The following is a 115,343-nucleotide window of genomic DNA, read 5'->3' as shown; positions in this document are numbered from 1 at the left end:
GTCATCTCAGCGAACGAAGGTATGGCCAAATCAGCACTGCGTGTGTTGGGTATTGCCTATAAGGAGCTTAAAGCAAGTGATCGGTTTGACGATCATGAGGATGTCGAAAATGGCTTAGTCTTCGTAGGTTTAACCGGTATGATTGATCCTCCGCGTAAGGAAGTGCGTGATGCGATCTCTAAATGCCGTAAAGCCGGCATTAAGACGGTTATGATTACAGGTGATCATCAAACAACAGCTGAAGCTATTGCAAAGCAGTTGGGTATGATTCCAACCAACGGTGTAAGTATGAGCGGGCAGCAGATCGGCCAGCTTTCGGATGATGAGCTGGATGCCAAAGTCAACGATACATACGTCTATGCTAGGGTTTCTCCAGAGCATAAGCTTAGAATCGTTAAATCGTTGCAACGTAATGGGCACGTTGTTGCTATGACGGGTGATGGAGTCAACGATGCCCCAGCGATTAAAGCTGCGGATATCGGGATTGCTATGGGGATTACGGGCACTGATGTATCAAAAGAGGCCTCATCTTTAATTCTTAGTGATGATAATTTCTCAACCATCGTTGCAGCGATTGAAGAGGGACGCAGCATTTATGAAAATATCCGTAAATTCATTCGTTATTTGCTGGCATCCAACGTAGGGGAGATTATGACGATGTTTATCGCCATGATGGCGGGACTTCCGCTCCCGCTCGTGCCAATTCAGATTTTGTGGGTAAACTTGGTCACCGATGGTCTGCCAGCCATGGCACTGGGTGTGGATCAAGCAGAGAAAGACTTAATGCAGCATAAGCCGCGTTCGGCGAAAGAAAGTATTTTTGCAAGACGCTTAGGCTGGAAAATTATTTCCCGAGGCATACTCATTGGGGTATGTACACTAGGTGCCTTCTGGCTCATCTTACGTGTGAATCCATCCGATGCAGATACATTATTGAAAGCACAAAGTGTCGCGTTTGCGACCCTAGTTATGGCGCAGCTCATCCATGTGTTTGATTGTCGCAGCTCACGTTCCATTTTCCACCGCAATCCTTTGCAAAATAAGTACTTAGTGCTTGCTGTATTGTCATCGCTCATTCTTATGCTCGGCGTGATGTATGTCGATGCATTGCAACCGATCTTCAAAACTGTTCCACTGGGATGGAAGGACTGGATTCTCATTCTTGTTGCAGCGGGTATTCCGACGTTCTTTATGGGCTTGGGCAGTGTATTGTCGCCAAAACGCAACAAAGGCTCCAGAGGTTCGAGAGGTTCGAGCGCTTCTGTGTACAGTAAATCTTCGAAGCCGAGTTTTAGATAAGAGAAGTGAAAAAAGCTGCCGTGAGGCGGCTTTTTCATTGTATTTTTGTTTCTAAGCAAGATGTGGCGATTTCGCGACTATGACCGTGCTTTGAGGGGGTAGGGCTATGCATACCATCGATTTTACGCTATGATAATGGCTAAACCGCACATAGGGGTGCTTGACATGAATTTTACGAAAATGCATGGACTTGGCAATGACTTTATCGTCGTAGCCGGAGAGAAAGAGCTGCCTGCCGGGGCTGACCAGCTGGCTATTCAGCTGTGTAATCGATTTTTTAGCATCGGTGCTGACGGCGTCGTCTTTATTCTTCCTTCCGAAAAAGCAGATTTTCAAATGCGCATTATTAACTCAGATGGGTCAGAAGCCGAACAATGTGGCAACGCGATCCGCTGTGTTTCCAAATATGTGTACGACCATAAGTTGATTGATGCAACAGAAATTACGATTGAAACCATTGGTGCTGGTGTACAGAAAGTTCAAGTGCACGTGCAAGATGGTAAAGTTGTGACCGCTCGTGTGGACATGGGAGAGCCCATTCTTCAAGGACTTCAGGTGCCAACGACGGTAGATGCCAACGCGGTGATCGATTACCCGATTGAAGTAGATGGCAGATCGTTTCGTTTCACAGCAGTGTCCATGGGGAACCCGCATTGTGTCATTTATGTGGAGGATGCAGTGAATTTTGACCTCGCTACATGGGGGCCGAAGCTTGAAGCACATCCGATGTTTCCGCGCAAAATAAATGTCGAATTCGCAACCGTTCGCGACCGTGCTTACACAGATATGCGTGTTTGGGAGCGAGGTGCTGGGCCAACGCTAGCTTGCGGAACAGGCGCGTGTGCTACGCTAGTTTCCTCTGTGCTGAATGGTTTGTCGGATCGTGAGGCGACGGTTTCACTTAAAGGTGGAGACTTGTTCATCGAGTGGCTGGAAGCGGATAATCACGTCTATATGACGGGACCTGCAGAAGAAGTATTTGCAGGCAAACTATAAGAATATAGGCTTTACATGTCGGATAGATAGGGGAAATGACGCATGAAATTGGATCTTCGTACCGCGCTGCAACGGGAGATTTTGACCGGTGACGGCGCAATGGGGACATACTTATATCAGATGGGATTTCCCGTCGGCATTTCATATGAAGAATTGAATTTGCTTAGACCGGAAACGGTCGCTGACGTGCACCGCCGTTATTTCGAGGCAGGTGCTCGTCTTATTGAAACGAATACGTTTTCGGCGAATCGGGAGAAATTGTCGAAATATGGGTTGGAAGGCGACGTTGAAGCTATCAATCGTGCTGGTGTTGAATTGGCTAGGAATGCGGTTGGCGACGACGCTTATGTAGTGGGGGCTATCGGCTCTATTCGTGCTGGCAAGCGCAAAAACGTAAGAACTTCTGACGTGGAGGAGTCGCTGCGAGAGCAAATCAGCGTTTTGTTAGACTCACCCGTGGATGGGTTATTGCTGGAGACCTTCTATGATTTAGAAGAGTTGCAGCTAGCCTTGCGGATTATCCGCAGTATGAGCGGACTTCCTGTGATCTGCCAGTTTGCGAATGAAGGTACAGGCAGTACGCAAGACGGCGTACCGTTGCAAGAAGCTTTTCTGCGTCTGCGTGATGAAGGTGCTGACGTGATCGGCTTTAACTGCCGCGTCGGCCCGAACGGGATTCTGCGTTCGATGGAGAAAATCGCGCCTATTCCTGGTATTCCATTCTCGGCGTTTCCTAACGCAGGTTTGCCCGACTACGTAGACGGGCACTATACGTATGCAGCGACGCCGAAGTACTTCGCCGAAAGCGCGTTGCGATTCGCTGATCTAGGCGCGCGCATCATTGGCGGCTGCTGCGGCACAACGCCGGAGCACATCGCTGCTGTGGCGAAGGCGCTGCAAGGCTACGTGCCGGCTGCGCCTGGCACAATCCCCTCGGGAGCTGCGGCGATTGTGCTCGAGCCGGCACCGGCGAAGCCTGCGCCGCCGGCGGGCATCCCTTCGCTGCTGGAGATCGTGAAGCAGCGCAAAACCGTCATTGTCGAGCTGGATCCTCCGAAGGATCTCGACATCGAGAAGTTCATGCAGGGCTCGAAGGCCCTGCAGGATGCGCATGTCGACGCCATTACGATGGCCGACAATTCTCTTGCCGTGACGCGCATGAGCAACCTAGCCCTCGGCTACCTCGTGCAGGAGCGTTTGGGCGCGCGTCCGCTCATTCACATCGCGTGTCGTGACCGCAACATGATCGGGACCCAGTCCCATCTCATGGGCTTGCACGCGCTGGGCATAGACCACGTGCTGGCCGTGACCGGCGATCCCGCCAAGTTCGGCGATCTTCCGGGGTCCAGCTCTGTATACGATCTCACCTCATTCGAAATTATTCGAATGATCAAACAGCTCAACGAAGGCATCGCCTTCTCTGGTAAACCGTTGAAGCAGAAGGCTAACTTCGTCGTTGGTGCGGCATTCAACCCGAATGTGAAGCATTTAGATAAAGCCGTTCAGCGCTTGGAGCGCAAGATTGAGGCAGGCGCAGATTATATCATGACGCAGCCTGTGTACGATGCAAAGCTCATTAAAGATATTTATGAAGCGACCAAGCATTTACAAATTCCTATTTTCATCGGTATCGCTCCACTTGCTAGTGGTGGCAATGCCGAATACCTGCACAATGAGGTTCCTGGTATTCGATTGTCCGATGAAGTACGGGCGCGCATGGATGGTTTGAAGGGACCAGAAGGTCGTGCTATGGGTGTGGAAATTGCCAAAGAACTGCTGGATACGGCGATGGAATACTTTAATGGTATTTATTTAATGACTCCCTTTCTGGCCTATGAAATGTGCGTAGATCTGACGAACTACGTGTGGGAAAAGTCGAAAAGGCATGATTTCCACTTGTACCCACTTTCAAAATGAATTAAAATAGGGTAATGGATGTGATTAGAATGATTTGCAGTATGACCGGGTTCGGACAAGCGAATCGTTCTTTTGCGGGATACAACGTGTTTATCGATGTGAAATCGGTCAATCATAGGTATAGTGAAGTGTCTATTCGTTTGCCTAAGGAATGGGCAGCTTTTGAGGACGCTTTGAAGAAAACGGTATTGCATGCTGTGAAGCGAGGTCGTGTAGACGTTTTTATCACGGCAGAACGTGAAGCGGCTTCCCCGAAGAACGTAACGGTTAATTATGCTTTGGCAGATGCTTATCTGGAAGCAGCCCAGCAGTTGAAGCAGCGGTATGGGATCACGGGTCAGGTAGAACTCATTGATTTATTGAGACTTCCTGAGCTGATTCAAATGAAAGATGTACGTCAAGAGCTTGATGACGAGATCGAACAGGAGCTATGCGCCTGTTTGCAGGAGGCTGTCACGCAGTTATCTGTGATGAGACACCGCGAAGGTGAAAACTTAGAGCAGGATATTCGTGAACGGCTAGCCGAGATGAAGCGAATTCATCATGAATTAGAAGCGTTAGCTCCTCAAGTAGTTCAGGAGTATGCGACGAAGATGACCATTCGTATTCAGTCCCTTGTTCTCGATGGAATACCTGTGGATGAGCAGCGCTTAGCGACTGAGATTGCTCTCTTCGCAGATCGTTCTAACGTGGATGAGGAATTAACTCGTCTGAAGAGTCATTTCGGGCAATGTGAATCATTGCTGTTAGACAAAGAGCCTGTGGGCCGAAAGCTGGATTTCTTGATTCAAGAAATGAATCGAGAAGTGAACACGATCGGATCCAAGTCCAATCATTCCGAGCCTACGGCGAGAGTGATTGCGATGAAAGCAGAGCTTGAGAAAATGCGGGAACAAATACAGAATATCGAGTGAAGCTTGCATGCGCTTCGCGAGGAGGAAGTCCTAGATGGCTATCAAATTAATTAATATTGGGTTCGGCAACATCGTATCGGCGAACCGCATTATCTCGATCGTGAGTCCAGAATCAGCTCCGATCAAGAGAATCATTCAAGAAGCGCGTGATCGTCACATGCTGATTGACGCTACATATGGTAGAAGAACCCGTGCCGTTATTATCACGGACAGCGATCATGTGATTTTGTCGGCAGTACAACCAGAGACGGTAGCGCATAGACTTTCGAATAAGGACGATGATCATGACGAGTAATACGAACACTCTTGAGCGTGAGAGAGGTATTCTGATTGTTTTATCCGGCCCTTCTGGTGTCGGCAAGGGCACCGTTTGTGCGGCGCTGCGTAAAGTTGCTCCGGATATTGTCTATTCGGTATCAGCCACGACACGTTCACCTAGACAAGGTGAAGTAGATGGCGTTAACTATTTTTTCAAAACGCGTGAGCAGTTTCAGCAGTTGATTGAAACCGATGAAGTGCTGGAATGGGCTGAATATGTGGGGAACTTCTATGGAACGCCAAGACGTTTTGTTGAAGAAACACTGCGTTCAGGTCACGATGTTATTTTGGAGATTGAGGTGCAGGGTGCACTTCAGGTCAAACAGAAGTTTGACGAAGGTGTATTTATTTTCTTGCTGCCGCCTTCTCTGGATGAGCTAGAGAATCGCATCGTTACACGAGGCACGGAAACAGACGAAGTCATTCGCAGCCGGATGTCTGTGGCCATCGATGAGATTCGTTTAATGGAACACTATGATTATGCCATTGTGAATGATCATGTGGATACCGCGTGTGCTAAGATTCAAGCCATTTTAGCGGCTGAACATTGCAAAAAAGATCGTATGTTTCCAAAAATCGTACAATGGATGGATGAGGTGAATTGAATGTTATACCCTTCAATTGATAAACTGCTCGATATCGTAGACAGCAAGTATTCCCTGGTTGTTGCAGCTTCCAAAAGAGCTAGATCCCTTCGTGATGGTGCGAAATCGGATTTGAAAGGTCAAAAAGCTCATAAACATGTCGGTGTTGCATTAGAAGAACTATACGGGAATTACATCGGTTACGAAAAAATTAACACAAACGAGAGCGAAAAATACGCGAAGAAATAAACTGCCTTACCCAACAACCCTCGTGGTTGTTATTTTTTTCTCATTTGGTATTTCGAAAGGGGATTCCCATGGGTGTTTTGCAGGGTAAAACGATTGTGCTCGGTGTCTGTGGAGGCATTGCGGCTTATAAAGCTGCGGCGTTAACGAGTAAATTAACACAAGCGGGGGCTATTGTGCGGGTCATCATGACACGCTCCGCGGTGCAATTCGTTGCACCGTTAACGTTTCAAACCTTGTCGCGCCATCATGTTTTTGTCGATACCTTCGATGAGAAGGATCCCGCAGTTGTGTCTCATATCAATTTGGCGGATAGCGCGGATCTCGTGCTGATCGCTCCAGCTACGGCCAATACGATCGGCAAGCTCGCCTTAGGGCTGGGTGATGATATGCTAAGCACGACATTGCTTGCGACCATGGCACCGATCTGGGTGGCTCCGGCGATGAATGTGCATATGTACGCGAATCCAGCTGTGCAGACGAACATGGAGACGTTGCGTCGCCGCGGCGTTCGTTTCATCGAGCCTGGCGAGGGGCAGCTTGCCTGTGGGTATGTGGGCAAAGGTCGTCTTGCTGAGCCGGAAGAGATTTTTGCTGCGGTTGAGCGGCATTTTCAAGGAGAGGCGGGGCTCTTAACGGGCAAACGCGTCCTAGTGACGGCTGGAGGCACGGTTGAACGTCTGGATCCGGTTCGTTATTTGACTAATGATTCTTCAGGCAAAATGGGCTATGCCATTGCGGAAGCAGCGGTACGCATGGGGGCGAAAGTAACCCTAGTGTCAGGGCCGTCGGCTCTAACCGTACCTGAAGGCGTGCAGCTTGTGCCTGTGCAGTCTGCACTGGATATGCGCGAAGCGGTATTAAGCAGGCTCGCGGAAAGCCAGCTCATCATTAAAGCAGCTGCTGTAGCCGATTATCGCCCTGCAGTGGTTGCCGAGCAGAAAATCAAAAAGAAGGCAGATTCTTTCACGCTGGAGCTGGTGAAGAATCCGGATATTTTGCAGGAAATTGGTACGCTGAAAACAGCGAAACAGTTTGTTATTGGGTTTGCTGCGGAAACAGAACGCTTGGATGAGCATGCGATGGACAAGCTGAAGCGCAAAAATTGTGACCTTATCGTAGGGAACGATGTGTCTCAAGAGGGCGCAGGCTTTGGCGGGGATACGAATGTCGTTCGCTTCTATGATCATACTGGGCTTGTACAAGCGCTTCCGATTCAAAGCAAATGGGATGTTGCACGTAAACTGCTTGAGCTTGCTGCAGAACGAATGGCTGCGACTGCGGGGGAATCCTAATGTACGCCAAAGTCATTGTCGATGTCCCAGCTAAGCAAACGAATCGGGCGTTCGACTATGAAGTGCCGTCATCTCTGCGTAAGTGGGTCGAAGTCGGCAGCCGAGTAGGTGTACCTTTTGGACCACGCGTTCTGCAAGGCTTTGTGGTCGAACTGCAAGAGGAAACGGAAGTAGACGCAAAGCGCATCAAGCCGATTCAAAATGTGTTGGATCTGGTTCCACCTCTGACAAGTGAACTTGTCAGTCTTGGACGTTGGATCAGCCGCATGTATATGTGTCATGAAGTAACTGCTCTGCAGGCGATGCTTCCTGCGGCATTGAAAGCGAAATATGAACGTGTCATTATCGTAGGGGATGAATCTGAGGATCAATCCCTTCTCGATATGCCCGATATTGAAGCGATTATTAGCTTTGTGAAGAGTAAGGAATCGGTTTCCATGGACGTATTGTTGGAGCGTTTTTCAAAGGAAGGCGCTCTGATTAAAGAGCTGTTGTCATCAGGTAGACTGACGGAAGTGCAGCTAGTGAAAGATCGGATGAATACCAAAAAGGCGCTAACCGTATTTCCACCTGCAGGCGGTCATGGACTGGAAGAAGCGCTTGCTGAGCTTCCGGCCAGAGCGAATAAGCAGAAAGATGTACTGCGATATTTGATTGAACATCCGCATGCTATTCGTTTGACGGAGCTGATGGAAACGATTGAGGTCGGAGCGAGCACGGTCAAAAGTTTGGCTGATCGCGGCTGGATCGAGCTGCGCGAGGTGGAAGTGATGCGCGACCCGTATATGGGTCGTGCTTTTGAACGGACGAGGCCGCTTACTCTGACGGAGGAGCAGAGCGGTGTGTTTGCCCCTATCCGCGATGCGGTGGCGGAAGATCGACATGAGGTGTTTCTGCTCCATGGGGTGACGGGAAGCGGAAAGACAGAGGTATACTTACAATCCATCCAGCAATGCTTGGATATGGATAAGGAAGCGATTGTGCTTGTGCCGGAAATCTCATTGACGCCGCAGATGGTGGAGCGTTTTAAAGGGAGATTCGGCGACCTAGTTGCTGTTCTGCATAGCCGCTTGTCCAATGGCGAGCGATATGACGAGTGGCGTAAAATTACACGCAAGCAGGTAAAGGTCGTAATCGGCGCACGTTCGGCGATTTTTGCCCCTTTTACGAACATTGGCTTGATCATTATAGATGAAGAGCATGAATCCTCGTATAAACAAGAAGAGAGTCCTAAATATCATACCCGTGATGTGGCTGTTCAAAGGGCGAAGCAGCAAGATGCCGTTGTGGTACTCGGCTCCGCTACGCCTTCACTCGAGAGTATAGAGAAAACGAGACGCCGGAGAGATCGCCCTAAACCTCCTTTTACATTGCTGACCATGAAAGAGCGCGTTGCGAGCAGACCTATGCCGCCTGTGACGATTGTGGATATGCGGGAGGAGCTGAAAACCGGCAATCGGTCGATGTTTAGCAGGTCTTTGTATAAAGCGATCGAAGAACGGTTACACAAGAAAGAACAGACGGTATTGCTGCTAAATCGACGCGGTTATGCGACATTCGTGATGTGCCGGACGTGCGGTTTCGTTTCGCAGTGTCCGCATTGCGACATTTCATTAACGTATCACCAAAGCTCACATGCGCTGCGTTGTCATTATTGCGGTTATGCAGAGCGTGAAGTGAAGGAGTGTCCGAGCTGTCAGTCTGAGCATATTCGCCATTTTGGGACCGGGACGCAGCGTGTCGAGGAAGAACTGAGTAAGATATTTCCTGGTATTAGGGTCATTCGCATGGATGTGGATACGACGACTGAAAAGGGCTCGCATGAGAAATTGTTGACGATGTTTCGTGAGAAACAGGCGGATGTTCTTTTGGGAACGCAGATGGTGGCAAAAGGGTTGGATTTCCCGGATGTTACCTTAGTTGGGGTTATCGCGGCAGATACCGTGCTGAATATCCCTGATTTTCGCTCCGCCGAGAGGACGTTCCAGCTGTTAACACAAGTTGCTGGTCGAGCGGGACGGCATGAGAAGCAAGGGGAAGTGTTTGTACAAACGTATACACCTGACCATTACAGCGTGCAATATGCAAGTCATCATGACTATATCGCTTTCGCCAATCATGAAATGGATATTCGGGCAAATTTAGGGTATCCGCCTTATCAAAGATTGATTTTAATTACGTTCTCACACGAACAAGTACCCCTCTTGGTGCGCATGGCGGAAGCCTTTGTTACACGGTTGAAAGAGATCGCTCTTCCGTATACGAGGCAGCAGGTAGACTTGTTTGCGGATGCGGTATCGATGGATTCATCTTTTCATTTTGACGTGTTAGGACCTGTGGCCTCGCCTATTTCCCGAATCAAAGATAGATATCGATTCCAATGCGTGGTAAAATATCGTGGGGAAGATAGAGCTGCAGAAATCGTTGGGAAGACAGTAGCTTGGTTTGAGGAGCGCTCAGCCAAAGAAAAGCTGCTAATAAGCGTGGATGTTGACCCGCAATATTTGATGTAATAACCCCTAATCTAGACGACTTAAAGGTAGGTGCACATTCATGGCTATTCGTATTATTGTTAAAGATCCAGATCCTGTGCTGCGCGAGAAAGCGATCACAGTTACGAAATTTAATTCCAATCTGCATAAATTGCTTGATGATATGGCAGATACGATGTATGAAGCGGAAGGCGTTGGTCTTGCTGCTCCACAAATCGGTATTCTGAAGCGTGTAATCGTCATGGATTGCGGCGAAGAGCACGGTGGATTGATCGAAATGGTGAACCCAGAGATCGTCGTATCCAGCGGTGAGCAAATGGGGCCAGAAGGCTGTTTGAGTATTCCTGGTCTTCGTGGCGATGTGCTTCGTGCGTTGAACGTAACGGCGAAAGGTCAAGATCGTCATGGCAATCCGATTGAAGTTACAGGCACAGAGCTGTTAGCTCGTTGTATTTTCCATGAGATCGATCACTTGAATGGCGTATTGTTTACAGATCTTGCAGTCAAAACGTATACAGCCGATGAAGAAGAGGAAGAAGAAGCGTGAATATCATTTTCATGGGTACGCCGGATTTTGCAGTTCCCTCCTTGCGTGTACTCTTGGAGGAAGGTTATAACGTGACCACCGTTGTCACGCAGCCGGATCGGCCGAAGGGACGCAAACGCGTCCTTACGCCGACACCAGTGAAGGTAGAAGCGGAGAAGCATGGCATCCCGGTGCTTCAACCAGTGAAGCTGCGTGAGGCGGATTCTGTAGAGCAGATTCGCCAGCTTGCGCCAGATTTAATCGTAACAGCGGCTTATGGTCAAATTTTACCGAAATCGGTGTTAGATTTGCCTAAGTATGGCTGCATTAATATTCATGCATCGCTGCTTCCGAAATATCGGGGAGGAGCGCCGATTCATCATGCTGTGATGCGAGGTGAGGCCGAAACAGGCGTTACCATCATGTATATGGCGGTTGGATTGGATACGGGAGATATGATCTCTCGTGTTGCACTTCCGATTGAGGATACGGATACGACAGGGATGTTGTTTGACAAACTGAGTATAGCTGGGGCTGATTTGCTAAAGCGGACGCTGCCAGATTTACTGGCCGGTCGGATCGAAGCTGTTCCTCAGAATGAGGCTGATGCGATCTATTCTCCTAATATTCGCAGGGAAGATGAACTTCTGGACTGGTCACGTTCAGCAACGGAGCTGTGGAATCATATTAGAGGTTTAAACCCGTTTCCTGGTGCGTATACCTATTGGAATGGGGAAGTGTTGAAGGTATGGGCGAGCTTGAAGCCGACGCAAGCAGGCAAGGAGCAGTCTGGCGCAGCGCCAGGTACCGTGCTTAGCTGCAGTGAGCAAGGGATTGAAGTCATGACGGGAGCAGGCACATTGTGGCTAACGGAGATTCAACCTGCTGGCAAAAAGGCGATGCCTGTATCGGAATTCATTCGCGGAGCGCAAATTCCTGTGGGTACCGTACTCGGGAACGCTTAAAGCAACACGAAGTAATATCAATTTACAATGCCACGAAAAAAATGAGGTTTTTGATTTTGTCTACAAACAAACCAAGTCGTCCACAAAACGCAACGAATTCGCAGAGAGGCAGCAAGCCCTCTGCGCCAAAATCATCCTCGGGCGCTGCGAAGAGCAGCGCTGTTAAGCGTTCTGCCCGTGATGCGGCACTGGACGTACTTATTCGAGTTGAAGAGAATCAGTCTTATAGTAATCTGCTGCTAAATCAAGTTCTGCAAAAGCATGCGCTGGAGCGAGCTGATGCCGGTCTTGCTACCGAACTCGTGTATGGCACGATCGGGCGTCAGAATACGATCGACTTCTTCTTAGAGCGATTCGTCAGCAAAGGGCTCGCGAAGCTGGAGCCTTGGGTAAGGTGCTTGCTGCGGCTGAGTTTCTATCAGCTGCACTATTTGGACCGCATCCCGGATCATGCGGTCGTAAGCGAAGCGGTCAATATCGCGAAGCGCCGAGGCCACCAAGGCATCTCGGGCATGGTCAACGGCGTGCTGCGCGCGATTATCCGCAGCAAGGACGAGCTCACGCTGCCGGCTGCGCTCGGCGACGTGAAGCGCATCGCACTGAGCCATTCCCATCCGGAATGGCTCGTGCGCCGGTGGATTCGTCAGCTCGGCCCGGAGCTGACGGAACAGATCTGTGCGGCGAACAACGAGCCGCCGCACGTGAGCATTCGCGCGAACGAGAGGCGGCGCAGCCGCTTGGAGCTGCTGGAGCAGCTCCAAGCTAGCGGCCTCAGCGCGGAAGCGTCAGAGCTGGCCCCGGCCGGCATTCTTGTGCAGGGGGCCGGGAACATGGCGTTAGTCCCCGGCTTCCAGCAAGGGGACTTCTCGATTCAAGACGAGAGCTCGATGCTCGTTGCCGAGGCTCTTGACCCGCGTCCAGGCATGAAGGTGCTGGACTGCTGCGCCGCCCCTGGCGGCAAGACCGCTCACATCGCCGAGAAAATGGACGATGTGGGTCAGATTTGGGCTTGTGATTTGCATGAGCACAAGCAGAAACTAATCGCAGATCAAGCGGAGCGTCTGGGACTATCGTCGATTCAGACGCTCGTGATGGATGCTGCGAAGCTGGACGAGCATTTTGCGGCGGAGTCCTTCGACCGCATCCTCCTGGATGCACCTTGCTCTGGCCTTGGGGTTATACGCCGCAAGCCAGACCTCAAATGGGCGAAGCAGGAAGCGGAAATCGATGCGATCTGTGAAACGCAATATGCGATTCTAAGTCGTGTACATCGTCTGCTCAAACCAGGCGGAGTGCTTGTGTATAGCACGTGCACGATTGAACAGGCCGAGAACGAGGGTATGGTCGAGCGCTTTCTTGCCGAGCACAGCGAGTTCGAGTTAGCTCCGCTGCCAGCGGAAGTTTTCACGGAGATTGACCCGAAGAGGGCTGCGTCTGGTATGGTGCAAATTTTGCCGCAGCAGTTCCATTCGGACGGTTTTTTTATCGCTCGGCTGCGTAAGCGTGACGCGTAACAGACAGGGACGTGTGTTCGTTCCTGCTTTGTGTTAAAATATTTTAAAATAGACGAAATAACAACAGGTTGTGATAAAAGTGGGTTTGAAGCCGTATGAGAAAGAGAAACCGTTTGTATATGATTTGAATTGGGATGAGTGGCAAAGCTGGGTTAAAGACAACGGGGAGTCCGCGTTTCGTGCTGGTCAAATTTTTGACTGGTTATATATTAAACGCGTTTTCAGCTTCGACGAAATGTCGAATTTGCCGAAAACACTTCGCGACAAGCTGAAGAATCAGTTTGAGTTCGTTACCCTGTCGGAGATTACCAAATATCAATCTCAGGATGGCACGGTCAAGTTCTTGTTTGAGCTTGAAGATAAGAATGCCATCGAAACCGTCGTGATGAAGCATAATTACGGCAACAGTATTTGTGTAACGACGCAAGTCGGCTGTCGAGTCGGCTGTACGTTCTGTGCGTCCACTTTGGGTGGGCTGAAGCGGGATCTACGACCAGGCGAGATTGTCGCTCAGGTTGTGAAAGCGCAGAAATTGCTCGATGAGACGGGAGAGCGTATTTCTTCCATCGTGATCATGGGGATTGGTGAGCCTTTCGAAAATTATGAAGCGACCATGAATTTCCTGCGTGTCATGATTCACCCTAAAGGCTTGAATATCGGGCAGCGTCACATCACGGTATCCACGAGCGGAATTGTGCCGAACATTTATAAGTTCGCGGATGAGAATTTGCAAGTCAATCTGGCGATCTCGATTCACGCGCCGAATGATGCCTTGCGATCGAAGCTAATGCCTGTTAATCGCAGGTTCCCTTTCGTTGATCTCATCGAAGCATGTAAGTACTACATTGCCAAAACAGGCAGACGGATTACGTTTGAATATGCCCTTATGGGGGAAGTGAATGACCAGCCTGAGCATGCGGAAGAGCTGGCGCTTGTCTTGAAAGATATGCCGCTTAGCCACGTGAATCTGATTCCTGTCAACTTTGTGGCTGAACGTGATTTCAAGCGTACACCGAGAGATGATATTTTTACCTTCCAACGTATTCTCGAGAAGGGCAAAATTAATGCCACCATACGCCGTGAACAAGGTAGTGATATTGCGGCTGCCTGCGGACAATTGCGAGCTAAGCATATGGAGAGCACTAAATGAGGTGAGAGCCGGATGAAGATGGTAAGTCGTACCGATATAGGGAAAGTCCGTCAAGTCAATGAGGACCGTGCTGCCATCCACCATCAACTCAATGGTCTATCTTTGGCTATTGTTGCGGATGGGATGGGGGGGCATCAAGCTGGTGATATTGCCAGTCAAATGGCCATTGACACGATTGGAGCGCAATTGCAATCCATCCATTGGGGAATGTCGGTGGAGTCCTGTAAGCAAATATTGAGGGAAGCGATTGAGAAGGCGAACGAGGAGATTTATGCTTTTGCGTCGGATCAAGAAAAGTACCATGGCATGGGAACGACGGTCGTTGCCATTATTGCTTCACAGGAGCTTCTTATTATCGGACATATCGGGGATAGTCGTGCGTATAAGTTAACTGGGGAATCGATCACACAATTGACGGAAGATCATTCCTTGGTTTACGAGCTTGTTAAGAATGGGCAGCTGACGATGGAAGAAGCTGATCATCATCCAAGACGCAATTGGATTACACGCGCATTGGGCACTGAGCCTAGTGTGGAAGTGGACCTGTATGAGTACACGTGGCGTCCAGATGATGTCATTCTCATTTGTTCGGATGGGTTGAGCGGGTTGGTCGATGATGCGGATATCTTGCGGATTGTTCGGGAAAATGAGCAATTGGAAGATGCAGCTGAGGCGCTAATTCAGCGCGCGCTTCGCGAAGGCGGAGATGATAATGTAACGGTCCTTTTATTTGCACATGATCAGGATTCGGACGGAAAAAGGGGTGATGGGAATTGATCGGTAGAAAGCTTGGAGGCCGCTATGAGATCTTAGAACGTATTGGCGGGGGCGGCATGGCTTTGGTCTACAAAGGGCATGATTTGCTTTTGAATCGCAAAGTAGCTGTCAAAGTACTGCGTTCGCAATATGTACACGATGAAGAATTCATTCGTCGCTTCCGCAGAGAAGCTCAAGCAGCCGCTTCCCTCTCTCATCCTAATGTTGTCAGTATTTATGACGTTGGGCAAGAAGAAGATGTCCATTACATCGTGATGGAATATATCGAAGGCAAGACACTGAATGATTTGATTAAGGAAAAGGCGCCATTACAGGTGGAAGATGCGGTTCATTATGCAAGTCAAATTGCAGATGCACTTGATCACGCCCATCATAATGAAATTATTCACCGCGATATCAAGCCGCACAATATTCTAATCGGCAAAAACGGCCGAGTGAAGGTAACGGATTTCGGTATTGCTAGAGCTGCGACATCATCTACAATTACACAAACCGGATCTGTTGTCGGTTCTGTTCACTATTTCTCGCCTGAGCATGCGAAAGGCACGAATACGGGAGAGAAGTCCGATCTGTATTCGCTTGGCATTGTGATGTATCAAATGTTGACTGGTCGACTTCCTTTTCTAGGGGAAAGTCCGATTTCCGTTGCCTTGAAGCATTTGCAGGAAGATGTGGAAGAGCCGCGTAAGGTGAATCCGTTGATTCCGCAAAGTGTAGAGAACATTATACTCAAGGCAATGCGCAAAAAGCCGGAAGAACGGTACCAATCTGCGAAGCTGATGATGGCGGATCTCGATACGTGCTTGGCGCCAGATCGTCGGAATGAAGCGAAGGTTGCTTTCTGGGATGCTTATGGCATGGATGAAGAGCGTACGCTAGTTATGCCAGCCATTCGCGCTGATCAGCTAGCTCAATTCGATGACGACGACGATGATGAACCAGATAAGCCAGCTTGGCGAGAAGAGCCAGCTCCTTCAAAGGGGAAAGGCTGGATTAAGCCGCTCGTCTGGATTGCTGTTTTGTTAATTGTGCTGGGCGCCATGTGGTACATGGTTGGTTATGTGAAAGGGATGTTCGCCATTGAGACCGTTGAGGTCCCGAATGTCGAGAACAAGATACTGACACAAGCGCAAGCTGAACTAACAGTTGCCAAATTAGGCTGGACGGTCGAATACGACGCGGATAGCAAATTGCCCAAGGATACGGTCATTCGTCAAGATCCAAGCGGGTTAAGACTGAATGTGGGTACGAAGGTCATTCTTTACGTGAGTAAAGGCATACCCAAAATTAAAATGGACAACTATGCGGGGCAAACCCTAAATGATGTTAAATTAAAGTTGCAGGGACTCGGTATTAAGGATGAGCAAATTACGATCAAACAGGAAACATCCGACAATGCGCCTGATCTGATTCTCAGGCAGTCACCGCCTCCTGGTGAGGAGTTTGAACTGGAAAAAGCCGCAATTACCTTAACGGTGAGCAAAGCGAAAGAAACGGTTAAAATGCCAGATTTAGTTGGCTTGGCGGAAGCAGAGGCGAAGGCACAAATTACGAAGCTGGGTCTGAAGCTCCCGGTCAATGGGATTACTCGTGAAAAGAGCTACAAAGTAGCTAAAGGGAAAGTAATCGCCCAGTTTCCTTATAAAAAAGATGAGGAAGCCTCCATTGGCGGGGAAGTTTCACTCGTTATTAGTGATGGTTTGCCAGAAGAAGCTGGTCAACTCACGGTTAGCGTACCTGTGAAGCCGACAACAGAAGGCAAGGATTCCGTGTTCAAAATTATTGTGAGCGATGCCCAGTATGAGAATTTCGAATACTTGACTGAAAAAGTCTCGAAGCCGCAAAACTTAGATGTCAAAGTTATTGTTTCACCGGACAAAAAAGCCGTAATCTTGATCAAAGAAGGAGACAGCTTGGTTAATTCAATCACACGCACCTATCAAGATTATTTGGATCAAAAAAATGGGAAAACGGTATCTCCTAGTCCATCCCCGACTCCGAAGACACAAAATACCGGACCCGCTATACCTGTTGGTGGGAATGGCCAAGGTCAAACTGGTGGAACAGCTTCGAAACCACCTGCTGGAGGGGCCAATTAATGCCGCAAGGACTTATTGTCAAAGCGCTTAGCGGTTACTATTATGTATTGCCTGAAGGGGTTCCACTACTGGAGGGCAATACGGTAACCTGTCGTGGAAGAGGCGTGTTCAAGAATAGAAATATAACGCCGCTTGTTGGAGATCGTGTCGTGTATGAGGCTACAGAGAATGGGGAGGGGACTGTTACAGAAATCCTTCCTCGCTCTTCAGAGCTCATTCGTCCGCCGATTGCGAATGTTAACGTGGTTGTGCTTGTTTTTTCGGTGACAGAGCCTATTCTAAATACACAACTACTGGACAAGTTTCTGGTGCATATTGAGAATACGGGGATTGATGTGCTTCTATGCTTCACCAAAAGCGATCTGCTAACGGTGTCGGATGACAATCCCACTCATGCCAAAGAGATGACATCGGCGGAATTTGAGCGGATAACGAAGCTCTATGAGGGCATCGGGTATCCTTTCGTTACGACAAGTTCCCGACTAGAAGAGGGTGTAGAAGCAATTCTGCAGCATCTAGATGGCAAAGTTAGTGTATTCGCGGGGCAATCCGGCGTAGGTAAATCTTCTTTGTTGAATAAAATGATTAGTGGTCTTGATCTGGAAACGAATGCAATTTCGCAGCGATTAGGAAGAGGGAAGCATACCACACGTCATGTGGAGCTGCTGCCGCTCGCTAATGGCGGTCTTGTTGCCGATACGCCAGGGTTCAGTCAGCTTGATTTCATGGAAGTTGAAGCTGAGGGCCTATCTAGCTGTTTCAGGGAGTTCGCCGCTGTGGCAGAAGGCTGCCGCTTTAGAGGCTGCTTGCACTTGCATGAACCGGACTGTAAAGTGCGGGATGGCGTTGCGGAAGGTACGATTGCAGCTTCTCGTTATGATCACTACTTGCTATTTTTAACTGAAATCAAGGAACGGAAGAGGAGGTATTAGGCGTAATGGTATATGTAGCACCTTCTATTTTGTCTGCCGATTTTGCCAAGCTTGGCGACGAGATTAAAGCTGTCGAGCAGGGCGGAGCAGATTGGATTCATGTCGATGTCATGGATGGCCATTTCGTGCCCAATATTACGATTGGTCCATTGGTTGTTGACGCGATTCGTCCAGTCACGAAGCTGCCGCTTGATGTTCATCTGATGATTGAAAATCCGGATCGTTATATCCCTGATTTTGTGAAGGCAGGCGCGGATCTGATTTCCGTGCATGTAGAAGCGTGTACACATCTTCATCGGACACTTGACTTGATTAAGCAAAGCGGTATTCAAGCAGGCGTTGTCCTGAATCCTGCTACACCCATCTCGCTCATTGAGCACGTGCTTGATGAGCAGTTGGATCTTGTGCTTATTATGACAGTGAACCCAGGCTTTGGCGGACAAGCATTCATCCCTGGGATGCTGACCAAAATTCGCGCGCTGCGTGAGCAAGCGAATGCGAAGGGTCTCACAGGGCTTCACATTGAAGTAGACGGCGGTATCAATGAGTTAACGGCACGACAGGTCATAGAGGCGGGGGCTGACGTCTTAGTAGCCGGCAATGCCGTATTCGGGCAGCAGGACCGCACTGAGGCTATCAGACGAATACGGGGCTAAAAGGGGACGAAGGACAATGCGATTTCTCTGGTTACTGATGTACAGTGTGCTTTGTGCGGTATTATTGACGTGCTTTTCACATATTGACGATTTTGTGAAGTACATTTTCTCGCTCGGCGCTCTCTACGTAGGGATGCGGTTCTTTCGTCGATTTGAACAAATTAGCTTCCGTGTATGGTTTATCGTCATCTCGGTATTTTTCTATTTCCTTTTCAGTTTAATTGTTGCACTGTATAACCAGGTGGGCATAACCGCCCCATAGTCCGCATACATATAGTTACAAGAGTGAAGTGCTCTTGTAGCTTTTTTTGCTTTCTGGAAGCAACTGAATTGTGGGAGGAAGTAAAAATAGATGTCACGTTTTCTCCGCTCTGGGCATACACTGTTGTAATGATGTTAAGGAGCAGTCATGCACGTTGTGAAGCGTTTGCTCAAGAAGCTAGAGAGCTGGCGAAGTCTGTTTTCTGACGAAAACGCTAAGTGGATGCTTAGGAAGCCAGTTTTCTGGCGAAAACTCTAAGGAGGGGTAGAGAATGAAATTCTACACAATCAAACTGCCGAGATTTTTGGGAGGATTTGTGAAAGCCGTACTTAATACGTTTAGCAAAAACTAAGTTGTGCCTATACTTACATCATTCTCCCCAGAATGCAAAAAAAGCACCGATTAAGGTGCTTTTTGTCATTCACATAAGTAAGTTAAGTATCCGCAGCTACGAATTAAACGCGAGCCACTTTTCCGGATTTCAACGCACGAGTACTTACGTAAACCCGTTTCGGTTTACCATCAACGAGGATGCGAACCTTTTGAACGTTAACTCCCCAAGTACGCTTGTTTTTATTGTTAGCGTGGGACACGTGATTTCCTGAACTAGGACTTTTACCTGTAATGAAACATTTGCGGGACATGTTTGACACCTCCTTCGGCAGTATACAAAGAAGCCTGGGTGGCAAGCCTAAGCTTGACATGACAGTATTCCTCAAATTAAATCTTGTGATACGTAATGCTTCCAGCAAAAACACACTTAAACATAATAGCATAGCAAAAGGAGCCGAGTCAACGAATTAACCGCATTTTTGCCGTTTATTTATGAAGTATGTTATAGTACAATGAAGATTAGTCTTGCTAAAGCGAAACTTGAAGGAGTTGTTACATAATGCCGATTGAACTCACAACCGAGTATGGAAAAGTGTATATTACCAATGAAGTGATTTCAACTCTGGCCGGATCTGCTGCATTAGATTGCTATGGGCTTGTAGGCATGGCAACAAGAAAGCAATTGAAGGATGGTATAGCTGAACTATTAGGTCGAGATAACTTGAGCCGCGGTGTAGAAGTTCGTAGAGAGAACGGGCGACTAGAAATTGATCTTTATATTATTGTCAGCTATGGAACCAAAATATCCGTAGTGGCAGGGAATGTCCAAACGAAAGTCAAATATATTTTGAATGACGTTGTAGGGCTGCAAGTGGACGATGTGAACATTTTTGTTCAAGGCGTTCGAGTAGCCAAATAATAGCCCGAAAATCAGGAAGGGGAATCACTTTGAGTAAGCGCTTTATTTCAATAAATGGAAATGACTTCACTGCCATGGTCTTGGCGGGTGCGGATAACCTTCGCAGGAATGTAGATAAGGTTAATGGATTGAACGTTTTCCCTGTACCCGATGGAGATACTGGCACCAACATGAATTTAACACTCACAGCAGGTTGTGAGGAACTGAAGAAGAAGCCATCTTCTCATATTGGGAAAGCAGCTGATGCATTGTCCAAAGGGTTACTGATGGGCGCAAGAGGCAATTCTGGTGTGATTTTGTCGCAATTGTTCCGCGGTTTCGCGAAGCATGTGCATGATTTAGAACATGTGAATGGTCAGCAATTCGCGGCTGCCTTACAACAAGGCGTAGAGACAGCCTATAAGGCTGTTGTAAAGCCGGTTGAAGGTACGATTTTAACGGTATCGAAGGAAGCAGCTAAGTTCGCTGTTCAATATCGTCGCAGCAGTGACTTATTGGATCTGATGAACGAGGTGTTGGGCAGGGCGAAGGAAGCACTCGCCAAAACACCGGATCAGCTGGCGATTCTGAAGCAAGTCGGCGTTGTGGATGCAGGGGGCCAAGGGCTTGTATGTGTCTATGAAGGATTTGTTACGGCGCTAAACGGTGGTTTGGTACAAGTAGATGAGGATTTTGCTACTATGGATACCAACTTAAGTGAAGTATCTCTTCTTCCTGGCATGAACTTAGCCAAAGAAGTACATGCTCATTTGCCGGCACAGGCCCATATGGCCACAGAAGACATTGAATTCGGCTATTGCACAGAATTTATGCTGACGATTGCCCCAGGCAAAGTTAAGGGTTTTACGTTTGATGAAGGTACGTTTCGTGAGCAGCTTAGCAAGCTGGGAGATTCGCTCCTTGTCGTTGCTGATGAAGAGCTTGTGAAGGTGCACATTCACGCGGAATATCCAGGCGAGGTTATGAATCAAGCGATGAATTACGGTGCTTTAAGCCGTATCAAAATCGAAAATATGCGTGATCAGCATTCACATATATTAGAAGATGTGACGCATGGGTATGATGCTCCGGCAGCCATCTCTTCCACGACGGCTGTTGCCGCGCCTGCTCCTAAGAAGCCTTATGGCTTTGTTGCTGTCGCACTCGGCGATGGGATTACCGATATTTTATCCAGTGTTGGCGTTGATGTCGTGCTTTCAGGCGGACAAACGATGAATCCGAGTACAGAGGATATCGTGAACGCTGTGAACAGCATTGATGCGGACACGATTTATGTGCTTCCGAATAACTCGAACATTATTTTAGCCGCGCAGCAAGCGGTGGAGCTGGTCGATAATAAAACCCTTATTGTTATCCCATCAAAATCCATTCCGCAGGGGCTTGCAGCTATTCTGGCTTTCCAAGAGAAGGCGGATGCAAAGACAAATACGGATGCGATGAGTGAATCATTGCGACGTGTAAAATCGGGCCAAGTCACCTATGCCGTGCGTGATACGAATATGGATGGTATGGATATTAAGCAAGGTCATTTCATTGGTATCCAAGATGGGCGAATTGTCTCTTCACAGCCAAGCTTGATGGACGCGTGCAAGAAGCTGCTTGAGGCGATGATTGATGAAAGCAGTGAAATTGTGACGATTCTGACGGGTGAAGATGCTACGGAAGAAGGAACCGATGAGCTGGAAGCTTTTATTCAGGCGACGTATCCGGATATGGAAATTGAGCTTCATCCTGGTGGACAGCCTTTGTATGCCTACCTATTTTCGGTTGAGTAAGAGCATACAAGCTGGTAGTTTAAATTCGTGATTGGAGTGAGCCCAGTGACAAACATTCGCATTGTAACGGATAGCACGGCAGATATTCCATTGGCTGTCAGAGAAGCGTTGAACATTGAGATGGTGCCACTCAAAATTAATTTTGGCGAGGAACAGTACCTAGATACAGTGACGCTGCAGTCTGAGGATTTTTATCGGAAGCTGACGTCATCTTCCCACTTTCCAACAACGTCAACGCCGTCACCCGGTGAGTTTCTGGCTGTCTATCAAGGCTTGCTGGAAGAGCCCGATACCGAGGTGATCTCGATTCATTTGTCTTCTGTGTTGAGTGGAACGTACAGGACGGCAGAGCTGGCTTCTACGCTGTTAGAGGGAGATCAGGTTGGTAAGGTTCACCTTGTTGATTCCTGTTCTGCTTCCTATGGGATAGGAGCGCTCGTAGTGGCTGCAGCGGAAGCTGCGCAAGCAGGGAAGAGCGTCGCTGAAATTACAGCGCTTGTGCAAGAGATGAGAGCGAACTTTTACATTTATTTCCTTGTTGATACGTTGGAGTTCCTTCAAAAGGGCGGACGAATTGGTAAAGCGTCGGCACTGCTGGGTTCCTTATTGAACATTAAGCCTATTCTGACTTTGGATAGTGCGGGTGAAGTGACCGTTGTTGATAAAGTACGTGGTAACAAGAAAGCGATAGCGCGCATACTTGATCTGTTAGCCGCGGATGTGTCGGATAAGACCATTCATACGCTGCATATCGCTCATGCTAATAATTTGGAAGGTGCGGAGGGGCTGCGGGAGGCCATTATGCAGCGGTTTGCTGTGGAGAACGCCGATTATATTACCCTAGGTCCTGTTATTGGCGCACATGCTGGACCAGGTACGATTGCAGCCTTCGTGAGTACGGTGTAAGAGATGGATTTAAATCAATGTCAAGTACGTGAAGTCCATGGAGTTGGCGCTCAAAAAGCACTTGAGCTAAACGCCATGGGCGTTTTTACGGTTATGGATTTGCTGGAGTATGTTCCGTTCCGGTATGAGGATTATACGGTTCGTGACCTTGCCAGTGTGAAGGATGGTGACCGTGTCACCGTCAAAGGCTACATTATTGGTGAGCCGGTGTTGCAGCGCTACAGTGGCAAATCGCGTCTATCTTGCAAGGTGATGGTCGATGATTTCTTGCTGACCGCGGTGTGGTTTAACCGCCATTTTCTGAAAGATCGCTTGCGACCGCAGCAGGAGATTGTACTCACCGGCAAATGGGACGCCAAGCGTCGGCAAATGAGTGTGTCCGATTCCGAGTTCCCCGGACAAGGGGATTCGAATACCGGTACCATTCAGCCGGTATACTCGGTTGTTGCGGGCACGATTACGCAGAAGTGGATGCGTAAGATTATCGGGCAGGCGCTGACGCAGTACAGCGCCATGATCCGTGAAGTGCTGCCGGCGAGCATCACCGACAGGTACGGGTTTATGTCGCGCAGTCAAGCGCTGGCCATTATCCACACACCGAGTGGTGTGGAAGAGGGCAAGCAGGCGCGCAGGCGCATGGTGTATGAGGAGCTGTTCCTGTTCCAGCTCAAGCTCCAGGCTTACCGGGCTGTGACGCGCAGCCGCACGGATGGGTTGAAGCAGCAGGTGGATCTGCCTGCTGTCCGCGCCTTCGTGCGCGCGCTCCCCTTCCAGTTGACGGAGTCACAGAAGAAGGTCGTCGGTGAGCTCCTGCACGACATGCAGGAGCCTTACGCGATGAACCGACTGCTGCAGGGCGATGTCGGTGCGGGGAAAACGATCGTCGCGGCCATCGGACTGTACGCGACGGTGACGGCTGGCTACCAAGGGGCGCTGATGGTGCCGACGGAGATTCTCGCTGAGCAGCATAATCGCTCGCTCAGCACGTTGTTCGAGCCTTATGGGCTGCAGGTCGCTTTGCTGACCGGAAGCTCTACAGACCGCCAACGGCGCGATCTGCTGGCCTCTCTGCAGATGGGGTTGATCCATGTGCTGGTCGGGACGCATGCGCTGATTCAAGAGGATGTGTATTTCCGCCAGCTGGGGCTGGTTGTGACGGACGAGCAGCATCGCTTCGGGGTGAACCAGCGCAGCATCCTGAGGCGCAAAGGGATGAATCCTGACGTGCTGACGATGACGGCGACGCCGATCCCGCGTACGCTGGCCATTACGGCGTTCGGCGACATGGACGTTTCGACGCTGCGCGAGCTGCCGAAGGGACGTAAGCCGATCAAGACGTACGCGGTTCAGCATGCGATGTTGGAGCGTGTGCTCGGTTTTATTCAGCGCGAGGTCGCCGCAGGGCGTCAGGCGTATATCATTTGTCCGCTCATCGAGGAGTCGGACAAGCTGGACGTGCAGAATGCGATCGACGTCCACATTCAGTTGCAGCAGCATTTTCCGCAGATGCGGATCGGCTTGCTGCACGGACGTATGAGCGCGCAGGAGAAGGAAGCGATCATGCGCGCGTTTAAGGAAGGCAACGTGGAGGCGCTCGTGTCGACCACGGTGATCGAGGTTGGCGTGGACGTGCCGAACGCCACGCTGATGGTGATCTACGACGCCGACCGTTTCGGCCTGTCGCAGCTGCATCAGCTGCGCGGCCGGGTCGGGCGGGGCGAGCACCAGTCTTTCTGTGTGCTCATCGCCGACCCGAAGACCGAGGTCGGCAAGGAGCGCATGAAGGCGATGACGGAGACGACCGACGGCTTCGAGATTGCCCGGCGCGACCTGGAGCTGCGCGGGCCGGGGGATTTCTTCGGCACGAAGCAGAGCGGGCTGCCGGAGTTCCGTATCGCCGATATGATGGCGGATTTTGAAATCATGGAGCAGGCGCGCGATGATGCGGCTGAGCTTGTCGGCGACTCGTCCTTCTGGACGGGGGCTTCTTTTATGCCGCTGAGGGCGTATTTGGAGCGGGCTCATATTTTTGACAGCGAAGTGCTGGATTAGTAGGCGGCTGTCTAAGAGGCTACAAGTGAAAGATGAAGGACTCTCAAAGATTGACCCGTGGCGTGTTCCCTTTTAAGATAGGAGTAGCAGCGCTATTTTATGGAAACGAAGGTGTGCCGCCAGTGACTTATTTCCTCATTTATTTACTAGTTATGAATATCATTACGTTTATTGAGATGGGTCATGATAAAGGACAAGCCAAAAAGGGCGGGCGTCGTGTGCCGGAAAAACGACTTTTTTTATTCGCTGCGCTTGGTGGCGGGATTGGTGGTTGGCTGGGCATGCGGATGTGGCGGCATAAGACGAAGCATACTTCGTTTGTCGTTGGTTTTCCGCTCCTAATTGCTTTGAATTGTATCTGTGTCATCCTCATTGCCGTGTATATGTAAAATGAAATGAAGGAACAGCTGCCGGGAACGGTGGCTGTTTTTTCGTCTTTTTCTGCTGCTTGTCGATAGAAGTTTGCTCCTAGACAGATTACGCAGTCAAGTTTACCTGTATTCACTCATAAGATAGGAGCATGTCGGGTATCGGAGGTGCGGGGATGAGTTATCAGCAATATGGCATCGATCCTGCGCTCGTGGAGCGTGTAAAGTTCAAGATGAAAAATCCTGAGGTCAAAGAACGCATCAAAATGCTGCTCCAAGGCGTGACTAAGGCAGATTTACAAAATGCAGCGAAGGTTACGCGCCTAATCGGTCTTGCCGCGGGTATTTTTGGTGAGAAACTGAGCGGGAGCCAGACAAATCAGATTTTAACGTTTATCTTGGCGCAAAAGATTGATCCGAATAACACGTTTCATTTAATTAAATTATGGTCTATATTTCGATAGTTCATGATGAAAACGCCACATGTAGAGCGTGAGATGCTCTATTGTGGTGTTTTTGCGAGTAAGCCGCACGTAATTAAATAGCTGCGAAAGGCCTCTGGGTAAGCTCAACTCCAGAAGGCCTTTTTTCGTGAGGATACATTTTATCCGAGGGGTGACATGAGTACAAGCATATTAAGCTGAATTTCATTTATTAGTAATAAGTTGTTTGAAGCAAGAAAGGTTCTTGTCTTAGGGAGGGTATGATTTGTGAACTATTGCGGTCCTGCAGGTGAGGATGAATTTCAAAAAAAATGTTCATGTTCAGTTCCTTTAAGCTGCGGCGGCATTCCGTGTGTATGTCCAACTGGTCCAACTGGCCCAACCGGAGCAACGGGTGAAACTGGGGCAACCGGAGCAACTGGGGCAACCGGAGCAACGGGTGAAACTGGCGCAACTGGCGCAACCGGAGCAACCGGAGCAACCGGAGCAACCGGAGCCACTGGCCCAACTGGCCCAACCGGAGCAACGGGTGAAACTGGCGCAACCGGGGCAACCGGCCCAACCGGCCCAACCGGCCCAACTGGAGCGACTGGACCAACCGGCCCAACTGGAGTAACTGGAGTAACTGGAGCAACGGGAGTAACTGGAGCAACCGGGCCAACCGGTGCGACTGGACCAACTGGAGCAACTGGAGCAACCGGGGCAACTGGGGCAACTGGAGCGACTGGCCCAACCGGAGCAACTGGAGCAACTGGAGGAACAGGCCCAACAGGCCCAACAGGCCCAACCGGAGGAACTGGAGCAACCGGAGCGACTGGCCCAACCGGGGTAACTGGTGCGACTGGGGCAACCGGCCCAACTGGTGCGACTGGACCAAATTTTGCGACGAATGGATTTTCGGCATTCCTATCTACGTTATCCATTGCAACAAGTACACAGCTTACGAATTGGTCGACGACTAGTCCGTATTATGGAAATGCGAATTTTAACGCAGTTACAGGCAACTTTACAGTGCCGACAACAGGAAGATATACGATACTAGCAACGATTAACTACGCTACGACTGCAGCTGTCAGCGTGAGCATAGGCGCCGGGGTCAATCCTTTTTTTGCCGTGCAGCGAACATCTCCTTCCGCCTTCAATTTGGTGAGCGGTTATCTACCTATTTTGAATGTTAACGTAGTATTGGTTTTAACTTTGCGTGCGGTATTGGGAACCGGTGAAATTACGTTGGCTGGAGACGTTGCGTTGTCGGCTGGTGATGTTGTTGGTTTATTTTATAATGCGGCTGGATTAGCAATTACGATCAATATAGGCAATGCTGCGGCTGGAGTTGTCTGGTCCATACACCAGATTGCCTAGTCTCACGTATTGAAATAAATCGAAAACATGTATGACCATTGGGGGAGAACAATCATCTAATATAAGTATGCAATAGGAATTGACACTTCGAGGGGAGGAGGAGGCGGTGATCAAGAAGAAACGCAGCGCGAGGAAAAAGGTTATAGAGCTGACTATCGTTCACAAGACATCGTCTTCTTGCTTATCCTTAAACAAAGGGAGAGTCAGCAGGCCAAAGCAGAAAAAGCGGTCTTATCGTCAATTGTTGACGAGTATCACACATCCCGTTCTACCTCCTTCTCGCAGCCGCTATCCAATCAATAAGTCAAAGCCTGAGTGGAGCTCAAATCCAAAACTAAAGCTAATTTATAAGCCAATGCTGAGACCTTGTCCGCCACCAAAGCCCCATCATTGCCATCCTTCACCTCCACTGACAACAATTAATAAAGAATGCTGCGGTAATATACTTCTTCAAGGCAATCAGCCTGGATTTCGGATATGGGAGATGGATGTGGAGTCCAAGATCGAAGTGGCTCAGATTAGTATATACTCGAGCTCGAGCAGCACTCAAGATATAGAGGTTGAGATTGAATTCGAGGATGCCGATAACAAACAACTGAGCGTGCCTCCCGGCAGTACCGTAAATTATATCGGTCAAGGTGTCAAAGCCATTGCTATCTCTTCACTGCGCGACGAGATGAGTTATGTGGAAGGTAAGTACGTTATCTCCACTACACTCCAAATCCAATCCGAACATCGATGCTGCGATCCTGAATAAGATGGTTTCTCACGGTTAAGTGAAAAACCACCTTATTGTTGTGCGCTTTTTACATGCTGTATCGCACAGTTATGCAAAACTCCCCGGTTGCCGCTGCTGTCGTTGTAATCGTAATCGTATCGAACCGCCCGACAGTAAACGAGGTGCTACCTCCTATTGGCACTATGATAGGTGTCATGATAGGAGCTGCCGAACGGAGAAAATTTACTGTAATAGTAGCGGTCCCAGTTTCATTCTTGACATATCCAGTACCGCTAATCAGAGTTGCCATATTATCGGTGTAAACAGTTGTTGTACCTGCCCCAGTCGCCAGCCAATTCGTACATACTTTATCTTGCACGTAGGTTTTTTCTGAACAACAGCAAAGAGCTGTGTTACTACAAGAGCACATAATGAGTACCTCCTTTAGGTGTCAAATGGCATTATTGAATTGAATAACGGGTTGTGATGCAAAATTCGCCCTGATATAAACCCGCGTCTGCGCCATCCAGTGTTATCTGAATAGTGGAGAAGCGTTGGTAAGTAAAAGCCAGACTTGTTCCAGGTGCAATGGTAACCGCAGCCGTTAAAATGGAAGCCCCTGCGCTGTTTAATACATCCAACGTAATATCAGCAGGTCCGACATCAAATTTCACATATCCCGTGCCGACAAGGTTCGGATTAATATTATTCGTGTAAGCGACAATGTCTACATCTGCGATACCTACTGTGCCGGTCCATGGCGTACATACTTTATCCTGTACAAAATTTTTCTCTGAGCAGCATGTTAACGAAGCCGCCGAATTATCACATGCCATAGCTAAGAAAACCTCCTCCGCTTCTTTGTTTCTAAGCTATTTAATGCAGGCGATTACCTCAACGCTTGGACATCCGCCTGACTAATGAATATTTAATATGACATGTCTGGGTGCGACTTCAAGGGGGCGGCGACATGTGTTCGCATGTGGTATTTCCTGTATTTTCTAATTAATAGGTAAAAAGAGATAAAATAATTGAAAATAACTGTATTTCATCCTTTTATTAGTATAAAAATCTCTAAAAAACCACTTGCATAACGAATACGTGTTCGGTATATAATATGGAAAACGAATATATGTTCGCATATGGTGGTGAGAACATGAGTGGTACTTCAAGAGTAGAGACAGAAGAGGATGTTCAAATGATTAAGGAATACACGCTGTTGCCGATTTTGCTTGATATGCTCGCAAGAGATATGGAGGAGCTTAAGGTTTATAAAGATAAAATCGTTTATAATCACATTCTTTTCTATCTCAGAGAGGTTGAGATGGGGATTTATCCAGAATTACAACAGTTGAAAAGCAAGATGAAGCAGCGAGAGATTAAGGTAATTCACACGGAAATGAATGCTTTAGGGATCCAAGTTGAATACAAGGTTCGAGGTTACATTCATCATTTCACGATGCTTCGTAGTTTGGTCAAGGCTGAGCTTATGACTATGCTGATGAATATGCGGGGGGAATTGCGATGAACAAAGGAAACAGGGGCGAGGAGCGAACGATCTTCTTGGCGGATTGTCAAAGTTTTTATGCTAGTGTCGAGAAAGCCGATCATCCAGGACTAGAGAATAAGCCAGTTGCCGTTGCGGGAGATCCTGCGTTAAGGTCGGGCATTATTTTAGCTGCCTGCCCTGTTGCCAAAGGATTTGGCGTATCCACAGCCGAAAGGTTGGGGGAAGCGCTGAAAAAGTGCCCTGAACTGATTGTGATGCGTCCACGGATGCAGCATTACATTAATGTTTCATTGCAAATAACTGAAATTTACGAGGAAGTCACGGATCTCGTTGAAGTTTTCAGTATTGACGAACAATTTCTGGATGTAACCGGAAGTATTTCGCGTTATGGAGATGCGATGACGATTGCTGAGACTCTGCAGCTCAAGGTGCTCAAACAAACGGGCGTTAAGGTTCGTGTGGGAATCAGCTCCAATAAGATTCTAGCGAAAATCGCGACAGATATTTGGGCCAAAAAGAATGCGACCGGCATTTTCACATTGCTGCCATCCGCTGTCGAGGAGCACCTTTGGAAGGAACCTGTCAGTAAAATGTTCGGTGTTGGTTCGCGAATGACGGCGCATTTTGCCAAGTTGGGCATGTATACGATTGGCGAGGTCGCACGAACGCCACTGCCGCAGTTGAAGCAGAAGTTTCGCGCGCGCTTCGGCAAACAATCGGATATTCATGCGGAGGTCATGTGGCGGACGGCAAATGGTTTGGATGACAGCCCGGTTACGCCAGGGACGTTCGATACGCCTCCGAAGTCGATTGGCCATATGATGACGCTGCCGAGGGACTATGCGGAATCGTCAGAGGTCAATACGATCCTCATGGAATTGACGGAAGAGGTATGCCGTGACTGTCGACGCAAAGGGTATATGGCCTCCATTGTGACGGTCAGTTGCATGTGCAGTCCATTTGATGCGCCGACAGGCTTCTCACGTCAGATGAAGATGCCGGACCCAACGAATCATACTGGTACCGTTTTTCAAGCTGTGAAGCAGCTTTTCTATAAATTTTGGGATACGATGCCTGTTCGTCGTGCTGGCGTGATGCTGAGTCAGTTTGTGGATGATGAGACGTATCAGCTCACTCTTTTTGAAGATCAAGTCAAGGCGCGTGAACTGGAGAAAGTGACGGACAGCATTAAGGATCGGTTCGGTAATGCGGCGATTGTTCGTGCGTCTTCTCTGACGGCAGCGGGTCAAGCAAAGACGCGTTCGCTCAAAATTGGAGGCCATTATAAATGAGCAAAAAACTGCAGAATAACGGGTTGTGGGAATCCAGTCGCATGATGCTTCCTCAGCATCGAGAAGCTTTTCAAAACCAACGGCACGACAAACCGCTACCCACAAAACGCCCGACAGCAGATGACATTGGTATTATTAAAGAATCGGTTTTGCTGCCGCATATGCATACGATTGTTTTGCGAAGGGCGCGCGAAGTAGAGCGTTCCTCGGAGATGCTAAGAGCACTCTATTCGAAGGTGGCTCAGGTGCTGGCCAAAAACATGCACGCCGACTTAGCCAAAGTAAAGCGCCACATGCTGGAGAATGACATGCACGTTGCCGAAGAGGAGAAAGACGATCAGATGATCCGTTACCGGTTTAGGTGCCGTGAGCATGAAGATCGATTTACGATGACGAGAGACTACATGCGTGCTGAAATTGGTGCGAGAATCGGCAGATATGCCGACAGTTTAGTTACAACGATTTATGGCACAGATCCGCGTGTGAGTGTGTTGGAGATCGAAAAGAACAAAAAATCATGAAACTGCCTAGCTATCGCTAAGCCTCATGCGGTACAGCCTGAAGAAGAATGGTTCTTCGGGCTGTACGAATTGACGTAAGCCTATCTTTTTTCCATAATGGAGAGAGGGGAATTGGATAACCGTGTGAAGGAGAAGGATGTATACCTATGTGCGGACGCTATACGATCACTGTAACGTTAGAGGAATTGATGCTGCGTTACGATATGTACGATACTTTTATGCCAAGATATAGCCCCAAATATAATGTTGCGCCCGGACAACAGGTGATGGCCATCGTCCATGATGGGCAGCGAAATAAGCTAGGTGAGCTGAGGTGGGGACTCATTCCTGAATGGGCTAAAGAAGAGAAGATTGGCTATCAAATGCTCAATGCGCGTTCAGAAACCTTGGCGGACAAGCCTGCCTTCCGCAAGCCCTTTGAGCGTAAACGCTGTCTCATCCCGGCAGATTCTTTCTATGATTGGAAAGGAACCGGCAAGCATAAGCAGCCAATGCGTATAATGCTGCGCAGCAGGGAGCTTTTCAGCATGGCGGGTCTGTACGACACATGGACGTCTCCGGACGGCAACCGCATCTCGACGTGCACGGTCATCACGACCGAGTCCAACGAGATGATGAAGGATATTCATGAGCGGATGCCTGTCATTTTGCCACGGGAGAAGGAAGCTGTGTGGTTAGATCGGGGTGTGAAGAATGTGGAGCAGCTGGGTCCTTTGTTGCAACCCTATCCTTCAGAGTTGATGATGGCGTACCCGGTATCTAATCGGGTGGGGAATGTGCGCAATGATGACGAGCTATGCATAGAGCCGATAAGTCTTTTGATATAAAAGGCCGCGGGTAATAGAGAATGGGAGCGTCAAGAAAATGAAAAATGGTATGTTGCTTAGGGTCACGATTATACTTGCTATTGTAGCGGCGATTAATGGCTACATAGGCTGGCACTTGAAGGTTTTTTTATCGCATTTATTGGGTGCTTCATTTCATCCCTGGTTGTATTGGCCGGTGTTTTGGATCGTTGCATTCTCCTATGTCATCGGGCGGTTTGGAACGAAGGTGCTGCCTCCAACGCTAACACGACTGCTTAATATCATAGGTTCCTATTGGTTGGCTCTCATCCAATTTGGCATTCTTCTTTTGCCGTTCACGGATGTGGCGATTGGTGTGTTGTATGCAGTATCTGTTTCGCCAGCGACCTATGTACCCATTCTGGGATGGATTGACGTTGTTGCTGTGCTTGTTCTTTTGCTATGGGGTTCCTATAATGCACGAACGCCAATTGTACGTAAACATGAGATTACGATTTCTAAGCAAGCGGGAGATAGGAAACAGCTACGGGTTGCAGTAGCCTCGGATATTCATTTGGGCGCAGTCGTCGGCAATCGTCATTTGCGCAAGCTGGTTAAGCAGGTGAAAGCGATGAAGCCTGATTTGATTCTGCTGCCAGGCGACGTCATTGATGATGATATTAAACCTTTTATTCGGTATCAAATGGGACAAACCATGCGAGAGCTGCAGGCGCCGTTAGGTGTGTATGCCGTGTTAGGCAACCATGAATACTATGGGGGGCATATTCCAGCCTTCGTGGAACAAATGGAACAAATCGGCATTCGCGTGCTGATGGATGAAGTCGTTCATGTCGAAGAGTGTTTATATCTCGTGGGGCGTAAAGATAAATCGGCGGAACATTCCCCTGGAGGACGTAAGCCGTTAGTCTCCTTGCTAGACGGGATAGATCTTACGCAGCCCATTATAGTCATGGATCATCAACCGTACCAGTTAGACGTAGCGGAGGCAGCAGGTGTCGATGTGAATCTGTCAGGTCATACGCATCGTGGTCAAATAGCGCCGAATCATCTGTTCACTAGGCGGATTTTTGAACTGGATTGGGGCTATTTACGCAAAGGAAACCTTCATGCGCTTGTGTCTTCGGGCTTCGGCACATGGGGGCCGCCAATACGATTAGGCAGTCAATCTGAAATTATTGAACTGATTATTCATTTTACAAGTAACGATAGAGAAGAGGATTAACACGAATGCAAGAGTTAGAGAAGAAACAAATTACCGCTGTGGAGCTGGCGGCAGCGATGATGCAGCTTACCATGAAAAGTATAGAAAATAGCTGGGATACCCTACAGCCGGCAATACTAGCTTACTTGTCTCCTCCCGTGTTAACGATGGCTAAGGAAGACGAATTGGTTAGAGAAGCCTATCTTGCTGCATTGGCGCTGGAAATCTATTGCATTCCTCACGCTTTTGAAGAGGAAACGGCACGTCTAGTGAGCATAGGCATGGGACAAGTGATGGCTTCCGACAATTTGGCGGAACATGGTTTATGGGAATCGATCACGCAGTACTACCTGCCAAGATTATCCGCTGTAGCTGAGGCAGAGCCTGAAGATTTGGCACTTGAGCTGGTTAGGGAAGGAACGAGAATCCTCTACGAGCGTATTGAGCTTCCTTTGAAGCCGGTAGATCCAGGCACAAGTTTATTATGGGCAAAACTGTTCCCTTTTGTAGTTGGAATTGTTGGGAAATGGCCCGTTTTAGCCACGAAATTTGAAGTGAAGACAGAGTAGTAAGGGGTCAAATCGGCCCGAAAGAGTGGAGGGGAACAGCACGCATGTCGAACAATCGAGTTCACGTATATGTCTTATCTGGATTTCTGGGAAGTGGTAAAACGACCTTGCTCACCAAGGCCATTGATTATTTCACCGAAGCGGGACGCAAGCCTGCTGTGATCATGAATGAAATTGGCGAAGTGAATTTGGACGGACAGTTAATAGCCAACGAGGTGCCTATGTCTGAGCTGCTCGGCGGATGCATTTGCTGTTCGAGTCGTGGCGATCTTGGCACAGCTTTGAATGAATTAGTGACGGGGGAGCAGCCAGATTTGATCTTTGTGGAATCGACGGGGATAGCGAATCCCATGGAGGTCATTGATGAGATAACAGATGCTTCGCTTCTGCTTCCGATAGAGCTTTCAGCCATTATTACAGTTGTGGATGCACCGCAGCTGCTCGAGTTAAACCGTACAAGTCGCGGCAAAACCTTCCGGCTTATGCGGGATCAAATTCGTTGTGCCAACTTGCTCCTGCTCAACAAGACGGACCTGCTGCAGGAATCGACACTTCAAGAAGTCCATGATCTTGTGCGCGAATGGAATCCGTATGCGGAATTGCATTATACTGTATTTAGTCAGATCGATATCAAGCTCATTGAGGACATGCACACAGAGGGTTCTGGCAGGGCAGTAGAACAAGTGGATACGAATGACGAGGCGCAGCCGCACAGCCACGAGCATCACCATTCACATAACCATGTGATGGCATATACGCACTTTTTTGAACGGGCCGTAGATAGCAACGCATTTGAAGAATTCGTCAGTAAACTTCCTCAGGAAGTGTATCGTGCTAAAGGGATTCTAAGTTTCTCGGATACATCGAGCAGATTCTTATTCCAATATGCGTACAGAGAAATGGATTTTGTGAAAATAACGCCGAAAGGCGACGTGCCTGACGTAGCTGTCTTCATTGGGGAAAACTTCGCCAAGGATGCGATTCGCACAGAATTGCTGAGGTTAGAAGCTATGCCTGATTCAGAGCAAAATAACTAGCAGGAACAAGTAAATCCTCAACAATAGGTTGAGGATTTTTTCATGGGACAGATTTCGTCATCGTTCTACACTTGACGCAAGTGGCCTATTTGCTGCACTATAATAGAAGAACATTTCAACACAGAGGGGTAATGCACGTGAGTAAGCATACGGATACGATCGATGAGATGCTAAGAGCGATGTCGCAGAAGGGCTGGCGAATTACAGAGCAGCGCAGAAGCTTAGCGACCCTATTTGCAGAATCGGGTAGTTATTTATCGCCGAAGGATGTTTATGAACATATGAAAATGAAATATCCAGGCATAAGCTTCGATACGGTGTATCGTAATCTCCGCTTGTTGAGCGAGATGGGTGTTCTGGAGCAATTTCATTTGGCGGATGGCTTGAAGTTCAAAGCGAGCTGCTTGTCACACCATCATCATCACATGATTTGTGTCAGCTGTGAGAAGACCGTGACCTTTGAGTTCTGTCCAATGAAGCTTGTGCAGGATTTGCCGGAAAGCTTTGAGATTCAAAGCCATCGGTTTGAAATATTTGGCTATTGTGCGGATTGTAAATCAGCCATGCCTACCGCTCAGGTGAGCGAGTAGGTTGGCGGCTACATGCGCATCGGAAAAAAGCAGTCCGCGGGAGTCATCCAGCGAGGCTGCTTTTTTGGTTTAGAGGCTATCTGCTTTTGGTAACGTGGAGCAGTTCAGGGACTGTGACGAACGTGTAGCCTGCCGCTTTAAGTTTGCTTATTAACGGTCCAATAGCTTGTACCGTCCCTGATAAATCCTGACTGTCAGCCCCTCCAGAATGCTGAAGAATAATGGAGCCAGGCTTGGTTTGCTGCATGATATTGTGAAGGACTTGATCGGAACTCAAGGATTTCCAATCGAGAGAGTCGACATTCCAGTTCACAATTAAATAGTGATGATCAGCCATCCATTTCACTTGTTCCTCATTAATTGCCCCGTAAGGAGGGCGGATTAATCGGGGCGAGTAACCAATGAGGCCCTGCAAAACATGTTCGGTGCGCTCAATTTGGTTTTGAAATTTATCCACAGAGAGCTTGGGTAGATTCTCATGACTGTATGAATGATTGCCAATGACATGGCCTTCATTCGCGATTCGTTTAATGATATCAGGATGAGTCGTAGCCATAGAACCAAGTACAAAAAAAGTTGCCTTCACTTGATTTGCTTTCAAGGCATCTAGCACTTTTGGCGTAAACCGCGTATCAGGTCCATCGTCAAACGTTAAAGCGACTTTCTTCTCTTGACTTGAGCCGCGGAGCTTGAATGTATCTGGGTATTTAACAACGAGCTGCGAGAGAGTGAGTTTTTTCTGAGAAATTCGGATTTGCCCTTGATTTTTCTGAACGGGCACGGAAGGTCTTTTGGAAGCTTCGGTTTGTGTTGCTGGCTTTCTCGAACTGATCTTAGGTTTCGAGCTTGGCGTTACTGTGGAACGTGGTGCTCGTGAAGGCGTTGCTGATGCAGATGGTACCGTAGAAGCGGAGGGCGTGCTTACGGGTAGCAGCGCGCTAATCCGCTTCTTGGCATTTGCAGTATCTGCATCTGTAATAAAACGGGACTCCTCGAAGTCCCTGCTAGCCTCAGTGGATGTCTGGGTGACATGTGGAGAGGCGTGATGGGCTGAGCTCTGATCTTGAAAAGGCTTTGAAAAAGGTACACCGCAGCTAGTTACAAGCAGGCAAACGATGCTAAAGGACCAAAGCCGTTTGGTCATGGCAATCCCCTCCGAGCTTTATGACTATGCTCTAGGTTTTGTTAGGGAGAGCGATGTTATCCCGTGCAAATAACGGAAATAGTAAAAGTAGAGATATTCTCGTAAAGACGGGCACTGTACGAAGTGAAATTATTTATGAAATGATTTTCTGAAACGTAACGATATCGTGGAATTGTCCCCATTTAAAACCGACCTCACGATAGTACGCACACTGCTGGTAGCCATTGCGGGTGAACATGTGAATGCTAGCGGAATTATCCGCACAAACCGTCGCTATTAACGAATGAAAGCCGCGCTCTTTAGCGAAAGTTTCGATATATTGAATAGAGGCAGAGCCTGTGCCTTTACCGACATAAGTAGGATGAAGATAGATCGTCACTTCACCGGTTGTATCATAGGCTTGCTTCTTCTTATGTGGCATTATTTGCACATAGCCTTGTGGCATCTCATTTTGCATAATTACATAGGTCTGATATCGCGGGTTGGGATGGATGACACTTTCCGTGAATTCGGGTAGAGCAACAGGCTCTGTGTGGAAAGAATACGTTGTGTGTAGAACGAAATGATTGTAAATTTCCATCAGAAAGGGAATGTCGGACGTTTCTAGTGGTTTAAATATTAGGGCAGACATGATGTGGGCACCTCGCTTAAGTTTAGAAGACAAATGTCAGATATGTTCACGAGCATAGCGAGATACCTGCTTGCAAATGACATTTTCAAATAGACATTCCGTTCCAATCCATGTATCTTAGATATAATATCTACTAGAATTAGGGGGAGTCACAGCCATATGTCAGACAATGTAAGCTATATTCTCGTAATCGTCATTGGTATCATCGTACTTGCTGGTCTGACTTACATGAATCTTCGCAAAATAAGTAAATCGACAGCGGATTTGACACAGCTCAAAAAAAGAACGCTACTTTGGACCGAAATTTCCCTTGCCTTATTCGTTGTACAAATGTTTTTCCGTGACCGGAATGGTGGATTCCTGATATTCTTTGGGATACTAACCCTATTTACAGGGGCGCATTACTTAGGAATTTTATATTATACACGCAAAAGAAACCGTTAAAAAAATGAAGAGGCTCTCCGCGTAGATGATCTACGAAAGGGAGCCTCTATTTTATTTTCAAGGCAAAATAAGCTAGACTGACCTTCTAATCATTCCAATTCGTCGGCTTCGTCTTCGTCGGAGTTTTCCATTTCTGGTACCATTTCTTCTTCTGCTTCTGGCCCATCAATGTTCGCAACTGTAGCATGACAAGCTTAGCGCGGTCTTCATCGGCATATTTGTCACGCAGATTCTCAAATACAGGTTGATCTTTCATGGCTGACCTTCTTTTCTGGCTGTAGGATTGTAAAATATAGGGAATGTATGTTCTTATTTTAATTATAGCATAAAATGGAAGAGGGGATCAAGCCTAGCAGAAGGAGAGTATGCTCTACATGTGGAATGTAACTATAGTAGCAAATTCAACGATGGTTCGACAAATTAGTCATAAGATTACAATTTCCTAACGAGGTGAACAATGAAAAAGTGTATTCTATTTTTACTAATGCTCTCTATCCCATTTGGAGTTGCTGGCGCTGCCACTGTTAATGGAGATTTCGAAGGGAATCCCATCGTACATGTAACATCTAATGGACAAGTGCTGAAAGTTGATGAACTACCTGCATTGATTTATAAAGACCATACCGTAGTCCCCCTATCTATGTTGCGACAACTCGGGGTACTCGTAACTTGGAATCCCAGTACATATAGTGTCAATGTGACAATGCCTCAATCCCCGCCGTCGACAGTGCAGATAGATCCTGCAAAAATAGAATATGAGCGCTTGCTGCATGCCTATCAATGGCTAAAGGATACAGATACGGCCTTACTAACCTTCTCACAACAATTTCAGCAGTATGCTAATTTAACGAATGGCAGTGAGTTTGCTAATCAACTAAATGTGGATTTTGAGGAATTAACGAAACAATACAATGAGGCCAACCAAATGGCACATAATCTTATTCAAACAGTGAGTAACTCGGAAGATCTTCTATCTATTATTAAGAGTGAGAGTGCCGCATTTAACAATGTCCAACAAACCAAGAATCTGCTTTCTTTTAAACTTACTGGAATTAGTATGCCTGAATTCGAGAAACAATTTGCTATCAGTCTGCTTAATGCTACACGTATGGCACAAAAAAACTTGAATAACACAAATGCTATTATTCATCAGCTGCAGCTTAAGAATGAAGTTTTGCCAGATAAAACTTCTGCAAAAACCGCGGTTAAGATGTGAACCATAAGATGGAGCTATTAGAACTGTGCAAATGAGGCACTCGCATTTATGTGGGTGCTATTTTATTTGTCGCTACTAAATGATCCAACGGAGTAAGATAAGCCAGTGCCTAGTAGACTATCTAATAAATTTGTTAATCTGGACCGATTGCATGAGCCATTACTCGAAAAACTTAAAAAGTACACAGCACCCAGTAATGAAAAATGTCGCTGGGCATAGCAAGAAAGGAGCTCGGAGTATGCGAGACCCACTTTTTGGATCGAAGAATCGTTATGTAATCCTCGAGAGTAAGAAAGTACTTGGCGAGGTGTATGTCATAAATGAGCGCTATAGAGCTACTCTCAAGAAAGTACGCAGAGGTATTAGTTGTAGGAAGGCAGGATGATGTAAGACACTGTATGTGGGGGTTGCTCCTTCAATAATGTTGGAAAAGTAAGCTGAAATAGAATGCGAAGAAGACGATCCGTATAAATACTTCACTTTGAGGAGTCATGTTTTTTTACAGTAATGAGTACAGAGGTTCGATTTTCTTCCTCCATCTGCTGAATAATCTCGAGCAAATAAATAGCAGCACTAAATTTTTCCTGATCAATGAATTCGCGGATGAGTTCAATAATATCTTGCTTAGATACTAAATAGTATAGCTGCAAATGACCACGTCCCTAAACAAGTACTTGAAGATATATTATGCAAAACATTCATTCCGGGTATGGGCATTGGCTGACTAAATTTATGCTGGACTCATTGAGGATGAAAAATGGAGAGAATTTAAAAAGAATTTCACGGAAATTCTTATAGAAAACATAATTCTTAAAATGGAATCAGTTGAAGATATAGCTTATTTCTATTTTACTCAAACGGACATAACGCTAAGGGAATGAAAATGAGAATCGAAACTATACAAATTAATCAAGTGAAACCCAACGGCTGGAACCCAAACGAAATGGACGATCATCTGTATAGATCATTAGTGGAAAGCATTCAGAAATACGGTGTACTACAGCCGATCTTGGTCCGAAGTGATATGACGATCGTTAAGGGTGAGTTTGTGTGTGGCGATGCGACGAGGCTTGAGGTTGTGCAGAAACTAATGGCGGGCGCCAAGGCAGCGCTTGTTGTTACGGATCCTCCTTATAATGAAGCTGTTGAGAGTGATTTAGTTCGTTTGGCTGCTGATGGTCGCGGGACAATAATGAACGACGATATGCCCGCAAAGGAGTTTGCGGTTTTTTTGAGTTCCGTATTTTCTTGCTATGCGGAAGTCATGGACCCGAAGGTGGCTTCCTTCGGCTGGTCGCAGTATCGTTACAAGCATGAGCCAGTGTTCTATGCTCACTTGAAGGGCAAGTCGCCGGCATGGTATGGGGACCGTAAGCAGACAATCATTTGCGAGAATTAATAGTAAGGATGCTCGTAACTTGGCACTTTACTCTTCGTTATCTCATATCGTTGCTGTTGGTCATGACGATGGTGTCAGTAGCATTTCGACGCTGGGTAAAAGTTGATATCATGGTATTTAATCAAGTCATGGCAACAAGGGCAGTAAAGATAAACGGACAGTTAAAAACTTCATCTAAGTATGCTACAATGTCGGTATCAGAGCAAAATGCTTACTTTTCGCATGCCGTGATGCTAGCTGTTATTGAAGAATTGGTGGTGGTTATATGACGAAGACTTCGAAACATCAAGAGCAAGAGATTGGGGGATTTGACGAGAGCTATATGGATGACCTGAACCCCGGAGATCCGGATTTTGTTGAAAAGTTCATTGAAGCTGTCAAACGGCCGATCGAGATTGTAAAAGACGAAAAGTTTTCTAGGATATGGCATGTTGAATAATTACGAGTAAACATACTCGAAATATTTATTAATGGCGTTCATGTATATTAGTCTGAAAGAATTTTTGTTAACGTTGAGGGGTTAATTGGTGATATGTATGGTGGATAAAGATCTCTTAAAAGAAACGTGGACAAAACAACCATTCGGAATTATTGGATATGAAATATTGAGTGAAGATCAGATATTTGTTGAATATGCTAAAAAGTATGGATTCAGGGTGGCAGTTCGTGATTTAAAGATTGATCGGTTGGAATGGGATAGATTAATCAAGCTCATGAGAAGTAGATGAAGCAAATGAACAAAAGTGTCTGTTCAATCTTTGATAAGTGTGACTGGGATTCTTGAACTATCAGGAGAACTTAAATAGTAGGAAGTGTAACTATGATAATCAACTATTTAATTACTTTTGTCTCTGAAGAATCAGTTGCAACTGTAAATGAACTTGAATATGGTGTTTTAGGTTACCTCGAGTTGGTGTGTAATGAAGAATTTAGTTATGGGTGTATACCATATTTACCAATCCCAGCTGATTTACGAGGCTTGGATTTGTTATCAAGATGGTTTGAGCAAATCTCGGAAGCAGCAATGTTGATTTTGAAAACTTCTGATTTTGTAATAATCAATGATATTGAATCTTTTAATTCGTGGATAGAAATTCAAAGAAGTGGCGAACAATTATTTCTTAGTCATATAATATCAGAGAATAAAGCAGGACACGGTTCAATATTGCTAAAACCATTAAGTGACTGTATTTATGGTCGCTGGGTCAAACAACCAGTCGATGTAAGAGCTTTCTTAAAAGAAGTCATTGGAAAAACACGAGCATTTATGGATGAACTACTTGCACATAATAAAAATTTTCTGAACGTCAGTTGGTTTGAAAAAATAAGGTGTAATATAAATAACATTGAGATTTAGACGATCACTTTACCTCTTTCATGAGGCAGTTTTGGTTGAAATTAACGTTAAAGAATAACAGAGAAATATATTTAGGATTCCTGAACTCTCAGGAGTCCTTTTTCTGTTGCCCTACCAGATGGCCTTAAACTGGGTATTTCATTTAGAGGGGGATTTAGATGGATTGGTTGAAAGATTTGTTGAGATCTCAAGGTCTCTCGGATACACAAATCACTGCAATTGATTGGAAGTGTTGAAACTAACTATAAGGGTTGGGTCCCTGATCACCTATTCAAAGATGTTACTGATGCGAAAAAGAAAGCGGAAGATGATTTAAAAGAACGTGACAAGCAACTTGAAACATTTAGTAAAGCAGCAGGTGACAACAAGGTGCTACAGGATCAGATCACCCATCTGCATACGGCTAATAAAGCATCTTCAGATAAGTTTGAATATCCAGTGAAAGCCCTAGGTAAGCGAAGTGAAGTGAACGGAAAGGGAACGGTTTTATTGCACGTTATTTTAGGCCGCATTCGCTTTAAATAGATTGTAGTGTTTTTTACTTTGAAAATTTCCGTCCCCAAATCGTCCCCAAGATAAAACTGAACTATCTGTAGTATATGAAGTTTTTCCTCTGTAATAGTCAAAAAACCCTTATATAATAAGGGTTAGGAAAACTGTCCTATAAAATAATAACGGCGACTGCTTGCGCAGCCGCCTCATGGGAGAGGAGAAACCGGATGAAGAGCTTATGGGGAAACGTAAGCCTTCTCCGCGGTTGTCTACGACATTCTCTGATGTCGATAGTTCAAGCATGACCGATTTACGGTAAATTTATACATCGTAGGGATAAAATTTTTGTGTCAGATTAGTGCTTGTGGTACGATAGCAAAAGAATGAACCAGCATGGAAGGGAAAAGCACAGATGAGAGTGATTTCAGGCACGGCCAAAGGCAGGTCGTTAAAGGCTGTACCCGGTACAAGTACACGACCAACAACAGACAAAGTGAAGGAAGCGATCTTCAGTATGATCGGTCCTTATTTCGACGGAGGGCAGGTGCTCGATCTATTCGCCGGCACAGGCGGGCTAGGAATTGAAGCGCTAAGCCGCGGTATGGATAAGGCGGTATTTATTGATATTGAGAAGAAGAGCATCGACACGATTCAACACAATGTGGAAGTCGCTAAATTGAAGGATCAAGTGGAAATCTATCGAACGGATGCGGCGAGAGCGTTGAAGGTGCTTGCGAAGCGGGCCGAGCAGTTCCAGCTTGTATTTCTAGATCCTCCCTATCGGATGAAAGGGATCGCAGAGCTGATGACGATGATGGAAGAACAGGCCATAGTGGAGGCTGATGCTACAATTGTTGTTGAGCACGATGCCAAGGATATCTTACAAGAAACCATAGGTGGATTTAAACAGTTACGTAGAGCAGACTATGGAGATACGGCTGTGACCATATTTAAACGCGACGCAGCATCCATAGAAGTCAGCAATTAGTTAGCAATTGAAGGAGATGAACAGCATGATGAGGCAAGAACATGGTATTACAGTAGCGGTATATCCAGGAAGCTTTGACCCGGTTACTTATGGACATCTTGATATTATACATAGAGCAGCGAAAGTATTTGATAAACTAATTGTAGCGGTGCTGAACAACACGTCCAAGAATGCGTTATTCACCCTGGAAGAGAGAATGGAATTGCTCCGGAAAGTAACGGCAGATCTTCCTAATGTGGAGATTGACGGTTTTCGGGACTTAATGGTGAACTATATGAAAGCTCGGAATGTCAGGCTTATCGTTCGCGGACTTCGGGCTGTTTCTGATTTTGAATATGAATTGCAAATGGCATCAACGAATCATAAGCTGAATCCCGATGTGGAGACGTTCTTTATGACATCCAAGCCTCAGTTTTCTTATTTGAGTTCAAGTATCGTGAAGGAAATCGCTAAGTTTCATGGACCGGTAGAAGATCTAGTGCCAGCAGAAGTGGAAGAGGAGTTACGCAAAAAATTCCCTCAGACCTAAAAGCAAGGTCTAAAGGAATTTCGATTTCGGGTTAAAGCTTGGTTATTTCACCGTTTTCCTTTTGAAAGAGGCGTAAACCAAATGAAATGAGCAGCATGCAGGTCAAAATGAAAAGAAATAACGTCAGCATTGGTCCCCATAGGCCCCATGCCGATTCGCCGTTCAAAGGAAAGGGTGCCACTGCTTCATTAGTTGCTAGGTCTAACCGTAGGAAGCTCGGCTCTGTATCTAGTAAGAGCAATTGCAATGGTTTCCACAGTAGAATCGTTGTGAATAAAGCAAGTACGGCATGTAGTGCGCGGGATTGTAAAAAGAATAGATAACGGGCATCGGTTTTTTGATGAAAGCCAGCAACCTGTGCGTGGGCGGATAAGCCTCCCCAACCAAGAAATGCGCTAAGGAGCGCCATTTGCGGCAGAAGCGGGAGATCCTTAGCTTGGCTTAAGGCGTAGGAACCAAGGTGGATTTCCATTAAGCCTTTAATCCATTGCGGTGTCGTATCTGTGAAGATCCCCATAAAGCCAAGAAGGAATTGCGTGATGGGACGAAGCATATCGGCAACATGCGTGATAGAGATGACGTTAATAAGCACCGAAAATATCATCATGTAGCCGCCAATCAACATGAGGGTATGTACAGCTGAGGCTACTGCATCACCGAGCAGCTTTCCGAAAGTACGCCCATCTTCCCAGTAAGCTTGACGCATGGCCGAAAGGGCTGATTTCCAAATAGAACCGGATGCTTTTTGCTTCTGTTTATGTCCTAGCGTGTTCACTTCAACAGGAGCGATTGCTTGTTTACTATGTCGCATTAAGAATCCCGTTACGATCGCGGAAATGTAGTGAACAATGGCAAGCAGGATGCCTAGTTTGGCGTTGTGAAGGAAGCCGATGCCGATAACCATGATCAGAAATAACGGACTGCACAAATGCGAGAGGGCTGTTAAGCGCTCTGTCTCTGTGCGTGTTAGCAGGTTTTTTTCGCGCAGCGATGCAGTAATTCTAGCTCCTGCTGGAAATCCTACAACAAAGCCTGATGCCAGTGCCCAACCACTAATACCGGGTAGGCGAAAAATGACACGCATCAGCGGTTCTAGGAGAACGCCTATCCCTTGAATGATACCGAAGCCGATCAAGAGCTCGGTCATAATAAGGAAAGGCATTAATGCAGGAAAGACAAGCTTCCACCAGATGGTCAGCCCTTCGAGAGAAGACTGAAAAGCTTTGTCAGGAAATAGAATAACAGATATAACGACTAGTCCGGCCAAAGCTCCCAGCACTAGTGTTGTGATTTTGGCATGAAATCTTGCATTCGGCATAGCATCACCTCGTCCATCGAACATGCTTCATTGTACGCAAGAAGACAGGCGATTAGACCAAGCTTTCAAACGTGACGAGATCGGTCAAACATCAAGAGAAAGCAACAGGAAAGGGGAACCTGTATGGATAGGGAAGAAGAGAGCATACGTACATGGTCGAATGATTCATATCGATATCCGAGAAGCTCAACGACAAGACGCTACTTAGTATCTGCCTTAGTAGGTATTATCATTGTATATTTGCTATTTTTTGTGCGGCTGCCCTTTTTTGTGTTTATGCCAGGTACTGCGGAAGAAATCAAACCCATGGTGTCGATTACCAAAAGCACGGGCTCTGAAAAAGGGACGCTCATGCTCACGACCGTGCGCGTTGCTGATGCGAATGTGGTGAATTATTTGGTAGGGCTCGTTCATCCGTACGAAGAAATTCAGCCTAAGAAGGCTGTGCTCAAGCAGGGAGAGTCCGAACAAGAGTATTCACAACGTCAGGAATATGTCATGTTAACCTCGCAGGCCAGTGCCATTCAAGCCGCGTATACCGAGGCTAAAGTCCCTTTTCACATTGACCATGAGGGAGTCATGGTCCTACAAACCGTCCCTGGGTTGTCAGGGGAGAAAGTGCTTAAGCCAGGCGATGTTCTTTTGAAAGCTGGGGACAAAGAAGTGAAGGTGGCGCAGGATCTGCTGGACTCTCTCGCAGGCAAAAAAGCTGGAGACAGCATCACCATTACGTATGAGAGAAAGAAGACGGAATTACAGACGACATTGACGCTAGGAGCGCTGCCGCTTCAAGAGGGTGAGACTGTGGCTCGTGCAGGAATTGGTGTAGTACCAGCAGGCATGCAGTCGGTGAAAGCGGATCAGGAAGATCAACAGGTGTCGATTAAGGCTGGTGATATTGGCGGTCCTTCAGCAGGTCTCATGTTTTCTTTGGAAATATTCAATCAACTTGTACCCGAGGATATTACGAAGGGTTACCGTATCGCAGGCACGGGAACGATAGAAGCAGACGGCACCGTAGGGCCAATTGGCGGAATCCAACACAAAATTATTGCTGCGGATCGAGAGAAAGCGGATATTTTCTTTGCTCCCAAAAACATGACCTACAAAGACGGAACCAAGATCGAGAACTATTCGGATGCGGTCAAAAGAGCGAAGCAAATTAATACGAAAATGAAAATTGTAGAAATTGGAACGATGGAAGAAGCTTTGAAATATCTAGCAGCACTGCCTCCGAAATAAGTCATATCTAGCAAAAGTAATGGAATATCAATTGACAAATGGTATGCATAATGGATATAATAATCTTTGTTTGTTTGGGGTGATATCATGCAAATTCGATTTAGAGAGCTATCTCTGCAAGGACAATCGGTACCCATGAGTGAAATTATGAATTTGACAGAACCTTTTGAGGGTCGTCAAGACATATTAAACCACGGACCTGTTCATGCAAATCTTCATGCAAAGTATGAAGAAGGAGTAGTTAAAGTTAACGGTACGTTAACGCTAGACTTGGAGTTAAGCTGTTCCCGATGCTTAACGCACACGAACCAAACAATTAAGCTTCCTTTTAAGGAAGTTTTCATGCAAAAGCCGGAAGAAGAAGATCCTGAGCTTGACGAGGATATTCATCTGGTGGTTGGGGATAAAGTCGATTTGGAGCCTTACGTTGTAGAGAATGTAGTGGTCGGTTTACCGTACATACCATTATGTGACGACGCGTGCAAAGGTCTCTGTCCAGTGTGTGGAGAGAACCGGAATGAACAGGATTGCGGCTGTAAGACGGAGAAAATAGATCCTAGACTTGCAGGTCTCGCGGACTTTTTTAACAAAGAATGAAATTCGAATAAGGAGGTGTTTTGAAATGGCAGTACCTCAACGAAGAACGTCCAAAACTCGTCGCGACAAGCGCCGTACGCACTTCAAATTGGAAGTTCCAGGCATGGTGAAATGTGAACAATGTGCTGAGCTTAAACTTGCGCATCACGTTTGTAAATCTTGCGGGACATACAAAAGCAGAGAGATCGTAAAAGCATAATAAAAGGCATAGTACTTCATCCTAGGTGAGGTGCTATTTTTTTTGCTTTCTTTTTGGTTCTAAATTTAATATACTACAGTTTAGTATCTGGTAATAAGATGAGATCTCACGAGATAAGGTGGTGCTTACCATCGAACGCCTTCCAAAACGACAAAGGCAGCAGCAGCTGCTGCAAGCCATTGAAGCGAACCCTTTTATGACGGATGAGGAATTGATGCGAACGTTTGGGGTCAGTATCCAAACTGTCCGCTTGGATCGATTAGAGCTCGGTATTCCTGAACTGCGGGAACGCATGAAGCATATGGCCGTCAAAACGTATGATCCTGTGCGTTCACTTCCCATTGATGAAGTCATTGGGGAAGTCATAGATTTACAGCTGGATCAGAGCGGTATATCGATTTTTGAAATTAAAGAAGATCATATTTTTTCCAGAACCAAGATTGCCCGAGGTCATCACATATTCTCACAAGCGAACTCATTGGCAGTTGCTGTCATCGACGATCCGATCGCTTTAACAGCTTCGGCGGATATCAAATTCGTGCGATCAGTGAAGCTGGGAGAGAAGTGTGTCGCCAAAGCTTATGTGCGATCTGTTTCCAAAGGGAAAGCACGCGTAGAGGTGTTCACATATGTGGGTGAAGAGACCGTGTTTCGAGGCAACTTTGTCATCTTTCATTCGAAGAAAGAGCAACATCTAGATAGGGAGGACAAGCTCCATGCGGATCGCGATTGATGCAATGGGTGGAGATCATGCGCCTAAGATCGTAGTTGAGGGTGCTCTCGCAGCGGCCAAAGAGTGGAAGGACGTACATATCATTCTAGTCGGGAACCGTACCGCGATAGAAGCTCACCTCACAGAGAGGCCGGATAACCTAACGATCCATCATGCGGAAGAAGTCATTGAAGCCGAGGATGAGCCCGTTAAAGCAGTACGTCGGAAGAAGGATGCTTCCATGGTTGTCGCAGGACGTTTGGTTCGGGAGAAAGAAGCCGAAGCCATGATTTCTGCAGGCAATACGGGGGCGCTGATGACGACAGGTCTGCTCATAGTAGGAAGAATTCCAGGAATTGAACGTCCAGCATTAGCACCTATGATTCCTACAATGGATGGCCATGGTGTGCTCGCATTAGACTTAGGAGCAAACATGGATGCAACCCCAGAACAATTGATTCAATATGCGATTATGGGCAGCATTTATCGTTCCAAAGTACACGGTGTAGCCAAGCCTCGCGTAGGTTTGTTGAATGTAGGGACCGAATCGACCAAAGGGAATGAATTAACCAAAACAGCATATCCTTTAATGGAACAAGCCCCGATTCATTTTGTTGGTAATGTAGAGTCTTCACAGGTGCTTCGTGCAAAATGCGATGTGATCGTATGCGACGGCTTTGCTGGAAATATTATGTTAAAATCATTGGAGGGCGCTGCGTCCGCCATTTTCTCAGCGTTAAAAGAAGAATTCACGAAATCCATCTTCTCGAAGCTTGCAGCAGCCGTGTTGAAGCCAGGGTTGACGCAATTCCGCAAGAAGCTGGACTATAATGAACATGGCGCGGCACCGTTCTTGGGTATTGATGGACTAGTACTAAAAAGTCATGGTTCCTCAGATGCAAATGCCATTAAGAATGCCGTTCGTCAAGCAAGAATTGCGTTACAAAATGATTTGGTCGGCACCATATCTGCCGAAATTAGCCGCGGGAAGCGAGATATAACAACATGAACTTAATACCAGTTGGGGTACTCGGAACGGGTAAATATGTACCAGAGCGTATTTTAACGAATCAAGAACTAGAAACAATGGTTGAAACGAACGATGAGTGGATAGTATCTCGGACAGGCATACGTGAGAGAAGAATCGCGGCAGAAGGACAAGCTACGTCTGATCTGTGCTATGAAGCTTCTTTGGTGGCTTTGTCGAATGCAGGGATTACAGCAGATCAACTCGATTTAATCATCGTTGCGACCATTACACCAGATATGTCATTTCCGTCTACGGCATGTATCCTTCAAGAGAAACTGGGAGCTAAGAAGGCAGCAGCGTTTGACTTGTCAGCAGCGTGCTCAGGCTTTGTCTATGGGCTAGCGAACGCCGCTAATTTCATTGCCACTGGTACATATAAATACGCACTTGTTATTGGCGCAGATTGCTTGTCCAAAATTACCGATTACACAGACCGCAATACCTGCATTTTATTTGGAGACGGCGCTGGAGCTGTTGTGATTGGGGAAGTGCCTGAGGAACGAGGCTTCAAATCCTTTGAACTAGGCGCTGATGGTACTGGAGGTCCTCTTCTAAAAATTGAAGGCGGCGGTTCCCGTAACCCAGCATCACAGAACTCATTAGACCAGCGTTTACACTACATCTACATGGCGGGTGCTGAGGTCTTCAAGTTTGCAGTTCGCATTATGGGGAATGCTGCGGATGAAGCTTTGCGTAAAGCGGGTTGGGAGAAAACAGATATCGATCTGCTCGTCCCACACCAAGCCAACATGCGTATTATTCAATCCTCATTGAACCGCTTGGAATTGTCTGAAGACAAATGTATGATTAACTTGGACAAGTATGGTAACATGTCAGCTGCCTCCATACCGGTTGCCTTAGCAGAAGCGTCTGAGCAAGGTAGATTAAACGAAGGTGACCGACTTATCTTAGTAGGCTTTGGCGGCGGACTCACTTGGGGTGCAACAGCTTTAGTTTGGTAAGTAGCTAGATGAACTTATTTTAATGTGAAAAAATGACTGAATATATCGTGGAAGGGGATCCTTTTCTCGTATGGGTAAAATAGCATTTGTATTTCCGGGCCAAGGCTCTCAATCCGTTGGTATGGGACAAGACCTATACAACGCTTTGCCTGCTGCCCAAGACTATTTCGACCGCGCGAATGAAGCGCTAGGTTTCTCTTTGTCTGATCTGATCTTCGAAGGTCCAGAGGACCAACTGAAGATCACGTACCACACGCAGCCCGCGCTGCTCACGACAAGCATCGCTTGTCTGGAGGCGTTCAAGGCTGCTGGCATCACGCCAGACTATGTCGCAGGACATAGTCTGGGCGAGTACAGCGCGCTCGTCGCAGCCGGCGTGCTCGCGTTTGAAGACGCGGTCCGCACCGTGCGGGCCCGCGGCGAGTTCATGGAACAGGCCGTCCCAGGCGGCCTGGGTGCCATGGCAGCCGTGCTGGGAGCCGAGCGCGCAGCGCTGACGGAGCTTTGCACGGCAATTACAAGCGGCGGCTCCGTCGTGGAGCTCGCCAATGTGAACTGCCCGGGACAGATTGTCGTGTCGGGCAGTAAGGAAGGCGTTGCAGCGGTTGTCGAACGCTGCAAGGAAGCTGGCGCGAAGCGTGCCATTCCGCTTGAGGTGAGCGGGCCGTTTCACTCCTCCCTCATGAAGCCAGCTTCGGAGCGCCTCGCAGAGGTGCTCGCGTCCATCGAGATGAAGGATGCAGCCGTGCCCGTTGTCGCCAACGTTACGGCTCGTCCTGTGACCCAGCCGAGCGATATTCGCGGCTTGCTGGTGGAGCAGGTGTATTCCCCTGTATTATGGGAAGACACGATCTCGTACCTGATCAGCGAAGGTGTAGACACGTTCATTGAGCTTGGCTCAGGAACGGTGCTTGCCGGCTTGATCAAGAAGGTCGACAAAACGGTGAAAACCGTGTCGATTGGCAGCCTTGAAGCATTGGAAAAGTATACGCAGGAGGTACACACGCATGTTAACGGGTAAAGTAGCATTAGTTACTGGTGCATCACGTGGTATTGGGCGTGCGATTGCTTTGCATTTGGCTGAACACGGTGCGGATGTTGTGGTGAACTACGCTGGTAGCGAAGCCGCTGCTAGTGAAGTTGTAGCTGCAATTGAAGCGATGGGTCGTAAAGCGATTAAATTGCGTGCCGATGTGAGCAGTTATCAAGAATCTGACGATCTTGTAAAGCAAACGCTAGAAGTTTTTGGCAAAATTGATATTCTCGTGAATAATGCGGGCATAACAAGAGACAATTTAATCATGCGAATGAAAGAAGAAGAATTCGATCAAGTAATCGCTACAAATCTCAAAGGCGTGTTCAACTGTGTCAAAGCGGTCACGCGTCCGATGATGAAGCAGCGTTTCGGTCGAATTATCAATATATCTTCTGTAGTTGGTGTGCTCGGTAACCCGGGTCAAGCTAACTATGTAGCAGCAAAAGCAGGTGTAATCGGCTTAACGAAAGCGACTGCGAGAGAGCTATCCTCGCGTGGCATTACCGTGAATGCTGTTGCGCCAGGCTTTATTGAAACCGATATGACAGACAAATTGTCTGCTGAGATGCGTGAACACATGCTGAAGCAAATCCCGCTGGAGCGCCTTGGGCAGCCAGAGGAAATTGCGAAGGTTGTTCGCTTCTTGGCTTCTGACGATGCCTCCTACATGACAGGGCAAACGCTCCATGTAGATGGCGGAATGTACATGTAAGTTTCTAGAAAATGAGAATCTCAAATTGTCTACTGGCAATCTGTTAAAGATTCTCGTATAATACCAAATGAGGAGGTGAACCGGATGTCCGACGTATTGGATCGTGTTAAACGAATTGTAGTCGATCGTCTAGGGGTTGATGAAGCTGAAGTCACCCTCGAAGCATCTTTCAAAGAAGACCTAGGTGCTGATTCTCTCGATGTAGTTGAATTAGTAATGGAATTAGAAGATGAGTTCGATTTAGAAATTTCAGATGAAGATGCTGAGAAGATTACGACAGTAGGAGAAGTTACGAATTACATAAAATCTCATACGTAATAGTCTACAGAGTCCCGTTTCTAATAAAGACGGGACTTCTCTCCATTCCTGGCAATAATAAAAAATGAATGACTACATAGAAGGTGGTACAAATGAACAGAGTTGTAATTACAGGTATGGGCGTAGTTACTGCCCTTGGTCAAGACTTAGAAACATTCTGGGGGAACCTGACTTCTGGTAAATCTGGCGTAGGTATGATTGAGAATTTTGATGTAAGCGAATACCCAACACGGATTGCCGCTGAAATCAAGGATTTCAACATTGAAGAATATGTGGATCGCAAAGAATCCCGTCGAATGGACCGTTTTGTTCAATTCGCAGTTGCAGGCGCCCTCAATGCGCTTAAGGATGCGAACCTGAACGTGAAGGAAGATGCTGACCCAGAACGTGTTGGCGTATCCGTAGGATCAGGTATTGGCGGATTGAACACATGGGAAGAGCAGCATCGCATTTTGCTAGAGAAAGGTCCTAAACGGGTTTCACCTTTCTTCATTCCAATGATGATTGCGAACATGGCATCTGGTCATGTATCAATGGTCACAGGAGCAAAAGGGCCAAACTCAACAGCTGTAACAGCTTGTGCGACAGGCACACATTCCATTGGTGACTCTTTCAAAATGATTCAACGTGGCGATGCAGACGTTATGATTTGTGGTGGAGCTGAAGCGACGATTACGCCGATCGGTGTAGCTGGCTTCTGCGCATTACGTGCGATGTCAACGCGCAATGAAGAGCCGCATTTGGCAAGTCGTCCATTTGATACAGGTCGCGATGGCTTTGTAATGGGTGAAGGTGCAGGCGTGCTCATTCTGGAGTCACTGGAGCATGCTCAGAAGCGTGGCGCACGTATCTATGCTGAGGTAATCGGCTATGGTATGAGCGGTGATGCGTATCATATGACAGATCCAGATCCAGATGGTGCTGCACGTTGTATGGTGAAAGCAATCAAGGATGCAGGTATTGCACCAGATGCAATTTCGTACATTAATGCGCATGGTACTTCAACACCTGTTGGCGATAAATCAGAAACGATTGCGATCAAGAAAGCGTTAGGCGAGCATGCGTATAAAGTTGCTGTTAGCTCAACGAAGTCCATGACGGGTCATTTGCTCGGCGCTGCTGGCGGTGTGGAAGCTGTTATTTGTGGATTAACAATCGCGAACAGCCTAATTGCACCAACAATCAACTTGGACAATCAAGATCCTGAGTGCGATTTGGATTATGTACCAAACAAAGCGCGTGAAGCGGACGTTGGTATTGCGATGTCGAACTCCTTCGGGTTCGGTGGTCATAATGCCACGATCATCATGAAAAAATTTCAAGCATAATTACCATGCCTGCGACGAAAGATAACGGAATATCATTCTCTCCGGGTGGTGAAGTATAGGCGTGAACCGTGATATTAAAGATTTACAGAAGCAGATAGGCGTCTCATTTCGGAAGTCGGAGCTGCTGAAGCAGGCTTTCACGCATTCCTCTTATGTGAATGAACACCGAATCGCTGGACATAAAGACAATGAACGACTTGAGTTTCTTGGAGATGCCGTGCTTGAATTAACAGTTTCGGAATTTTTATATGAATCTTATCCTGGGCGTTCAGAGGGTGAATTGACGAAGCTAAGGGCATCCATTGTCTGCGAGCCTTCGCTCGTAACATTTGCCGAAGATTTGGATTTCGGTGCGTTTGTCTTACTAGGTAAAGGGGAAGAGCTAACAGGAGGGCGATCACGGCCGGCATTGCTGGCAGATGTGTTCGAATCCTTCGTTGGTGCGCTATATCTAGACCAAGGTTTGGATACCGTTAAAGCGTTTCTTCAGAAGCATGTATTCGCCAAAATATCCAGTGAAGGCAAGCTGCTTGTGATTGATTACAAGACGCAATTGCAAGAGCATACCCAACATCATAATATGGGTTCGTTGGAATACCGGATTGTGAATGAACGGGGCCCCGCACATGAGCGCGAGTTCGTTGCTGAAGTGCATATGGAGAGCGAGCTTCTGGGAACCGGTGCTGGTCGTTCTAAGAAAGAGGCGGAACAGCAGGCTGCTGCTGGCGCACTGTCCAAGTTAAACGTAACTGTACAACGATAGTGGAAAAAACCAGAAGAGGCAGCTCCTGCTGCCTTTTTTGTATTTTTCTCTTATTTTCATAGGCGATATGTTACAATAATTTCTGAGGTGAGACCATGTTTTTGAAACGGATCGAATTATCCGGGTTTAAATCATTCGCGGACCGGACGGAACTCGAATTTGTGCGAGGCATTACCGCGGTTGTAGGTCCTAACGGAAGTGGGAAGAGTAATATCTCGGACGGAATCCGTTGGGTGTTAGGGGAACAAAGCGCGAAGTCTTTGCGTGGCGGTAAAATGGAAGATGTTATTTTCGCGGGTAGTGATGCGCGTCGTGCTGTGAATTATGGTGAAGTCTCGTTAACATTAGATAATTCATCACAGTCGCTTCCCTTGGATTTTAATGAAGTTACCGTGACGCGAAGAGTACATCGCAATGGCGATAGTGAATATCTGATTAACAAACAACCTTGTCGCTTGAAGGATATCACAGAGTTGTTCATGGACACGGGTATCGGGAAAGAAGCGTATTCGATTATTGGACAAGGACGTATTGAGGAAATTCTAAGTACGAAATCCGAAGATCGTCGAGGCATCTTTGAAGAAGCTTCGGGGATTGTTAAATATAAAGCGCGTAAGCGCGAAGCGGAAAAGAAATTGAATGATACCGAGCAGAATTTGCTGCGGATCCACGATTTAGTCTCTGAACTTGAGGATCAAGTTGAACCGTTGCGTGATCAGGCAGAGAAGGCGATTCGGTTTAAAGAGCTGAAGGAAACACTCAAGAGTAGTGAAATCTCCATGTATGTGCATCAGATTGATCAGATCTATGTCGCATGGAATGACGCAACGCAGCTGCTCGAGAAATTGACCAAAGAGCAAACGGAGCTCTCTACGATTGTTAATCAGCATGATGCCCATTTGGAAAAGCATCGTTGGGAAACGCGCAGACTAGAAGAAGAACTAGAAACGCTCCAAGAAAGTTTGCTTGGTCTTAGTGAAGAATTCGAGAAATGCGAGGGTCACGGTGAGGTTCTAAAGGAACGGAAAAAGAACTACGTGACGAATCACCAGCAGCTAGCTACGTCCATTGCGATGCAGGAGCAGCGTAAATTAGACAAAGAAGCGGAATTGAGCGAGCAGCGTGAGAGAATTATTCAAATTGGCGCGCAATTATTCGAATTCCAAGCCAAGCTAACAGCGGAAGAACAGCGCTTACAAGGGGTAAGCGGAGGTATCAGTTCTTCTCCTGAGGATCAGTTGAAGGGTGAATTGCTGGAAACGCTCAATCGTATGGCACAGTCACGCAATGAAATTCGATACGCAGAGCAGCAAATCGAAAGTATCGGACGTCGTTTGGACAGGCTCGATGAAGAGCGTCAGAAGTGGGCGGATCAACGTGAGAGTATCTTGCGTCGCAAACAAGAGCTTTCAGTCAAGTTGGAAGAAACGGTAGGAGAGATAGAGCGAGCTCGACAAGAATATGTTCAACTAACTCAAGCCTTGAAGAGTAAGCAAGGGTTGTTGGATGAAGCTCAAGCTATGGTACGAAAATGGGAGCAAAAGCTCGATGCATTAATTTCCCGCCGCGATACAATGAAAGAAATGGCTAATGATTACGACGGCTTTCAGCAAGGTGTTAAGGAAGTGCTTAAAGCGAAATCTCGCAAAGACTTGCGAGGCATTCGCGGTGCGGTTGCTGAACTTGTTAAAGTGCCTGCCAACGTCGAGACAGCTATCGAGACTGCGCTAGGCGGTGCGCTCCAAAATATCGTTGTAGAGACAGAGGCAGACGGTAGGGAAGCGATTGCTTTCTTGAAACGTCGCCAAATGGGACGAGCTACCTTCCTGCCGATGAATGTTATTCGCGGACGTTCGATTTCTGATCATGAAAGTCAGACATTGAAATCGTCGAAGGGCTTTGTTGGGATTGCAGTTGACCTCGTCTCTTTCGATTCGACGTATACAAATATATTCTCCAGTTTACTAGGGAATGTAGTTGTAGCTGAGAGTCTAGAAGATGCTAACCATATCGCTGCCAAAGCGCAATATCGCTATCGCGTTGTGACACTGGAAGGTGACGTTGTCAACCCGGGTGGTTCAATGACAGGCGGAAGCTTGCAGAAGAAGTCAACGAATTTGTTAGGTCGTCAGCGTCAAATCGAAGAGCTTGATGCTGAGATTGCAACATCTGAGGGGCAACTCAGTGGTTTACGCAGCCAATCCAGCTCCTTGAAGCGTGATATTACCGATGAAATGTTAAAGGTTGAACAGCTTCGACAATTAGGTGAGCAGCAGCGTATCACAGAGCAACAAATTCGCGCGGAATTGAATCCGTTGGAATCCGAAAGTCGTACAGTAGAAGAACAGCTTACGCTGGATAGCCAAGACAGAGGAGCACTGCTGGAAGAGCGAACGGAATTTAGCCGTAAAAAAGTTGAAAGTGAAGCCGCACTCGCACAGCTGCAAGAAGAGGAAGCTTCACTGCAACAAGCGATTCGTGATGCCGAGAGTTCTCGAAAAGCAAGTGAATCCGAGAAAGAAGAGCTGCAAAGCCAATTGACGGATTTGAAAGTAAAGGTAGCTTCAACTTCACAAGAGAAGCAGTCCCTTCAGGATCAACAAAGACGCTTGCAGCAAGATCTGAGTGAAGTGGAACGTGAGATTGAAGTCAACCGCGGTCTATTAACCCAATTAGAAAGCGATATGGCAACACTTGAGCAAGAAACTGTAGGGCAGATCGAGCTGTTAAATGATTTGAAGCTGAAGAAGCAGCAATGCACCGAAAGTATAGATTTCAAACGTGCAGAGCGTACAGAATGGTTACAAAAACTCGAACACGGCGAAAATGAGACGCGTACGCAGCGTATTCAGCTGAAACAAGTGGAAGAGAATCTCCATCAGACGGAGGTGCGAGTAACGCGCCTTGATGTAGAACTTGAAAATCTGCTCAAAAAGCTTGCCGAAGAATATGAGCTTAGCTATGAGCTGGCCAAAATGCGCTACCCAGTGCCTGAAGATATTCAAGGCACACAAAGTAAAGTGCGTGAGCTGAAACGCGAGATTGCTTCGCTAGGTGATGTGAACCTAGGTGCGATTGAAGAGTATGCGCGTGTATCGGAACGCTTTGAGTTCTTGAACTCGCAAAAGGATGACTTGATCGAAGCCAAGACAACGTTATATCAGGTTATTCGTGAGATGGATCAGGAGATGTCCAAGCGATTCAAAACAACGTTCGATGCGATTCGCTCTCATTTCGGGGTCGTCTTTGCTAAGCTGTTCGGGGGCGGGCGCGCAGATTTAATTCTGTCTGAGCCTGAGAACATGCTCGACACAGGCATTGAGATTGTGGCACAGCCACCAGGCAAAAAGCTGCAAAATCTTCAATTGCTCTCAGGTGGTGAACGTGCGCTGACAGCAATTGCGTTGTTGTTCTCGATTATCCGCGTGAAACCAGTGCCGTTCTGCGTACTGGATGAGGTAGAAGCCGCATTAGACGAGGCTAACGTATCACGATTTGCCGAGTATTTACGCGAGTTCTCGGAAATGACGCAGTTTATTGTGGTGACTCACCGTAAGGGGACGATGGAAGAAGCCGACGTGTTGTATGGCGTTACCATGCAAGAAGGCGGCGTTTCGAAGCTTGTATCGGTTCGACTAGAAGACGAGGAAGCTACCATGACGGCGTCATAAGAAAAGAAATAGGGGATATATACAGGAGGATCTATGAGCTTTTTTAAACGATTGAAAGAAAGTATTTCAGGTAAAGCAGAGGCAGTAACCAATAAATTTAAGGAAGGTTTAACGAAAACGCGCGATGCGTTCGTGAACCGTGTTGATGATTTATTTAGCCGACGTAAGAAAATAGATGAAGATTTTTATGAAGAACTGGAAGAAATTCTAATTGGCGCAGACGTTGGCGTGAATACGGTTCTGAAATTAATTGATGAACTTCGTGCTGAGGTTAAAAAACGCAAAATTGAAGATCCAGCCGAGCTGCAACCGATCCTTTCGGAAAAACTGATTGAGTTGTTAAAAGGCGATGCAGACGCCGGACTTAACATCAATCCCAATGGCTTGACAGTTATCCTGTTCGTTGGTGTTAACGGTGTAGGTAAGACGACGACGATCGGTAAAATGGCCCATATGTTCAAATCTCAAGGTAAAAAAGTGCTAATGGCAGCTGGTGATACATTTCGTGCTGGCGCCATTGAACAACTTGAAACGTGGGGAGAGCGTGTTGGTGTTGATGTCATTAAGCAACAATCTGGCGCAGATCCTGCCGCGGTGATGTACGATGCTGTGCAAGCTGCCAAAACGCGCAACGTGGATATCCTTTTATGCGATACAGCGGGTCGTTTGCAGAATAAAGTGAATTTGATGGAGGAGCTTAACAAGATCTATCGTGTTATTCAACGCGAAGTACCAGATGCTCCCCACGAGGTCATTCTTGTTCTAGATGCAACAACAGGACAGAACGCGCTTAGCCAAGCGAAGCTTTTTGGTGATAAAACAGGTTTGACAGGCTTGGTACTGTCCAAATTGGATGGAACAGCTAAGGGGGGAATCGTCGTCGCCATCCGTCAAGAACTCTCGCTACCGGTTAAATTTGTTGGGCTTGGTGAGAAAATGGATGATCTTCAACCGTTCGATTCCGAGCAGTTTGTCCATGCGCTTTTTGGTAAATGGATAGGCGATCAGACTGACAAGGTATAATGCTTGACAATCATCTTGGAATTCAGTATGATAGGTTCTGTTGTGCTGGTGTCAAGTGTGCAACCTTTACGGAGGTAGATTATGACTGTCGATCCTATGTTGGAGAAAACGAATCGCATTAACCTGCTGTTTGATTTCTATGAAGCATTGTTGACCGATAAGCAGCGAACATTTCTTGAACTGTACTTCCATGATGATTACTCCCTCGGGGAGATTGCTGAGAACTTCACGATCAGCCGCCAAGCGGTCTATGAGCATATCAAACGTGCGGAATTGACACTACAGGAATATGAGAGTAAGTTAAAGCTGTTACATAAGCACGAACAACGCATGAAGCTGCGTCAAGATTTAGATGTTGGATTGAGTGATTGTGATCCGGAGCTAAAGAGGAAAGTGACAGAGCTTTTTGATACAATAGTAGGGATGGATTGAAACCTTAGTTAGAAGCAGGAGGTGAAGCGCATGGCATTTGAAGGATTAGCAAACCGATTGCAGAATGTGTTCGGCAAGCTGAGAAGCAAAGGTAAGCTGACGGAAGAAGATGTAGGCGAAGCGCTTCGCGAGGTAAGATTGGCACTGCTTGAAGCGGACGTTAACTTTAAAGTTGTGAAAGATTTTATCGCGAAGGTGAAAGAGCAAGCGATCGGACAAGAAGTTCTGAAATCTTTTACGCCAGGCATGGTTGTTATCGATATCGTGAACAAAGAGCTTACAGCCCTAATGGGTGGTACACAAAGTAAGCTAGCGCGCTCCAATCGACCACCGACGGTTATTATGATGGCGGGATTGCAAGGGGCAGGTAAAACGACGACCTCAGGCAAATTAGCCAAAATGTTATTGAAACAGAATCACAGACCGCTTCTTGTTGCCTGTGATATTTATCGCCCCGCGGCGATTAAGCAGTTGGAAGTGCTTGGTGAGCAGCTGAAAGTACCGGTTTTCTCCTTAGGAGATAAAGTGAATCCTGTTGAAATTGCGAAAGCTGGTCTTCAACACGCAAAGGATAACGGCAATGACTATGTGATTATCGATACAGCAGGTCGCTTGCACATTGATGAGAACCTCATGGACGAGCTCAAAAATGTTCGTGAAGCTACGAGCCCAGATGAGATTTTGTTAGTCGTCGATGCGATGACGGGGCAAGATGCTGTCAATGTAGCAGAGAGCTTCCATCAGCAGCTTGAATTATCTGGCGTCGTGTTAACCAAATTAGATGGAGATACGCGCGGTGGTGCTGCGTTATCTGTCAAAGCGGTGACAGGTTGTCCAATCAAGTTCGTAGCTAGCGGTGAGAAAATGGACGCTTTAGAGCCATTTTATCCTGACCGTATGGCATCAAGAATTCTTGGCATGGGCGATATGCTCTCTTTAATCGAGAAGGCGCAAGCTGGTATCGATATGGATAAGGCGAAAGAGATGGAGCGCAAAATGCGCAACGCCGAATTTACCTTCGAGGATTTCATTGAGCAGATGGAGCAAGTGAAGAAGATGGGGCCTCTTGACCAAATTCTTGATATGTTGCCTGGTGCGAACAAGATTAAAGGTATGAAGGATATGAAGGTTGACGAGAAACAAATGGCTCGTGTAGAAGCTATTGTGAAGTCCATGACAACCGAAGAGAAGCGTAAACCGGAGCTCCTGAATGCGAATCGTCGCAAACGGATTGCAGCGGGAAGCGGAAATACGGTTCAGGAAGTCAATCGTTTTATCAAGCAGTTCGATGATATGCGCAAAATGATGAAGCAGTTCTCAGGCATGATGGGGCCGAAAGGTGCCAAAGGCATGAAGAAGTTAGGCAAGGGATTTAAATTTCCCTTTTAAATAAAAGTGTGTTTATTCTAAGTAGGAGGTGATTTTTCAATGGCAGTACGTATTCGTCTTAAACGTGTAGGCGCTCATAAAGCTCCTTTCTACCGTGTCGTGGTTTCGGATTCCCGTTCCCCGCGTGATGGTCGTTTTATCGAAGAAATCGGTACTTATAATCCAATTGCTGAACCAGCAGCTGTGGTTCTTGATGAGGAAAAAGCGCTTAAATGGCTTCAAACTGGCGCTCAACCGTCCGATACAGTTCGCAGCCTGTTCTCAAAAGCAGGTCTGATGACTAAGTTTCACGAGCTGAAATTACAGAAGTAATCTGTTATCTTTCGGAGGGTGGGTTCATGAAGGATCTTATCACCGTAATTGCTAAGGCTCTTGTCGATCATCCGGAAGAGGTACGTGTCGCTGTGGTGGAGAAAGAGGACAAGATCGAGTACAGGCTTTCTGTTCATCCCGACGATGTCGGTAAAGTGATTGGCAAGCAAGGCAAGATTGCGAAATCGCTCCGTACAGTTGTCACGTCGGCAGCTGTGAAAGAAACGAAGCGGGTAGCCGTAGAAATCGTTTCATAAGAAATGAGGTTAGGATTCAATTCCTAGCCTTTTTTCGCATATGAAAAGAAGGTAATTTAATGTGGAGGTTGGGCAAGCGCATATGACGGAGAAATTAGTGACGGTTGGTAAAGTCGTAAATAGCCACGGGATACGTGGAGAGTTAAAAATCGTGCCAGAAACAGATTTTCCAGAACGATTTGATGTGGGAAATTCATTAATTATTGTAGACTCTCAAAATAAGCAAACGCCGGTGACGGTAAAAACGTCCCGCTTACATAAGAACGTATTTATTGTCTTGTTCAGTCAATTCTCGAATATTAATGATGTTGAGAAATTTAAAGGTTCCCTGTTGAAAATTGAGGCTAAGGATCAAAAGCCGCTGGAAGAGGGAGAATATTACTACCACGAAATCATCGGCTGTAAAGTCGTTACCGAAGAGGAACAGGAATTAGGACTCGTCTCTGAAGTACTAACGCCAGGAGCCAATGATGTCTGGGTTGTTTCCTTGACAAAAGGTAAGCAATTGCTACTTCCAGTGATTGATGATGTTATTTTGAATGTGGATATTCCTAATAAGACGATTCGGATTCATCTGATGGAAGGGTTATTGGAATGAGAGTTGATGTCTTAACCTTATTCCCAGAGATGTTCGAAGGTGTGTTTTCCTCTAGTATTTTAGGGAAAGCGCGTGATAAAGGAATTGTTTCGCTGAGCACGGTTAATTTCCGAGAGTATTCCACGAACAAGCATAATACAGTCGATGATTACCCTTACGGTGGCGGTGGTGGCATGGTGTTGAAGCCGGAGCCGATCTTTGGAGCTGTCGAAGATTTGACAACGCATCAGACAGCTGAAGGAGTAGCGGTAAAGCCGCGGGTCATCTTGTTATGCCCACAGGGGGAGACCTTCACCCAGAAGAAAGCGGAAGAACTAGCCGGTGAAGAACATCTCGTGTTTATTTGCGGACATTATGAGGGTTATGATGAACGGATTAGACAGTACCTGGTGACGGACGAGCTGTCTGTAGGTGATTATGTACTAACCGGTGGTGAATTGCCCGCTATGGTCATTATAGACAGCGTAGTGAGGCTTTTGCCTGGTGTGCTGGGTAATGAAATGTCCGCGGTGACAGATTCTTTCTCGACGGGATTGCTGGAATATCCTCACTATACGCGTCCTGCCAAGTTCAGAGAATGGGAAGTGCCTGAAATGCTATTGTCAGGCCATCATGCCAATGTGAAGAAATGGCGGAATAAAGAATCGCTCATCCGCACGTTGGAGCGCCGTCCCGATTTGCTTGAGGGGCGTGTTTTATCCAAAGAGGAAAAGGTCTGGGCTGCTGAATGGAAACAGCAGAAGCAAGAACAAGAGAAATAAGTTCTCGGAAACTTCTCTATTGAATTAATCCTGGGACTATGATATTATATATTCTGTTGTGATTTTTTCAACAGTTCGAGTCTGGTGGTCCTCTACGCATAACAACTTAGATTTACTAACTATTAGCGGAATGAACACCTGTGTGGAAGGAGGGAGTCAACTATGAATCTTATTCAAGAGATTACGAAAGAGCAACTCCGTACGGATATTCCTAATTTCCGTCCAGGAGACACACTTAAAGTACACGTAAAAGTTATCGAGGGTACACGTGAGCGTATTCAGCTGTTCGAAGGTGTTGTTATTAAACGCCACGGCGGTGGAATCAGCGAAACGTTTACAGTTCGTAAAATTTCTTACGGTGTGGGTGTGGAAAGAACTTTCCCATTCCATTCTCCGAAGATTGACAAGATTGAAGTGGCTCGCCGTGGTAAAGTTCGTCGTGCGAAACTTTATTATCTGCGTGGTCTTCGTGGTAAAGCAGCAAGAATTAAAGAAATTCGATAGTAAAATGGGGGGCTTGTTCAGTCAAGTCTCCTTTTCATTTTTTCTGTACATAATAGGACATAATAGAGATCATACCAAAACTGGAAGAGAGGCCGTCAGTGATGGAACATAACGATCAAATGCAACCTAATCAGCCGATCAATGCTGAACCAGCAAAGACCGCGCAAACAAAAAGTGAAACGTGGGAATGGATTAAAGCGCTAGTAATTGCAGGAGTACTTGTTATTATTATTCGTTGGTTCCTCTTCTCCCCATTTATTGTTGATGGAGATTCGATGCATCCGAATTTCTTTACGGGTGAGCGATTGATCGTCAATAAAATTGTGTACGATATTCGTGATCCGAAGCGTGGCGAAGTCATCGTATTCCATGCACCTGAGGGCAAGGATTATATTAAGCGTGTTATTGCACTCCCAGGAGAAACCGTGAAGGTTACAGGGGACAAGGTGTACATTAACGGAGAAGAATTGGCTCAGCCTTATATCCAAGAAGCGATTGATCAAGCAGTGAAAGAAGGACATCCGTATAATACATTACTGGATTTCCCTGAAACGAAAGTCCCTGAGGGTGAGATTTTTGCCATGGGTGACAATCGGCCAAATTCCAAAGATAGTCGTACGAAAAGTGTTGGTTTCGTACCTTACAATAAAATCGTAGGCCGCGCAGAAGTGATTTTCTGGCCGGTGAAGAAAATTAGTTTCATACATTTTTGAGGTGAAGAGAAATGACCATTCAATGGTTTCCCGGTCACATGACCAAGGCTCGCAGACAGATTGAAGAAAAGTTAAAACTGATTGACGTCGTGATTGAGCTCTTGGATGCCCGCATCCCGCTATCCAGCCGGAACCCGATGGTTGATGAGATTTTGAAAGGCAAGCCACGTCTCGTATTGCTAAACAAGAATGATCTTGCTGATCCACAAGTAACGGCTGAATGGGTGAAGTACTTTGCAGATCAAGGATTGCCTGCCTTGCCGATAGACGCTGCCAACGGAACGCACGTGAAGGAGATTTTGCCTCGAGTGAAACAGCTCTGGGCTCATAAAATTGAGACCATGCTGCGCAAAGGGATTAATCCCCGTGCGATCAGAGCGCTCATTGTAGGAATTCCGAACGTAGGGAAATCTACTTTGATCAACCAGTTGGCTGGTAAGAAAATCGCTGCAACGGGAGATAAACCTGGTGTGACCAAAGGTCAGCAATGGATTAAGGTTGGCACTGAAATGGATCTGCTGGATACGCCGGGGATATTGTGGCCTAAATTCGAAGACCAGATGGTTGGCATGCGTTTGGCTGCAACAGGGGCCATCAAGGAAGAACTTCTGCATTTAGATGATGTGGCATTGTTTACCATTAAATATATGGTTGAGCATTATGGTGCTGGCATCCAAGAACGCTTCGGTGTTCAGGAGCTGCCAGAAGATATGGATAATATTCAGGAAATGGTTAAAGTCATGGAGGCGATCGGGCGTAAGCGCGGTGCTATAGTAAGTGGGGGCAAGGTTGATCTAGATAAAGCTTCCCTCATTATTATTCGTGATCTCAGAGCAGGTAAGATGGGCCGAATTTCCTTGGAAAGACCATTTTAATAAGAAGAATCAGGAAGAACCTGAGGCATAGCCTCGGGTCTTTCTTTTTTTTGGAGAAAAAGGAAGAAATAAATGGGTGTGGCTTGACGAAGTGTCGATCCTATATAATGAAGGAATGGAAAAGGGGAGAGGCACGTGCTAGATTACGAGAAAGACATATGGGAACAAGGTTTCACGGCGATTGCAGGTATTGATGAGGTTGGTCGCGGGTGTCTCTTTGGAGATGTGGTGGCGGCAGCCGTCATTCTCCCAATGGGACATGTGCTTGAGGGGATCAATGACTCCAAGAAATTATCAGAGAAGAAACGTGAATTGCTTTTTGAACAGATTATGGAAGAGGCGATTTCGGTTGGTATTGGCATTGTAAATGTCGACGGAATTGAGGCCCTTAATATCAAGCAAGCTTCCAGAGTGGCGATGAAACAAGCCGTAGAAAAACTGCCGATCAAGCCGGATTATCTATTAGTAGACGCAGAGAATGTGGCGATTGACCTTCCTCAACAAGCGATAATACACGGAGATGCGCTAAGTCAATCCATCGCTGCTGCATCCATCATCGCCAAAGTAACGAGAGATCGTATGTGTGTGGAATGGGATGAGCAGTATCCAGAATACGGAATTGCCGTACATAAAGGTTATGCGACAAAGCACCATCGAGAAATGCTATTGAGATACGGACCGACACCGCTACATAGGAAATTATTTATTCGTAAAATTATGGCTCAGCTTGAAGTGCAAGAGAATGATGTGCAGACTGAACAGCTCTTATTTGATCTCATCTAAACATTAAGATGTAACGAAAATGACATCTGAGGCCGATAATATACATACGTGTAATCAGATTTGAGGTGACCTGTTTGAATATTAGTGGATTAATTCGAAATTTGGTTGGGGATTTAACAGCAGCTGATCCGAAGATGCTCGAATTAAAAGTTGGACAAATTATTAAAGGTGTCGTGCTTCAGCTCCTTAGTGATCAGGAAGCACTACTTAATATAGGTGGCACGCAAGTGCGTGCCAAATTGGAAACACCTCTTAAACAAGGTGATGTTACGATGCTGCAGGTTCAGCCAGAATCCAAATCCGGACAAATCATACTGAAGCCACTTGTTGCTTCTGATGTATGGATTGCTGATGATTCATTAGGAGATCTGCTCAAAGCATTTGATGTAAAGAATACAGCAAGCAATCGTCAAATGGTTCAACAATTACAGCAGGAAGGCATTCCTGTGTCCAAGGAAAATGTAAAAGCATTTGAGGCTGTGATGAGTCAGATGCCACAGGGGACGAATAAAGAAGAATGGTTGCAAGCGGCTATACTCGCCTCGAAGAGGGGGTTACCACTTACTCCGACGACAGTGGATGCACTTAAGCAAGTAACGAGTGGCCCTCCGACGGGCCAGGTGCTAGAGAAGCTCGAGCAGCAAGCAACTGCGCTGCTTGAGCAAGACCCGACACACCCTGCGGCGGATACCGCCAAGCAGGTTGTGTCGCTGCTCAAGGAGCTGCGCGCTACGGCCGCAGCTGTACGTCCTGCGGAGCCGGCTGCGCCAGCCTCCGCTGCATCGGACGAGCCTGCGGCTGCGCCACCGCAGGCCCCTGGCACACCAGCAGCTGCGCAGGTTGGTGGCACTACCGCGGCTGCGCCGCGTGGCAGCGTGCCTGCGGCCGCTGCAGGGACAGCTCCGCCAGCTGCGGCGGAGCCCAACATGGCTCAGGCGCGGAGCGCTGAGCCTGTAAAGCAAGGCGAACCGCTGCAAGCGGGTTCGCCAGCGCCTGTGCCAGCCCTCCCTGCGAAGCAGGAGGGTGGGCTGGCCCCTAGAGAGGCGCAAGTTAGTGCGCCTCAAGAGACGCCCAATGCTGATCCAGAGCCAAACTGGATCAGCAAGATGCTCAAAGCCGTTGGCGTTGAGCATGAGTCGCATGTTGCCGCCAAGCTAGACGAGCGTGGCGTTCCATTGCCTGTACGCCAACAGGCCGCTTCTGATATATTTGTGCATAATGGGATCAACACACAGGATCAACAAGGAGAAGCGGGAAAACCAGCAGCAGCTGAGACGCTGAAAAGCCTTTTACTTCAACTTACAGCATCTGATGATCTACCTGCACCACTGAAAGAAGCGGCACAGCAAGCGGTCAGTCAAATTACGGGGCAGCAACTCATGCTGACAAATGACAAGAACGCGATGTTTACGCAAATGACCATGTTCGTCCCCTTTCTGGACAACTCGGGTCAGCAAACAGCAGCCATTCATATTCAATCTCGCAAAGGCAGTCGTGGCGAAGTGGATGCGAGCAACTGTCGGCTTCTATTTGATTTACAGATGAAGGTGATGGGAAATACGTTATTAGATGTTCATGTCGTGAACAAAATTGTTTCATTAAACGTTCACAATGACCACCCGGCCTTAGCTGAATTAATGGAAGCGTCAAAGGAAGAAATTGCGGCAGCTATGAACGGAGTGGGGTATCAGTTTATCTCATTAAAATGTTCGCCATATCCCAAGCCACTTGACATGCAAGAAGGTAAAGAAGACGCGACGAAACTAGGCTCCTTGGATGGACGCGTAGATTTAAGGGAGCTGTATCAACCTAGAACCTACAAAGGGGTTGATGTTCGCGCATGAGTCCTCCTAATAAAAAGCCTGACGAAACCAAGTTTACTCCAATAAAGAAAGCGGTAGCGCTTCGCTATTCACCAGAAGCACAGAAAGCCCCTACTTTAGTTGCCAAAGGGAAAGGGCACATAGCTGAAGCCATTTTGCAAAAAGCGAAAGACAGCGGCATTCCCATTCAAGAAGATAAATCGCTCGTAGAGGTGCTGTCTAAACTTGATTTAGATCAAGAAATACCACCAGAGCTTTATCAATTAGTAGCGGAAGTGCTTAGTTTTATTTATCGATCCGATCAACGGATGAGGCCCTCGCGAGGCATGGATGAATGAGCAAGTTACATAAAGATGATCGCAAAATGCTGGGTAAACAAGGTGAAGAGTTGGCTTTCAGTTTTCTCATCCGGCAGGAGTATCAGATTCTCGAGCGGAACTGGCGCTGTCGTTCGGGCGAGATCGATATCATTGCAGAGAAGTCGAACAAGCTCATTTTTGTTGAGGTACGTACGAGACGTCCATCTAATCGCTTCGGAACAGCCGCAGAATCCGTGGACTTCCGCAAGCAGGCAAAGCTTCGTGAGATTGCACAATTTTACATGCATCGCTTTCACAAATATGAGCAATCCATTCAATTCGATGTTATCACAGTTGAAATGTTGGATAGTGAGCCGGATCCGAGAATTATACATATACAAGAAGCCTTTTGATAATCATGTAACCTCATGATTCATCAAAGGGCTTTTATCTTTTATTGTCGAGTGTGACGCATCATTAGATCAATTAGATCACGATCTCATCCATGCGCTGGTTTTTATCTAAATTTCGATATTGAATGGCTTCTGCAAGATGGGAAGGGAGAATGTGATCATAGCCGTCTAGATCCGAAATCGTAAGTGCAAGTCGCAAAATTCGATCGTGTGCGCGTGCACTTAATCCCAATGCCTCGAATGAATTACGCAACAGTTGATCTCCTTCAGGCGTTAATCGACAAATTTCTCGCATTAATCTACCACTTAACTCATTGTTATGCTGGATATCTGTTCCAGCGTAACGTTGTTGCTGTCTGATATGAGCTTGCATCACCTGATTTCGCATTTCGCCAGATGATAGATTTGCAGCATTGTCTTTTAGTTGGGCGTAGCTAGGTTTTGGGACTTCAACATGGAGATCGATTCGATCTAGCAGAGGACCGGAAATTTTGGAGCGATATTGGACGATTTTGGAGGGACTGCAGATGCAAGCATTAGCTTCTGTTTCAGCTCCATAATAGCCGCAGGGGCAAGGATTCATAGCAGCGGCCAAAATAAAATGAGAAGGAAACGTATACACCGCCCTTGCTCTTGCAATCATGACATAGCGATCTTCGAGTGGTTGTCTGAGTACTTCAAGGGCGTTTCTTGTGAACTCTGGCAGCTCATCCAGAAAAAGAATCCCTCGATGAGATAAACTCACCTCACCAGGTTTGGGGATGGTTCCTCCGCCAACTAGGCCGGCAGCTGAGATAGAGTGGTGGGGGGCGCGGAACGATCTTGCTCGCATAAGTGTGGAACGGTCAGTTAACTTACCGGATGCACTGTAAATCTTCGTAACCTCAAGAGCTTCCCGGTCAGTTAGAGGCGGAAGAATGGTAGGCAGTCGTTTGATAAGCATCGTTTTTCCAGTACCTGGAGGACCAAGAAGCAGTAAATTATGCATGCCTGCGGCAGCAATCATCATGGCTCGCTTTACCTGATGCTGTCCATTAACGTCGGCATAATCTTCAACATAACTAGGGGAGTTATTGAAGGAGTTGGGAAAGGCGTTGGTGTCATGGTCTTCATTTTGATAAATAAATTCGTCGATAGAACATGTGTTCGATTTCTTGAGATCAGAGAGATTCGTTAGCACACAAACCTCTACTCCCTCAATAAGGGTAGCTTCTTGCGCATTGGCCATTGATAGGAATACACGCTTAATCCCAGCCTTTTTAGCAGCATGAACCATAGAAAGAACCCCAGGAATAGGGCGAAGAGAGCCGTCTAGCGCCAGTTCACCTAGAAATAATGTGGTTGCATAGCTTTCAACATTCACTTGGCCTGTCGTGATGAGAATACCAACAGCAATCGCAAGATCGAAAGATGACCCTTCCTTTCGCAAGTCAGCCGGAGCGAGATTCACAGTAATCCGGTCCATAGGGAAGGTGAAACCACCATTTTTAATTGATGAACGTACGCGTTCCACGGATTCACGAATCGCAGAGTCGGGTAACCCAACTAGATTTATCTGAGGTAAGCCACTTGAAATATCGACCTCTACTTCGATCGTTCGTCCTTCAATCCCTTGTAAACAAGCGCTCATGACTTTGCCATACATAAAAAACACCTTCTTCTCCATAGAATTCACAGTTGCAAGAACTGAGTTCGATTGGGATAAAAGGTGCTTCCTTATTGATCCTATTTATTACTTTTATTATAATCGCAAATGGTAAATTTAAGCAAATGGTGTCGAGAGATATTTACGTTTTAAAAATGTTCGACATGCACATACTGGAAGATGAGGTGATGATATGCAGGAAAAACCATATTTTTGTCCCAATTGTCGGTCAAATCGTATTAAATTTAACGTTATTACGAGCTATTCGCAGTCATTTCTGAAAGATGCACTGTCCGGGGATATTACCGAATTCCATGATCCAGGCGTCATACCTGAGCCAGAGCCAACCATTCAGTGCTTAATCTGCAATTTTTCTGCGAATGAAATGCGGTTTATTAAGCAAGCAGAGCGTGAACCTCGGGTCAATATGCCACCAACTTCGTTTTTTTAGTCAATTTGAAGTACGACGTATTTTTCAGAACATGGAAAATACGTTTTTTTAATTTGTGACGTGATAGTTAAATTTTTTCAGTGTGAAAGGAAAATTTGAATGGCTTCATGAAAAAAATAAAGAAACTGTCGAAAATAATGTGTTACAATGGTTAGGGCTTGCGAAGAAGTGTGATACTAATTCCGGTAGCAAGATATATTCTCGTGCACAACGTCAATTGGAAATTACACTTTTCCCTGTATAGCACGTATAGAAAGTCCATACTGATAGGAGGATTTAGGAAATGAATATCCATGAGTACCAAGGCAAAGAAGTCCTGAGACAGTACGGAGTCAGCGTTCCTAACGGAAAGGTTGCTTTTACAGTTGACGAGGCTGTTGAAGCAGCAAAAGAGCTTGGAACATCCGTTGTCGTAGTAAAAGCGCAAATTCATGCCGGAGGTCGCGGTAAAGCGGGCGGCGTTAAGGTAGCCAAAAGCCTCGATGAAGTTCGTACATATGCTAGCGAAATTCTAGGTAAAGTACTTGTCACTCACCAAACAGGTCCAGAAGGTAAAGAAGTTAAACGCCTTTTGATCGAAGAGGGCTGTGACATTAAGAAAGAATATTACGTAGGTGTTGTAGTTGACCGTGCAACAGGTAGCGTCGTTTTAATGGCTTCTGAAGAAGGCGGTACGGAGATTGAGGAAGTAGCTGAGCATTCTCCAGAGAAAATTTTCAAAGAAGTGGTTGACCCAGCAATCGGTCTTCAATCCTTCCAAGCACGTAGACTTGCTTACGCAATCAACATTCCGAATGAGCTTGTAAACAAAGCAGTTAAGTTCATGCTTGCTCTTTACAAAGCATTCGTTGAGAAAGACGCTTCCATTGCAGAAATCAACCCATTGGTTGTTACTGGTTCTGGTGACGTTATGGCACTTGATGCGAAATTAAACTTTGATTCTAACGCTCTTTTCCGTCACAAAGACATCGTTGAGCTTCGTGACCTTGAAGAAGAAGATGCGAAAGAAATCGAAGCTTCCAAATATGACCTTAGCTATATCGCACTTGATGGCAACATCGGTTGTATGGTTAACGGCGCAGGACTTGCAATGGCTACTATGGACATTATCAAGCACTACGGCGGAGACCCTGCTAACTTCCTAGACGTAGGGGGCGGTGCTACGAAAGAGAAAGTTACTGAAGCTTTCAAAATCATCCTTTCCGACGAGCAAGTTAAAGGGATTTTCGTTAATATTTTCGGTGGTATCATGCGTTGTGACGTTATCGCTGAGGGTGTTATCGCTGCGGCTAGAGAGCTAGGGCTTTCCCGTCCGCTTGTTGTACGTCTTGAAGGTACTAACGTTGAGCTTGGTAAAAAGCTTCTTAACGAATCCGGCTTGAACATCGTTGCTGCTGATTCCATGGCTGACGGCGCGCAAAAAATCGTTGCACTAGTAAAATAAAACTAAACCCGCGCGGTTTAGAATCATATAGGGGATGTGAACAATCGATCATGAGTATTTTGGTCAATAAACATACTAAAGTCATTACTCAAGGGATTACCGGCGCTACGGGTTTGTTTCATACCAAAGGCGGTCTAGACTACGGCACGCAAATGGTGGGTGGCGTAACTCCAGGTAAAGGCGGTACAACTGTAGATATCACTTTGGAAAATGGTGAGCTTGTTAAGTTGCCAGTTTTCAATACCGTAGTTGAAGCGAAAAAAGTAACGGGTGCTACAGCATCTGTTATCTATGTTCCTCCAGCTTTTGCTGCAGAATCCATCATCGAAGCGATTGAAGCTGAGCTTGAATTGGTTATCTGTATCACAGAAGGTATTCCTGTCCTTGACATGGTACGCGTTAAGCGTTACCTAGAAGGTAAGAATACGGTTCTTATCGGGCCAAACTGCCCAGGTGTTATCACACCAGGTGAGTGCAAAATCGGTATTATGCCAGGCTACATCCATACACCAGGACACGTAGGCGTTGTTTCACGTTCTGGAACATTGACTTACGAGGCTGTTCATCAATTGACAACTCGTGGAATTGGACAATCTTCCGCAGTTGGTATTGGTGGAGACCCAGTTAAAGGATCCGAGTTTATCGACATCCTTAAACGTTTTAACGAAGATCCAGATACGTACGCAGTTATCATGATCGGTGAAATTGGCGGAACGGCTGAAGAAGAAGCAGCAGAGTGGGTTGCGGCAAACATGACGAAACCAGTTGTTGGCTTCATCGGCGGTAAAACGGCGCCTCCAGGAAAACGTATGGGCCATGCTGGTGCCATTATTTCCGGTGGTAAAGGTACAGCGGCTGAGAAAGTTGCAACTATGGAAAGATGCGGAATCCGTGTAGCGGCTACGCCATCTGAAATGGGTTCAACACTTGTTAGCGTACTTGAAGAAAAAGGTATGCTTGATAAAGTTATCACAAAAAAATAAGCTTCGTTTCACGAAGGTAAGCAACCTTCCATTTCCCTTTAATAGGGAATTGGAAGGTTTTTTTATTTCTATTTAGATGCATAGATTTGTCATTCATGGAAGGAGTGTATATACTAATGGATAATCGCAACTGTTTAATTGGTTTGCACGAGCTTGAGGGGGTAGGGTGGAAAACCATTCACCAACTTTTAAATCGATTTCCTGAGCCCCGTGCATTGATTGGACGATCTGCAAGTGAAATAGCCTCTTGTGGAATACGTTCCGCCATCGCAGAACTAATTGCGACACGATTAACCCCTGCCTTTATTGAACAAAAGTTACACTTATATAGAAGTCAATCCATTCGGGTTATGACTATTTATGATGAGGATTATCCTTCGAACCTGAAGGAAATTGCTCAGCCACCATGGGTGTTATATGTGAAAGGTGATCCGTCTTATTTAAACGGTCGCTTACTTGGGATTGTGGGAACACGAACGCCAACGCTTTATGGGAAGAAAATCGCTGAAGAGTGGGCAGCTTCTCTTTCGAGAGCAGGTTTTAGGATCGTCAGTGGGTTAGCGAGAGGCATAGATAGCAAAGCTCATATTGGGGCACTTCAAGGCAAGGCGAAGACAGTAGCTGTGCTTGGATGCGCGATTAATGTGGTCTATCCACGAGAAAATGCGCTGTTATATCGCAATATCGAGCAGGAAGGCGTCATTATTTCAGAATACCCAATTGGCACTAGCATGCACCCAGGTATGTTTCCGCAGAGGAATCGTATTATTGCCGGGTTATCGATGGGAGTTACCGTTGTAGAAGCTGCGAAAGATAGCGGATCACTGATCACTGTTGAGTTTGCATTAGATGCTTCTCGTGATGTTTTTGCGGTTCCGGGGCCCATACACTCACGCCAAAGTAGTGGTGTACACAAACTTTTGAAGGATGGCGCGAAATTAGTCACGTGTGTTGAGGAAATTGTCGAAGAGTATAAACACATGATAAATGTGAATGAAATAAATGTAGCTTTACAGCATAAACCGAGCTTCGAACTCTCCGAAGATGAAGTCGAAATTGTTCGAAAATTGACGGATGAACCAATCTCAATAGACACTTTATTAGAAGACAGTCAATTTACGTTTGGACATTTGCATGCAGTTCTGTTATCTTTGGTATTGAAAAAGGCGATTAAACAGCTTCCGGGTTCAACATATATTCGAGCATAGGCAAATCACGAAGTTTTGCTTCTCGCCAAGTAAACTTACCTTGAAACCAAGAGGGGAGGAAGGACGAACCATGGCAGATTCGTTAGTCATTGTAGAGTCACCAGCAAAAGCCAAAACCATCGGCAAATATTTAGGCAGTAAGTTCATCGTGAAAGCATCGATGGGTCATATTCGCGACCTTCCGAAAAGCCAAATTGGCGTAGAAGTCGATCGTAACTTTGAGCCTAAATACATAACAATTCGTGGAAAGGGTTCTATCCTTAAAGAACTCAAAGACGCAAGTAAAAAAGTGAAAAAAATATATCTAGCGGCGGATCCGGATCGCGAAGGGGAAGCTATTGCGTGGCATTTAGCACACTACCTTGATGTTGGTCCTGACGAGCTTTGTCGTGTTGTCTTTAATGAGATAACAAAGGAAGCGGTTAAGGATGCATTTAAAACGCCTCGCCGCATCAATCAAGATTTAGTGAATGCCCAGCAAGCGCGCCGAATACTAGATCGTCTTGTTGGTTACAAAATCAGTCCTTTGCTTTGGAAAAAAGTGAAAAAAGGACTTTCAGCAGGTCGTGTACAATCAGTCGCAGTTAAATTGATTCAAGACCGCGAAAATGAAATAAAGGCTTTTGAACCAGAAGAGTACTGGTCAATTACTGCAGTTCTTGATGCAGGCAAAACCGTGTTTGAAGCTAAGTATCATAGTCATAATGGTGAGAAAAAAGAACTGCATTCACAAGAAGATGTTGATTCGATCCTTGCTGCGATGGGTAACGATCCGTTTACAGTAAAAGAAGTGAAAGAGAAAGAGCGTCAGCGTAACCCTTCCCCTCCTTTTATTACAAGCTCCTTGCAACAAGAGGCAGCGCGAAAACTTAATTTCCGTGCATCCAAAACGATGTCAGTGGCGCAGCAATTATATGAAGGTATCGATTTAGGTAAGGAAGGTACCGTTGGTTTAATTACGTATATGCGTACGGATTCTACACGGATTTCTCCAATTGCCCAAGAAGAAGCCAAAGACTTTATTATGACGAAATATGGTCCAACTTTTTATCCTGAGACACCTCGTCAGTATTTAAAGAAAAATGCGAATGCACAAGATGCGCATGAGGGGATTCGACCAACTTCCGTACTTCGTGAACCTGATCAAATGAAAGCGTTCTTGAGTAAAGATCAGTATCGATTGTACAAGCTAGTGTGGGATCGCTTTGTTGCAAGCCAAATGGCGTCCGCGATCTTGGATACGATGACGATTGATTTAAACGCAGGAGAGACCGTATTTAGAGCGAACGGATCCAAGATGAAATTCGCGGGGTTCATGAAAGTGTACGTAGAAAGCAATGATGACGGAACGACAGAAGAAGATAAATTGCTGCCTCCTCTGTCAAAAGGAGATTCATTGCCGAAACAAAGTGTAGAACCGAAGCAGCACTTTACGCAACCACCTCCAAGATATACGGAAGCACGTTTAGTACGTGCACTTGAGGAAATGGGTATCGGGCGTCCAAGTACTTACGCACCTACATTAGAAACGATTCAGAAACGTGGTTACGTGGCGATCGAAGAGAAGAAATTCGTGCCAACGGAGCTAGGCGAGCTTGTTATCCAATTAATGCAAGAGTTTTTCCCGGAAATTCTAGATATCGAGTTTACGGCTCATATGGAAGAAGAGTTGGACTTTGTCGAAGAGGGGAAAGAGGATTGGGTAAGAGTTCTAGATACTTTCTATACTTCCTTTGAAAAGCGCTTAGAATTTGCTGAAGAAGAAATGAAAGAAATTGAGATACAAGATGAAGTCTCGGATGAGATTTGTGAGAAATGCGGGAAGCATCTCGTCTATAAAATGGGACGTTTCGGTAAATTCCTTGCATGCTCAGGTTTCCCTGATTGCCGGAATACGAAACCAATTATTAAAGACATCGGCGTTACTTGTCCAACTTGTCACGCTGGGAAAATTGTAGAACGCAGAAGTAAGAAGGGACGCGTATTTTACGGTTGTGATCAATATCCAACCTGTGATTTCGTTTCTTGGGATAAACCCGTCAATCGGCCATGCCCAGTCTGTAGTTCTATGATGATAGAGAAGCGGAGCAAGAATGGAGTTATGATACAATGTACACAATGTGATCATAAGGAAGAGGCAGTTGAAGATTCCGATCACACAGATGATATGAAAGATTGAGGTGTCTGATTTTGCCAGAAAATCAAAGAGTAACAGTCATCGGCGCAGGATTGGCAGGCAGTGAAGCCGCATGGCAAATAGCCCGTCAAGGCGTGCCTGTTACTTTATATGAAATGCGTAATAAACGAAAAACGCCAGCTCACATCACGGATCAATTTGCTGAGCTTGTATGTAGTAACTCTCTACGGTCTAACGGTTTAACGAATGCAGTTGGCGTTCTAAAAGAAGAAATGAGACGAATGGACTCTCTTATTCTAGCTTGTGCTGACGAGCATGCAGTACCTGCTGGAGGCGCCTTAGCGGTTGATCGCGATGGGTTTTCACAATCAGTGACCCAAACATTGCGCAATCACCCCTTAATTGAGGTGCGCAATGAAGAGCTGCAGACCCTTCCTGAGGGTATTACAGTCGTGGCTACGGGGCCTCTAACTTCTCCTGATTTAGCAGCGGAGCTCAAAGCGTTAATGGGCGAAGAGTATTTGTACTTCTATGATGCTGCTGCACCGATTGTAGAGAAAGACTCCATCGATATGAATAAGGTATATTTGGCTTCGCGTTATGATAAAGGAGAAGCCGCTTACCTGAATTGTCCGATGACGGAGGAAGAATTCAATGTATTCTACGAGGCGCTAATTACAGCTGAAGTCGCAGAATTAAAGGAATTCGAGAAAGAAATCTATTTTGAAGGCTGTATGCCTTTGGAAGTTATGGCGAAACGCGGCAAACAAACGGTACTATTTGGACCGATGAAGCCAGTAGGTTTAATTAACCCACATACCGGTAAAATGCCGCATGCTGTTGTACAGCTTCGACAAGATAATGCTGCAGGTACTTTGTACAATTTAGTAGGTTTCCAAACGCATTTGAAATGGGGAGAACAGAAGCGTGTGCTACAGCTGATCCCTGGTCTAGAACAAGCGGAATTCGTACGCTATGGAGTTATGCATCGCAATACATTCATTAACTCGCCTAAGCTGCTTGAGCCAACTTATCAATACAAACGTCGCGAGAATCTCTTCTTTGCAGGTCAAATGACTGGCGTAGAGGGGTATGTAGAGTCGGCTGCCTCTGGTTTAATTGCTGGACTTAATGCCGGTCGAATGGCTAAGGGCGAAGCATGCATTGTCTTGCCAGCAGAAACAACATTAGGTAGCATGGCGCAGTACATCACGACAGCGGATTCCAAGCATTTCCAACCGATGAATGCAAACTTTGGATTACTTCCTGCTTTGCCAGAGCGTATTCGTAACAAAAAGGAAAAATATGAAATGCTGGCTAACCGCGCACTGGAGAGTATTCAGAATTTTGTGAAAACAGTTGCTGAATAAGTTGTAATCGGATGATGCGGTATGTTACTATAAATTAATGTTTTATTGCATTTTTCATTCGTTTGATCATACATTTACCTCTAGATGCGGTCTTCTTAACTTTCAGACCTCGCTAGAGGTTTCTCTCATTTTTGCGACTCATAGGCATGGTGAGATCTTCATAACGGGTACGATACTTATAGAGGGGTGAATTGAAATGGAACCCAATCAAGCTACGTTTCATGCGACAACGATATTTGCGATCCGTCATCAAGGTAAGGGAGCTATTGCTGGCGACGGTCAAGTGACATTTGGCAATAGTATGATCATGAAAAGCACGGCCAAAAAAGTACGGCGTTTACATAGAGGGAAAGTCATTGCTGGTTTTGCTGGTTCCGTTGCTGATGCGATCACACTGTTTGAGAAGTTTGAAGGAAAGCTGGAAGAACATCATGGTAACCTTCAACGGGCTGCAGTTGAGCTAACCAAAGATTGGCGCCAAGATCGTGTTTTGCGAAGACTGGAAGCTATGATGATTGTGATGGATGCTTCTGGACTACTACTGCTTTCAGGTAATGGCGAAGTCATTGAGCCCGATGATGGCATTTTGGCCATTGGGTCAGGTGGGAGCTTTGCACTATCAGCGGGTAGAGCACTTCATCGGCATGCGCCTCAGCTAAGTGCAAAGGAAATTGCTCACGCGGCTTTGACGACAGCGGCTGAAATATGTGTGTTTACCAACCATAATATTATTGTTGAAGAAATTGAATAGACTAGGACGTTTGTTTCTAAGTTAATGAGCACGCGCTCATCATTGATCAATTGGCTTTAGCCTACATTTAAGGGGGTACCACATATGGCAAACAGCTCTCTAACACCTAAACAAATTGTCCATGAATTAGATCGATATATTGTGGGTCAAAAGAAAGCAAAGAAATCCGTTGCAATTGCTTTGCGAAATCGATACCGGAGAAATCTGGTCGAGGAAAGCATGAGAGATGAAATTGTTCCCAAAAACATTTTAATGATTGGTCCAACTGGAGTGGGCAAAACAGAAATCGCGCGCAGACTTGCGAAGTTGGTTGGAGCCCCTTTTATTAAAGTAGAAGCAACGAAATTCACCGAAGTAGGCTATGTGGGACGAGATGTAGAATCCATGGTACGTGACTTGGTTGAAACAGCTGTTCGTATGGTCAAAGCTGAACGTATGGAGAAGGTCAAGGATCGTGCAGAGAAGCTTGCTAATGAGCGATTAGTTTCTTTACTAGCACCAAGTCCAACTCGTGCGAAAACGCAGCGTAACCCGCTTGAGATGTTGTTTGGCGGGCAAAATAAAGATGAGCAAGAAGAGACGCCGCCTGATTCTAATCTGGCTTCTAAAAGAGTTCAAGTCGCCGAGCAATTATCCAATGGTAAATTAGAGAATGATCATGTCGAAATTGAAGTAGAAGACACGGCTCCTTCTATGTTGGATATGTTAGGTGGTCAAGGCAACGAGCAAGCAGGCATGAATATGCAAGAAATGTTCGGAAGTCTCCTACCCAAAAAGACGAAAAAACGCAGATTGCTTGTGAAAGAAGCGAGAAAAGTTCTAACACAAGAAGAAGCTCAGAAATTAATTGATATGGATGACGTTATCCAGGAATCAATTAACCGTGCGGAACAAAGTGGCATTATTTTTATCGATGAAATTGATAAAATAGCAAGCAACAGCCGCGGTGGTAGCGGACCGGATATTTCGCGCGAAGGTGTGCAGAGAGATATTTTGCCTATTGTTGAAGGTTCCACGGTTGTGACCAAGTATGGCCCTGTCAAAACTGACTATGTCTTATTCATTGGGGCTGGCGCTTTCCATATTGCTAAGCCTTCTGATCTCATACCAGAGTTACAAGGCAGATTCCCAATTCGAGTGGAATTAAGCGATTTAACGTTAGAAGACTTTGTTTCGATATTGACGGAGCCTAAGAATGCTTTGACTAAACAATATACAGCTTTGCTGCAAACAGAAGGTATAACTGTTGAGTTTGCGGAGGAAGCTATTCATGAAATTGCTCGTATTGCTGTAGAAGTTAATCAACAAACAGAAAATATCGGTGCTCGTCGTTTACATACAATTTTAGAAAAATTGTTGGAAGATCTATCTTATGAAGCACCAGAAATCACTTTGGAGTCTATTGTGATCAATCCGGCTTATGTACGCGAGAAGCTAAGCAGTATTGTTCAGAATCGAGATTTAAGTCAGTATATTTTATAAGAACCAAGCAGGTTGCAGTTAGTAGGAGGCAGTTACATGAGTTTATTAAATAAAACAAGAAGGCTGAATCGATTACTCCAAAAAGAAGCGGGTAATGCGGTTAGCTTTATGGATATGGCAGAAGTTCTTAGAGATGTAGTTATTGCGAATATTTATGTTGTGAGCCGTAAGGGTAAAATCTTAGGCTATGCGGTAACGAATGATCCTGTTTCGCCTGAAATGAATCAAACGATTCTAATTGAACGCAGATTCCCAATTGAATCGAATAATCTATTGCTCAAAATTGAGGAGACTTCCTCCACATCGGAACCGGATAGCCCGTATTTCTATTACACGGATCAGATGAAAGATATGTTTCCAGCTACTCATACGACTTTAGTGCCAATTATTGGCGGGGGAGATCGGTTAGGGACATTGATCTTGAGTCGAAGCGAAGGGCACTTTATTGATGATGATTTGGTGCTGGCTGAGTATGGTTCAACCGTAATCGCAATGGAGATATTAAGAGAACGGGCGGAGGAAATTGAAGAAGAAGCCCGTAGTAAAGCAGTTGTTCAAGTTGCCATTGGCTCATTATCCTTCAGCGAAATGGAAGCTGTCGAACATATTTTCGAAGAGCTAGATGGCAAAGAAGGCTTGTTAGTGGCGAGTAAAATTGCTGATCGAGTAGGTATAACGCGTTCAGTTATTGTAAATGCCCTACGTAAACTTGAAAGTGCTGGCGTCATTGAAACGCGATCACTTGGTATGAAAGGCACTTATATCCGTATTCTAAATGAACAATTAATGCAGAGCATTGAACAGATGAAGTCTAAGTTGTAAAAAATAGGAAGGCCCTATCTTGTAAAAAGATAGGGCTTTTTTCTTATTGTAACTTACCCTAATATCTTAGATGATAGAGTTATCGGTCAAGGGTTTACATTTTTCTACATATAGAACTATTTTGTATCGGAAAATGAGAATAATGTCGAAATAAAAAGGATTAAATTCTCGCGATGTTGAAGTAGTATCTGATTATTTTAGAGTGAAGGGGAATCGTTTATGTCTTTATTAGACAAGCCTAGTTGGAATATGATGGAGCGATCGCTGGATGCATCGACGCTAAGACAAAAAGTGGTAGCGAATAACATTGCCAATGTGGATACTCCTAACTTTAAACGTTCCGATGTTGCATTTGAAGAACTCTTACAAGGACAAATGAATGCGGGTACCCCCTCAATAGATGGTTTTCGAACAGACCCAAGGCATTTTGTTATTGGAAAATCAACAAAATTACCAAATGCTGAGATTAAATCAGATAATTCGACAGCAATTAACACCAACCTTAACAATGTAGATATGGATTACGAAATGGCATTGATGGCAAAAAATCAACTGAAATACAACACGATGATTCAGCAGATGAACAGCGACTTCAAAAAAATTCGAGCGGTCATTGGGGGCAGGTAATAAACGATGAGACTTACAAACGGATTTGACATCAGTGCATCTGCATTGACTGCACAACGGCTGCGTATGGATGTAGTGTCATCCAATATCGCCAATGCGGATACTACGAGAGCAAGGTTTGTTGACGGCAAGTGGGTGCCTTATACGAGGAAGTTAGTTGCATTCGAGACGAAATCACAGCCAAGTTTCGCTCAAAAGCTAAACTCAGCGATGGCAGATGGAACGGGTGAAGGAGTGCGAGTGAATAAAATTTTTGAGGATAACTCGCCATTAAAACAAGTATATAACCCTTCACATCCAGATGCGGATACGAATGGGTTCGTCTATATGCCGAACGTTGACATTGCGAAAGAAATGGTCGACATGATCTCGGCTACACGTTCTTATGAAGCCAATGTCACGGCATTAAATGCAAGCAAATCGATGATTAGCAAAGCACTGGAAATAGGTAGATAGGAGGTTGCAGGATGATTGATAAAATTAATTATAGTCCGATAAATATAATGAGTTCTATTACTCCGAAGGATAACACAGGTGAGGGTGCAGATGATCTTGGCAAGAAATTTGGTTCATTCCTAAATGATGCCATGACCAACCTAACTGTACAACAAAAACAAGTCGATCAATTGAACGAAAGCTTCATTAAAGGAGAACTTTCAGATGTTCATCAATTGACAATTGCCTCTGAGAAAGCTTCATTAGGACTCGAACTTACCGTTCAAGTCAGAAATAAAGTGTTAGAGGCGTACCAAGAAATCATGAGAATGCAGCTGTAGTGTAGAGATGCTGCTAAATTTGGGTCAATGAGGTGACAGAGTGAACGAGAACCTGCTCCAGTACTGGGAAAAGGTGAAGCAGTACTGGAATCGTTATAATCGAACGACGAAAATTATTTTCATAGCAACTGTGTTCTTACTAATTTTGACTGCTGCCATTATAAGTTTTAATATGTCGAAGACAGAGTATTCATTGGCATATACAGAATTACAGCCAAGTGATGCTGCGAATATTAAATCATATCTGGATACAGCGAAAATACCTTATCAATTGAGTGCGGACGGTAAAAGCATTGAAGTACCGACAAGTGAAGTTGCCAGTGTAAAGCTTGCTGTGGAATCGCAAGGATTAAATAAGAATGGTTCCTTAGGATTTGAAGCTTTTAGTGGGAGCAGCTCATTCGGTATTACAGATAATGAGTTTAAAGTCAAATATCTAAGTGCAATTCAAGGAGAACTTCAACAGCTCATTAATTCGAACCAAGCCATTTCAAGCTCAAAAGTGAATATCTCACTTCCAGAAGAGGGTCCATTCTTGCAACAACAGGCAGAGAAAGCAACTGCGTCTGTTGTCCTACAAGTCAAGCAGGGATATTCATTGGATCAACCTAAAGTAGATACGATTTATAATTTAGTGTCTCATAGTATTAAGAATCTTCCGATTGAGAACATAACGATTTCGGATCAAAATTTACTCACTTACAAGTTCAGCGGAGATTCAAATAGTTCACAGCTGGGAAGCAACACGGATATAAATACGCAATTCAGAAATGATTTGCAAAAAAATATCAATTCCATGCTTAGCACTATGTTTGGACGAGATAAAATTACGGTTAGCGTATTTACAACTATGAATTTTGATCAGAAGAAAACGAAGGAACAGCTTGTCCGCGCACCCAATCAAGTTGATCAAAAAGGCTTAGAAATTTCTTTACAAGAAGCAAGCAAGTCTTATCAAAATAATGGTGCGGATACAGGAGGCGTTCCTGGAACGGGCGAAACGGATGTTCCGGGCTATCCGGGTTCAGCTGCAGCAGGAAAGTCCAATTCAGAAGAAAACAGTAAGACGGTCAATTATGAAGTGGATCGAATTACGAATGACATAATTGCAACACCTTATGTAGTAAAGGATGTAAGCATTAATGTCGGCATCGAGCCACCGGTAAGAGATGATCCCAACTCGTTGACAACACAGACAACTGATGCCATTAGGGATGCACTCGCCAATATTGTCAGAACTGCACTTGCAGATAATAAGGTTACTTATACTGACGAAGAATTAAGGAAAAAGGTTTATGTATTTCCACATTCTTTTGCTAGAACTTCGGATGCAAGTACGACGAAGACTTCTACATACTTGACTTATGGAGCGTTAGCATTAGCTGCACTAGCTGTTGGTGCCTTTATCGGACTAGCTATGAGAAGACGTAAGAAAAATGCTCAGCAATTATTGGATCAAGAGATGAATGGTGTCGCCCAAAAGGCAGAGCTTCCAACAATCGATATCGAAAATGTAACGAATGACAATCAAGTACGTAAGCAACTCGAAACACTTGCGAGAAAGCGACCAGAAGAGTTCGTTAATCTGCTGCGTACTTGGTTAGTTGATGAATAGAGGTGCACTTGTATGGCCAGAGCCGCTTTACAAGGGTTGACCGGACGACAAAAGGCAGCTATTCTTTTGATCAGTTTAGGCCCTGAGGTATCTGCACAAATCTTCAAACATTTACGTGAAGAGGAAATTGAACAGTTAACACTTGAGATTGCAAACGTACGGAAGGTAGAAACGATAGAGAAAGAATCGATTCTTTCTGAGTTCCACCAAATTTGCCTTGCACAGGAATTTATTTCCCAAGGCGGTATTGCCTATGCGAAAGATATTTTGGAGAAAGCACTTGGTTCTCAAAAAGCACTTGATATTATTAATCGTTTGACTGCAACACTTCAAGTAAGACCGTTTGACTTTGCTAGAAAAGCAGATCCTGCTCAAATTCTCAATTTCATTCAAAATGAGAATTCTCAAACGATAGCACTCGTCTTGTCCTATTTACAAGCGGAACAAGCATCCATTATCTTGTCATCACTCCCACAGGAGAAGCAAGCTGATGTTGCGAAACGGATCGCACTTATGGACAGTACATCGCCTGAAGTTATTTCACAGGTTGAACGTGTATTGGAGCAGAAGCTTTCATCAACTGTTACACAGGATTATACAAATGCTGGTGGTATTGCTTCAATTGTTCAGATATTGAATGGTGTTGACCGTGGTACGGAGCGTACGATTCTCGACTCCTTAGAAATTCAAGATCCTGAACTTGCTGAAGAAATCAAAAAGCGGATGTTTGTATTCGAGGATATTGTCAATATCGACAATCGTTCGATTCAACGAATTATTCGCGATATTGAAAATGCTGATTTACAACTTGCACTTAAAGTTGCGAGTGAAGAAGTCCGTGATGTGCTATTCAAAAACATGTCCAAGCGTATGGCTGAGACATTTAAAGATGAAATGGAATTTATGGGACCCGTTCGTTTGCGAGATGTAGAAGAAGCGCAAACCCGCATCGTGGGAACGATTCGTCGTTTAGAAGAGTCGGGTGAAATCATCATCGCACGTGGTGGAGGAGATGATATTATTGTCTAATGTCATTAAATCATTTGCCTATTATCCCATTGAAGATAAGAAGATTGTTGAAAAGTTATCTCCCCCAAAGGTCGAATTGCCAATTGATGATGGTTGGACAGAGGAAATGCATTTAGAGATTAAGGATGCTACTTCATTAAAGAATCAGATTTTGGAGGATGCTGAAGCTTTTGCAAGCGAACAAATTGAAGAGGCTAAGCGAGAGTGTGCTCTGATCCGCGAGCAAACAGAAGTAGATATTGCAAATTGGTGGGAAAGCAAGCGAATTGAAGATGAAGAGCTAGTTAATGCATCGAAGCAAGCAGGATTCAACGAAGGATATCAAGAAGGCGCTGCTCAGGCAGAAGACGCTCTTCGCAAAGAATACAATGATATGCTTGTTGAAGCTAGTTCTATTCTCGAACAGTCGTATAAGCTGAAGCAACAAATCATACAAGAATCAGAGCCGTTTCTCATTGAATTAAGCACATCTATCGCAGAGAAAATCATTGTTCGACAGCTGACGCTAGAACCAGAATGGGTAATAGAGCTCATACAAAAGGTGCTCTCGCGTAGACGAGAAAAAGGAATTATAACCTTATGCGTAGCTCCATCACAATTCGCGTACATCCAAGATGCAAGAGAAGAATTGATCACTTCGATCGATTCACAGGCCGAACTCGAAATAATACCTGACTCTTCCGTGCAAGATCAAGGGTGTGTCATTCGATCTTCCTATGGAAGTATCGATGCGAGAATTGATACTCAGCTGAAAGAAATTAAGTCAGCTCTGCAGCAACTGGCCATACAAAGTGAGGAATCTTAATGGCACGGACATCCATACCGAATGCGGATAAGTACAAAGAGGTTCTACAAACGATTGATCCCATTAGAGTAAACGGCAAAGTGACGCAAGTTATAGGACTTACTGTTGAATCAGAAGGCCCTGATGTCAGTATTGGTGATCTTTGTTATATCTATCCACATAAATCGAATAAACCGTTAAAAGCGGAAGTGGTTGGTTTCCGAAGTAATAAAGTAATCCTAATGCCGTTAGGTAATCTCGATGCAATTGGTCCTGGTTGCGATGTTGTTGGCACTGGTAAACCCTTAACAGTACAGGTTGGGCATGAGTTATTGGGTAAAGTTCTAGACGGTTTAGGACAACCATTAGATGGTTCGTATCTGCCATCGAGAATGGCACAGTATTCAACCAATAATGCGCCGAGCAATCCACTTACTCGACCACGTGTTCTTAATCCAATCTCTGTAGGTGTTCGTTGTATAGATGGACTATTGACGATTGGTAAAGGACAGCGTGTGGGTATTTTCGCAGGCTCTGGTGTAGGGAAAAGTACGTTAATGGGTATGATTGCACGAAATACTTCTGCTGATGTCAATGTCATTGCTCTCATTGGAGAGCGTGGTCGAGAGGTCTTGGATTTCATTGAGCGCGATCTTGGCCCAGAAGGGTTAGCACGTTCAGTTGTTATTGTAGCAACTTCAGATCAACCAGCATTAATCCGGATTAAAGGCGCAATGATTGCAACAAGTATTGCCGAGTACTTTAGAGATCGTGGCTTAAATGTCATGATGATGATGGATTCCGTTACACGTTTTGCGATGGCACAGCGCGAGGTTGGACTAGCAGTTGGTGAGCCACCAGCTACACGTGGATACACACCATCTGTTTTCGCCATGTTGCCAAGACTATTGGAGCGCTCAGGTACGGGAGCAAAAGGCTCCATTACGGCATTTTACACAGTGCTTGTCGATGGTGATGACATGAATGAGCCAATAGCAGATGCGGTACGAGGAATCTTGGATGGTCATATCGTCCTCGATCGTAGTATTGCGAATAAAGGTCATTATCCTGCTATCGATGTGTTATCGAGTGTGAGCCGTGTTATGAAAGAAATCGTTCCTTCTGAACATATGGAAGCTGCTGATCAACTGAAACGTCTTCTTTCTATTTATAAAGATTCGGAAGATCTTATTAATATAGGGGCGTATCAAAGAGGTTCTAATCCAAATATTGATAATGCAATGGAAAACATTGAGGCTATTTGGGATTTTACCAAGCAGCGAACGAGTGAAAAGCTAACTTATGAAGAAGCTCAAGAACGATTAATCCAAGAATTTTATAAGGGATGAGGGTCCTAGATGAGTTTTCGGTATTCCTTCCAGCAAATTGTCGATTTGAAAAATAATGAACGAACACAAGCAGAATGGATTTTATCTGAGGCAATGGGGCAGTTACGGAATGAAGAATCGAGCTTAAACGGATTGGTTGAGCAAAAAGAAAACTTACATCATGAGATGATTCAAGCAACTAGTCACTCAGTAACGATTTCGAATATGCTTATGATGCAAAGTTACATGAATCATGTGGACAAGCAGATAGCTCGTAAACATCAAGATGTTAATCAGGCTAAGCATATCGTATCTGAAAAGCAAGAGCATTTATCTGTAAAAATGATAGATGAGAAGGTTTGGACGAAAGCAAGAGAAAAAGCACAAAACAAATTTCAAATTATGATTGCCAAAAAAGAGCAGGATGCTCTTGATGAAATGGCAACTAATCGATTCAAACGTGCATCGTATTAAGGTAGAAAAGGAGGGACGAAGAGATGGCCGATACAAGCGTAGAGGGTGCATCGTATAGTGCACTGGAGCGATTTTTAATTTGGTTTGTCATTCCCTTTGTGTTTACGGCGGTTCTACTCTTCGTGCTGCTTTCCATTTTTGATTATGATATCAAAAGTAGTATTCAAAAAGCATTGCACAATACGCCTGTCATTGGATTAATAGTCCCAGCACCTAATGAGACAGCTCCGCTGACAGTAGAAGGTAAAGTTACGACCTCGGAGCAAAGCGTAAAGCTAAAAGAGGATGAAATTACAAAGCTGTATGCACGTGTTAATGAATTGACGAGTGCGTTACAAAAGGCAGATTCAACGACTGAACATAAAGATGTTTCCCTAAAGGAAGCTGTTGCGAAGGTTGCTGAGCTTGAAGAAAAACTTAAGAATAAGACACAATCAGAAGAAGAATACGCAAATCAAATTACACAACTTGCTAATATGTACGCCAAAATGACACCAAGTAAGGCGGCGCCGATCTTTGAGGCGATGACTCCTAGTGAAATGGTGCTTGTCCTTTCGATGATGAAGTCAGACAATCGCGGAGCGATTCTTGAGAAAATGGATGCGGCTAAGGCAGCTGCTGCGTCCATGGGTTTAAAGGATGTTGTGCCAGTTCGTGATAAAGAAATAGCGGCATTACAAGAAAGATTAGCAACGAATAACACGAAGGATACCAAGGCAGCGACTAGCATTACTACTTCGGATCTTGGTCAAACTTTTGCGAATATGGTACCAAAAAGCGCAGCAAATGTGCTGTTAGAAATGAACAAAACAAATCCAGCCAAAGTTTTATCCATTATTAGTGGCATGGATAATGCATCTCGCTCTAAAGTAATGTCTGCTCTATCCGATGCTAATAAGGAAACTGCTGCAACGATAGCTGCAAAACTTACTCCTTAATTCAGATTGAAGATGAGGAAGGGAGGTGAAAAAAATGGGTGTACAAATGAATTCAATACCTGTTGCTCAATCAGGAACAGCTAGCTCAACAACTACAGCTAAAGGGACTTCAAAAGGAAGCGCCACGACAGATACATTCTCAGCACTACTTTCTGATCAAACGTCCCAAGAGAATCCAGCTATCGTCGATCTACAAGCTTCTGAGACTGACCTTTCTATGAGCATGATGTTGCAGATGCTTCAAACGTTGGTAATGCCGATGCAAGCAGCCGTGGATCAAGAAAGTAAGCTGTCTACACAAGATAGTACACTTCCTGAACTTCTATTAGAAGCGATGAATAGTAATCCAGCTCTTACTGATAAATTATTGCAAGATCCTAAAGTGAAAAAGTGGTTCGAAGATGCAGATGATTTGTTAGCTGCTCTAAGTATTACGCCAAACATACTTGCAACGGGATTTCTTGCAACTGGTCAACAACCAACTAGTGAATCTCCGAGTTTGAAAGCACAGAAAACGTTATTAACGCTGTCAGCTTTATCTAAGCAGCAGCCTGACAATCCAATTCTGAACTATTTAAATTCGGAACTTACAAATGCGGTTCAACCGATACTTCCAGATATTTTAAATGGATTATCAAAAGCTAGTAAGTTAACAGGAGTACCTGTAATTGGCGCAAAGGATCAAACCAAATCTGATGGTCACATCCCATCAAGTAAGTACATAGACAATAAGGAAACTAGCAAATCTGACGTAGATAGCCTTGCTGATCAGTTGCAAACGTTATTGTCGAGGCAAGAGAAATTTGCCGTTAAGCATATTCCGGTAGCGGTCTTAGAACAGACGACTAACGTTGTTGAAGCTCCAACTCAACCGCTTGTTGATCTGCCTGTTGAAACTAGTACAACAACGAGTACTGTTGTGACGATCGGTGATTTGCAGAAAACACAGCAAGTAACGGTAACCGTCGAGAAGACACCAGTGTCAACGTTATCAGCTGCTAATTTCACAGAAGAAATGACGACGCATGTATTGAAAAACATGAAAATTACAATTTCCGAAGGTTTTTCTGAAGCCAAACTTTCTTTGTTTCCTAAGAATTTAGGACATGTAGACGTGAAAATTTCAATGCATGAGGGACAACTTTTTGCACAGTTCGCTGCAGATACATTGGCTGGTAAGCAAATGCTCGAAAGTCAGTTACCACAATTGCGTCAAGCTCTACTAACGCAAGGCTTACAAGTAGAGAAACTAGAAGTTACTCAAAGTCAAAATATGTCATCTAACATGTTCCAAGAACAACGACAGCCTCAGTCCTTTAATCAATCACAACGTCAACCGAAGAATCGTTCAGGCGTGATTGAAATGGATGCGGTTGATTTTAAAGAAGACATTGATCAGTTGGCACAGCTTCGTAAGAATACTAACGGTAATTCCTTCGATGTTATTGCTTAAACGGGGCAATGAATGAAGATGCTGGAGGTGAACATATGGCTACAACCCCACTTGTAGGTAATGTAAATGATTTGATTAATAAAGGTACTGCTGCGAAAACCAAGGACAAGGATACGACGACTCTAGGTAAAGATGATTTTCTGAAAATCTTGATTACTCAGCTTCAAAATCAAGATCCAACTCAACCGTTGCAGGATAAAGAGTTTATCGCTCAAATGGCGCAGTTTACATCTGTTGAGCAATTGACCAATATGGCTGGTGAAATGAAATTGATGAGACAATCTCTTGGTTTCGTTTCAGGCTTAATCGGAAAATCGATTTCTTGGACTGGTACAGACGCAGCAGGTGAAATAACGGAATTATCTGGTGTGGTGGATTCTATAACTTTTAAAGATGGTAATCAATTTGCCTCTGTAAATGGTGTGGAAGTTTCCCTTGATAAGTTAAAGAAAATTGAGAATGTTGGAGAAACACCATGACAGAGAGAATATCCATAGGTCAACTTTACCCTAATGTGGTTTCTCCCAGTTCCACGAGAAGAACTCCATCGCAACAAGTAATACCTGCTGGAAACTCCTCCTTTCAGAAGATTTTCCAAGATCAATTTGTCCGGTTTAGTCATCATGCTGAAGTTAGGCTAAAAGAACGCGGCATTCAACTCAAACCTGAGCAAATTGAAAAAATGAACCAAGCTATTGATAAAGCTGCTTCCAAAGGTGCGAAAGATGCGCTGCTGATTTTAGGTGGGAATGGATTTATCGTAAATGTACCTAATCGTACCGTTGTAACTGCCTTAGATGGACAAGCGATGAATGATCACGTGTTTACCCAAATCGATAGTGCAATGATAATTTCGTAAGTATTATAGGCTCGACCACTCAGGAAGCCTAGAGTTGTGGAACGAAAGAAGCAACTCAAAGTTTTATTACTTTCATCCGATTTAGGAGGCCAATTTCATGTTAAGATCCTTATACTCAGGCGTTTCAGGTATGCGTGGTTTTCAAACGAAGCTAGATGTTATTGGAAATAATATCGCTAACGTGAATACCATCGGATTTAAAGGCAGTCGTGTTATGTTTAAGGACATTCTGAGCCAAACCGTTTCTGGTGTCAGTGCACCTGATGATAATCGTGGTGGTGTGAATGCTCAGCAAGTTGGTTTAGGTGTTAGTTTGGCTGCTATTGATACTGTACATACACCAGGTAGCGCAATGACAACGAATGTACCTACGGATTTACGGGTGAATGGTGATGGCTTCTTCGCAGTTGGAACAACAGAACAAGTCGATGCGCCGTATTTGACAAGAGCGGGTAACTTCACTGTGGATCCTACTCGAAACTTAGTAAATCCAGAGGGGCTTCATGTCATGGGAGCTGACGGAGCAGGTCCCATCGTGATTCCAGATGATATCGTGTCTTTCTCTATTGCTCAAAACGGTGACATTATTGGTGTTAATGCCGATGGAGAGACCATTAATACAGGGCAAAGAGTTGGTGTTGTGAGAATAACGAACCCTGCAGGTCTTGAAAAAATTGGAGGAAACTTGTATCAAGTAACCGGCAATGCTCTTGCAGAGGGAGAAGAAATTGTAGTTGGAACCGCTGGTGACCCAGAAACAGGAGTTGGAAGTATTATTTCTGGTCAATTGGAAATGTCCAATGTAGACTTGACTGGAGAATTTACGGAGATGATTATTGCTCAACGTGGCTTCCAAGCAAATTCCAGAATTATCACAACGTCAGATCAAATTCTTCAAGAGATTGTAAATCTTAAGAATTAATGACTAATTGAATGAATAAGAAGGGGGAGCGGAGCTCCCCTTACCCTGATTCAGGAGGAGAATAATGATTTCTCTCACTCGTTTAAATGGTAGACCGCTTATCTTGAATGCCATATTGATAGAACTTATCGAAGAAACTCCAGATACGATGATTACATTGACAACAGGCAAGAAAATCACAGTTCTCGAAAAGGCAGAGGTTGTGGTAAGCTTAGTGCGGACCTATATGCAAGAAATTGGATCCGTACGAGCGACAATACAGTCCAGGGATACGGAGGGTTCGTAAGTGTTCAAGAACAAAATATTTATACTCATTGTTTCCATTCTTATCGCTATCACCTTAATTCTCACTGCAGCGTTTGTTTTGTGGAATTTTATGGAGAAGAACAATCAATCCTCAGATCCAGCCGTTAAGGCTCAGGAAGCTGCTGCAAGTGTGAAACCAGCGAAACCGGCTTCTGCAGAAACGGTGAAGGCAAACACATCTATCATTAAAGATGTTTTGACTAATTTATCAGGTGGTCAGAATTTTATTAAAATCAGCTTTGCGTTTGAGATGGAAAATTCCAAAGCTAAAGCGGAATTTGATAGTTTGCTTGATTCTGCTGTGAAAGGTACAATCGTCAAAATCTTGGGGGATATGACGAAGGAACAAATTGATGGAAGTAAAGGTTCAGATAGTTTAACTTCCTCAATTATGAACAAACTGAACGAGTTAATGCATGCGGGAAAAATTAAACAAATTTGGATAACTGATAAAGTGCTACAATAACTCGTCAATGATTTTGCTTAGAGGAGGTGACTCGAATGGTTGATGTTTTATCGCAAAATGAGATCGATGCCTTGTTGGCAGCTTTGTCTTCCGGTGAAATGGATGCAGATGAACTAAAGAAGGAGGATACTCAGAAGAAGGTAAGGGCTTATGATTTTAAGCGAGCAGTACGTTTTTCTAAAGATCATATTCGTAGCTTAACCCGTATTCATGAAAATTTTGCGCGATTTTTAACGACTTATTTTTCAGCACAGCTGCGTACATTCGTTCAAATCAATGTAGTCCAGGTTGAACAATTGCCTTATGATGAATTTATTCGTTCGATCCCAAAAATGACCATTTTGAACATCTTTGAAGCAGAGCCTTTAGAGGGTCGAATGGTACTTGAGGTTCATCCCAATGTCGCGTTTGCTATGTTAGATCGATTATTAGGTGGAGCAGGTACAACGCCAACCAAAATTAATGCATTAACCGAGATTGAAACAATTGTTATGGAGCGAATATTTAGTAGAGCGTTCGATAGTTTACAAGAAGCTTGGAAAAATGTAATTGATATTCAACCTCGTTTAGAGGCGCTAGAGACGAATCCGCAGTTTATGCAAATTGTTTCTCCTAATGAAACGATTGCATTAATATCGCTGAGCACTAAAATCGGGGAAACAACAGGAATGATCAACTTATGTATTCCTCATGTTGTTATTGAACCAATCATGCCTCGACTTTCTGTACACCACTGGTTTGTTTCCCAGAAGAAGACGAGAGCACCTGAAGAAGTGGAAGCACTTCAATCTCGCTTGGAGAAAACCAAGCTACCTCTCATTGCAGAGTTGGGATCGTCTGAAATTTCAATTCGAGATTTCTTAGGGTTGACGATAGGCGATGTAATCCCGCTGCATAAATCCGTCGAAGATTCGCTTCAAGTCAAGGTTGGCGAGAAGCTGAAATATCTCGGAAGCCCTGGTACCGTAAAAGGGAAGATGGCTGTACAAATTACAGAAATCGTGAATGAAGGAGAAGAAGAATATGATGAATAACAGAGACTATTTGTCGCAGGAAGAGATCGATGCTTTATTGAGACAATCATCTGAAGAAAGTTCTGTCCCTTCATTTCATGGGCCTCCGCGAGTGGAAGAATTTTTATCTCCATTGGAACAAGATGCACTTGGGGAGATTGGTAACATCACGTTCGGCAGCGCGGCTACAGCGCTATCGACACTATTAGGTAAGAAAGTAGAGATAACAACACCTAAGGTGTCAGTGATTGGTAAAGAAGAATTGGAAGAACAGTTTCCTAGACCACATGTTGCTGTTCATGTGAATTATGTAGATGGCTTTGATGGAATTAATTTACTTGTCATTCAAACGAAAGATGCGCAAGTTATTGCTGATCTTATGATGGGTGGAGACGGCACTGGAGGCGATGAAAATCTGAGTGAAATTCATATCAGCGCCGTGCAAGAAGCCATGAATCAGATGATGGGATCATCAGCTACTTCCATGTCTACTATATTTAATCGATTTGTCAATATCTCTCCACCAGGAATCGACATATTAAATTTGTCGAAAGGAGAAGGAAAACTGCCTGATGAGGACGTATTTATAAGGATATCGTTCCGACTCACCATTGGCAATCTAATTGATTCCAATATCATGCAGTTACTACCTGTTCCTTTCGCCAAAGAAATGGTAACCATCCTAATGGGTGGTGGTGAAACAGAATCAGCTATGGAAGCTGCGCCGACAGTGCAAGCAGCACCAGTAGTAGCTACTCCTACGCAAGAAGCACCTAGATCGCAGCCTGCACCTGTGTATGAGCAGCCTGTTTATCAACAGCCTGTGTATGAACAGCCGATGTATCAGCAGCCTCCTATGGGTCAGCCGATGTATCCACCACAACAACCGATGTATCAACAACCACCAGCTGCGATAGGTGGTATACCTAATCGTAATGTGAATGTTCAACCTGTTCAGTTTGGTAATTTGCAATCAGGTGCTTACACGCAAGCAGATGATACGAACCTAAATTTGCTTCTCGATATACCACTGAAGGTAACCGTGGAGTTAGGAAGAACGAACAAGGTGATTAAAGACATCTTAGAACTGTCTCAAGGCTCGATTATTGAGCTGGACAAGCTTGCTGGTGAACCGGTTGATATTTTGGTGAATAATAAGTTGATTGCCAAAGGTGAAGTCGTCGTCATCGATGAGAATTTTGGGGTTCGTGTAACTGACATTGTTAATCAATGGGAACGAATTCAAAAATTACAATAATTTAATCTTAGGGGGATATTTTCAATGGCTAACCGTATTCTAATTGTGGATGATGCAGCTTTTATGAGAATGATGATTCGTGATATTTTATCGAAAAATGGGTATGAAGTATGTGGCGAGGCGAATGATGGAGCCCAAGCTATTGAAAAATATAAAGAGTTGAAGCCTGATCTGATTACGATGGATATCACAATGCCTGAAATGGATGGTATTCAAGCATTGAAAGAAATAAAGAAAATTGATCCAAACGCAAAAGTCATTATGTGTTCCGCGATGGGTCAACAAGCTATGGTTATTGATGCTATTCAAGCGGGAGCTAAAGATTTCATCGTAAAACCATTCCAAGCTGATCGTGTAATCGAAGCTATTAAAAAGACTCTAGGTTAAACCGTACAAATTCGGTTGAGTCTTACATAAACCGAAAGGGTTGTTCTTATGAAAAGACGTCAATCGAATAAACTTTACTTCAGCATACTTAGCATGTTCACGCTATTTTATACAAATAATCTTATCCATGCTGAAACAGAGCCAAATCAGGAGATACCTGGGGTGGACTATCCAGATTCAATGGGTTCGATGAGCTCCCTATTTATGGTTGTTAAGGTCATTACTGTCCTCGTGTTTATAATCATTCTTTTTTATGTACTTATGAGATATGTGGCGAAGAAAAATAAAGGCACTTTGTTTGGGAACTCAATTAGATCTTTAGGTGGGGTTCTCTTAGGGCAGAACAAATCGATTCAAATTGTTGAAATTGGCCACTCGCTCTTCGTTGTTGGCGTTGGTGAGAATATTCAGTTATTGGATAAGATCGTCGACGCCGATGAAGTAGCCTATATTTCAGATTTATTGCAAACATCACAGGATGATCGCTTGACCTTCGGTACTCTAAGCAAATGGATCAATAAATTGCCCAAAAAAAAGAACGATGTGGAAGAGGAAGTAGAAATTACTTCTTCGTTCCAACAAGTATTTCATGATAAATTGCGGCGCGTGTCGAACCGTAATAAAAATGTTGAAGAATGGTTGTCTGATCAAAAACAAAAAGATCGGTTGAATGAAGAATGAAACGAAATAAATTAGTTGGCGTACTGTTGCTTGTTGTGATTTCGGTTTTCTTATTATCTTTAACTGCTTCTGCTGCCGAAACGGATATTACAAATCCGATTCCCGGTTTGAATGTTAATATCGGAACAAGCACGGCGACTGGAGGATCATCGAATACAGTCACACTCCTTTTAATGCTTACCGTGTTAAGTTTAGCTCCGTCTTTTCTTATTTTAATGACAAGCTTCACGAGAATTGTGATTGTACTGGGGTTCGTCCGAACATCATTAGGAACTCAACAAATGCCACCTAACCAGGTTTTAATCGGACTCGCTCTGTTTTTAACCTTTTTTATTATGTCTCCAACTTTAGGGGAAGTTAATCAAACAGCTTTACAGCCGTATTTGAAGGGTGAGATCAATCAAACTCAGGCTTTTCAGACCGCCTCTCTACCCATGAAGAAATTTATGTTTAAACATACGCGCCAGAAGGATTTGAAACTGTTTCTTGACTATTCTAAAGCTAAAGCTCCAACAGGGGTTGAAGACATTCCACTTACTTCATTAGTGCCTGCTTATGCAATTAGTGAATTAAAATCTGCTTTCCAGATGGGTTTCATGATATTTATACCGTTTCTCGTTATTGATATGGTTGTATCGAGTACTTTGATGGCTATGGGGATGATGATGCTCCCGCCCGTGATGATTTCACTCCCATTTAAAATCCTTCTTTTTATTCTTGTAGATGGTTGGTATCTTGTGGTGAGATCGTTACTTCTAAGCTACGGTTAAAGACCAAGATATCGGAGGGAATCTAGATGGGTTCGGAATTTGTAATACGAATTGCTGGTGAAGCTGTTTACACTGTTCTAAAAGCTAGTGCGCCAATGCTTATTATAGGGTTAATCGTTGGTCTAGCCATTAGTATTTTTCAAGCAACGACTCAAATCCAAGAACAAACCCTTGCTTTTGTTCCGAAAATTGTTGCCGTACTGCTTTCTATCCTTATTTTTGGATCTTGGATCATGAATACTCTCGTTGATTTCACCTTTAATCTACTCAACAATCTTTACAAATTCGTTGGTTAGGTTGTGAGTGGAATGCCAACAATTATTCAATCTATCCCTATTTTTCTGCTTATTTTTTGTCGAATTACATCTTTTTTTGTCGTGGTGCCCATTCTTTCTTCTAGAAATGTGCCAATGATGTTTAAAGTAGGACTCTCTGTCTTTATATCATTGATCATTTTCTCAACATTGGGTATGGAAAAGAGCATCCCAATTGATGGTGTTTACTTGTTGCTCATTATTCGTGAAATGCTGATTGGCATATTATTAGGATTTCTCGCGTACATTTTTTTCACTGTCGTTCAAACCGCGGGTTCGTTTATGGATATGCAAATTGGTTTTAGTATGGCTAGCGTAATTGATCCTTTAACTGGTGCTTCGACGCCGATGCTCGGTAACTTGAAATATATGGTTGCCGTGCTATTGTTTCTGTCTTTTGATGGACATCATTATTTGATTAGAGCCATCATTGACAGTTACAAATGGGTACCAATTGATAATGCATTATTTAGTCGTATTTACGATGGACAAATTTCTGAGTTCTTATTTAAATCGGTCTCCAAAATGTTTTACCTATCCTTTCAACTCGCAGCCCCTATCGTTGCAGCCTTATTTTTAACCGATTTAGGATTAGGTCTTTTAACGAGGGTTGCACCACAATTTAATATTTTTGTTGTTGGTGCACCACTTAAAATGATCTTAGGATTCTTCTTGCTTGTTATTGTTTTCCCTGAGTTAATTTCACAATTTCAACAGTTATTCGGAATTATTTTTGACAATATGGAGAAAATGCTTCAAATCGTGAGCGGTACACCGCAGATATCACCTAAGTAGGAGGAGAACCGTGACCCAACAACTTCGTATACAGCTTGATTTACAATGGTTTGCTGGGGATAAAACGGAGCCTGCTACTGCTAAAAAAAGACAGGATGCCAGAAAAAAGGGTCAAGTTGCCAAAAGTATGGACTTGCCCGCGGCTTCCATTTTGCTTTTTTCATTCGTGGCATTTCTCATGTTTGGTTCGTTTATGAAAGGTAAACTTCTTCATATCTTTCGGAATGTATATGAGAACCAACTCGTAATGGATATAACCATGGGGAATGTACAAGTGTTATTTATGGATTTGACCGTACAAAGCTTGATTATTGTGGCACCAATCTTTATTTTAGTTGTGCTTATTGCTATTATAGCTAATTATGCTCAATTCGGTTTTATGTTTATTGGTGAGCCATTGATGATGAAGTTTGACAAGATTAATCCTATTAGTGGTTTTAAACGAATTTTTTCGATGCGAACGATTATGGAATTTGTGAAGTCGACGTTGAAAATGTTGATTATCGGCTTCGCGGTCTATACGACTTTGATAGGACATAAAGCAAGGCTGCTAGGGTTAGGTCATGCGCCCCTGGAGAACACATTTTCTTTCATTGCTTCAATCACTTTAAGCTTAGGCATTAAAATCGGAGTCATTCTTATCGTTTTAGCCATTTTTGATTTCATTTATCAAAGATTCGAACATGAGAAAAGTCTCCGAATGTCCAAACAAGATATTAAAGATGAGTATAAGAAAAGTGAAGGAGATCCTCTCATCAAAGGGAAGATCCGTGCCAAGCAACGTCAGATGGCTATGCAACGAATGATGCAGGAAGTTCCAAAAGCCGATGTCATCATAACTAACCCAACTCACTTCGCGGTTGCTTTGAAGTACGATGCCAATAATATGCAGGCTCCGACTGTAATTGCAAAAGGTGCAGACTATGTTGCCTTGAAAATTAAAGAAATCGCCAAACAGAATGGCGTCATGACAATGGAAAATAAACCGCTTGCTCGAGCGATTTTTGCACAGGTGGAAATTGGCGATGCGATTCCAGCAGATTTATTCCAAGCTGTAGCAGAAGTACTAGCGTATGTATATAAGATGAAGGGTAAGACGAATTAATGTAGAGGGAGGTGCAATCTGATGAAAATCAAAGATTTATTAGTTCTACTCGGTATTATTGGCATCGTGTTGATGATGATTGTACCGATTCCTATCCCTTTGCTGGACTTTTTACTTATTATTAATATTTCAATCGCATTAATGATTATCTTGGTCGCCATGAATACGCAAGAAGCGCTTCAGTTCTCTATTTTCCCATCTTTGCTACTGATTACAACTCTGTTTCGATTGGCATTAAACGTGTCAACAACTCGTAATATCTTAGCACATGCTGAAGCAGGCGACGTGGTCAGAACTTTTGGTTCATTCGTAGCCCAGGGCAATATCGTTGTGGGATTCGTCGTGTTTCTCATCCTTGTCTTGGTTCAATTTATTGTTATTACCAAAGGTTCTGAGCGCGTGGCCGAGGTAGCAGCTAGATTTACATTGGATGCAATGCCAGGTAAACAGATGAGTATTGATGCTGATTTGAATGCGGGTATGATTAATGAAGTGCAAGCAAGAGAAAGACGTCAAAAAATTGAACGCGAAGCAGATTTCTATGGTGCCATGGATGGTGCCAGTAAATTTGTAAAAGGTGATGCGATTGCTGGTATCATCATCCTCGTTATCAATTTAATTGGTGGCTTTATTATTGGGATGACCATGAAGGGAATGGATTTCGCAGAGGCTCTGCACACGTTCTCGATACTAACGATTGGTGATGGATTGGTAAGTCAGATCCCAGCGCTTCTTATTTCTACTGCAGCGGGTATTATTGTAACTCGAGCATCTTCTGAAGGAAACTTAGGTCATGATATAACAAAACAGTTAACGGCTCAGCCAAAGCTGTTGTTCATTGTTGCAGGTACACTGGTTGTACTAGGTACATTTACACCTATTCATTGGTTTACAACGTATCCGATCGCGGCTTTACTAGTTTATGCTGGTTTCAAAATGCAAAAGAATTTGGAACGTGAAGCCATTAAAGAAGAACAATTGGTTGAAGAACAACAGATTGAGGAAGTTCGGAGTCCTGAGAGCGTCATATCCTTACTTCAAGTCGATCCGATTGAATTTGAGTTTGGGTATGGACTAATCCCACTAGCAGATACACAACAGGGTGGCGATTTATTAGATCGTATTATTTTAATACGTCGTCAATGTGCTTTAGAGCTAGGGGTTGTTGTTCCAGTTATTCGAATTCGAGATAACATCCAATTAAGACCAAATGAGTATATCATCAAAATTAAAGGCAATACAGTTTCCCGTGGCGAACTACTTTTAAATCACTATCTAGCTATGAGTCCTGGTTTTGATGATGATTCCATTTCAGGAATTGAAACGACGGAGCCAGCTTTTGGTCTACCAGCGATTTGGATTGATGAAATGAATAAAGAGAAAGCTGAACTTTCTGGCTACACAGTAGTGGATCCACCTTCTGTTGTAGCAACGCATTTAACGGAAATCATCAAGAAACACATCCATGAACTCTTGGGTCGTCAAGAGACGAAAGCACTTGTCGACAATGTTAGAGAATCGTTTCCTGCACTTGTTGATGATCTCATTCCATCCGTGCTAACAGTTGGAGATATTCAGAAAGTGTTAGCTAAGCTTCTCCGAGAGAAAATATCTGTTCGTGACTTGGTCACAATTCTAGAAACACTCGCGGATTACGGTACGTATACGAAAGATCCAGAGATTCTTACCGAATACGTGAGGCAGTCACTGTCACGTCAAATTACGCAACAGTTTACTTCACAAGGCGATTCATTGAAAGTTATTACAGTTGGACCATCTGTTGAGAAGAAAATTGCAGAGTCTGTGCAGCAATCCGATCAAGGAAGTTACTTGGCATTAGATCCTTCTTCCTCGCAAATTATTTATCATCGTGTGACGGAACAAGTTACGAAATTAATTCAATCGGGGCAACAGCCAGTCATTTTAACATCACCAACCATTCGGATGTACGTAAGACAGCTTTTAGAGAGAACGCTACAAGATATACCTGTTCTTTCATATAGTGAATTAGAGCCGAGCGTCGAAATTCAAAGCATGGGGGTAGTCAATTTATGAGAGTAAAAAGATATGTTGTCGATTCCATGCCAGACGCTTTACAAAAGATTCGTACGGATCTTGGCAAAGATGCTGTAATCCTAAATACCAAGGAAATTCGTACAGGCGGTTTTCTTGGTATGTTTGGTAAGAAAAAGATTGAAGTGATCGCGGCTATTGATGCAGCAAATCCGAAACCTACACCTGCTCCACAACGAGTGGCACCACAGCCGTTAGCTCAATCCAAAGTAAACAATCCAGTGGCTCAGAACAAAAATAGTATGCATCAATCTGATTTCCCAGATGTACCTGATGTGTTAGCTCCAATATCATTAAAGAATGAACCAGTTGCAATGAATCCTGTACCTGCTCCAGAGAAAGTGATGATTCCCGCGCAACACCAAGCTTACTCACCTTCATCTATACATTCATCAGTAAGAACTTCTGTGAAAGATGAGCAATTAATGGATGAACTGAAACAAATGAAAGAAATGATGAAGAAGCTTACGGCAGTGACAGATGAAGGAAAGCTTCCAGAAGCCTTACAAAAGTTAGAACAAAGGTTATACGACCAAGAAGTGAACCCAGATCTAGTTCGTCAAATTATGGAAGAAGTTATGGCAGACTTTCAACTTGCTGATGAACCTGTTACAGAAGAATCAGCCCACCAGCTTGTACGTTTGAAACTAGGTGAGATCTTTCAAACAGATCAAAGTAAACATATTTCCGCACAAACGCGTGTTGTTCATTTCGTTGGACCGACAGGCGTAGGTAAAACAACAACAATTGCGAAACTAGCTGCAGAGCAAGTATTGAAGTATCAACGCAAAGTGGGGTTTATTACTTCAGATACGTACCGAATTGCCGCAATTGAACAGTTGAAAACTTATGCAACTATATTAAATGTACCACTTGAGGTTGTGTTTTCCCCGCAGGATTTGACGAAAGCATTTCAGAATCTATCAGAATGCGACATCATTTTCATGGATACAGCAGGGCGTAATTTCCGGAACGAAATGTATGTTTCAGAATTGAATGCATTACTCAAAACACAAGGGAATAGTGAAACTATTCTAGTTTTAAGTTTAACGACTAAATATCGTGATTTACGTGCTATAACGAATAATTTCAGTAAATTCAAATTGGATAAAGTGCTGTTTACTAAAATGGACGAAACGGATTCTTATGGAGCTATCTTAAATGTTGTTCATGAGTTTTCTCTAAAACTTTCGTATGTGACAACAGGGCAAAGTGTACCCGATGATATTGCGGAAATGAACGAGTGGCAAATCATTGATTTGTTATTGGAGGAACCTAGAACATGAAGGATCAAGCAGAAGGGTTACGGAACTTGGTTCAGACACAGGGCGATAAAGGCACAAGGACAACCAGAATCATTACCGTGACCAGTGGAAAAGGTGGGGTTGGTAAATCCAATTTTACGCTAAACTTCGCTTTACGTCTGCAGTCTTTAGGGTTTAAGGTACTTGTATTCGATGCAGACATTGGACTCGCGAACATTGATGTATTAATGGGTGTATCTTCAACTTATAGCTTGTATCATTTGCTGAAGAAAGAAAAGACGATATGGGAAATCATCCAAAAGGGATCTAATGACATAGAATTTATTGCCGGTGGCTCTGGATTTAATGACTTATTACGCTTAAGTGAAGAAGAGTTAAATTATTTTGCTGAGCAAGTTATGCAATTGAATGGTTATGTTGACTTCATCATTTTCGATACGGGTGCGGGGCTTTCCAAAGAAACGCTGAAGTTCATACTTGCGGCGGAAGAAGCCATTGTTGTTACAACGCCTGAGCCAACATCCATCACGGATGCTTACGCAATCATTAAGATGGTTAACTCGATGGGACATCATGTATCTTTTAAATTGGTAATTAACCGAGTCACAGATGCAAAAGAAGGCAAGCAAACAGCGGATAAGATCTCTTTAGTAGCCAAGCAGTTCTTAAATATTCAAATTCCAACGTTAGGCTTTGTAGATGATGATCCGGTGGTTTCCAAAGCAGTGAAGAGACAAATCCCTTTTACAATTGCTTTCCCTAATTCTAATGCAACCACAAGCCTCAAAACACTTACAGATAATTACATTAAAGGATATCGCCAAATCGAAACACCTTCTATCGGTGTCAAGAGCTTTTTAAATAAAATGTTGAAACTTTTAAAATAGGAATTTTGAAAATTATGTCGAATAAGCAGATAGAGGAGTGATGCAGCTTGGCAATATATAACATTCTTGTCGTAGATGACTCCGTCTTTATGCGAAAAATTGTTAGTGATTTAATTTCCGAACATCCGCAATTCAAAGTCATAGGTACTGCTAAAAATGGTCAGGAAGCCATTGAACAAGTTAAGCTGCTTCGACCTGATGCTGTGACAATGGATATAGAAATGCCTGTCATGAACGGATTGGATGCGCTTAAACACATCATGGAAGAGCAACCTACTCCTGTTATCATGTTAAGCTCTTTAACACAAGAGGGCGCGCTTGAAACGATTAGGGCCTTGGAATTGGGTGCAGTTGACTTTATTCGAAAGCCATCGGGATCCATTTCTCTGGATTTGTATAAAGTTAAGTTATTGTTGCAAGAAAAACTGCAAGTGGCTGTCCGTTCTAGAATGAATGTCACTCTGCCAAGTCGTGTGCAGACGCCACTCGCAAATGTGAATCCTTTGTCAATGAGATCAAAGATGATTAAAGAATCTCTAAATCAATCAGATTCGTTTGTCACGGCAAGCTCAAGTTCAACACAATTTAATCATGTAGTTGCTATTGGCACTTCTACTGGTGGACCGCGTGCTTTACATCAAGTCATCTCCAATATTCCTGCAGGATTTCCAGCTCCAATCTTAATTGTTCAACATATGCCACCTAACTTTACTAAATCACTCGCTCAAAGGTTGAATGATATTTCTCAAATTAGGGTTGTTGAAGCCGCGGATGGCGAAGTCCTCCAAACAGCTACAGCTTACGTAGCACCTGGTGGATGGCATATGGTAGTCTACAAAGAACCAAATCGCACCTACAAACTTAGATTAACCAAAGAAGAGCCTGTTTCTGGTCATCGACCATCAGTAGATGTGATGTTTGAATCCTTACTAAACATGAGTGAATTAAAGCGACATGTCGTTTTGATGACGGGAATGGGTAGTGATGGGGCCAAAGGGATGCTTGCTCTGAAGGAATCTGGTGCGGCAACAACAATTGCCGAATCCGAAGAAACTTGCGTCGTGTATGGAATGCCTAGAGCGGCTGTAGAGAACCAAGCTGCAATGTATGTGTTACCTCAACAAGATATTGCAACTCGTTTATCTAAGTGTGTACAGAATGAAATGAACTAAAACAATTATTGGGTACTGGATGATTCTATTGGAGGTGTGTAGTAGTGGAACTTAGTCAATATCTATCGATGTTTATCGATGAATCAAAAGAGCATTTGCAATCATTAAATGAAAATCTTTTAAATTTAGAAAGCAATCCGAAAGACATAAGTATCGTACATAATATTTTTCGTTCAGCTCATACGTTAAAAGGGATGTCTGCAACAATGGGCTTTGAGGACATCGCAGCACTTACTCATGAGATGGAAAATGTGCTTGATCTTGTACGTAATAACAAAATTGAAATGGACTCATACATATTTGATTGTATTTTTAAAAGCTTAGACTCTTTGGAATCCATGGTGGAGGATATCATTCAAGGTGGGACAGGTAAAGCAGACGTAAGTCCTATCGTTGTTTCCTTGCGATCCATCGTGACAGGTGACTACAAAAAAGAGGTAGTACCTTCCTCAGCAGTTATTGTCAAAGAACCAGCGAAGGGTATTGAAGTGGATGAATTTCAATATTCGATTCTTCAACAATCGATTGAATCTGGTTTTCTAGTTTTTTACATAGAAGTTAATGTTAATGAAAATTGTGTTTTAAAAGCTGCTCGTGCTTACATGGTATTCGATGCTATGGAAAAAATGGGCGAGATTATTAAATCGACGCCAACCGTGCAAGAAATTGAGCAAGAGAAGTTCGATCACTCATTCTCGCTTTACTTTATTTCAAAAGTTGATCAAGCAACGCTAGAGAAAGAGATTTTAAATGTATCTGAGATTGCATCTTGTGTGATTATTACAGTAGATACGGAATCTCTTGCTGAATTATCAAGACCGATTGCAGAAATCGAAACAGCGCATCAAGAAATTGCAGCAGCTGTTGCGGCCACCTTGCCTACGCCGAATACAGTAGATATCAAACCCTCAGAACCTGTTGCAACGGCTGCAGCTAAACCAGCTGCTGGTGGAGCTCCTGTAGCGAGTAGGACGATTCGTGTAGATATTGAGCGTCTGGACACCTTGATGAATCTTTTTAGTGAGCTCCTGATTGATCGAGTTCGTCTAGAGCAGCTAGCAAGTGAAGTAAAACGAAATGATCTAACAGAAACCGTTGAACATATGTCACGTGTAAGCAGTGATTTGCAAAATATCGTCTTGAAGCTCCGCATGGTTCCTGTAGATTCCGTATTTAATAGATTCCCGCGTATGATCAGAGATTTAGCTAAATCTTTGGACAAAAAAGTGGATCTTGTGATTACTGGAGCTGATACCGAACTCGACCGTACGGTTATTGATGAAATTGGTGATCCGTTAGTTCATTTATTGCGTAATGCTGTCGATCATGGGATCGAATCCATCAGTGAGCGTGTGGCCGTTGGAAAACCAGAACAAGGAACGATTCAACTTCGTGCCTTCCACAGTGGTAACCATGTCTTTATTGAGATCGAAGAAGATGGTAAAGGGATTTATCGTGAAAAAGTTTTGAAAACCGCATTGAAGAACGGTCTCGTTACTGCCGAACAAGCTGCAAAGCTTTCGGATCATGAAGTGTACAATTTGTTATTCGCATCTGGTTTCAGTACAGCTGAGAAGATCTCTGATATTTCTGGTCGTGGCGTTGGTCTTGACGTTGTTAAAACGAAAATTCAGATGTTAGGCGGACATGTTCAAGTAGATTCGAAGCCAGGCTTTGGAAGCAAATTCTCTGTACAATTGCCATTAACGCTATCTATTATTTCTGCAATGCTAGTACGTTTGGGTAGTGAGAAATATGCGATTCCGTTGTCTTCCATTGTTGAAACTTCAGCTATTCAAAAATCGCAGATTCGTAACATTCAAGGTACTAAAATGATTGATTACCGTAAAACAGTGATTCCATTGGTGTCCGTAAGTTCCTTATTCCAGGTTCCTGATTTCAATGAGGATTTGGAAGAAGAAACAGAAATCGTCGTTGTTCGTAAGGGCGATAAACAAGTAGCACTGATGGTGGATGAATTTATTGGCCAGCAAGAAATCGTATTAAAAACACTAGGTAAATACCTAACAGGGATATTCGCAATTTCAGGAGCAACCATTCTTGGGGATGGACAAGTAGCATTGATCATCGACCCTAATGCATTGATTAAATAAACCATATTCGATAAGGAGGGTTTCAAAATGGGAGAAGAAAAAAAGGTAATTGTCTTCGCACTTGGATCGGAAGAGTATGGTGTTGAAGTAGAAAAGGTAAGAACGATTGAAAGAATGCAGCCAATGACTCGTGTACCGAAAGCACCGGAATTTATTAAAGGTGTGATTAACTTGCGTGGGATAGTTATTCCAATTATTGATCTACGTGCTAGATTTGGACTTGAAGAGGTAACTAGCACAGATGCAACTCGTATCATTATCGTGTCTGCAGCTGAATTCGAAGTAGGGTTGATTGTTGACTCCGCGAATGACGTAATCGATGTCGATACAGACAATATTAATACACCGCCAGAAGTTGTTGGTGGAATTAAAGCGAAATACTTAGATGGTATTGCACGAGTTGGCGATAACAGATTGCTAGTTCTACTTAACCTTGAGCAAGTATTGAATCGTAGTGAAATTCAGCAGCTAGAAAGATTTGAGGAATAACTCGTGGACGTTTTCAGCCAATTAGAGGATTTCCAATTAGATGTGCTTAAGGAAGTAGGGAATATTGGCGCGGGGCATGCTGCAACTGCGCTTTCTACCTTAATGAATAAGCCGATTGATATGTTGGTTCCCAAAGTAAGAATGCTGCCTTTCGAAGAAATTTGCGAAAGTGTCGGTGGAGCCGAGACTGTCGTATTAGCGATCTTCTTGCGTGTAGAAGGAGATGCTCCCGGCAACATGTTCTTCATTCTGGATTTAGACGCTGCTAAAAATATGCTTCACGATTTGGTTGGTTTATCCATATCAGATCAAGAAGAGTATTCCGAGTTAGAATTATCAGCACTGAATGAGATTGGAAATATACTTGCTGGCTCTTATTTATCCTCACTTGCTGACTTTACGAATTTAAATATGCAGCCGACGGTTCCAGCGCTGGCGATCGACATGGCTGGTGCAATATTAAGCTATGGTTTATTGCAATTTGGTCAAATGGGGGACCAGGCTCTCCTCATTGAAACTAAATTCTTGGAAGGGGACAATGAAGTGCAAGGGCACTTTTTCTTAATCCCTGATCCGGAATCGTTTGGTAAAATCTTTTCGGCATTAGGGGTAGTCTCTCCATGACGCTAGAACACTTAATTAAAGTAGGAATGGCTGACTTGAATGTTGCTCATCAAACGGGTGTTTTGAAGACAACAGGTTTAGGTTCATGTGTAGGGGTAACTCTATATGACAGCCGATCCAAAGTGGCAGGTATGGCACATGTCATGCTGCCGTCCTCCGAAATAGCAAGAGAAGGTTCGTTGAACTTTGCTAAGTATGCAGATACGGCAATTCCTGAGCTTATCACAAGAATGGAAAAGCTAGGAGCAAGCATAAGCAAACTAGAAGCAAAGCTAGCTGGCGGCGCTCAAATGTTTGCATTTGCTGGAAATAATGATACGATGAGAATCGGGCCGCGGAATGTAGAATCTTGTAAAGAAATGTTGAATCGTTACAAAATTCCCATTCTGGCTGAGGATACAGGAGCTAATTATGGCCGCACAATTGAGTTTTTTAGTGCGACGGGGATTCTACTAATCCGAAGTGTTCAATTAGGAGTAAAGGAAATTTAATGATGATTGGAACTATACGAATAAATTTCGTTGTCGCCCTATTAGCTGGTATTTTTACATTTGTTCTATCGATCACTAATAATTTATTTCTATCATCCTGCATTAAAAGCGGGTATAGTTTTCTCATATTATTTGTTGTAACTTTCGGATTTAGATGGGTCTTAGGGTTATTGATTGGATCTGTTTCATCACTTGAGAACGCATCAACCGACAATTCCTCATCCGCAGTTGGTCAAAATTTAGATCTACTTACACCCGATGAGGATGAGGAAACACGTCAACTAATGAAGTCGAACCACGCGAATATTTCCAAAGATGAACATTCTTTTGAGATGCAATTTTCACCATTGAATCCACCTAAGCTAGTCACCAAGAATAATCTGGACCCTGAACAACTGGCGGGTGCCTTGAGGCGAATGTCTGAAGATTAAGGATGTGAATCAGAAATCATGATTGATCAAAAGCAAGTTCAGCTAGCGAATATTGAATTGTGGAAACAGTGGAAGGAACAAGGCCTTGTAGCAGCGAGACAAGAACTAATTGAGAACTATTTACCATTAGTCGAGTATGTTTCAGGTAGATTAGCTATCGGCCTTCCTAAAAGTGTTTCCAAAGACGACTTATCCAGTTTTGGGGCTATGGGATTGATTGATGCCATTGAGAAGTTTGATTATGCACGTGGGTTACAATTTGAAACCTATGCTTCATGGAGAATTCGCGGATCAATAATTGATGGTTTACGTCAAGGTGATTGGGTTCCAAGATCTGTGAGAGAAAAGGCTAAGAAGGTAGAAGAAGCCTATCAAAAGCTCGAACAGCAACATCTTCGATCGGTTACAGACAGCGAGATCAGCTCTTATTTGGAAATCAGTGAACAGGATTTTCAGCAAATGCTTCAGGATATTTCCATCACAACGATTTGTTCGATTGATGATCCCATTCGAGAAGAAGAATCGGAAACTAGATTATCTCTCATTGTTGATGAGAAAGCCAAGAATCCAGAAGCACAAGTCAATGAGTTTTACCTGAAGGAATCATTGGCGAAAGCAATAGACAGATTGACAGAAAAAGAACGAACCGTTGTCTCATTATTTTATTTTGAAGAATTATCGTTAAGTGAAATTGCAGAAGTTATGTGTTTGTCACCATCCCGTATTTCTCAACTACATTCAAAAGCCATCTTAAGACTTAAAGGTGTGCTTGGGCGATTTAAGAATCAACTTTTTCAAAATAATTAAACTTAATCTGAATGCATGGAAAGGTGGTATGTCCGTGAGTGAAGGGAACATGCCTTTGGATTTCTTCATTAGTATTACGGTGTCTGATGACAAACTATCCGCTCATCTCTCCTTAAGTAATACAGAAGATTCGTTTAAAGTCTCAGTCGGCCAATTATTAGACATTGTTCAAAAAAATCGTGTTATTCATGGTGTTAATCAGGTTGTGCTTGCTGAAATTGCTGCTAACCCAAAATCCTTCTCTTTAAAGAAGACATTAATTGCATCGGGAACGAAACCGGTTGAAGGTCAAAATGGCTATATTAAGTTAACATTTGACTTTGATGACAACGAAAAAAAACCTATGGAGCTGGAAGACGGCCGGGTCAATTATAAAGAAGTCGTAGCGATTCATAACGTAAAAAAAGGTCAATTGATTGGACAACGTTATACAGCAACAGCGGGTTCACCTGGACGTGCTGTCACTGGGGAAACGCTTTTTGCCAAAGCGGGAAAAGAAGCAAGATTTAAAGTTGGCAAGAATGTTGTCATGGATGCTGAGCAATTGGGGCTTTACGCGACGATTGATGGTATGGTGGTGAAAACCGACCGAGACAAAATTAATGTGTTCCCTGTTTACGAAATCAATGGGGATGTTGATTATAATATTGGTAACATCGATTTTATTGGTACAGTTGTTGTAAGAGGCAATGTGCTGCCAGGATTCAAAATTCGTGCGGCTGGCGATATCCGTGTGACAGGTGGTGTTGAAGCCGCGGAGTTGGAAGCAGAAGGTTCGATTGAGATTTCGGCAGGTATTGTTGGACAGAATAAAGCATTCATCAAAGCTGGAAAAAATGTAAAAGGTTCTTTCATCCAAGACGCAACGATTGAAGTTTCAGGTGATTTGAACGTTTCACAAAGTATTATGCACTCGACAGTGAGAGCAGGTAAATGCGTGAATTGTGTTGGGGCAAAGGGGTTAATTGTAGGTGGGACTATTCAAGCGGGCGAACGAGTGACGGCTAGAACCATTGGTAATTCCATGTCAACGAGCACAGTTATTGAGGTGGGTGTGCTGCCTGAACTACGAAACGAAATGATTTATTTACGTAATAACCTCAAGGCATTGGGTGAAAACATGGAGAAAACGGGTAAAGCGCTTTCTTTATTGGATCAATTGGCTGCAGCAGGTCAGTTAAGTCCTGATAAGCTTGCTATGCGTATTAAACTTAATAACACAAAGAAGCAAGCTTTGGACGAACAAATAACATTGAAGGATCGCATTTTAGAAATTGAGAAATCTCTTGAGGATTCTGAAAATGCCAAGGTTCAAGTTGTTTCTACCATATATGGTGGTACCAAAATTGTAATTGGACGTTATACGAAATTTATTAAGGATCCTACGAACCGAGTGATATTCCGTTTGAGCGATGGCGATATTTCTATGAGTCCAAACGTGTAAGTGAAGGAGGGAGTAAACGATGAGTTTTAATGCCATCGATTTACAATTCGCTGTACACAAAAATGATGAGGCTGGTATTAAGCAAAATCAATTGATGCAGAAGCCGCGGCAGGATGAGACGATTTTAGAAAATCAAGCCACCCAATCAACGGAACGTGATCGAGGGCGTACTAGCAAACTCGAAGAGAGTGGACGTGCTGATATTAAGGATCGTCGTGAACAGAAGAAAGCGCAAATAGGTAAAAGTAAGACAAGAAGGCCATTAGAGAGTCTATCCAAGGATGCGGAACACGAGCCTATTCATCCTTATAAAGGTCATCGTATCGACTTGTCTCTCTAACTTGCTATAGAAAAAGGTGAACCTTATGGCTATGCAGCCGGTGTTATATGTCATTCTTCTAGGTCTTGTACTGATTGTTTATGCAAGATTTATTCCGAAGGATCAAACGACGGCTTCCACTGCAAAAGCTACGGTTGTTCAAGAAATCGAAGATACAATCGAACACTTTGCAGCTGAAATGGAAGAACAAAATCAAACCATGCTTGATTTATTTTCAAAAACAAAACAGGACTATGAAGTTGAGCTTGCTAAATTGGCAGGGCGCCTGGAAACCTTGGAGAGACAAAAACATGAGTTGTCCAAAGAGCTCACAACGCTTCATGTTAATCAGAAACCAACAATGACGGCAGATGAGTTGTTAACTTCTTTTAATAAGCCAGATTACCAGATTCCTACTTCAACTGAAGTTCAAACTATCGTTCCTGAAGAAATGCCCGAGGAAGTCGTTTATAAAGGTTTAAGCATGAAAAGTCGATATACTGAATTATTTACCTTGCATGATCAAGGGAAAAGTGTAGAAGCTATTGCCAAGAAACTCAATATGAATAAAGGCGAGGTCAGTTTGATCCTGCAGCTTTCGAGACAGGAGGAACGGACTCGTGCTTAAGAATAGAACGTTAGTTTCAGGTATTGGAATTGGTATTATTGTAGGTGCTATTCTTCTTCAAGTTATGTTGGTTCGTCCAAGCAGTCCGAGTCAGTCTGGTGGTATCTCTTTGGAGGAGATGGATCCTCAGAAGCTGAAGGTGGAAGCCTCGAAATATTATCAAGTGCATGAGAAAAATATAAAGTTGTATACCCAAGCGGAATTAGATGACGCTATTCAGAAGAAACTCAAAGAAGAAGCAGACAAGCTAGCAGCTGCAAAGCCGCAAGATCAGCCTAGTGCTTCGCAACCTCCTGTTTCATCAAAAATTATTCTTTATGTTCAGCCTAACTTGGATGCAACAGCCGTAGCTGAATTAATGTTTCGCTCAGGTATAATTACAGATCGCAAGGCATTCATTGCAGAGCTTAATAAGCAAGGTGGCAACAGCAAGATTCAAGTAGGCTTCCATGAGTTTGTTGGTAATTTGGACATGCAGGCGCTTGTAACAAATCTGATTACTGCTCAATAAGTTATGTGGCAAAAGGATCTTTTTACTGAAGATCTTTTTTTGTTTTCAGCCACATAAACTTGCCAATTCTAGGGAAGAATGAACTTCAGGATTAAAGGTTGCACCTTGTTTTCAGTTGTGGTATATTTATTCACGGTGTTAAAAACTCACGCCCGTCAATTTGCATAATGGTGCTTACTTCGGTAGGTTTTATGCAAAGATGCGAGGGGCGGCGGATACCAAATAAACCATTTAAGAGGAGGGATTGGGGATGGCAGTTATCTCCATGAAACAGCTTTTAGAAGCTGGCGTACATTTCGGTCACCAAACACGTCGTTGGAACCCGAAAATGGACAAGTACATTTTTACTGAAAGAAACGGTATTTACATCATCGATCTTCAAAAAACGGTTAAAAAAGTTGAGGAAGCTTACAACTTTGTTAAATCCGTATCCGAAGACAATGGTACAATCCTTTTCGTAGGAACTAAAAAACAAGCACAAGATTCCGTTGCTGAAGAAGCAGAACGTTGTGGCATGTACTTCATTAACCAACGTTGGTTGGGTGGTACATTAACTAACTTCCAAACTATTCAAAAACGTATCGATCGCTTGAAAACTCTTGAAAGATGGGAAGAGGATGGCACTTTCGAAGTTCTACCTAAGAAAGAAGTTATCATTCTTCGCAAAGAGAAAGAGCGTCTTGAGAAATTCCTAGGCGGAATCAAGAACATGAAAGGTTTGCCAAGTGCACTTTTCATTATCGATCCTCGTAAAGAGCGTATTGCTGTAGCAGAAGCTCGTAAATTGGGTATCCCAATCGTTGGTATCGTAGATACAAACTGTGATCCAGACGAAATCGATTACGTGATTCCTGGTAACGATGATGCAATCCGCGCAGTTAAATTGTTAACAGCGAAAATTGCTGATGCAGTTATCGAAGCACACCAAGGCGAGCAAACAACAGCTTAAATTATAGCATTGTGAAAAGGGTGGTTGGAAGGTGTAACAGCCTGTCACCACCCTTTTTTTAAAGAATAAACTAGTGTTACATATAAACAATAAACATTTACAGGAGGTTTCTTCTAATGGCAGTTACAGCAGCACAAGTAAAAGAGTTACGTGAAAAAACAGGTGCAGGTATGTTAGATTGCAAGAAAGCACTTGAAGAAGCAAACGGTGATATCACAAAAGCAGGAGAACTTCTTCGTGAGAAAGGTCTTTCTGCTGCAGCTAACAAAGCTGGACGTATTGCAACAGAAGGCGCTGTAGAATCCTACATCCACGCTGGCGGTAAAGTTGGCGTACTTGTTGAGATCAACTGTGAGACTGACTTCGTAGGTAAAACAGAGCAGTTCAGAACGTTCTGTAGAGACATCGCTATGCACATTGCAGCAGCAAATCCATCGTATGTTCGTCGTGAAGAAGTACCAACAGAAGCTTTGGAAAAAGAAAAAGAAATTCTTCGTAACCAAGCTTTGAACGAAGGTAAACCAGAGAAAATCATCGACAAAATGGTTGAAGGCCGTATTGGTAAATACTACGAAGAGTTCTGCTTAATGGAGCAAGCATTCGTTAAAGATCCAGACAAAACAATCGACCAATTGTTGAACGAGAAAGTCGCTGCAATCGGAGAGAACATCACTATTCGTCGTTTTGTTCGTTTCGGACTTGGTGAAGGTCTTGAGAAAAAACAAGAAAACTTTGCGGAAGAAGTTATGTCCCAAGTTAAACTATAATAGGCATTCAAAAAAGTTGGAACACTTGGTGTTCCTTCTTTTTTAGCCCTTAAAGACATGAAGTTATGCATGGAAACGGAGGTCATACAAGTTGGGTCAACCTTTTTATAAAAGAATAGTGCTTAAATTGAGCGGCGAAGCTTTAGCCGGACAGCAGGGATATGGCATTGATTCAGAAGTTATTACATCCATTGCTCAACAAGTAAAGGATGTTGTAGAATTAAATGTTGAGGTAGCTATCGTTGTTGGCGGTGGAAATATTTGGCGTGGAATCGCGGGTAGTGAGAAAGGAATGGATCGTGCAACAGCAGACTACATGGGAATGCTAGCAACGGTCATGAACTCACTTGCTTTGCAAGATGCTTTGGAAAACATTGAGGTTCCAACTAGAGTTCAGTCCTCCATTACTATGCAACAAGTCGCAGAACCTTACATACGTAGGAGAGCTATGCGCCATCTCGAAAAGGGTAGAGTCGTTATTTTCGCCGCGGGGACAGGTAATCCTTACTTCTCAACGGACACAACAGCAGCCCTGAGAGCAGCCGAGATTGAAGCTGAAGTTATTCTAATGGCTAAAAATAAAGTGGATGGCGTTTATTCAGCAGATCCATTCAAAGATCCAACAGCGAAGAAATTCGAAACGTTAACCTATATGGAAGTTATTAGTAATAACCTTGGTGTCATGGACTCCACTGCATCTTCCCTTTGTATGGATAACAATATTCCGTTAGTTGTGTTTAACATCACGGAAAAAGGGAATATCAAACGAGTGGTCCTTGGCGATAAAATCGGGACTACAGTTAAAGGGAGCGTATAAACCATGCCGCAATCAGTGAAGAAGAATGCAGAAGATCGGATGGACAAAGCGATTGGAGCGCTTAGAAGAGATTTAACATCCCTTCGTGCGGGACGTGCTACACCATCATTATTAGACCGTATTCAAGTTGAATACTATGGGGCAATGACGCCTGTTAATCAATTAGCTAATTTAACAACACCAGATTCACGTACCCTTCTTATTCAACCTTGGGATAAAAGCTCTATGTCTTCTATTGAGAAGGCAATTATGAAATCTGATTTAGGTTTAACACCATCGAATGACGGGATTGTTATTCGTATTGTTATTCCTGCATTAACAGAAGAGCGTCGTAATGACTTGGTGAAGATGACGAAAAAGTTTGGCGAAGAAGCCAAAATTGCTATTCGTAATATTCGCCGTGATGCGAACGACGAAATTAAAAAGCTTGAGAAAGCAGGCATTTCTGAGGATGAGTCCCGTAAGCATCAAGAGGACATTCAGAAATTTACTGATAAATTCGTAGCTGAAGTTGAGAAAGTTTTGGCTGCTAAAGAAAAAGAAATCATGGAAGTATAAGATAGATATGCCCCCGGGTATTCATTCGCTGGGGGTTTTTCATCTTTCCCTAGTTGGGAGGAACAATTGTGCTCAAGCTATTTAAGAAGTGGTTAAACCAAACGCGAAAAACTGTGACTGCGGCAGCCCCTGAAATAGAGCTGGACAAAGTACCGGCGCACGTTGCGATTATTATGGATGGAAATGGCCGCTGGGCTAAACAAAGAGGCTTGCCTCGTGTAGCAGGACATCATTCCGGCATGAAGAACGTAAAGAAAATTACAATGGCAGCCAATGATATTGGGGTTAAAGTTTTGACCATGTACGCTTTCTCTACAGAGAATTGGAAACGCCCTAAAGATGAAGTAGAGTTTCTGATGAAGCTGCCACAAGAGTTCTTCCCTTTGGAAATTGAAGAATTAATTCAAAACAACGTGCGCATTCGCATGACGGGTTGGAAAGAAGGATTACCTGACTATACGCTGAAAGCGATAGAAGGGGCAATCGAGCGGACGAAAGATAACACAGGTCTTATTTTGAATTTTGCTTTAAATTATGGCGGACGTAAGGAAATCATCGCAGGCGTTCAGGATATGATGAAGGATTTGGAGAACGGAAACTTGAAGTCGGATGAGTTGGATGAATCGATTTTTTCATCATATATGTTGACTTCCGACTTGCCAGATCCCGATTTGTTGATTCGAACGAGTGGAGAATTGCGACTGAGCAACTTTTTGCTTTGGCAATTAGCTTATTCGGAATTATGGTTTACAGATGCCTATTGGCCAGAATTCACAGAGGACTTATTTATGCAAGCCATTGCTGAATATCAGCGTCGTGCAAGAAGATACGGTGGTATTTAACAGCTGATTGTGTAATCGTTTTGTCACTAAAAAGGATGGCTTAGAGATAAACGTTGTTCATCTAGGGGGATTCAACTTGAAACAAAGGATCATTACAGGTGTTATAGCTGGTCTTGCATTTATTACACTACTAGTACTTGGTGATTTGTGGTATGCAGGCTTAATTGTACTCGTTTCGATTATTGGATACCGCGAGTATTTACAAATGAATGGGTATATGTCTCATAAACTAACAGCTGCTGCGGGGCTTATAGCACTTCTATGTTTGACAATTCCTTGGGGGTTGTTAGGGATAACATTTGCTTTTTCCTTTACAGCAGTCACCTGGTTTGCCATGTTTGTATTACT

Annotated in this window: 128 protein-coding genes and 3 pseudogenes (2 of these 131 only partly in view); 123 read left to right on the top strand and 8 right to left on the bottom strand. The window is 44.5% G+C overall.

What is annotated here, in order from left to right:
• The 19 genes from AC58QM_RS19340 to spoVM form a co-directional block, all read left to right on the top strand.
• Positions 1-1,299, top strand: partial view of a calcium-translocating P-type ATPase, SERCA-type gene (locus AC58QM_RS19340; protein ID WP_497286500.1) — the end only. It extends 1,515 nt beyond the left edge of the window; 1,299 of the gene's 2,814 nt are visible here — the last part of the coding sequence; its start codon lies off the left edge, out of view; it ends in the stop codon at positions 1,297-1,299.
• Between the two features lie 165 nt (positions 1,300-1,464).
• Positions 1,465-2,295, top strand: a complete 831-nt coding sequence (gene dapF / locus AC58QM_RS19335) for a diaminopimelate epimerase (RefSeq protein ID WP_497286499.1) — start codon at positions 1,465-1,467, stop codon at positions 2,293-2,295.
• A 42-nt stretch (positions 2,296-2,337) separates the two neighbouring features.
• Positions 2,338-4,212 (top strand): bifunctional homocysteine S-methyltransferase/methylenetetrahydrofolate reductase, encoded by a 1,875-nt coding sequence (locus AC58QM_RS19330; RefSeq protein WP_497286498.1) that lies wholly within the window; start codon positions 2,338-2,340, stop codon positions 4,210-4,212.
• Positions 4,213-4,241: 29 nt separating this feature from the next.
• Positions 4,242-5,126 carry a YicC/YloC family endoribonuclease gene (locus tag AC58QM_RS19325; RefSeq protein WP_497286497.1) on the top strand — a complete coding sequence of 295 codons (885 nt, stop codon included), beginning with the start codon at positions 4,242-4,244 and terminating at the stop codon, positions 5,124-5,126.
• Positions 5,127-5,160: 34 nt separating this feature from the next.
• A complete protein-coding gene (gene remA, locus AC58QM_RS19320) occupies positions 5,161-5,421 on the top strand; it encodes an extracellular matrix/biofilm regulator RemA (protein ID WP_009672664.1) in 261 nt (86 codons plus the stop codon).
• Positions 5,411-6,049, top strand: a complete 639-nt coding sequence (gene gmk, locus AC58QM_RS19315; RefSeq protein ID WP_056612367.1) for a guanylate kinase — start codon at positions 5,411-5,413, stop codon at positions 6,047-6,049. Before remA ends, gmk begins: the two co-directional genes overlap by 11 nt.
• Positions 6,050-6,277, top strand: a complete 228-nt coding sequence (rpoZ, locus tag AC58QM_RS19310; RefSeq protein ID WP_056612362.1) for a DNA-directed RNA polymerase subunit omega — start codon at positions 6,050-6,052, stop codon at positions 6,275-6,277.
• A gap of 68 nt (positions 6,278-6,345) precedes the next feature.
• Positions 6,346-7,569 carry a bifunctional phosphopantothenoylcysteine decarboxylase/phosphopantothenate--cysteine ligase CoaBC gene (coaBC, locus tag AC58QM_RS19305; protein ID WP_497286496.1) on the top strand — a complete coding sequence of 408 codons (1,224 nt, stop codon included), beginning with the start codon at positions 6,346-6,348 and terminating at the stop codon, positions 7,567-7,569.
• Positions 7,569-10,082, top strand: a complete 2,514-nt coding sequence (gene priA, locus AC58QM_RS19300; RefSeq protein WP_497286495.1) for a primosomal protein N' — start codon at positions 7,569-7,571, stop codon at positions 10,080-10,082. Before coaBC ends, priA begins: the two co-directional genes overlap by 1 nt.
• Before the next feature lie 40 nt (positions 10,083-10,122).
• Positions 10,123-10,608 (top strand): peptide deformylase, encoded by a 486-nt coding sequence (gene def, locus AC58QM_RS19295; RefSeq protein ID WP_310227275.1) that lies wholly within the window; start codon positions 10,123-10,125, stop codon positions 10,606-10,608.
• Entirely contained in the window at positions 10,605-11,552 is a 948-nt protein-coding gene (gene fmt / locus AC58QM_RS19290) for a methionyl-tRNA formyltransferase (protein WP_497286494.1), read from the top strand. Before def ends, fmt begins: the two co-directional genes overlap by 4 nt.
• Before the next feature lie 41 nt (positions 11,553-11,593).
• Complete coding sequence (gene rsmB / locus AC58QM_RS19285) at positions 11,594-13,066, top strand: 16S rRNA (cytosine(967)-C(5))-methyltransferase RsmB (RefSeq protein WP_497286614.1); 1,473 nt, start codon at positions 11,594-11,596, stop codon at positions 13,064-13,066.
• A gap of 79 nt (positions 13,067-13,145) precedes the next feature.
• Positions 13,146-14,216 carry a dual-specificity RNA methyltransferase RlmN gene (rlmN, locus tag AC58QM_RS19280; RefSeq protein WP_497286493.1) on the top strand — a complete coding sequence of 357 codons (1,071 nt, stop codon included), beginning with the start codon at positions 13,146-13,148 and terminating at the stop codon, positions 14,214-14,216.
• A gap of 12 nt (positions 14,217-14,228) precedes the next feature.
• Positions 14,229-14,993, top strand: a complete 765-nt coding sequence (locus AC58QM_RS19275; protein WP_497286492.1) for a Stp1/IreP family PP2C-type Ser/Thr phosphatase — start codon at positions 14,229-14,231, stop codon at positions 14,991-14,993.
• The gene (pknB, locus tag AC58QM_RS19270) at positions 14,990-17,092 is read left to right on the top strand and encodes a Stk1 family PASTA domain-containing Ser/Thr kinase (protein ID WP_497286491.1); all 2,103 of its coding nucleotides are present in this window, start codon (positions 14,990-14,992) and stop codon (positions 17,090-17,092) included. Before AC58QM_RS19275 ends, pknB begins: the two co-directional genes overlap by 4 nt.
• Positions 17,092-18,024, top strand: a complete 933-nt coding sequence (rsgA, locus tag AC58QM_RS19265) for a ribosome small subunit-dependent GTPase A (RefSeq protein ID WP_497286490.1) — start codon at positions 17,092-17,094, stop codon at positions 18,022-18,024. Before pknB ends, rsgA begins: the two co-directional genes overlap by 1 nt.
• 5 nt (positions 18,025-18,029) lie before the next feature.
• On the top strand, positions 18,030-18,680 hold the full coding sequence (rpe, locus tag AC58QM_RS19260; RefSeq protein WP_310499086.1) for a ribulose-phosphate 3-epimerase: 651 nt from the start codon (positions 18,030-18,032) through the stop codon (positions 18,678-18,680).
• Between the two features lie 16 nt (positions 18,681-18,696).
• Positions 18,697-18,942: a hypothetical protein gene (locus AC58QM_RS19255; RefSeq protein WP_497286489.1), complete on the top strand. Its 246-nt coding sequence runs from the start codon at positions 18,697-18,699 to the stop codon at positions 18,940-18,942.
• A 271-nt stretch (positions 18,943-19,213) separates the two neighbouring features.
• Positions 19,214-19,294 carry a stage V sporulation protein SpoVM gene (gene spoVM / locus AC58QM_RS19250; RefSeq protein ID WP_036634233.1) on the top strand — a complete coding sequence of 27 codons (81 nt, stop codon included), beginning with the start codon at positions 19,214-19,216 and terminating at the stop codon, positions 19,292-19,294.
• 103 nt (positions 19,295-19,397) lie between these two features.
• On the opposite strand, the gene rpmB is transcribed toward spoVM, so the two are convergent.
• Positions 19,398-19,586 (bottom strand): 50S ribosomal protein L28, encoded by a 189-nt coding sequence (gene rpmB, locus AC58QM_RS19245; RefSeq protein ID WP_029197753.1) that lies wholly within the window; start codon positions 19,584-19,586, stop codon positions 19,398-19,400.
• 248 nt (positions 19,587-19,834) lie between these two features.
• Here rpmB and AC58QM_RS19240 point away from each other — a divergent pair, with 248 nt between their 5' ends.
• The 8 genes from AC58QM_RS19240 to AC58QM_RS19205 all read left to right on the top strand — a co-directional run bounded on the left by AC58QM_RS19240 (position 19,835) and on the right by AC58QM_RS19205 (position 27,857).
• On the top strand, positions 19,835-20,194 hold the full coding sequence (locus AC58QM_RS19240) for an Asp23/Gls24 family envelope stress response protein (RefSeq protein ID WP_310499088.1): 360 nt from the start codon (positions 19,835-19,837) through the stop codon (positions 20,192-20,194).
• Between the two features lie 29 nt (positions 20,195-20,223).
• Positions 20,224-21,969 carry a DAK2 domain-containing protein gene (locus AC58QM_RS19235; RefSeq protein WP_497286488.1) on the top strand — a complete coding sequence of 582 codons (1,746 nt, stop codon included), beginning with the start codon at positions 20,224-20,226 and terminating at the stop codon, positions 21,967-21,969.
• A 45-nt stretch (positions 21,970-22,014) separates the two neighbouring features.
• Positions 22,015-22,875 (top strand): DegV family protein, encoded by an 861-nt coding sequence (locus AC58QM_RS19230; protein WP_497286487.1) that lies wholly within the window; start codon positions 22,015-22,017, stop codon positions 22,873-22,875.
• A gap of 3 nt (positions 22,876-22,878) precedes the next feature.
• Positions 22,879-24,927 carry an ATP-dependent DNA helicase RecG gene (gene recG / locus AC58QM_RS19225; RefSeq protein WP_497286486.1) on the top strand — a complete coding sequence of 683 codons (2,049 nt, stop codon included), beginning with the start codon at positions 22,879-22,881 and terminating at the stop codon, positions 24,925-24,927.
• Positions 24,928-24,959: 32 nt separating this feature from the next.
• Complete coding sequence (locus AC58QM_RS19220; RefSeq protein ID WP_497286485.1) at positions 24,960-25,316, top strand: DUF1294 domain-containing protein; 357 nt, start codon at positions 24,960-24,962, stop codon at positions 25,314-25,316.
• 155 nt (positions 25,317-25,471) lie between these two features.
• Positions 25,472-25,759, top strand: a complete 288-nt coding sequence (locus AC58QM_RS19215) for a stage VI sporulation protein F (RefSeq protein ID WP_310499093.1) — start codon at positions 25,472-25,474, stop codon at positions 25,757-25,759.
• Between the two features lie 246 nt (positions 25,760-26,005).
• Positions 26,006-27,100, top strand: coding sequence for a BclA C-terminal domain-containing protein (locus tag AC58QM_RS19210; protein WP_497286484.1), 1,095 nt, complete (start codon positions 26,006-26,008; stop codon positions 27,098-27,100).
• Between the two features lie 106 nt (positions 27,101-27,206).
• Complete coding sequence (locus tag AC58QM_RS19205) at positions 27,207-27,857, top strand: S-Ena type endospore appendage (protein ID WP_497286483.1); 651 nt, start codon at positions 27,207-27,209, stop codon at positions 27,855-27,857.
• 49 nt (positions 27,858-27,906) lie between these two features.
• Here the strand turns inward: AC58QM_RS19205 and AC58QM_RS19200 are convergent, their stop codons facing one another.
• Both AC58QM_RS19200 and AC58QM_RS19195 read right to left on the bottom strand, forming a co-directional pair.
• Positions 27,907-28,248: a DUF3992 domain-containing protein gene (locus tag AC58QM_RS19200; protein WP_497286482.1), complete on the bottom strand. Its 342-nt coding sequence runs from the start codon at positions 28,246-28,248 to the stop codon at positions 27,907-27,909.
• A gap of 31 nt (positions 28,249-28,279) precedes the next feature.
• Positions 28,280-28,654 carry a DUF3992 domain-containing protein gene (locus AC58QM_RS19195; protein WP_497286481.1) on the bottom strand — a complete coding sequence of 125 codons (375 nt, stop codon included), beginning with the start codon at positions 28,652-28,654 and terminating at the stop codon, positions 28,280-28,282.
• A 320-nt stretch (positions 28,655-28,974) separates the two neighbouring features.
• On the opposite strand from AC58QM_RS19195, the gene AC58QM_RS19190 reads away from it, so the two are divergent.
• The 8 genes from AC58QM_RS19190 (at position 28,975) to AC58QM_RS19155 (ending at position 35,344) form a co-directional block, all read left to right on the top strand.
• Positions 28,975-29,346, top strand: coding sequence for a YhjD family protein (locus tag AC58QM_RS19190; RefSeq protein ID WP_063868092.1), 372 nt, complete (start codon positions 28,975-28,977; stop codon positions 29,344-29,346).
• A complete protein-coding gene (locus AC58QM_RS19185) occupies positions 29,343-30,620 on the top strand; it encodes a DNA polymerase IV (RefSeq protein WP_497286480.1) in 1,278 nt (425 codons plus the stop codon). Before AC58QM_RS19190 ends, AC58QM_RS19185 begins: the two co-directional genes overlap by 4 nt.
• A complete protein-coding gene (locus AC58QM_RS19180; RefSeq protein WP_497286479.1) occupies positions 30,617-31,141 on the top strand; it encodes a YhjD family protein in 525 nt (174 codons plus the stop codon). The genes AC58QM_RS19185 and AC58QM_RS19180 overlap by 4 nt, the downstream gene beginning before the upstream one ends.
• A gap of 146 nt (positions 31,142-31,287) precedes the next feature.
• Positions 31,288-31,968 (top strand): SOS response-associated peptidase, encoded by a 681-nt coding sequence (locus AC58QM_RS19175; RefSeq protein ID WP_497286478.1) that lies wholly within the window; start codon positions 31,288-31,290, stop codon positions 31,966-31,968.
• Positions 31,969-32,005: 37 nt separating this feature from the next.
• Complete coding sequence (locus AC58QM_RS19170; protein WP_497286477.1) at positions 32,006-33,169, top strand: metallophosphoesterase; 1,164 nt, start codon at positions 32,006-32,008, stop codon at positions 33,167-33,169.
• Positions 33,170-33,174: 5 nt separating this feature from the next.
• The gene (locus AC58QM_RS19165) at positions 33,175-33,717 is read left to right on the top strand and encodes a hypothetical protein (RefSeq protein WP_497286476.1); all 543 of its coding nucleotides are present in this window, start codon (positions 33,175-33,177) and stop codon (positions 33,715-33,717) included.
• A gap of 44 nt (positions 33,718-33,761) precedes the next feature.
• Positions 33,762-34,754 carry a CobW family GTP-binding protein gene (locus AC58QM_RS19160; protein ID WP_497286475.1) on the top strand — a complete coding sequence of 331 codons (993 nt, stop codon included), beginning with the start codon at positions 33,762-33,764 and terminating at the stop codon, positions 34,752-34,754.
• 167 nt (positions 34,755-34,921) lie between these two features.
• On the top strand, positions 34,922-35,344 hold the full coding sequence (locus tag AC58QM_RS19155) for a Fur family transcriptional regulator (protein ID WP_310500377.1): 423 nt from the start codon (positions 34,922-34,924) through the stop codon (positions 35,342-35,344).
• 76 nt (positions 35,345-35,420) lie between these two features.
• On the opposite strand, the gene AC58QM_RS19150 is transcribed toward AC58QM_RS19155, so the two are convergent.
• Positions 35,421-36,488, bottom strand: coding sequence for a polysaccharide deacetylase family protein (locus AC58QM_RS19150; RefSeq protein ID WP_497286474.1), 1,068 nt, complete (start codon positions 36,486-36,488; stop codon positions 35,421-35,423).
• A 133-nt stretch (positions 36,489-36,621) separates the two neighbouring features.
• The gene (locus tag AC58QM_RS19145; protein ID WP_497286473.1) at positions 36,622-37,119 is read right to left on the bottom strand and encodes a GNAT family N-acetyltransferase; all 498 of its coding nucleotides are present in this window, start codon (positions 37,117-37,119) and stop codon (positions 36,622-36,624) included.
• A gap of 159 nt (positions 37,120-37,278) precedes the next feature.
• Here AC58QM_RS19145 and AC58QM_RS19140 point away from each other — a divergent pair, with 159 nt between their 5' ends.
• The gene (locus AC58QM_RS19140) at positions 37,279-37,563 is read left to right on the top strand and encodes a hypothetical protein (RefSeq protein WP_497286472.1); all 285 of its coding nucleotides are present in this window, start codon (positions 37,279-37,281) and stop codon (positions 37,561-37,563) included.
• A gap of 85 nt (positions 37,564-37,648) precedes the next feature.
• On the opposite strand, the gene AC58QM_RS19135 is transcribed toward AC58QM_RS19140, so the two are convergent.
• A complete protein-coding gene (locus AC58QM_RS19135) occupies positions 37,649-37,819 on the bottom strand; it encodes a hypothetical protein (RefSeq protein ID WP_157257142.1) in 171 nt (56 codons plus the stop codon).
• A 201-nt stretch (positions 37,820-38,020) separates the two neighbouring features.
• Between AC58QM_RS19135 and AC58QM_RS19130 the strand changes: the two genes are divergently transcribed.
• From AC58QM_RS19130 to coaD, 9 genes and pseudogenes are all read left to right on the top strand, one after another.
• Positions 38,021-38,779 carry a stalk domain-containing protein gene (locus tag AC58QM_RS19130; RefSeq protein ID WP_497286471.1) on the top strand — a complete coding sequence of 253 codons (759 nt, stop codon included), beginning with the start codon at positions 38,021-38,023 and terminating at the stop codon, positions 38,777-38,779.
• Between the two features lie 877 nt (positions 38,780-39,656).
• Positions 39,657-39,809, top strand: a pseudogene (locus AC58QM_RS19125) (ParB N-terminal domain-containing protein); the annotation flags it as partial.
• Between the two features lie 18 nt (positions 39,810-39,827).
• A pseudogene (locus AC58QM_RS19120) lies at positions 39,828-40,166 on the top strand (DNA modification methylase); the annotation flags it as partial.
• 277 nt (positions 40,167-40,443) lie between these two features.
• On the top strand, positions 40,444-40,617 hold the full coding sequence (locus tag AC58QM_RS19115) for a hypothetical protein (RefSeq protein WP_497286470.1): 174 nt from the start codon (positions 40,444-40,446) through the stop codon (positions 40,615-40,617).
• A 97-nt stretch (positions 40,618-40,714) separates the two neighbouring features.
• Positions 40,715-40,906, top strand: coding sequence for a hypothetical protein (locus AC58QM_RS19110; protein WP_497286469.1), 192 nt, complete (start codon positions 40,715-40,717; stop codon positions 40,904-40,906).
• A 92-nt stretch (positions 40,907-40,998) separates the two neighbouring features.
• Positions 40,999-41,535: a hypothetical protein gene (locus AC58QM_RS19105; protein WP_497286468.1), complete on the top strand. Its 537-nt coding sequence runs from the start codon at positions 40,999-41,001 to the stop codon at positions 41,533-41,535.
• Positions 41,536-41,754: 219 nt separating this feature from the next.
• Positions 41,755-42,060, top strand: a complete 306-nt coding sequence (locus tag AC58QM_RS19100) for a phage scaffolding protein (RefSeq protein WP_497286467.1) — start codon at positions 41,755-41,757, stop codon at positions 42,058-42,060.
• A 370-nt stretch (positions 42,061-42,430) separates the two neighbouring features.
• A pseudogene (rsmD, locus tag AC58QM_RS19095) lies at positions 42,431-43,015 on the top strand (16S rRNA (guanine(966)-N(2))-methyltransferase RsmD); the annotation flags it as partial.
• Between the two features lie 16 nt (positions 43,016-43,031).
• Positions 43,032-43,544: a pantetheine-phosphate adenylyltransferase gene (gene coaD, locus AC58QM_RS19090; RefSeq protein WP_414813329.1), complete on the top strand. Its 513-nt coding sequence runs from the start codon at positions 43,032-43,034 to the stop codon at positions 43,542-43,544.
• 31 nt (positions 43,545-43,575) lie between these two features.
• Here the strand turns inward: coaD and AC58QM_RS19085 are convergent, their stop codons facing one another.
• Positions 43,576-44,862, bottom strand: coding sequence for a nucleoside recognition domain-containing protein (locus AC58QM_RS19085; RefSeq protein ID WP_497286466.1), 1,287 nt, complete (start codon positions 44,860-44,862; stop codon positions 43,576-43,578).
• 123 nt (positions 44,863-44,985) lie between these two features.
• On the opposite strand from AC58QM_RS19085, the gene AC58QM_RS19080 reads away from it, so the two are divergent.
• From AC58QM_RS19080 to AC58QM_RS18955, 26 genes are all read left to right on the top strand, one after another.
• Positions 44,986-46,104, top strand: a complete 1,119-nt coding sequence (locus AC58QM_RS19080; RefSeq protein WP_497286465.1) for a SepM family pheromone-processing serine protease — start codon at positions 44,986-44,988, stop codon at positions 46,102-46,104.
• 87 nt (positions 46,105-46,191) lie between these two features.
• On the top strand, positions 46,192-46,701 hold the full coding sequence (locus AC58QM_RS19075; RefSeq protein WP_497286464.1) for a YceD family protein: 510 nt from the start codon (positions 46,192-46,194) through the stop codon (positions 46,699-46,701).
• A gap of 25 nt (positions 46,702-46,726) precedes the next feature.
• Positions 46,727-46,900 carry a 50S ribosomal protein L32 gene (gene rpmF / locus AC58QM_RS19070; RefSeq protein WP_056624823.1) on the top strand — a complete coding sequence of 58 codons (174 nt, stop codon included), beginning with the start codon at positions 46,727-46,729 and terminating at the stop codon, positions 46,898-46,900.
• Between the two features lie 118 nt (positions 46,901-47,018).
• Positions 47,019-47,633, top strand: a complete 615-nt coding sequence (gene fapR / locus AC58QM_RS19065; protein ID WP_497286463.1) for a transcription factor FapR — start codon at positions 47,019-47,021, stop codon at positions 47,631-47,633.
• Positions 47,617-48,621 (top strand): phosphate acyltransferase PlsX, encoded by a 1,005-nt coding sequence (gene plsX, locus AC58QM_RS19060; protein WP_497286462.1) that lies wholly within the window; start codon positions 47,617-47,619, stop codon positions 48,619-48,621. Before fapR ends, plsX begins: the two co-directional genes overlap by 17 nt.
• Positions 48,618-49,604, top strand: a complete 987-nt coding sequence (locus AC58QM_RS19055) for a beta-ketoacyl-ACP synthase III (RefSeq protein ID WP_497286461.1) — start codon at positions 48,618-48,620, stop codon at positions 49,602-49,604. The genes plsX and AC58QM_RS19055 overlap by 4 nt, the downstream gene beginning before the upstream one ends.
• Positions 49,605-49,674: 70 nt before the next feature.
• Positions 49,675-50,625, top strand: a complete 951-nt coding sequence (gene fabD / locus AC58QM_RS19050; protein WP_497286460.1) for an ACP S-malonyltransferase — start codon at positions 49,675-49,677, stop codon at positions 50,623-50,625.
• Positions 50,612-51,352: a 3-oxoacyl-[acyl-carrier-protein] reductase gene (gene fabG, locus AC58QM_RS19045; RefSeq protein ID WP_310500344.1), complete on the top strand. Its 741-nt coding sequence runs from the start codon at positions 50,612-50,614 to the stop codon at positions 51,350-51,352. Before fabD ends, fabG begins: the two co-directional genes overlap by 14 nt.
• Before the next feature lie 84 nt (positions 51,353-51,436).
• Entirely contained in the window at positions 51,437-51,670 is a 234-nt protein-coding gene (acpP, locus tag AC58QM_RS19040; RefSeq protein ID WP_028558238.1) for an acyl carrier protein, read from the top strand.
• A 92-nt stretch (positions 51,671-51,762) separates the two neighbouring features.
• On the top strand, positions 51,763-52,998 hold the full coding sequence (gene fabF, locus AC58QM_RS19035; RefSeq protein WP_497286459.1) for a beta-ketoacyl-ACP synthase II: 1,236 nt from the start codon (positions 51,763-51,765) through the stop codon (positions 52,996-52,998).
• A 61-nt stretch (positions 52,999-53,059) separates the two neighbouring features.
• Complete coding sequence (rnc, locus tag AC58QM_RS19030; protein ID WP_310500342.1) at positions 53,060-53,761, top strand: ribonuclease III; 702 nt, start codon at positions 53,060-53,062, stop codon at positions 53,759-53,761.
• Positions 53,762-53,856: 95 nt separating this feature from the next.
• Positions 53,857-57,432, top strand: coding sequence for a chromosome segregation protein SMC (gene smc, locus AC58QM_RS19025; protein ID WP_497286458.1), 3,576 nt, complete (start codon positions 53,857-53,859; stop codon positions 57,430-57,432).
• 33 nt (positions 57,433-57,465) lie between these two features.
• Positions 57,466-58,455, top strand: a complete 990-nt coding sequence (ftsY, locus tag AC58QM_RS19020; RefSeq protein WP_497286457.1) for a signal recognition particle-docking protein FtsY — start codon at positions 57,466-57,468, stop codon at positions 58,453-58,455.
• Positions 58,456-58,536: 81 nt separating this feature from the next.
• On the top strand, positions 58,537-58,887 hold the full coding sequence (locus AC58QM_RS19015) for a putative DNA-binding protein (protein WP_056624847.1): 351 nt from the start codon (positions 58,537-58,539) through the stop codon (positions 58,885-58,887).
• A 30-nt stretch (positions 58,888-58,917) separates the two neighbouring features.
• Entirely contained in the window at positions 58,918-60,276 is a 1,359-nt protein-coding gene (ffh, locus tag AC58QM_RS19010; RefSeq protein WP_171635759.1) for a signal recognition particle protein, read from the top strand.
• 39 nt (positions 60,277-60,315) lie between these two features.
• Positions 60,316-60,588 carry a 30S ribosomal protein S16 gene (rpsP, locus tag AC58QM_RS19005; RefSeq protein ID WP_028558245.1) on the top strand — a complete coding sequence of 91 codons (273 nt, stop codon included), beginning with the start codon at positions 60,316-60,318 and terminating at the stop codon, positions 60,586-60,588.
• 26 nt (positions 60,589-60,614) lie between these two features.
• A complete protein-coding gene (locus tag AC58QM_RS19000) occupies positions 60,615-60,845 on the top strand; it encodes a KH domain-containing protein (RefSeq protein ID WP_028558246.1) in 231 nt (76 codons plus the stop codon).
• A gap of 82 nt (positions 60,846-60,927) precedes the next feature.
• Positions 60,928-61,443, top strand: a complete 516-nt coding sequence (gene rimM / locus AC58QM_RS18995) for a ribosome maturation factor RimM (protein WP_497286456.1) — start codon at positions 60,928-60,930, stop codon at positions 61,441-61,443.
• A complete protein-coding gene (gene trmD, locus AC58QM_RS18990; RefSeq protein WP_497286455.1) occupies positions 61,440-62,204 on the top strand; it encodes a tRNA (guanosine(37)-N1)-methyltransferase TrmD in 765 nt (254 codons plus the stop codon). Before rimM ends, trmD begins: the two co-directional genes overlap by 4 nt.
• A 162-nt stretch (positions 62,205-62,366) precedes the next feature.
• The gene (rplS, locus tag AC58QM_RS18985) at positions 62,367-62,708 is read left to right on the top strand and encodes a 50S ribosomal protein L19 (RefSeq protein ID WP_028558249.1); all 342 of its coding nucleotides are present in this window, start codon (positions 62,367-62,369) and stop codon (positions 62,706-62,708) included.
• 101 nt (positions 62,709-62,809) lie between these two features.
• A complete protein-coding gene (gene lepB, locus AC58QM_RS18980) occupies positions 62,810-63,421 on the top strand; it encodes a signal peptidase I (protein WP_497286454.1) in 612 nt (203 codons plus the stop codon).
• 11 nt (positions 63,422-63,432) lie between these two features.
• Positions 63,433-64,296, top strand: coding sequence for a ribosome biogenesis GTPase YlqF (gene ylqF / locus AC58QM_RS18975; protein ID WP_497286453.1), 864 nt, complete (start codon positions 63,433-63,435; stop codon positions 64,294-64,296).
• Between the two features lie 135 nt (positions 64,297-64,431).
• Positions 64,432-65,079, top strand: coding sequence for a ribonuclease HII (gene rnhB, locus AC58QM_RS18970; protein ID WP_497286452.1), 648 nt, complete (start codon positions 64,432-64,434; stop codon positions 65,077-65,079).
• A gap of 74 nt (positions 65,080-65,153) precedes the next feature.
• Positions 65,154-66,923, top strand: coding sequence for a TP0910 N-terminal domain-containing protein (locus AC58QM_RS18965; protein WP_497286451.1), 1,770 nt, complete (start codon positions 65,154-65,156; stop codon positions 66,921-66,923).
• Positions 66,920-67,240, top strand: coding sequence for an EscU/YscU/HrcU family type III secretion system export apparatus switch protein (locus tag AC58QM_RS18960; protein WP_497286450.1), 321 nt, complete (start codon positions 66,920-66,922; stop codon positions 67,238-67,240). The genes AC58QM_RS18965 and AC58QM_RS18960 overlap by 4 nt, the downstream gene beginning before the upstream one ends.
• Positions 67,237-67,614, top strand: a complete 378-nt coding sequence (locus AC58QM_RS18955) for a YraN family protein (protein ID WP_497286449.1) — start codon at positions 67,237-67,239, stop codon at positions 67,612-67,614. Before AC58QM_RS18960 ends, AC58QM_RS18955 begins: the two co-directional genes overlap by 4 nt.
• Positions 67,615-67,687: 73 nt before the next feature.
• Here AC58QM_RS18955 and AC58QM_RS18950 read toward each other — a convergent pair whose 3' ends face one another.
• The gene (locus tag AC58QM_RS18950) at positions 67,688-69,259 is read right to left on the bottom strand and encodes a YifB family Mg chelatase-like AAA ATPase (RefSeq protein ID WP_497286448.1); all 1,572 of its coding nucleotides are present in this window, start codon (positions 69,257-69,259) and stop codon (positions 67,688-67,690) included.
• A gap of 193 nt (positions 69,260-69,452) precedes the next feature.
• Between AC58QM_RS18950 and AC58QM_RS18945 the strand changes: the two genes are divergently transcribed.
• The 52 genes from AC58QM_RS18945 to AC58QM_RS18690 all read left to right on the top strand — a co-directional run.
• A complete protein-coding gene (locus tag AC58QM_RS18945) occupies positions 69,453-69,710 on the top strand; it encodes a hypothetical protein (RefSeq protein ID WP_310500331.1) in 258 nt (85 codons plus the stop codon).
• A 283-nt stretch (positions 69,711-69,993) separates the two neighbouring features.
• Positions 69,994-71,154, top strand: a complete 1,161-nt coding sequence (gene sucC, locus AC58QM_RS18940) for an ADP-forming succinate--CoA ligase subunit beta (protein WP_065853920.1) — start codon at positions 69,994-69,996, stop codon at positions 71,152-71,154.
• Positions 71,155-71,204: 50 nt separating this feature from the next.
• A complete protein-coding gene (sucD, locus tag AC58QM_RS18935; RefSeq protein WP_057315715.1) occupies positions 71,205-72,137 on the top strand; it encodes a succinate--CoA ligase subunit alpha in 933 nt (310 codons plus the stop codon).
• A 116-nt stretch (positions 72,138-72,253) separates the two neighbouring features.
• On the top strand, positions 72,254-73,345 hold the full coding sequence (gene dprA / locus AC58QM_RS18930) for a DNA-processing protein DprA (protein WP_497286447.1): 1,092 nt from the start codon (positions 72,254-72,256) through the stop codon (positions 73,343-73,345).
• 70 nt (positions 73,346-73,415) lie between these two features.
• The gene (gene topA, locus AC58QM_RS18925; RefSeq protein WP_497286446.1) at positions 73,416-75,524 is read left to right on the top strand and encodes a type I DNA topoisomerase; all 2,109 of its coding nucleotides are present in this window, start codon (positions 73,416-73,418) and stop codon (positions 75,522-75,524) included.
• 11 nt (positions 75,525-75,535) lie between these two features.
• Positions 75,536-76,852: an FADH(2)-oxidizing methylenetetrahydrofolate--tRNA-(uracil(54)-C(5))-methyltransferase TrmFO gene (trmFO, locus tag AC58QM_RS18920; protein WP_497286445.1), complete on the top strand. Its 1,317-nt coding sequence runs from the start codon at positions 75,536-75,538 to the stop codon at positions 76,850-76,852.
• A gap of 196 nt (positions 76,853-77,048) precedes the next feature.
• Positions 77,049-77,603 carry an ATP-dependent protease subunit HslV gene (gene hslV / locus AC58QM_RS18915; RefSeq protein ID WP_057315711.1) on the top strand — a complete coding sequence of 185 codons (555 nt, stop codon included), beginning with the start codon at positions 77,049-77,051 and terminating at the stop codon, positions 77,601-77,603.
• 84 nt (positions 77,604-77,687) lie between these two features.
• Complete coding sequence (gene hslU, locus AC58QM_RS18910; protein WP_497286444.1) at positions 77,688-79,085, top strand: ATP-dependent protease ATPase subunit HslU; 1,398 nt, start codon at positions 77,688-77,690, stop codon at positions 79,083-79,085.
• A gap of 36 nt (positions 79,086-79,121) precedes the next feature.
• Complete coding sequence (codY, locus tag AC58QM_RS18905) at positions 79,122-79,907, top strand: GTP-sensing pleiotropic transcriptional regulator CodY (protein ID WP_056624907.1); 786 nt, start codon at positions 79,122-79,124, stop codon at positions 79,905-79,907.
• Positions 79,908-80,126: 219 nt separating this feature from the next.
• Positions 80,127-80,534 (top strand): flagellar basal body rod protein FlgB, encoded by a 408-nt coding sequence (flgB, locus tag AC58QM_RS18900; protein ID WP_310500325.1) that lies wholly within the window; start codon positions 80,127-80,129, stop codon positions 80,532-80,534.
• Positions 80,535-80,540: 6 nt separating this feature from the next.
• Positions 80,541-80,990, top strand: a complete 450-nt coding sequence (flgC, locus tag AC58QM_RS18895; protein WP_497286443.1) for a flagellar basal body rod protein FlgC — start codon at positions 80,541-80,543, stop codon at positions 80,988-80,990.
• A gap of 11 nt (positions 80,991-81,001) precedes the next feature.
• Positions 81,002-81,310 (top strand): flagellar hook-basal body complex protein FliE, encoded by a 309-nt coding sequence (gene fliE, locus AC58QM_RS18890; protein WP_497286442.1) that lies wholly within the window; start codon positions 81,002-81,004, stop codon positions 81,308-81,310.
• Between the two features lie 40 nt (positions 81,311-81,350).
• Positions 81,351-82,925, top strand: coding sequence for a flagellar basal-body MS-ring/collar protein FliF (fliF, locus tag AC58QM_RS18885; RefSeq protein WP_497286441.1), 1,575 nt, complete (start codon positions 81,351-81,353; stop codon positions 82,923-82,925).
• Positions 82,926-82,937: 12 nt separating this feature from the next.
• Positions 82,938-83,954 (top strand): flagellar motor switch protein FliG, encoded by a 1,017-nt coding sequence (gene fliG, locus AC58QM_RS18880; RefSeq protein WP_497286440.1) that lies wholly within the window; start codon positions 82,938-82,940, stop codon positions 83,952-83,954.
• Positions 83,947-84,759 (top strand): FliH/SctL family protein, encoded by an 813-nt coding sequence (locus tag AC58QM_RS18875; RefSeq protein ID WP_497286439.1) that lies wholly within the window; start codon positions 83,947-83,949, stop codon positions 84,757-84,759. The genes fliG and AC58QM_RS18875 overlap by 8 nt, the downstream gene beginning before the upstream one ends.
• Positions 84,759-86,087 carry a flagellar protein export ATPase FliI gene (fliI, locus tag AC58QM_RS18870; RefSeq protein ID WP_497286438.1) on the top strand — a complete coding sequence of 443 codons (1,329 nt, stop codon included), beginning with the start codon at positions 84,759-84,761 and terminating at the stop codon, positions 86,085-86,087. The genes AC58QM_RS18875 and fliI overlap by 1 nt, the downstream gene beginning before the upstream one ends.
• A 9-nt stretch (positions 86,088-86,096) precedes the next feature.
• Positions 86,097-86,540: a flagellar export protein FliJ gene (gene fliJ, locus AC58QM_RS18865; protein WP_497286437.1), complete on the top strand. Its 444-nt coding sequence runs from the start codon at positions 86,097-86,099 to the stop codon at positions 86,538-86,540.
• 23 nt (positions 86,541-86,563) lie between these two features.
• Positions 86,564-87,478, top strand: a complete 915-nt coding sequence (locus AC58QM_RS18860; RefSeq protein WP_497286436.1) for a MotE family protein — start codon at positions 86,564-86,566, stop codon at positions 87,476-87,478.
• 34 nt (positions 87,479-87,512) lie between these two features.
• Positions 87,513-88,931: a flagellar hook-length control protein FliK gene (locus AC58QM_RS18855; protein WP_497286435.1), complete on the top strand. Its 1,419-nt coding sequence runs from the start codon at positions 87,513-87,515 to the stop codon at positions 88,929-88,931.
• 35 nt (positions 88,932-88,966) lie between these two features.
• A complete protein-coding gene (locus AC58QM_RS18850) occupies positions 88,967-89,410 on the top strand; it encodes a flagellar hook capping FlgD N-terminal domain-containing protein (protein WP_497286434.1) in 444 nt (147 codons plus the stop codon).
• Entirely contained in the window at positions 89,407-89,790 is a 384-nt protein-coding gene (locus tag AC58QM_RS18845) for a TIGR02530 family flagellar biosynthesis protein (RefSeq protein WP_497286433.1), read from the top strand. The genes AC58QM_RS18850 and AC58QM_RS18845 overlap by 4 nt, the downstream gene beginning before the upstream one ends.
• Before the next feature lie 97 nt (positions 89,791-89,887).
• The gene (gene flgG, locus AC58QM_RS18840; protein WP_497286432.1) at positions 89,888-90,712 is read left to right on the top strand and encodes a flagellar basal body rod protein FlgG; all 825 of its coding nucleotides are present in this window, start codon (positions 89,888-89,890) and stop codon (positions 90,710-90,712) included.
• 64 nt (positions 90,713-90,776) lie between these two features.
• Entirely contained in the window at positions 90,777-90,998 is a 222-nt protein-coding gene (locus AC58QM_RS18835; protein ID WP_056624951.1) for a flagellar FlbD family protein, read from the top strand.
• A complete protein-coding gene (locus tag AC58QM_RS18830; RefSeq protein WP_497286431.1) occupies positions 90,999-91,484 on the top strand; it encodes a flagellar basal body-associated FliL family protein in 486 nt (161 codons plus the stop codon).
• A gap of 35 nt (positions 91,485-91,519) precedes the next feature.
• Positions 91,520-92,518: a flagellar motor switch protein FliM gene (fliM, locus tag AC58QM_RS18825; protein WP_497286430.1), complete on the top strand. Its 999-nt coding sequence runs from the start codon at positions 91,520-91,522 to the stop codon at positions 92,516-92,518.
• A complete protein-coding gene (fliY, locus tag AC58QM_RS18820; protein ID WP_497286613.1) occupies positions 92,511-93,755 on the top strand; it encodes a flagellar motor switch phosphatase FliY in 1,245 nt (414 codons plus the stop codon). The genes fliM and fliY overlap by 8 nt, the downstream gene beginning before the upstream one ends.
• Before the next feature lie 24 nt (positions 93,756-93,779).
• Positions 93,780-94,142, top strand: a complete 363-nt coding sequence (locus AC58QM_RS18815; RefSeq protein WP_497286429.1) for a response regulator — start codon at positions 93,780-93,782, stop codon at positions 94,140-94,142.
• Between the two features lie 48 nt (positions 94,143-94,190).
• Positions 94,191-94,823: a flagellar biosynthetic protein FliO gene (locus AC58QM_RS18810; RefSeq protein ID WP_497286428.1), complete on the top strand. Its 633-nt coding sequence runs from the start codon at positions 94,191-94,193 to the stop codon at positions 94,821-94,823.
• Positions 94,820-95,593 (top strand): flagellar type III secretion system pore protein FliP, encoded by a 774-nt coding sequence (fliP, locus tag AC58QM_RS18805; RefSeq protein WP_497286427.1) that lies wholly within the window; start codon positions 94,820-94,822, stop codon positions 95,591-95,593. Before AC58QM_RS18810 ends, fliP begins: the two co-directional genes overlap by 4 nt.
• 26 nt (positions 95,594-95,619) lie before the next feature.
• Positions 95,620-95,889, top strand: a complete 270-nt coding sequence (gene fliQ, locus AC58QM_RS18800; RefSeq protein ID WP_068662567.1) for a flagellar biosynthesis protein FliQ — start codon at positions 95,620-95,622, stop codon at positions 95,887-95,889.
• Between the two features lie 12 nt (positions 95,890-95,901).
• The gene (gene fliR, locus AC58QM_RS18795) at positions 95,902-96,702 is read left to right on the top strand and encodes a flagellar biosynthetic protein FliR (RefSeq protein WP_497286426.1); all 801 of its coding nucleotides are present in this window, start codon (positions 95,902-95,904) and stop codon (positions 96,700-96,702) included.
• 10 nt (positions 96,703-96,712) lie between these two features.
• Positions 96,713-97,807 carry a flagellar biosynthesis protein FlhB gene (gene flhB, locus AC58QM_RS18790; protein ID WP_497286425.1) on the top strand — a complete coding sequence of 365 codons (1,095 nt, stop codon included), beginning with the start codon at positions 96,713-96,715 and terminating at the stop codon, positions 97,805-97,807.
• A 21-nt stretch (positions 97,808-97,828) separates the two neighbouring features.
• Entirely contained in the window at positions 97,829-99,862 is a 2,034-nt protein-coding gene (gene flhA / locus AC58QM_RS18785; protein ID WP_497286424.1) for a flagellar biosynthesis protein FlhA, read from the top strand.
• Positions 99,859-101,166 (top strand): flagellar biosynthesis GTPase FlhF, encoded by a 1,308-nt coding sequence (gene flhF, locus AC58QM_RS18780; RefSeq protein WP_497286423.1) that lies wholly within the window; start codon positions 99,859-99,861, stop codon positions 101,164-101,166. The genes flhA and flhF overlap by 4 nt, the downstream gene beginning before the upstream one ends.
• Positions 101,163-102,032: a MinD/ParA family protein gene (locus AC58QM_RS18775; RefSeq protein WP_497286422.1), complete on the top strand. Its 870-nt coding sequence runs from the start codon at positions 101,163-101,165 to the stop codon at positions 102,030-102,032. Before flhF ends, AC58QM_RS18775 begins: the two co-directional genes overlap by 4 nt.
• A gap of 47 nt (positions 102,033-102,079) precedes the next feature.
• Positions 102,080-103,204: a protein-glutamate methylesterase/protein-glutamine glutaminase gene (locus AC58QM_RS18770; RefSeq protein ID WP_497286421.1), complete on the top strand. Its 1,125-nt coding sequence runs from the start codon at positions 102,080-102,082 to the stop codon at positions 103,202-103,204.
• 44 nt (positions 103,205-103,248) lie between these two features.
• Complete coding sequence (locus AC58QM_RS18765) at positions 103,249-105,318, top strand: chemotaxis protein CheW (protein ID WP_497286420.1); 2,070 nt, start codon at positions 103,249-103,251, stop codon at positions 105,316-105,318.
• Between the two features lie 27 nt (positions 105,319-105,345).
• Complete coding sequence (locus AC58QM_RS18760) at positions 105,346-105,807, top strand: chemotaxis protein CheW (protein ID WP_497286419.1); 462 nt, start codon at positions 105,346-105,348, stop codon at positions 105,805-105,807.
• A 3-nt stretch (positions 105,808-105,810) separates the two neighbouring features.
• The gene (locus tag AC58QM_RS18755) at positions 105,811-106,431 is read left to right on the top strand and encodes a chemotaxis protein CheC (protein ID WP_497286418.1); all 621 of its coding nucleotides are present in this window, start codon (positions 105,811-105,813) and stop codon (positions 106,429-106,431) included.
• Entirely contained in the window at positions 106,428-106,922 is a 495-nt protein-coding gene (locus AC58QM_RS18750; RefSeq protein ID WP_497286417.1) for a chemotaxis protein CheD, read from the top strand. Before AC58QM_RS18755 ends, AC58QM_RS18750 begins: the two co-directional genes overlap by 4 nt.
• Positions 106,922-107,353, top strand: a complete 432-nt coding sequence (locus AC58QM_RS18745; RefSeq protein WP_497286416.1) for a hypothetical protein — start codon at positions 106,922-106,924, stop codon at positions 107,351-107,353. Before AC58QM_RS18750 ends, AC58QM_RS18745 begins: the two co-directional genes overlap by 1 nt.
• An 18-nt stretch (positions 107,354-107,371) precedes the next feature.
• Entirely contained in the window at positions 107,372-108,160 is a 789-nt protein-coding gene (locus AC58QM_RS18740) for a FliA/WhiG family RNA polymerase sigma factor (RefSeq protein ID WP_310500297.1), read from the top strand.
• Positions 108,161-108,194: 34 nt separating this feature from the next.
• Positions 108,195-109,604 carry a flagellar assembly protein A gene (locus AC58QM_RS18735; RefSeq protein WP_497286415.1) on the top strand — a complete coding sequence of 470 codons (1,410 nt, stop codon included), beginning with the start codon at positions 108,195-108,197 and terminating at the stop codon, positions 109,602-109,604.
• Between the two features lie 19 nt (positions 109,605-109,623).
• A complete protein-coding gene (locus tag AC58QM_RS18730) occupies positions 109,624-109,944 on the top strand; it encodes a hypothetical protein (protein WP_497286414.1) in 321 nt (106 codons plus the stop codon).
• Between the two features lie 25 nt (positions 109,945-109,969).
• Positions 109,970-110,551, top strand: a complete 582-nt coding sequence (locus AC58QM_RS18725) for a hypothetical protein (RefSeq protein ID WP_497286413.1) — start codon at positions 109,970-109,972, stop codon at positions 110,549-110,551.
• Positions 110,544-111,062 (top strand): hypothetical protein, encoded by a 519-nt coding sequence (locus tag AC58QM_RS18720; RefSeq protein WP_497286412.1) that lies wholly within the window; start codon positions 110,544-110,546, stop codon positions 111,060-111,062. The genes AC58QM_RS18725 and AC58QM_RS18720 overlap by 8 nt, the downstream gene beginning before the upstream one ends.
• A 250-nt stretch (positions 111,063-111,312) precedes the next feature.
• On the top strand, positions 111,313-112,011 hold the full coding sequence (gene rpsB / locus AC58QM_RS18715) for a 30S ribosomal protein S2 (protein WP_056625008.1): 699 nt from the start codon (positions 111,313-111,315) through the stop codon (positions 112,009-112,011).
• 116 nt (positions 112,012-112,127) lie between these two features.
• Positions 112,128-112,778, top strand: coding sequence for a translation elongation factor Ts (gene tsf, locus AC58QM_RS18710; protein WP_173108365.1), 651 nt, complete (start codon positions 112,128-112,130; stop codon positions 112,776-112,778).
• Between the two features lie 91 nt (positions 112,779-112,869).
• The gene (gene pyrH, locus AC58QM_RS18705) at positions 112,870-113,595 is read left to right on the top strand and encodes a UMP kinase (protein WP_310500292.1); all 726 of its coding nucleotides are present in this window, start codon (positions 112,870-112,872) and stop codon (positions 113,593-113,595) included.
• Positions 113,596-113,598: 3 nt separating this feature from the next.
• Positions 113,599-114,153, top strand: a complete 555-nt coding sequence (frr, locus tag AC58QM_RS18700) for a ribosome recycling factor (protein ID WP_057315673.1) — start codon at positions 113,599-113,601, stop codon at positions 114,151-114,153.
• A gap of 68 nt (positions 114,154-114,221) precedes the next feature.
• Positions 114,222-114,995, top strand: a complete 774-nt coding sequence (uppS, locus tag AC58QM_RS18695) for an undecaprenyl pyrophosphate synthase (RefSeq protein ID WP_497286411.1) — start codon at positions 114,222-114,224, stop codon at positions 114,993-114,995.
• A gap of 76 nt (positions 114,996-115,071) precedes the next feature.
• Positions 115,072-115,343: the 5' portion of a phosphatidate cytidylyltransferase gene (locus AC58QM_RS18690; RefSeq protein ID WP_497286410.1), read on the top strand. The gene runs 523 nt beyond the window's last position; 272 of the gene's 795 nt are visible here — the first part of the coding sequence; its start codon is at positions 115,072-115,074; the stop codon falls past the right edge of the window.

It is taken from the genome of Paenibacillus sp. J22P165 (genome assembly GCF_059692015.1).
This window is presented reverse-complemented; position numbering and strand designations above follow the sequence as displayed.

Coding starts and splice junctions, on each gene's coding strand:
- AC58QM_RS19055 (WP_497286461.1), top strand. CDS start 48,618: ATGAACTTAATACCAGTTGGGGTACTCGGAACGGGTAAATATGTACCA.
- AC58QM_RS19180 (WP_497286479.1), top strand. CDS start 30,617: ATGAGCAAAAAACTGCAGAATAACGGGTTGTGGGAATCCAGTCGCATG.
- fliM (WP_497286430.1), top strand. CDS start 91,520: ATGGTTGATGTTTTATCGCAAAATGAGATCGATGCCTTGTTGGCAGCT.
- AC58QM_RS19165 (WP_497286476.1), top strand. CDS start 33,175: ATGCAAGAGTTAGAGAAGAAACAAATTACCGCTGTGGAGCTGGCGGCA.
- AC58QM_RS19110 (WP_497286469.1), top strand. CDS start 40,715: ATGGTGGATAAAGATCTCTTAAAAGAAACGTGGACAAAACAACCATTC.
- AC58QM_RS18810 (WP_497286428.1), top strand. CDS start 94,191: ATGAAAAGACGTCAATCGAATAAACTTTACTTCAGCATACTTAGCATG.
- rpe (WP_310499086.1), top strand. CDS start 18,030: ATGGTATATGTAGCACCTTCTATTTTGTCTGCCGATTTTGCCAAGCTT.
- AC58QM_RS19170 (WP_497286477.1), top strand. CDS start 32,006: ATGAAAAATGGTATGTTGCTTAGGGTCACGATTATACTTGCTATTGTA.
- fliJ (WP_497286437.1), top strand. CDS start 86,097: ATGAGTTTTCGGTATTCCTTCCAGCAAATTGTCGATTTGAAAAATAAT.
- AC58QM_RS18745 (WP_497286416.1), top strand. CDS start 106,922: ATGATGATTGGAACTATACGAATAAATTTCGTTGTCGCCCTATTAGCT.
- flgG (WP_497286432.1), top strand. CDS start 89,888: ATGTTAAGATCCTTATACTCAGGCGTTTCAGGTATGCGTGGTTTTCAA.
- tsf (WP_173108365.1), top strand. CDS start 112,128: ATGGCAGTTACAGCAGCACAAGTAAAAGAGTTACGTGAAAAAACAGGT.
- AC58QM_RS19140 (WP_497286472.1), top strand. CDS start 37,279: ATGTCAGACAATGTAAGCTATATTCTCGTAATCGTCATTGGTATCATC.
- AC58QM_RS18845 (WP_497286433.1), top strand. CDS start 89,407: ATGACAGAGAGAATATCCATAGGTCAACTTTACCCTAATGTGGTTTCT.
- AC58QM_RS19015 (WP_056624847.1), top strand. CDS start 58,537: ATGACTGTCGATCCTATGTTGGAGAAAACGAATCGCATTAACCTGCTG.
- rimM (WP_497286456.1), top strand. CDS start 60,928: ATGACGGAGAAATTAGTGACGGTTGGTAAAGTCGTAAATAGCCACGGG.
- AC58QM_RS19195 (WP_497286481.1), bottom strand. CDS start 28,654: ATGGCATGTGATAATTCGGCGGCTTCGTTAACATGCTGCTCAGAGAAA.
- hslV (WP_057315711.1), top strand. CDS start 77,049: ATGGAACCCAATCAAGCTACGTTTCATGCGACAACGATATTTGCGATC.
- trmD (WP_497286455.1), top strand. CDS start 61,440: ATGAGAGTTGATGTCTTAACCTTATTCCCAGAGATGTTCGAAGGTGTG.
- smc (WP_497286458.1), top strand. CDS start 53,857: ATGTTTTTGAAACGGATCGAATTATCCGGGTTTAAATCATTCGCGGAC.
- rplS (WP_028558249.1), top strand. CDS start 62,367: ATGAATCTTATTCAAGAGATTACGAAAGAGCAACTCCGTACGGATATT.
- flhA (WP_497286424.1), top strand. CDS start 97,829: ATGAAAATCAAAGATTTATTAGTTCTACTCGGTATTATTGGCATCGTG.
- AC58QM_RS19085 (WP_497286466.1), bottom strand. CDS start 44,862: ATGCCGAATGCAAGATTTCATGCCAAAATCACAACACTAGTGCTGGGA.
- frr (WP_057315673.1), top strand. CDS start 113,599: ATGCCGCAATCAGTGAAGAAGAATGCAGAAGATCGGATGGACAAAGCG.
- dprA (WP_497286447.1), top strand. CDS start 72,254: ATGGATAATCGCAACTGTTTAATTGGTTTGCACGAGCTTGAGGGGGTA.
- AC58QM_RS19160 (WP_497286475.1), top strand. CDS start 33,762: ATGTCGAACAATCGAGTTCACGTATATGTCTTATCTGGATTTCTGGGA.
- spoVM (WP_036634233.1), top strand. CDS start 19,214: ATGAAATTCTACACAATCAAACTGCCGAGATTTTTGGGAGGATTTGTG.
- AC58QM_RS19275 (WP_497286492.1), top strand. CDS start 14,229: ATGAAGATGGTAAGTCGTACCGATATAGGGAAAGTCCGTCAAGTCAAT.
- flgC (WP_497286443.1), top strand. CDS start 80,541: ATGAGACTTACAAACGGATTTGACATCAGTGCATCTGCATTGACTGCA.
- rpsB (WP_056625008.1), top strand. CDS start 111,313: ATGGCAGTTATCTCCATGAAACAGCTTTTAGAAGCTGGCGTACATTTC.
- topA (WP_497286446.1), top strand. CDS start 73,416: ATGGCAGATTCGTTAGTCATTGTAGAGTCACCAGCAAAAGCCAAAACC.
- def (WP_310227275.1), top strand. CDS start 10,123: ATGGCTATTCGTATTATTGTTAAAGATCCAGATCCTGTGCTGCGCGAG.
- rsmB (WP_497286614.1), top strand. CDS start 11,594: ATGAGGTTTTTGATTTTGTCTACAAACAAACCAAGTCGTCCACAAAAC.
- AC58QM_RS18815 (WP_497286429.1), top strand. CDS start 93,780: ATGGCTAACCGTATTCTAATTGTGGATGATGCAGCTTTTATGAGAATG.
- AC58QM_RS18775 (WP_497286422.1), top strand. CDS start 101,163: ATGAAGGATCAAGCAGAAGGGTTACGGAACTTGGTTCAGACACAGGGC.
- AC58QM_RS18855 (WP_497286435.1), top strand. CDS start 87,513: ATGGGTGTACAAATGAATTCAATACCTGTTGCTCAATCAGGAACAGCT.
- AC58QM_RS19130 (WP_497286471.1), top strand. CDS start 38,021: ATGAAAAAGTGTATTCTATTTTTACTAATGCTCTCTATCCCATTTGGA.
- fliG (WP_497286440.1), top strand. CDS start 82,938: ATGGCCAGAGCCGCTTTACAAGGGTTGACCGGACGACAAAAGGCAGCT.
- AC58QM_RS19080 (WP_497286465.1), top strand. CDS start 44,986: ATGGATAGGGAAGAAGAGAGCATACGTACATGGTCGAATGATTCATAT.
- AC58QM_RS19185 (WP_497286480.1), top strand. CDS start 29,343: ATGAACAAAGGAAACAGGGGCGAGGAGCGAACGATCTTCTTGGCGGAT.
- flgB (WP_310500325.1), top strand. CDS start 80,127: ATGTCTTTATTAGACAAGCCTAGTTGGAATATGATGGAGCGATCGCTG.
- fliY (WP_497286613.1), top strand. CDS start 92,511: ATGAATAACAGAGACTATTTGTCGCAGGAAGAGATCGATGCTTTATTG.
- AC58QM_RS19075 (WP_497286464.1), top strand. CDS start 46,192: ATGCAAATTCGATTTAGAGAGCTATCTCTGCAAGGACAATCGGTACCC.
- AC58QM_RS19115 (WP_497286470.1), top strand. CDS start 40,444: ATGACGAAGACTTCGAAACATCAAGAGCAAGAGATTGGGGGATTTGAC.
- fabD (WP_497286460.1), top strand. CDS start 49,675: ATGGGTAAAATAGCATTTGTATTTCCGGGCCAAGGCTCTCAATCCGTT.
- gmk (WP_056612367.1), top strand. CDS start 5,411: ATGACGAGTAATACGAACACTCTTGAGCGTGAGAGAGGTATTCTGATT.
- ftsY (WP_497286457.1), top strand. CDS start 57,466: ATGAGCTTTTTTAAACGATTGAAAGAAAGTATTTCAGGTAAAGCAGAG.
- AC58QM_RS18960 (WP_497286450.1), top strand. CDS start 66,920: ATGAGTCCTCCTAATAAAAAGCCTGACGAAACCAAGTTTACTCCAATA.
- AC58QM_RS19200 (WP_497286482.1), bottom strand. CDS start 28,248: ATGTGCTCTTGTAGTAACACAGCTCTTTGCTGTTGTTCAGAAAAAACC.
- coaBC (WP_497286496.1), top strand. CDS start 6,346: ATGGGTGTTTTGCAGGGTAAAACGATTGTGCTCGGTGTCTGTGGAGGC.
- AC58QM_RS18850 (WP_497286434.1), top strand. CDS start 88,967: ATGGCTACAACCCCACTTGTAGGTAATGTAAATGATTTGATTAATAAA.
- AC58QM_RS18750 (WP_497286417.1), top strand. CDS start 106,428: ATGACGCTAGAACACTTAATTAAAGTAGGAATGGCTGACTTGAATGTT.
- fliI (WP_497286438.1), top strand. CDS start 84,759: ATGGCACGGACATCCATACCGAATGCGGATAAGTACAAAGAGGTTCTA.
- ffh (WP_171635759.1), top strand. CDS start 58,918: ATGGCATTTGAAGGATTAGCAAACCGATTGCAGAATGTGTTCGGCAAG.
- rpmF (WP_056624823.1), top strand. CDS start 46,727: ATGGCAGTACCTCAACGAAGAACGTCCAAAACTCGTCGCGACAAGCGC.
- ylqF (WP_497286453.1), top strand. CDS start 63,433: ATGACCATTCAATGGTTTCCCGGTCACATGACCAAGGCTCGCAGACAG.
- AC58QM_RS19155 (WP_310500377.1), top strand. CDS start 34,922: ATGCTAAGAGCGATGTCGCAGAAGGGCTGGCGAATTACAGAGCAGCGC.
- dapF (WP_497286499.1), top strand. CDS start 1,465: ATGAATTTTACGAAAATGCATGGACTTGGCAATGACTTTATCGTCGTA.
- AC58QM_RS19330 (WP_497286498.1), top strand. CDS start 2,338: ATGAAATTGGATCTTCGTACCGCGCTGCAACGGGAGATTTTGACCGGT.
- AC58QM_RS19240 (WP_310499088.1), top strand. CDS start 19,835: ATGCCGATTGAACTCACAACCGAGTATGGAAAAGTGTATATTACCAAT.
- AC58QM_RS19145 (WP_497286473.1), bottom strand. CDS start 37,119: ATGTCTGCCCTAATATTTAAACCACTAGAAACGTCCGACATTCCCTTT.
- AC58QM_RS19190 (WP_063868092.1), top strand. CDS start 28,975: ATGAGTGGTACTTCAAGAGTAGAGACAGAAGAGGATGTTCAAATGATT.
- AC58QM_RS18860 (WP_497286436.1), top strand. CDS start 86,564: ATGGCCGATACAAGCGTAGAGGGTGCATCGTATAGTGCACTGGAGCGA.
- remA (WP_009672664.1), top strand. CDS start 5,161: ATGGCTATCAAATTAATTAATATTGGGTTCGGCAACATCGTATCGGCG.
- rpmB (WP_029197753.1), bottom strand. CDS start 19,586: ATGTCCCGCAAATGTTTCATTACAGGTAAAAGTCCTAGTTCAGGAAAT.
- AC58QM_RS19325 (WP_497286497.1), top strand. CDS start 4,242: ATGATTTGCAGTATGACCGGGTTCGGACAAGCGAATCGTTCTTTTGCG.
- AC58QM_RS18730 (WP_497286414.1), top strand. CDS start 109,624: ATGAGTTTTAATGCCATCGATTTACAATTCGCTGTACACAAAAATGAT.
- AC58QM_RS18955 (WP_497286449.1), top strand. CDS start 67,237: ATGAGCAAGTTACATAAAGATGATCGCAAAATGCTGGGTAAACAAGGT.
- fabG (WP_310500344.1), top strand. CDS start 50,612: ATGTTAACGGGTAAAGTAGCATTAGTTACTGGTGCATCACGTGGTATT.
- AC58QM_RS19135 (WP_157257142.1), bottom strand. CDS start 37,819: ATGAAAGATCAACCTGTATTTGAGAATCTGCGTGACAAATATGCCGAT.
- AC58QM_RS19150 (WP_497286474.1), bottom strand. CDS start 36,488: ATGACCAAACGGCTTTGGTCCTTTAGCATCGTTTGCCTGCTTGTAACT.
- rpsP (WP_028558245.1), top strand. CDS start 60,316: ATGGCAGTACGTATTCGTCTTAAACGTGTAGGCGCTCATAAAGCTCCT.
- fabF (WP_497286459.1), top strand. CDS start 51,763: ATGAACAGAGTTGTAATTACAGGTATGGGCGTAGTTACTGCCCTTGGT.
- AC58QM_RS18835 (WP_056624951.1), top strand. CDS start 90,777: ATGATTTCTCTCACTCGTTTAAATGGTAGACCGCTTATCTTGAATGCC.
- AC58QM_RS18725 (WP_497286413.1), top strand. CDS start 109,970: ATGGCTATGCAGCCGGTGTTATATGTCATTCTTCTAGGTCTTGTACTG.
- AC58QM_RS19220 (WP_497286485.1), top strand. CDS start 24,960: ATGAAGGACTCTCAAAGATTGACCCGTGGCGTGTTCCCTTTTAAGATA.
- AC58QM_RS19215 (WP_310499093.1), top strand. CDS start 25,472: ATGAGTTATCAGCAATATGGCATCGATCCTGCGCTCGTGGAGCGTGTA.
- codY (WP_056624907.1), top strand. CDS start 79,122: ATGAGTTTATTAAATAAAACAAGAAGGCTGAATCGATTACTCCAAAAA.
- priA (WP_497286495.1), top strand. CDS start 7,569: ATGTACGCCAAAGTCATTGTCGATGTCCCAGCTAAGCAAACGAATCGG.
- AC58QM_RS19175 (WP_497286478.1), top strand. CDS start 31,288: ATGTGCGGACGCTATACGATCACTGTAACGTTAGAGGAATTGATGCTG.
- rsgA (WP_497286490.1), top strand. CDS start 17,092: ATGCCGCAAGGACTTATTGTCAAAGCGCTTAGCGGTTACTATTATGTA.
- AC58QM_RS19105 (WP_497286468.1), top strand. CDS start 40,999: ATGATAATCAACTATTTAATTACTTTTGTCTCTGAAGAATCAGTTGCA.
- AC58QM_RS19255 (WP_497286489.1), top strand. CDS start 18,697: ATGCGATTTCTCTGGTTACTGATGTACAGTGTGCTTTGTGCGGTATTA.
- recG (WP_497286486.1), top strand. CDS start 22,879: ATGGATTTAAATCAATGTCAAGTACGTGAAGTCCATGGAGTTGGCGCT.
- sucC (WP_065853920.1), top strand. CDS start 69,994: ATGAATATCCATGAGTACCAAGGCAAAGAAGTCCTGAGACAGTACGGA.
- lepB (WP_497286454.1), top strand. CDS start 62,810: ATGGAACATAACGATCAAATGCAACCTAATCAGCCGATCAATGCTGAA.
- fliQ (WP_068662567.1), top strand. CDS start 95,620: ATGGGTTCGGAATTTGTAATACGAATTGCTGGTGAAGCTGTTTACACT.
- AC58QM_RS18945 (WP_310500331.1), top strand. CDS start 69,453: ATGCAGGAAAAACCATATTTTTGTCCCAATTGTCGGTCAAATCGTATT.
- hslU (WP_497286444.1), top strand. CDS start 77,688: ATGGCAAACAGCTCTCTAACACCTAAACAAATTGTCCATGAATTAGAT.
- AC58QM_RS18950 (WP_497286448.1), bottom strand. CDS start 69,259: ATGTATGGCAAAGTCATGAGCGCTTGTTTACAAGGGATTGAAGGACGA.
- AC58QM_RS18760 (WP_497286419.1), top strand. CDS start 105,346: ATGGGAGAAGAAAAAAAGGTAATTGTCTTCGCACTTGGATCGGAAGAG.
- fliP (WP_497286427.1), top strand. CDS start 94,820: ATGAAACGAAATAAATTAGTTGGCGTACTGTTGCTTGTTGTGATTTCG.
- acpP (WP_028558238.1), top strand. CDS start 51,437: ATGTCCGACGTATTGGATCGTGTTAAACGAATTGTAGTCGATCGTCTA.
- sucD (WP_057315715.1), top strand. CDS start 71,205: ATGAGTATTTTGGTCAATAAACATACTAAAGTCATTACTCAAGGGATT.
- fliE (WP_497286442.1), top strand. CDS start 81,002: ATGATTGATAAAATTAATTATAGTCCGATAAATATAATGAGTTCTATT.
- coaD (WP_414813329.1), top strand. CDS start 43,032: ATGAACAGCATGATGAGGCAAGAACATGGTATTACAGTAGCGGTATAT.
- flhF (WP_497286423.1), top strand. CDS start 99,859: ATGAGAGTAAAAAGATATGTTGTCGATTCCATGCCAGACGCTTTACAA.
- AC58QM_RS19000 (WP_028558246.1), top strand. CDS start 60,615: ATGAAGGATCTTATCACCGTAATTGCTAAGGCTCTTGTCGATCATCCG.
- fliR (WP_497286426.1), top strand. CDS start 95,902: ATGCCAACAATTATTCAATCTATCCCTATTTTTCTGCTTATTTTTTGT.
- rpoZ (WP_056612362.1), top strand. CDS start 6,050: ATGTTATACCCTTCAATTGATAAACTGCTCGATATCGTAGACAGCAAG.
- plsX (WP_497286462.1), top strand. CDS start 47,617: ATGCGGATCGCGATTGATGCAATGGGTGGAGATCATGCGCCTAAGATC.
- AC58QM_RS18740 (WP_310500297.1), top strand. CDS start 107,372: ATGATTGATCAAAAGCAAGTTCAGCTAGCGAATATTGAATTGTGGAAA.